At 70.9% G+C, this 115,343-nt stretch carries 86 protein-coding genes and 1 pseudogene (1 of these 87 running past the window's edge); 27 read left to right on the forward strand and 60 right to left on the reverse strand.

The features are described from left to right. Positions 1-94 precede the first annotated feature (94 nt). Entirely contained in the window at positions 95-655 is a 561-nt protein-coding gene (locus BM362_RS42550; RefSeq protein ID WP_093576994.1) for an isochorismatase family protein, read from the reverse strand. Positions 656-713: 58 nt separating this feature from the next. After that, positions 714-1,238: a MarR family winged helix-turn-helix transcriptional regulator gene (locus BM362_RS42555; RefSeq protein ID WP_093576995.1), complete on the reverse strand. Its 525-nt coding sequence runs from the start codon at positions 1,236-1,238 to the stop codon at positions 714-716. Between the two features lie 80 nt (positions 1,239-1,318). On the opposite strand from BM362_RS42555, the gene BM362_RS42560 reads away from it, so the two are divergent. Then, the gene (locus BM362_RS42560; RefSeq protein WP_067589097.1) at positions 1,319-2,140 is read left to right on the forward strand and encodes an oxidoreductase; all 822 of its coding nucleotides are present in this window, start codon (positions 1,319-1,321) and stop codon (positions 2,138-2,140) included. A gap of 31 nt (positions 2,141-2,171) precedes the next feature. Here BM362_RS42560 and BM362_RS42565 read toward each other — a convergent pair whose 3' ends face one another. The 12 genes and pseudogenes from BM362_RS42565 to BM362_RS42620 form a co-directional block, all read right to left on the reverse strand. Continuing rightward, a complete protein-coding gene (locus BM362_RS42565) occupies positions 2,172-3,614 on the reverse strand; it encodes a S1C family serine protease (RefSeq protein WP_067589155.1) in 1,443 nt (480 codons plus the stop codon). Between the two features lie 207 nt (positions 3,615-3,821). Further along, a pseudogene (locus BM362_RS42570) lies at positions 3,822-4,646 on the reverse strand (glycoside hydrolase family 16 protein); the annotation flags it as partial. Between the two features lie 260 nt (positions 4,647-4,906). Next, the gene (glgB, locus tag BM362_RS42575; RefSeq protein ID WP_093577041.1) at positions 4,907-7,114 is read right to left on the reverse strand and encodes a 1,4-alpha-glucan branching protein GlgB; all 2,208 of its coding nucleotides are present in this window, start codon (positions 7,112-7,114) and stop codon (positions 4,907-4,909) included. Between the two features lie 5 nt (positions 7,115-7,119). Further along, on the reverse strand, positions 7,120-8,514 hold the full coding sequence (locus BM362_RS42580; RefSeq protein ID WP_425285775.1) for a maltokinase N-terminal cap-like domain-containing protein: 1,395 nt from the start codon (positions 8,512-8,514) through the stop codon (positions 7,120-7,122). Position 8,515: 1 nt separating this feature from the next. After that, entirely contained in the window at positions 8,516-10,309 is a 1,794-nt protein-coding gene (treS, locus tag BM362_RS42585; RefSeq protein WP_067589094.1) for a maltose alpha-D-glucosyltransferase, read from the reverse strand. Between the two features lie 90 nt (positions 10,310-10,399). Next, positions 10,400-12,379, reverse strand: coding sequence for an alpha-1,4-glucan--maltose-1-phosphate maltosyltransferase (locus BM362_RS42590; protein WP_067589092.1), 1,980 nt, complete (start codon positions 12,377-12,379; stop codon positions 10,400-10,402). A gap of 302 nt (positions 12,380-12,681) precedes the next feature. Further along, positions 12,682-14,826, reverse strand: coding sequence for a glycogen debranching protein GlgX (gene glgX / locus BM362_RS42595; RefSeq protein ID WP_067589087.1), 2,145 nt, complete (start codon positions 14,824-14,826; stop codon positions 12,682-12,684). Positions 14,827-15,125: 299 nt separating this feature from the next. Then, positions 15,126-16,895, reverse strand: a complete 1,770-nt coding sequence (gene treZ, locus BM362_RS42600) for a malto-oligosyltrehalose trehalohydrolase (RefSeq protein WP_093576996.1) — start codon at positions 16,893-16,895, stop codon at positions 15,126-15,128. After that, positions 16,892-19,162 (reverse strand): malto-oligosyltrehalose synthase, encoded by a 2,271-nt coding sequence (treY, locus tag BM362_RS42605; protein ID WP_093576997.1) that lies wholly within the window; start codon positions 19,160-19,162, stop codon positions 16,892-16,894. The genes treZ and treY overlap by 4 nt, the downstream gene beginning before the upstream one ends. Then, positions 19,159-21,285 (reverse strand): glycogen debranching protein GlgX, encoded by a 2,127-nt coding sequence (gene glgX, locus BM362_RS42610; RefSeq protein WP_067589078.1) that lies wholly within the window; start codon positions 21,283-21,285, stop codon positions 19,159-19,161. Before glgX (BM362_RS42610) ends, treY begins: the two co-directional genes overlap by 4 nt. 53 nt (positions 21,286-21,338) lie before the next feature. Beyond that, a complete protein-coding gene (malQ, locus tag BM362_RS42615) occupies positions 21,339-23,279 on the reverse strand; it encodes a 4-alpha-glucanotransferase (protein ID WP_093576998.1) in 1,941 nt (646 codons plus the stop codon). Positions 23,280-23,543: 264 nt separating this feature from the next. Further along, positions 23,544-24,398, reverse strand: coding sequence for an LLM class F420-dependent oxidoreductase (locus BM362_RS42620; protein WP_093576999.1), 855 nt, complete (start codon positions 24,396-24,398; stop codon positions 23,544-23,546). Between the two features lie 151 nt (positions 24,399-24,549). Between BM362_RS42620 and BM362_RS48025 the strand changes: the two genes are divergently transcribed. Then, positions 24,550-24,843: a DUF3040 domain-containing protein gene (locus BM362_RS48025; protein WP_067589070.1), complete on the forward strand. Its 294-nt coding sequence runs from the start codon at positions 24,550-24,552 to the stop codon at positions 24,841-24,843. Positions 24,844-24,846: 3 nt separating this feature from the next. Here the strand turns inward: BM362_RS48025 and BM362_RS42630 are convergent, their stop codons facing one another. Beyond that, positions 24,847-25,326 carry an Lrp/AsnC family transcriptional regulator gene (locus BM362_RS42630; RefSeq protein ID WP_067589068.1) on the reverse strand — a complete coding sequence of 160 codons (480 nt, stop codon included), beginning with the start codon at positions 25,324-25,326 and terminating at the stop codon, positions 24,847-24,849. 133 nt (positions 25,327-25,459) lie between these two features. Here BM362_RS42630 and BM362_RS42635 point away from each other — a divergent pair, with 133 nt between their 5' ends. Next, positions 25,460-27,775 (forward strand): transketolase-like TK C-terminal-containing protein, encoded by a 2,316-nt coding sequence (locus BM362_RS42635; protein ID WP_067589066.1) that lies wholly within the window; start codon positions 25,460-25,462, stop codon positions 27,773-27,775. 24 nt (positions 27,776-27,799) lie between these two features. On the opposite strand, the gene BM362_RS42640 is transcribed toward BM362_RS42635, so the two are convergent. From BM362_RS42640 to BM362_RS42650, 3 genes are all read right to left on the reverse strand, one after another. Continuing rightward, positions 27,800-28,882, reverse strand: coding sequence for a Zn-dependent alcohol dehydrogenase (locus BM362_RS42640; RefSeq protein ID WP_093577001.1), 1,083 nt, complete (start codon positions 28,880-28,882; stop codon positions 27,800-27,802). Positions 28,883-28,905: 23 nt separating this feature from the next. Beyond that, complete coding sequence (locus tag BM362_RS42645; RefSeq protein WP_067589062.1) at positions 28,906-30,318, reverse strand: aldehyde dehydrogenase family protein; 1,413 nt, start codon at positions 30,316-30,318, stop codon at positions 28,906-28,908. A 62-nt stretch (positions 30,319-30,380) separates the two neighbouring features. Beyond that, positions 30,381-31,052, reverse strand: coding sequence for a GntR family transcriptional regulator (locus BM362_RS42650; RefSeq protein WP_093577002.1), 672 nt, complete (start codon positions 31,050-31,052; stop codon positions 30,381-30,383). Between the two features lie 180 nt (positions 31,053-31,232). On the opposite strand from BM362_RS42650, the gene BM362_RS42655 reads away from it, so the two are divergent. The 3 genes from BM362_RS42655 to BM362_RS42665 all read left to right on the forward strand — a co-directional run bounded on the left by BM362_RS42655 (position 31,233) and on the right by BM362_RS42665 (position 34,531). Continuing rightward, entirely contained in the window at positions 31,233-31,694 is a 462-nt protein-coding gene (locus tag BM362_RS42655; RefSeq protein ID WP_067589058.1) for a hypothetical protein, read from the forward strand. Between the two features lie 1,055 nt (positions 31,695-32,749). After that, a complete protein-coding gene (locus BM362_RS42660) occupies positions 32,750-33,574 on the forward strand; it encodes a trypsin-like serine peptidase (RefSeq protein ID WP_167545653.1) in 825 nt (274 codons plus the stop codon). A 192-nt stretch (positions 33,575-33,766) separates the two neighbouring features. Further along, positions 33,767-34,531 carry a class I SAM-dependent methyltransferase gene (locus BM362_RS42665; RefSeq protein WP_143132631.1) on the forward strand — a complete coding sequence of 255 codons (765 nt, stop codon included), beginning with the start codon at positions 33,767-33,769 and terminating at the stop codon, positions 34,529-34,531. 89 nt (positions 34,532-34,620) lie between these two features. On the opposite strand, the gene BM362_RS42670 is transcribed toward BM362_RS42665, so the two are convergent. The 4 genes from BM362_RS42670 to BM362_RS48030 form a co-directional block, all read right to left on the reverse strand. Then, a complete protein-coding gene (locus BM362_RS42670; RefSeq protein WP_093577005.1) occupies positions 34,621-35,436 on the reverse strand; it encodes a hypothetical protein in 816 nt (271 codons plus the stop codon). Between the two features lie 94 nt (positions 35,437-35,530). Then, positions 35,531-37,057, reverse strand: a complete 1,527-nt coding sequence (locus BM362_RS42675; protein WP_093577006.1) for a CehA/McbA family metallohydrolase — start codon at positions 37,055-37,057, stop codon at positions 35,531-35,533. 555 nt (positions 37,058-37,612) lie between these two features. Next, entirely contained in the window at positions 37,613-38,413 is an 801-nt protein-coding gene (locus tag BM362_RS42680; RefSeq protein ID WP_093577007.1) for an alpha/beta fold hydrolase, read from the reverse strand. Between the two features lie 123 nt (positions 38,414-38,536). Continuing rightward, entirely contained in the window at positions 38,537-38,698 is a 162-nt protein-coding gene (locus tag BM362_RS48030; RefSeq protein WP_157905059.1) for a hypothetical protein, read from the reverse strand. 171 nt (positions 38,699-38,869) lie between these two features. Between BM362_RS48030 and BM362_RS42685 the strand changes: the two genes are divergently transcribed. Then, on the forward strand, positions 38,870-39,391 hold the full coding sequence (locus tag BM362_RS42685) for a 2'-5' RNA ligase family protein (RefSeq protein ID WP_167545654.1): 522 nt from the start codon (positions 38,870-38,872) through the stop codon (positions 39,389-39,391). Here BM362_RS42685 and BM362_RS42690 read toward each other — a convergent pair. The 3 genes from BM362_RS42690 to BM362_RS42700 are packed head-to-tail and all read right to left on the reverse strand — an operon-like array spanning position 39,333 to position 41,471. Continuing rightward, positions 39,333-40,415, reverse strand: a complete 1,083-nt coding sequence (locus tag BM362_RS42690) for a hypothetical protein (protein WP_093577044.1) — start codon at positions 40,413-40,415, stop codon at positions 39,333-39,335. The two genes, BM362_RS42685 and BM362_RS42690, sit on opposite strands and share 59 nt — an antisense overlap. Positions 40,416-40,422: 7 nt before the next feature. Beyond that, the gene (locus BM362_RS42695; RefSeq protein ID WP_232791878.1) at positions 40,423-41,031 is read right to left on the reverse strand and encodes a hypothetical protein; all 609 of its coding nucleotides are present in this window, start codon (positions 41,029-41,031) and stop codon (positions 40,423-40,425) included. Next, positions 41,028-41,471 carry a hypothetical protein gene (locus tag BM362_RS42700; protein WP_067589048.1) on the reverse strand — a complete coding sequence of 148 codons (444 nt, stop codon included), beginning with the start codon at positions 41,469-41,471 and terminating at the stop codon, positions 41,028-41,030. Before BM362_RS42700 ends, BM362_RS42695 begins: the two co-directional genes overlap by 4 nt. 224 nt (positions 41,472-41,695) lie before the next feature. Between BM362_RS42700 and BM362_RS42705 the strand changes: the two genes are divergently transcribed. Beyond that, a complete protein-coding gene (locus BM362_RS42705) occupies positions 41,696-42,640 on the forward strand; it encodes an NAD-dependent epimerase/dehydratase family protein (RefSeq protein ID WP_093577009.1) in 945 nt (314 codons plus the stop codon). Then, positions 42,637-44,811 carry a glycosyltransferase family 2 protein gene (locus BM362_RS42710; protein ID WP_093577010.1) on the forward strand — a complete coding sequence of 725 codons (2,175 nt, stop codon included), beginning with the start codon at positions 42,637-42,639 and terminating at the stop codon, positions 44,809-44,811. Before BM362_RS42705 ends, BM362_RS42710 begins: the two co-directional genes overlap by 4 nt. Here the strand turns inward: BM362_RS42710 and BM362_RS42715 are convergent. Continuing rightward, positions 44,741-45,247 (reverse strand): GtrA family protein, encoded by a 507-nt coding sequence (locus tag BM362_RS42715; protein ID WP_067589042.1) that lies wholly within the window; start codon positions 45,245-45,247, stop codon positions 44,741-44,743. The two genes, BM362_RS42710 and BM362_RS42715, sit on opposite strands and share 71 nt — an antisense overlap. 188 nt (positions 45,248-45,435) lie before the next feature. On the opposite strand from BM362_RS42715, the gene BM362_RS42720 reads away from it, so the two are divergent. The 6 genes from BM362_RS42720 (at position 45,436) to BM362_RS42745 (ending at position 54,220) form a co-directional block, all read left to right on the forward strand. Continuing rightward, on the forward strand, positions 45,436-46,593 hold the full coding sequence (locus tag BM362_RS42720) for an NAD-dependent epimerase/dehydratase family protein (protein WP_093577011.1): 1,158 nt from the start codon (positions 45,436-45,438) through the stop codon (positions 46,591-46,593). A gap of 458 nt (positions 46,594-47,051) precedes the next feature. Further along, positions 47,052-48,365, forward strand: a complete 1,314-nt coding sequence (locus BM362_RS42725; RefSeq protein ID WP_167545655.1) for an SWIM zinc finger family protein — start codon at positions 47,052-47,054, stop codon at positions 48,363-48,365. Further along, entirely contained in the window at positions 48,362-49,804 is a 1,443-nt protein-coding gene (locus BM362_RS42730; protein ID WP_167545656.1) for a DUF5691 domain-containing protein, read from the forward strand. Before BM362_RS42725 ends, BM362_RS42730 begins: the two co-directional genes overlap by 4 nt. Further along, entirely contained in the window at positions 49,801-50,886 is a 1,086-nt protein-coding gene (locus BM362_RS42735) for an ATP-binding protein (protein ID WP_093577014.1), read from the forward strand. Before BM362_RS42730 ends, BM362_RS42735 begins: the two co-directional genes overlap by 4 nt. Further along, on the forward strand, positions 50,883-53,063 hold the full coding sequence (locus tag BM362_RS42740) for a DUF5682 family protein (RefSeq protein ID WP_093577015.1): 2,181 nt from the start codon (positions 50,883-50,885) through the stop codon (positions 53,061-53,063). The genes BM362_RS42735 and BM362_RS42740 overlap by 4 nt, the downstream gene beginning before the upstream one ends. Beyond that, a complete protein-coding gene (locus tag BM362_RS42745) occupies positions 53,060-54,220 on the forward strand; it encodes a VWA domain-containing protein (RefSeq protein WP_093577016.1) in 1,161 nt (386 codons plus the stop codon). Before BM362_RS42740 ends, BM362_RS42745 begins: the two co-directional genes overlap by 4 nt. A 377-nt stretch (positions 54,221-54,597) precedes the next feature. Here BM362_RS42745 and BM362_RS42750 read toward each other — a convergent pair whose 3' ends face one another. The 6 genes from BM362_RS42750 to BM362_RS42775 form a co-directional block, all read right to left on the reverse strand. Then, complete coding sequence (locus tag BM362_RS42750) at positions 54,598-56,064, reverse strand: flavin-containing monooxygenase (RefSeq protein ID WP_093577017.1); 1,467 nt, start codon at positions 56,062-56,064, stop codon at positions 54,598-54,600. A gap of 110 nt (positions 56,065-56,174) precedes the next feature. Then, positions 56,175-58,493 (reverse strand): polysaccharide lyase 8 family protein, encoded by a 2,319-nt coding sequence (locus tag BM362_RS42755; RefSeq protein ID WP_093577018.1) that lies wholly within the window; start codon positions 58,491-58,493, stop codon positions 56,175-56,177. Positions 58,494-58,570: 77 nt separating this feature from the next. Next, positions 58,571-60,025 (reverse strand): aldehyde dehydrogenase (NADP(+)), encoded by a 1,455-nt coding sequence (locus BM362_RS42760; protein ID WP_093577019.1) that lies wholly within the window; start codon positions 60,023-60,025, stop codon positions 58,571-58,573. Positions 60,026-60,435: 410 nt separating this feature from the next. Beyond that, positions 60,436-61,584 (reverse strand): cupin domain-containing protein, encoded by a 1,149-nt coding sequence (locus BM362_RS42765; RefSeq protein ID WP_093577020.1) that lies wholly within the window; start codon positions 61,582-61,584, stop codon positions 60,436-60,438. A 4-nt stretch (positions 61,585-61,588) separates the two neighbouring features. Further along, positions 61,589-62,845 (reverse strand): glucarate dehydratase family protein, encoded by a 1,257-nt coding sequence (locus BM362_RS42770; protein ID WP_093577021.1) that lies wholly within the window; start codon positions 62,843-62,845, stop codon positions 61,589-61,591. Further along, positions 62,845-63,777, reverse strand: coding sequence for a 5-dehydro-4-deoxyglucarate dehydratase (locus tag BM362_RS42775; RefSeq protein ID WP_093577046.1), 933 nt, complete (start codon positions 63,775-63,777; stop codon positions 62,845-62,847). The genes BM362_RS42770 and BM362_RS42775 overlap by 1 nt, the downstream gene beginning before the upstream one ends. A gap of 129 nt (positions 63,778-63,906) precedes the next feature. On the opposite strand from BM362_RS42775, the gene BM362_RS42780 reads away from it, so the two are divergent. From BM362_RS42780 to BM362_RS42800, 5 genes are all read left to right on the forward strand, one after another. Continuing rightward, positions 63,907-64,704: an IclR family transcriptional regulator gene (locus tag BM362_RS42780; protein ID WP_067589020.1), complete on the forward strand. Its 798-nt coding sequence runs from the start codon at positions 63,907-63,909 to the stop codon at positions 64,702-64,704. An 83-nt stretch (positions 64,705-64,787) separates the two neighbouring features. Then, positions 64,788-65,612, forward strand: coding sequence for an NAD-dependent epimerase/dehydratase family protein (locus BM362_RS42785; RefSeq protein WP_067589018.1), 825 nt, complete (start codon positions 64,788-64,790; stop codon positions 65,610-65,612). Positions 65,613-65,653: 41 nt separating this feature from the next. Then, positions 65,654-66,535 carry a helix-turn-helix domain-containing protein gene (locus tag BM362_RS42790; RefSeq protein WP_093577022.1) on the forward strand — a complete coding sequence of 294 codons (882 nt, stop codon included), beginning with the start codon at positions 65,654-65,656 and terminating at the stop codon, positions 66,533-66,535. Positions 66,536-66,627: 92 nt separating this feature from the next. Then, entirely contained in the window at positions 66,628-68,553 is a 1,926-nt protein-coding gene (locus BM362_RS42795) for a maleylacetate reductase and hydroxyquinol 1,2-dioxygenase domain-containing protein (protein ID WP_093577023.1), read from the forward strand. After that, a complete protein-coding gene (locus BM362_RS42800) occupies positions 68,540-70,327 on the forward strand; it encodes an FAD-dependent oxidoreductase (RefSeq protein ID WP_093577024.1) in 1,788 nt (595 codons plus the stop codon). Before BM362_RS42795 ends, BM362_RS42800 begins: the two co-directional genes overlap by 14 nt. On the opposite strand, the gene BM362_RS42805 is transcribed toward BM362_RS42800, so the two are convergent. The 7 genes from BM362_RS42805 to cmk all read right to left on the reverse strand — a co-directional run bounded on the left by BM362_RS42805 (position 70,272) and on the right by cmk (position 83,955). Beyond that, positions 70,272-72,560 carry a glycosyl hydrolase family 95 catalytic domain-containing protein gene (locus tag BM362_RS42805; RefSeq protein WP_093577025.1) on the reverse strand — a complete coding sequence of 763 codons (2,289 nt, stop codon included), beginning with the start codon at positions 72,558-72,560 and terminating at the stop codon, positions 70,272-70,274. The genes BM362_RS42800 and BM362_RS42805 overlap by 56 nt on opposite strands. A 20-nt stretch (positions 72,561-72,580) precedes the next feature. Next, positions 72,581-74,875 carry a glycosyl hydrolase family 95 catalytic domain-containing protein gene (locus tag BM362_RS42810; RefSeq protein WP_093577047.1) on the reverse strand — a complete coding sequence of 765 codons (2,295 nt, stop codon included), beginning with the start codon at positions 74,873-74,875 and terminating at the stop codon, positions 72,581-72,583. A 605-nt stretch (positions 74,876-75,480) separates the two neighbouring features. Then, positions 75,481-76,836: a M1 family metallopeptidase gene (locus BM362_RS42815; RefSeq protein ID WP_093577048.1), complete on the reverse strand. Its 1,356-nt coding sequence runs from the start codon at positions 76,834-76,836 to the stop codon at positions 75,481-75,483. Between the two features lie 82 nt (positions 76,837-76,918). Next, entirely contained in the window at positions 76,919-80,806 is a 3,888-nt protein-coding gene (locus BM362_RS42820; RefSeq protein WP_093577026.1) for a Pls/PosA family non-ribosomal peptide synthetase, read from the reverse strand. Between the two features lie 272 nt (positions 80,807-81,078). After that, positions 81,079-82,560, reverse strand: coding sequence for a ribosome biogenesis GTPase Der (der, locus tag BM362_RS42825; protein ID WP_093577027.1), 1,482 nt, complete (start codon positions 82,558-82,560; stop codon positions 81,079-81,081). Positions 82,561-82,576: 16 nt separating this feature from the next. Further along, positions 82,577-83,233 (reverse strand): lysophospholipid acyltransferase family protein, encoded by a 657-nt coding sequence (locus tag BM362_RS42830; RefSeq protein WP_208865511.1) that lies wholly within the window; start codon positions 83,231-83,233, stop codon positions 82,577-82,579. Then, positions 83,230-83,955: a (d)CMP kinase gene (gene cmk, locus BM362_RS42835; RefSeq protein ID WP_067589003.1), complete on the reverse strand. Its 726-nt coding sequence runs from the start codon at positions 83,953-83,955 to the stop codon at positions 83,230-83,232. Before cmk ends, BM362_RS42830 begins: the two co-directional genes overlap by 4 nt. Before the next feature lie 193 nt (positions 83,956-84,148). Here cmk and BM362_RS42840 point away from each other — a divergent pair, with 193 nt between their 5' ends. Genes BM362_RS42840 through BM362_RS42850 form a run of 3 tightly spaced genes read left to right on the forward strand, consistent with a single transcriptional unit; the run spans position 84,149 to position 86,226 of the window. Next, positions 84,149-84,517 carry a DUF4267 domain-containing protein gene (locus BM362_RS42840; RefSeq protein WP_093577028.1) on the forward strand — a complete coding sequence of 123 codons (369 nt, stop codon included), beginning with the start codon at positions 84,149-84,151 and terminating at the stop codon, positions 84,515-84,517. A 36-nt stretch (positions 84,518-84,553) separates the two neighbouring features. After that, positions 84,554-85,036 carry a cation:proton antiporter regulatory subunit gene (locus tag BM362_RS42845; protein ID WP_009079551.1) on the forward strand — a complete coding sequence of 161 codons (483 nt, stop codon included), beginning with the start codon at positions 84,554-84,556 and terminating at the stop codon, positions 85,034-85,036. After that, positions 85,036-86,226 (forward strand): cation:proton antiporter, encoded by a 1,191-nt coding sequence (locus tag BM362_RS42850; protein WP_067589000.1) that lies wholly within the window; start codon positions 85,036-85,038, stop codon positions 86,224-86,226. The genes BM362_RS42845 and BM362_RS42850 overlap by 1 nt, the downstream gene beginning before the upstream one ends. Positions 86,227-86,286: 60 nt before the next feature. On the opposite strand, the gene BM362_RS42855 is transcribed toward BM362_RS42850, so the two are convergent. The 9 genes from BM362_RS42855 to BM362_RS42895 all read right to left on the reverse strand — a co-directional run bounded on the left by BM362_RS42855 (position 86,287) and on the right by BM362_RS42895 (position 95,702). Then, positions 86,287-88,188: a Xaa-Pro dipeptidyl-peptidase gene (locus tag BM362_RS42855; protein WP_093577029.1), complete on the reverse strand. Its 1,902-nt coding sequence runs from the start codon at positions 88,186-88,188 to the stop codon at positions 86,287-86,289. Between the two features lie 88 nt (positions 88,189-88,276). Next, on the reverse strand, positions 88,277-89,029 hold the full coding sequence (locus BM362_RS42860) for a pseudouridine synthase (protein WP_037815466.1): 753 nt from the start codon (positions 89,027-89,029) through the stop codon (positions 88,277-88,279). Then, complete coding sequence (gene scpB, locus BM362_RS42865) at positions 89,019-89,834, reverse strand: SMC-Scp complex subunit ScpB (protein WP_093577030.1); 816 nt, start codon at positions 89,832-89,834, stop codon at positions 89,019-89,021. Before scpB ends, BM362_RS42860 begins: the two co-directional genes overlap by 11 nt. Next, positions 89,831-90,817: a segregation and condensation protein A gene (locus BM362_RS42870; RefSeq protein WP_202505646.1), complete on the reverse strand. Its 987-nt coding sequence runs from the start codon at positions 90,815-90,817 to the stop codon at positions 89,831-89,833. Before BM362_RS42870 ends, scpB begins: the two co-directional genes overlap by 4 nt. Beyond that, positions 90,817-91,230, reverse strand: a complete 414-nt coding sequence (locus BM362_RS42875) for a cobyrinic acid a,c-diamide synthase (RefSeq protein ID WP_067588996.1) — start codon at positions 91,228-91,230, stop codon at positions 90,817-90,819. Before BM362_RS42875 ends, BM362_RS42870 begins: the two co-directional genes overlap by 1 nt. Next, a complete protein-coding gene (locus BM362_RS42880; protein WP_244287470.1) occupies positions 91,227-92,267 on the reverse strand; it encodes a ParA family protein in 1,041 nt (346 codons plus the stop codon). The genes BM362_RS42875 and BM362_RS42880 overlap by 4 nt, the downstream gene beginning before the upstream one ends. Positions 92,268-92,399: 132 nt before the next feature. Further along, positions 92,400-93,332 carry a site-specific tyrosine recombinase XerD gene (gene xerD, locus BM362_RS42885; RefSeq protein WP_093577031.1) on the reverse strand — a complete coding sequence of 311 codons (933 nt, stop codon included), beginning with the start codon at positions 93,330-93,332 and terminating at the stop codon, positions 92,400-92,402. Between the two features lie 40 nt (positions 93,333-93,372). Further along, a complete protein-coding gene (locus tag BM362_RS42890; RefSeq protein ID WP_067588994.1) occupies positions 93,373-94,005 on the reverse strand; it encodes an NUDIX domain-containing protein in 633 nt (210 codons plus the stop codon). Beyond that, positions 94,002-95,702, reverse strand: a complete 1,701-nt coding sequence (locus BM362_RS42895; RefSeq protein WP_067588992.1) for a CTP synthase — start codon at positions 95,700-95,702, stop codon at positions 94,002-94,004. Before BM362_RS42895 ends, BM362_RS42890 begins: the two co-directional genes overlap by 4 nt. Positions 95,703-95,799: 97 nt before the next feature. Here BM362_RS42895 and aroA point away from each other — a divergent pair, with 97 nt between their 5' ends. Continuing rightward, entirely contained in the window at positions 95,800-97,086 is a 1,287-nt protein-coding gene (gene aroA, locus BM362_RS42900; protein WP_093577032.1) for a 3-phosphoshikimate 1-carboxyvinyltransferase, read from the forward strand. On the opposite strand, the gene BM362_RS42905 is transcribed toward aroA, so the two are convergent. Both BM362_RS42905 and BM362_RS42910 read right to left on the reverse strand, forming a co-directional pair. After that, positions 97,079-97,924 carry an alpha/beta fold hydrolase gene (locus tag BM362_RS42905; RefSeq protein ID WP_093577033.1) on the reverse strand — a complete coding sequence of 282 codons (846 nt, stop codon included), beginning with the start codon at positions 97,922-97,924 and terminating at the stop codon, positions 97,079-97,081. The genes aroA and BM362_RS42905 overlap by 8 nt on opposite strands. Positions 97,925-98,023: 99 nt before the next feature. Further along, positions 98,024-98,704 carry a GntR family transcriptional regulator gene (locus tag BM362_RS42910; protein ID WP_093577034.1) on the reverse strand — a complete coding sequence of 227 codons (681 nt, stop codon included), beginning with the start codon at positions 98,702-98,704 and terminating at the stop codon, positions 98,024-98,026. Between the two features lie 134 nt (positions 98,705-98,838). Between BM362_RS42910 and BM362_RS42915 the strand changes: the two genes are divergently transcribed. Together BM362_RS42915 and BM362_RS42920 are read left to right on the forward strand one after the other, a co-directional pair. Then, positions 98,839-100,266 carry an NCS1 family nucleobase:cation symporter-1 gene (locus BM362_RS42915; RefSeq protein WP_093577035.1) on the forward strand — a complete coding sequence of 476 codons (1,428 nt, stop codon included), beginning with the start codon at positions 98,839-98,841 and terminating at the stop codon, positions 100,264-100,266. Next, positions 100,266-100,976, forward strand: coding sequence for an aspartate/glutamate racemase family protein (locus BM362_RS42920; RefSeq protein ID WP_093577036.1), 711 nt, complete (start codon positions 100,266-100,268; stop codon positions 100,974-100,976). Before BM362_RS42915 ends, BM362_RS42920 begins: the two co-directional genes overlap by 1 nt. Positions 100,977-101,056: 80 nt before the next feature. Here the strand turns inward: BM362_RS42920 and BM362_RS42925 are convergent, their stop codons facing one another. Next, positions 101,057-102,199 (reverse strand): acyltransferase, encoded by a 1,143-nt coding sequence (locus tag BM362_RS42925; protein WP_067588982.1) that lies wholly within the window; start codon positions 102,197-102,199, stop codon positions 101,057-101,059. Positions 102,200-102,590: 391 nt separating this feature from the next. Here BM362_RS42925 and BM362_RS42930 point away from each other — a divergent pair, with 391 nt between their 5' ends. Then, positions 102,591-104,456, forward strand: a complete 1,866-nt coding sequence (locus BM362_RS42930; RefSeq protein ID WP_093577038.1) for a glycosyl hydrolase family 18 protein — start codon at positions 102,591-102,593, stop codon at positions 104,454-104,456. Positions 104,457-104,756: 300 nt separating this feature from the next. On the opposite strand, the gene BM362_RS42935 is transcribed toward BM362_RS42930, so the two are convergent. The 9 genes from BM362_RS42935 to BM362_RS49735 form a co-directional block, all read right to left on the reverse strand. Next, the gene (locus BM362_RS42935) at positions 104,757-105,704 is read right to left on the reverse strand and encodes a copper transporter (protein ID WP_067588978.1); all 948 of its coding nucleotides are present in this window, start codon (positions 105,702-105,704) and stop codon (positions 104,757-104,759) included. Next, a complete protein-coding gene (steA, locus tag BM362_RS42940; RefSeq protein WP_093577039.1) occupies positions 105,701-106,885 on the reverse strand; it encodes a putative cytokinetic ring protein SteA in 1,185 nt (394 codons plus the stop codon). Before steA ends, BM362_RS42935 begins: the two co-directional genes overlap by 4 nt. A gap of 103 nt (positions 106,886-106,988) precedes the next feature. Continuing rightward, complete coding sequence (locus tag BM362_RS42945; RefSeq protein WP_167545657.1) at positions 106,989-108,137, reverse strand: DUF1266 domain-containing protein; 1,149 nt, start codon at positions 108,135-108,137, stop codon at positions 106,989-106,991. A gap of 10 nt (positions 108,138-108,147) precedes the next feature. Then, complete coding sequence (gene recN, locus BM362_RS42950; protein WP_167545658.1) at positions 108,148-109,932, reverse strand: DNA repair protein RecN; 1,785 nt, start codon at positions 109,930-109,932, stop codon at positions 108,148-108,150. A gap of 97 nt (positions 109,933-110,029) precedes the next feature. Then, positions 110,030-110,959, reverse strand: a complete 930-nt coding sequence (locus BM362_RS42955; RefSeq protein WP_067588972.1) for an NAD kinase — start codon at positions 110,957-110,959, stop codon at positions 110,030-110,032. Next, complete coding sequence (locus BM362_RS42960; protein ID WP_067588970.1) at positions 110,956-111,774, reverse strand: TlyA family RNA methyltransferase; 819 nt, start codon at positions 111,772-111,774, stop codon at positions 110,956-110,958. The genes BM362_RS42955 and BM362_RS42960 overlap by 4 nt, the downstream gene beginning before the upstream one ends. 5 nt (positions 111,775-111,779) lie before the next feature. Then, positions 111,780-111,986, reverse strand: coding sequence for a hypothetical protein (locus tag BM362_RS42965; RefSeq protein ID WP_009079580.1), 207 nt, complete (start codon positions 111,984-111,986; stop codon positions 111,780-111,782). A 16-nt stretch (positions 111,987-112,002) separates the two neighbouring features. After that, positions 112,003-112,989 carry an HAD-IIA family hydrolase gene (locus tag BM362_RS42970; protein ID WP_067588968.1) on the reverse strand — a complete coding sequence of 329 codons (987 nt, stop codon included), beginning with the start codon at positions 112,987-112,989 and terminating at the stop codon, positions 112,003-112,005. Then, positions 112,982-115,343, reverse strand: partial view of a hypothetical protein gene (locus tag BM362_RS49735; RefSeq protein WP_244287471.1) — the 3' portion only. Its footprint extends 20 nt past the window's final position; the window shows 2,362 of its 2,382 coding nt (coding positions 21-2,382); its start codon lies beyond the right edge, outside the window; the stop codon is at positions 112,982-112,984. The genes BM362_RS42970 and BM362_RS49735 overlap by 8 nt, the downstream gene beginning before the upstream one ends.

A 115,343-nucleotide genomic window follows, 5' to 3' on the forward strand; every position in this document is an offset into this window, starting at 1 on the left:
ATCTTCCTTCTGTCGCAAGAAGAATGATCAACCAAGGGCTTCATCCATGATCAACCGGGCACCCCCTCTGACACCCGGACCTTAAAACTCAAGCTCAGGCGCCAGGTTTGAAAGCGACCTCCTTCGTGGCGACAGTGCCCGCGGTCCGGCCGGGGGCGGTCTGGTGGGTCCAGTACAGGTTCGTGTGCGCGATGACCTGCGCGGGCGGCGGAGCGCCCCACTTGGTGAGGTCTTCGGTCGTGTGGGCGTCGCTCACCAAGGTCGCGTCGTAGCCTCGGGCGAGGGCGCCGTGCAGGGTGGAGCGGATGCAGGCATCCGTTTGGGCTCCGCTCACCACCAGGTGCCCGACTCCCAGGTCGGCGAGGACGGACTCCAGGGCGGTGTCTTCGAAGGAGTCGCCGTAGGACTTCTCCACCAAAGGTTCGGACGGCGAGGGCGTGAGTTCCGGGACCAGGTTCCATTCCGGGCTGCCCTTCGCCAGGCCTTCGTCGTTGTGCCGGACCCAGACGACGGGAACCTCGGCTTCGCGGGCTTTGCCCACCAGCACGGCCACGTTCGCCACCACGTTGTCCCGCTCGTGCGAGCCCGCGACGACGCCGTTCTGCACGTCGACTACCAGCAATGCGGTGTTCGGGCGGTCGTTGAGAGTGGTCATCGGTTCTTCCCTCCAGTCAGGTACCGCTCACGCTAGCCCCGCCCACCGACAAAAACCGTCACTCCGGGCGGAGAGCATCGTGCGGGGAGGACTCGCCGAACTCGGTTTCGAAGCGGGTCAGCAGACGGGAGAGGAGAGCGTTCAGGCCAGAGAGGTCGTCCTCGCCCAGGGCGGCGCTGAACAGAGCCTGTTCCCGTTCGGTGCGTTTCCGGGTGGCGGCGGCCCAGCGGGCGCGGCCTTTGCGGGTCAGGCGGATCGGGCGGCTCCGGCCGTCCGAGGACGCGGCGACGCGTTCTGCCAGGCCGGCTCGTTCCAGGCGGTCGATCCGGACGGTGACGGTCCCGGAGGTGACGCCGAGGCGGTCGCCCAGTTCCTTCGGGGTGAGCACCGCGGCACGGCCGGAGCGGTGCAAAGCCGACAATGCCTGCCAATCCCCCGTGCTGAAGCCGTATTCCTCCGCGACGCCGCGCAGCACCTGCTCGAACTGCCGCGACAGCCGTCCGATCCGCTGCCGGGCCGCTTCGACCTGCTCGTCCACGCCGTCGGGCATCACGGCCAGCCATTCGGGCAGGCCCGCCCCCACTGAGTCCAACTGGACACTCCCTCGAAACTCAAGGTAGTTTGATTTGAGTATCAAGGTAAATGGTCCTGGGGAGGTCCGCAATGTCCGGACGCGTCTGGTTCATCACGGGAGCGAGCAGCGGGTTCGGCCGCGTGCTCGCGGAAACTGTGCTGGCGCGCGGGGAAAAGGTCGTGGCCACGGCTCGCGACACGAGTGTGCTCGAAGACCTGAAGACGTTCACCGCCCGGCTGGACGTCACGGATCCGGCGTCGGTCGAGGCGGCGGTGAACGCGGCGATCAGCGAGTTCGGGCGGATCGACGTGCTGGTCAACAACGCCGGGCACGGACTGGTCGGGGCGCTCGAAGAACTGACCGACGAGCAGGCGCGGCAGGTGCTGGAAACCAACGTGTTCGGCGTCCTGAACGTCACGCGCGCGGTGCTGCCGCACCTGCGGGCGCAGCGCAGCGGGCACATCGTGCAGTTGTCGTCGGTCGGCGGGGTGGTCGGGAACCCGGGGCACGCGCTGTACGCGACGTCGAAATTCGCGCTGGAAGGGATGTCCGAGGCGCTTGCCGGGGAGGTCGCGCCGCTGGGGATCCGGGTGAGCCTGGTGGAGCCGGGGCCGTTCCGGACGGACTTCGCCGGGCGGTCGATGACGTTCTCCGAGCCCGTCGACGACTACCGCGAAACCCCGGCAGGCGTGCTGCGCCAACGGTTTTCCGCACAGGACGGCGTGCAGCCGAATGATCCGGCGAAGGCGGCCGGGGCGATTCTCAAGCTGGTCGACTCTCCGGACGCGCCGCTGCGGCTTCCGCTCGGACCCGAGGCGGTGACCCGGATCCGGGCGAAGCTTGAGCAGCAGCTCGCCGATCTCGCGGCATGGGAGGAGGTTTCGCTGGACACGCGTTATCCGGACGACTGAACACAGCGGGGCCGTCCGGATAACCGACGAGTCAGCCCACGGGGCCTTCGGCGGGCACGACGGTGACGTTCTGCTGCTGACCGGTCTGGTCGACGACGGTCACCGTCAGCTTGTCGCCGGGGTGGTGCTGGTCCATCAGGGTGGTCAGCGTGGTGGGCGAGTCGACTGTTTTGCCGTCCACCGCGGTGATCACGTCGCCGGCGGCCAAGCCGGCCTTCGCGGCCGCGCCGTCGGGCACGACCTGCTGGATCGCCGCGCCCGAGCCGGTTCCGCCCTGCTGTTGCTGCTGTCCGGCATCGCTGACGGTCACGCCGAGGAAGGCGCTCTTTCCGATGTGGACGGTGTCGGAGCCGGTGCCGCCGACGATCTGGTGGGCGATGGAGACGGCCTGGTTGACCGGGATCGCGTAGCCCTCGTTCCCGCTGGAACCCTGGGAACCGTCGCCCTGCGAGTCGCCCTGCGAACCGTCGCCCTGCGAGTTGTCGCCGGGGAAGCCGTTGCCGAGCCCGCCGTGGCCGCGCCGTCCGCCGCCGTTGAACTGGTATCCGGCCGAGGCCGCGGTGTCCATGCCGACGACCTGGCCCTGCGCGTTCACGAGCGGGCCGCCGGAATCTCCGGACTGGATGTTCGCGTCGACCTGGATCAGGTCCTTCAGCTGCTCGGACGAGCTGTTCGATTCGTCGGACGCGGTGATCGACTGGTTCAGCGCGGTCACCCGCCCGCCGGCCGGGATGGGCGCTCCCCCGGCGCCGCCGGCGTTGCCGAGCCCGACGACCGCGTCGCCGACCTTCACCGACGACGAATCGCCGAGCGTCTCCGTCGCCAATCCGGACGCGCCGGCCAGCTTGAGCACCGCGACGTCGTGGCTGCGGTCGTAGCCGAGCACGGAGGCGGGGTATGTCTGGCCGTTGCCGATGTCGGTGACCTTGATGCTCGTCGCGCCCTCGACGACGTGGTTGTTCGTGAGCACCTCGCCGTCGGCGGTGAGCACGATGCCGGTGCCCGCCGCGGCCGCGCCCTGGTAGCCCAGCTCGGTGTTGATGTTGACGATGCCCGCGCTGACCTTCTTCGCGATCGCCTGCGGGTCGATCGCTGTGTTCGACGGGTTGGTCTGGTTGCCGATCGAGCCGAAGTTCTGGTTCCCGGAGACGCCGGTCGGCGCGGACGGCGTCCACACGAAGTGCCCGACCCCGAGCCCGACGGCGACCGACAGCGCGATCGCGCCGACCGTGATCGCCGCTGTCCGCAACGGGTGATGCGAACGCGGCTGGGGAACCTGCTGTGCCGGGTAGGGCTGACCGGCGTACTGGCCGCCCGGCTGCGGGCCGTACCCGCCGGGCGGCGGGGCGCCCCAAGCCTGCTGCTGTCCCCAGCCCTGCTGGTACGGCTGCCCCGCTCCCGGCGAGTAGGGATGCGCCTGCCCGCCGTAGCCGGGCTGTCCCTGGTCGTGCCCGCCGCGCTCCTGCTCGTTCATGGTCCGCTCCCGCGTCTCGTCACCCTCCGCCAGCTCAGCAAACACCCGCTACCTGAGATTTTCCTTGCCGTGATCCGTGCGGAAGCTGTGTACCCGAGCGGCGGCACGGAAAAGCCCCGTCCGGCCCAGAATGGGCTGGGCCGGACGGGGCCCCGCGGAGACCGCGCCTTCTCCGCGCCGCCGGGGTTCCGGCGGCGAGGGTGGTCAGCTCACGTGCACGTAGTCGACCACCAGCTGTTGCGGGAACTGCGTGCTGCCGTCCGGGTCGCCCGGCCAGTCGCCGCCCACCGCGAGGTTGAGGATCAGGTAGAACGGGTGGTCGTACACCCATTTCTTGCCGTTCAGGTCCGCCGGGGTGCGGGTCTGGTAGGCCTGCCCGTCGACCAGCCAGACGATCTTGTCCGGCGACCAGTCGACCGCGTAGGTGTGGAAGTCGTCGGAGAAGTTCGGGCCGTTGAACGCCGCGCCGATGCCGCCCGCTCCCGAGTAGCCGGGGCCGTGGATCGTGCCGTGCACGGTGTTCGGCTCCTTGCCGATGTTCTCCATGATGTCGATCTCGCCGTCGTCCGGCCATTGCCCGCCGCCGAGCATCCAGAACGCGGGCCACATCCCTTGCCCGCGCGGCAGTTTCATCCGCACTTCCAGGTGCCCGTACGCCTGGCTGAACTTGCCGGCGGTGTTGAGCCGCGCCGAGGTGTACTGGCACGCGCCGTACCAGCAGTTGTTGCCGGAGTTCTCTTTCTTCGCGGTGATCACCAGGTGGCCCTGGCCGTCGAGCGCGCCGTTCGCCGCGCCCGCGGTGTACCACTGCCGTTCGTGGTTGTTGCCGTTGTTGTCGCCGGTTTCGTAGTTCCACTTGCTCCCGTCAGCGGGAGAGCCCGCCGGGCCGTCGAAATCATCGGAGAACCCGGCGGCCGGAGCGGCGGCGGGGGCCGCGTGCCCCGCGGGTGTCAGCGCGACCGCACCGGCGAGGGCGAGCGCCGCGGGGATCGCGAGCCGCCGCCAGCGGGCGGAGGTGTGCGTGGACGTCATCGTCATCCCTCAATCACTCGAGGGGCGGCCTGGCGGCGCCACCCCGGGTTTGTTGTGGATGGCAACAAAGTATGCCCACCAGTGCCTTCACCGGCAAGACGCCGCGTGGGTCATTTTCCGACCGGAGCCAGGCAACGGCGCTCACGGAGGGGATTACGGGCAGCTCAGGCTGGCCGGACGGGCAACCGCCCCGCCGACTGCTGTGCCGAGGTGCGTGAGGGCCACCCCTCACGACCCGCTGCCGCGGCGGAGCGCGGGGATCACGACTCGAGGTCGGCGGAGGGGCGTTCCTCCAGCAGCCACAACACCCCGCTCGGCGGCAGCTGCAGCACCGCCGACGCGGGCTGCCCGTGCCAAGGCTCCTCGGTCGCCTCCACCGCGCCCAGGTTCCCGACCCCGGAACCGCCGAAGGACTCCGCGTCGGTGTTCAGCGCCTCGGTCCACCGGCCCGCGGACGGAAGGCCGACCCGGTAGTCGTGGTGCGGCACTCCGGCGAAGTTCGCGATGCAGGCCAGCCGCGAGCCGTCCGCGCCAAGGCGCAGGAAGCTCAGCACGTTCCCGGCCGAGTCGTTCGCGTCGATCCAGCGGAAGCCCTCGGGCCGGACGTCGCCGCTGAACAGCGCGGCGGTGTCCCGGTAGATCGCGTTCAGCTGCCGGATCAGGTCGCGCACGCCGCGGTGCAGCGGGGTTTCCAGCAGATGCCAGTCCAGCGACCGCGACTCCGACCATTCGCGCGGCTGGCCGAATTCGCCGCCCATGAACAGCAGCTGCTTGCCCGGATGCGCCCACATGAAGGCCAGCAGCGCGCGCAGCCCGGCGGCCTTGTTCCAGTCGTCGCCCGGCATCCGTTCCCACAGCGAGCCCTTGCCGTGCACTACTTCGTCGTGCGACAGCGGCAGCACGAAATTCTCGCTCCACGCGTACACGAGCGAGAAGGTCATCTCGTTGTGGTGGTACGCCCGGTGGATCGGCTCGTGCGACAGGTAGCGGAGCGTGTCGTGCATCCACCCCATGTTCCACTTGAAACCGAAGCCCAGGCCGCCCAGATGCGCCGGGCGGGTGACGCCGGGCCAGGCGGTGGATTCCTCGGCGACCATCACCACGCCCGGGTGTCGCTTGTAGACAGTCGCGTTGAGCTCCTGCAAAAACCGTACGGCGTCGAGGTTTTCCCGGCCGCCGTACTGGTTCGGCAGCCACTCGCCGTCCTTGCGCGAGTAGTCGAGGTACAGCATCGAGGCGACCGCGTCGACGCGCAGGCCGTCGAGGTGGTACTCCTCCAGCCAGAACAGCGCGTTCGCGACGAGGAAGTTGCGCACCTCGTTGCGGCCGAAGTTGAACACGAGCGTGCCCCAGTCCGGCTGCTCGCCGCGGCGCGGGTCCTCGTGCTCGTACAGCGGGCTGCCGTCGAACCGCGCCAGTGCCCAGATGTCGCGCGGGAAATGCGCGGGCACCCAGTCCACGAGCACGCCGATGCCGCGCTGGTGCAGGTGGTCGACCAGGTACCGGAAGTCGTCCGGCGAACCGAAGCGCGACGTCGGCGCGTAGTACGACGTGACCTGGTAGCCCCACGAGCCGCCGAACGGATGCTCGGCCACCGGGAGGAACTCCACGTGGGTGAAGCCGGTTTCCTCGACGTAGCCGGCCAGCTGGTCGGCCAGTTCGCGGTAGCCGAGCCCGGGCCGCCACGAGCCGAGGTGCACCTCGTACACGCTCATCGGCGCGTCCGCCCAGTCGGTCGCCTCGCGCCGGGCGACCCAGTCCTCGTCGCCCCAGGCATACGACGATTCGGTCACCTTCGACGCGGTCGCGGGCGGCACCTCGGTGGCGAACGCCATCGGGTCGGCCTTCTCGTGCCAATGGCCGTCCGCGCCGAGGATGCGGAATTTGTAGCAGCTGCCCGCCGAAACGCCGGGGACGAACAGCTCCCACACGCCCGAGGACCCGAGCGAGCGCATCGGGTGGCCGCGGCCTTCCCAGGCGTTGAAGTCGCCGATCACCCGCACGCCGCGCGCGGTCGGCGCCCACACCGCGAAGGACACGCCTTCGACGACGCCGTTCGGGGTGTCGTAGCGGCGCACGTGCGCGCCGAGCACGTCCCACAGCCGCTCGTGCCGTCCCTCGCCGATCAGATGCTGGTCCAGCTCCCCCACTGTCGGCAGCCAGCGGTACGGATCGTCGGTGACGACAGTGTGGTTGTCGTAGCCGACTTCGATCCGGTAGTCGCCCGGGTGTTCCGGCAGCGTCGCGGCGAACAGCGCGTCCGCCACGCGGTCCAGCGGGACGCGGCGCTCGCCGGCGACGACCGACACCGACGTCGCGCCCGGGCGCAGCGCGCGCACGACGATGTCGCCGCCGACGGTGTGCACGCCGAGCACCGAATGCGGGTCGTGGTGCTCGCCCGCCAGCAGCCGGTCGATGTCGAGCGGAGACGGCGCCGCCGAGGGCAGATCCGCGGGGACAGCGTTCACGGGGGTCACTCGCTTCCGTCGGTGCTGCGGGCGATCGCCGCCAGGGGCACGCTCAGCCAGTCCGGCCGGTTCGCGTGCTCGTAGGCGACCTCGTACACCGCTTTGTCCAGTTCAAAGGCACGGAGCAGGTCCGCGTGCTCCTGCGGGTCGCCGACCGGGCCGTCGGCGCGGGCGTACCCGGCGCAGAACGCGGCGCGGTTGCGCCGGGCCCATTCCATCGCGTGCCGGGTCACGTCCGCGTTCTCGGGCTGCCCGACGAGCCGCTGGTGCGCCGCGTAGTCGAACGACCGGAGCATGCCCGCGACGTCGCGCAGCGGCGAGCGCAGCGCGTGCCGTTCCGCGACCGGGGCGGCCGGTTCGCCTTCGAAGTCCAGCAACAGCCATCCGTTGACGGTACGCAGCACCTGGCCCAAGTGCAGATCGCCATGGATGTACTGCATCGAGATCGGCGGCTCGTGCGCGCGCACCGCCTCGAAGGCTCCGCGCAGCGCCGGCGCGTGCACGGCCAGCTCCGGGACCATCGCGGACACCTGGTCGAGGCGGTCGGTCATCGCGCGCACCGTGCGGTCCAGCTCGCCGCGGTCCGCGGACTCCGTGCCGAGCGCGGTCGCCAGGTCCGCGTGCACCTCGGCCACCGCGACGCCGAGCCGCTCGGCCTCGCCGGCGAAATCGCCGCCCGCCTCGTCCGCGGCCCGGTCCGGGTCGGCCAGCAGGTCCCGCACGCTCGTGGTCGCCATCGCCCAGCCGTCGACCGCGTCCGGCAGGAACTCCTGCAGCATGCCCATCGTCGCCGGTTCGCCGTGCAGTTCGCCGGAGATCGACCCGACCACGCGCGCCACGTGCTCGCAGCCCGCCTCCTGCAGCGCGCGGTGCAGCAGCAGGTCCTTGTTCAGGCCCGGGCTGAGCTTGCGGAACAGCTTGAGGATGTACTGACCGCCGTACACCAGCGACGTGTTGCTCTGCTCGGAGGTGATCGGCCGCGAGCGCAGCCCTGGTTCGAGCGTCGCGTCCGGCTCCGCCGCGAACCGCAGCGGCCCGGCCGAGCCGCCCGCCGCCATCCGGTCCAGCAGCCCGCCGGTGAGGTCCGCGTCGCCGCTCGCCTCGTAGAACCGCTCGCCGAGCACCGCGGCCGACGCGACCTCGGGAATCCCGGACCGGCGGCCCACCAGCAGCTGGTACGGCTCGACGCGGTCGCCCTGCACCACGTCGACGACCGCGTGCACCAGCAGCGGATCCGGACCGGCCAAAACGGTGAGGCCGGCCGGGCGCACCGCGTCGATCGGGCGGTCCTTGCCCGCGAACCAGCGCTGCGCGGGCAGCCAGTCCGGCAGCAGGGCGCTCAGCGCGCCGGACAGCTCGGACAGGACGGGCGGGGAACCGTGGTGCGGCAGCGGACTCACCTCATTCTTCCGGCTCGAGCAGCTGGAACCAGTAGAACCCGTGCCCGGGCAGGGTGAGAAGGTACGGCAGCTCGCCGATGTCCGGGAAGCGCACCCCGCCGGTCAGCTCGACCGGCGTCGCGCCCCGGTGCGCGGACAGGTCCAGCTCCACCGGCTGCGGGAACCGGGACAGGTTGTTGACGCACAGCACGACGTCCTCGCGGCCGTCCGGGCGCAGCCACCGGCGCTGGTAGGCCAGCACGCTCGGGTTCGAGCCGCCAAGGTCGGTGAAATCGCCCTGGCCGAACGCGTGGTGCTGCTTGCGGACCTCGATCATCCGGCGCGTCCAGTTCAGCAGCGACGCCGCGTTGTCGCCCTGCGCCTCGACGTTCAGCGCCTGGTGCCCGTACACCGGGTCCATGATCACCGGCAGGTAGATGCGGCCGGGATCGCAGGTGGAGAACCCGGCGTTGCGGTCGGGCGTCCACTGCATCGGGGTGCGGACGGCGTCGCGGTCGCCGAGCCAGATGTTGTCGCCCATGCCGATCTCGTCGCCGTAGTACAGCACCGGCGACCCGGGCAGCGACAGCAGCAGCGCGGTGAACAGCTCCTGCTGGTTGCGGTCGTTGTCCAGCAGCGGGGCCAGCCTGCGGCGGATGCCGATGTTGGCCTTCATCCGCGGGTCCTTGGCGTACTCGGAGTACATGTAGTCGCGCTCTTCGTCGCTGACCATCTCCAGCGTCAGCTCGTCGTGGTTGCGCAGGAAGATGCCCCACTGCGTGCCGGACGGGATCTGCGGCGTCTGCAGCAGGATCTCCGAGATCGGGAACCGCGATTCCCGGCGCACCGCCATGAAGATCCGCGGCATCAGCGGGAAGTGGAACGCCATGTGGCATTCGTCGCCGCCGGACTCCGCGTCGCCGAAGTACTCCACCACGTCGCTGGGCCACTGGTTCGCCTCGGCCAGCAGGATCCGGCCGGGGTACTCGTCGTCGACGACTTTGCGGCAGCGCTTGAGGAAATCGTGCGTGCGCGGCAGGTTCTCGCAGTTCGTGCCTTCCTGTTCGAACAGGTACGGCACGGCGTCGAGGCGGAAGCCGTCGATGCCGATGTCGAGCCAGAACCGCAGCACGTCGATCATCGCGTCCTGCACGGCCGGGTTCTCGTAGTTGAGGTCCGGCTGGTGGGCGAAGAACCGGTGCCAGTAGAACTGGCCGCGCACCGGATCGTAGGTCCAGTTCGACGTTTCGGTGTCGACGAAGATGATCCGCGCGTCGGCATAGCGGGAATCGTCGTCGCTCCACACGTAGTAGTCGCCGTACGGGCCGTCCGGGTCCGAGCGCGACTGATGGAACCACGGATGCGCGTCGGAGGTGTGGTTGAGCACCAGGTCGGTGATCACCCGGATGCCGCGCCGGTGGGCCTCGTCGAGCAGGTAGACGAAGTCCTCGACGCTGCCGAATTCCGGCAGCACGGCCCGGAAATCGCTGATGTCGTAGCCGCCGTCGCGCAGCGGCGAGGCGTAGAACGGCGGCAGCCACAGGCAGTCCACCCCGAGCCATTCGAGGTAGTCCAGCCTGCCCGCCAGCCCGCGCAGGTCGCCGGTGCCGTCGCCGTTCGAATCGGCGAACGCGCGCACCAGCACCTCGTAGAACACCGCGCTCTTGAACCATTCCGGGTCCTTCGGCGCCGCGTGCGCGTGCGCGAAGTCGTCCGCCTGCGGCTCGACCAGCATGCCGTCGGCGGTCACCGCCTCCCCGGTGTGCGGCACGCCCGCCAGTCCCGCCGCGGCGCCGGGCCGGCTCTCCTCGTCCATCCGTTCCACCTTGTCCTGAGTCGCGTGTGCTGAACAGTGGTTATCCCGATCGGTGCCGGGATAACCGCCCGGGCCGGAGAAACCGCGGCGTCAGGCCGCGAGCCTGCGGCGCAGCGCCACGATGTGCGCCACCGCCCGCCACGGTTCGAGCCGGACGAAGTTCGCCTGGCCCCAGTCCCACGTCTCGCCGGTGACCTCGTCGTGCGCGATGAGCCGCTCGGACCAGTCGAAGCCGAGCGCGGGCAGGTCGAGCCAGAGCGTGCCCTCCCGCGCGTTGTGCGGGTCGAGGTTCACCACGGCGACGACCGTGTCGCCGGTCGCCGGGTCCTGTTTGGAGTAAGCGAGCAGGGAGTCGTTGTCGATGTGGTGAAAGCGCAGCGATCGCATGCCCTGCAGCGCCGGATGCGCGCGGCGGACGGCGTTGAGCCGGGCCAGCCACGGTTCCAGCGAACGGCCCTCGGCCAGCGCGCGAGCGTAGTCTCGCGGGCGGAGCTGGTACTTCTCGGAATCGAGGTACTCCTCGCTGCCCGGCCGCACCGCCTCGGATTCGAACAGCTCGTAGCCGGAGTACACGCCCCAGGTGGGCGACATCGTCGCGGCGAGCGCGGCGCGCAGCGCGAACATGCCCGGACCGCCGTGCTGCAGCGATTCGTGCAGGATGTCCGGAGTGTTCACGAACAGGTTCGGCCGGCCGTGGTCCCAGTGCTCGACGAGGTCCGTGCCGAACTCGGTCAGCTCCTGTTTCGTGGTGCGCCAGGTGAAATACGTGTAGCTCTGGGTGAAACCGAGCTTCGCCAGTCCCCACAGCCGGGCCGGGCGGGTGAACGCCTCGGCGAGGAACAGCACGTCCGGATGCGCGTCCTTCACCGACTGGATCAGCCACGCCCAGAAGTCCGGCGGCTTGGTGTGCGGGTTGTCGACCCGGAAGATCCGCACCCCGTGCGACACCCAGTGCAGCACGACGCGCAGCACCTCGTCGTAGATGCCGCGCGGGTCGTTGTCGAAGTTGACCGGATAGATGTCCTGGTACTTCTTCGGCGGGTTCTCCGCGTACGCGATGGTGCCGTCGGGACGGGTGGTGAAGAACTCCGGGTACTTGACCACCCACGGGTGGTCCGGCGCGGCCTGCAGCGCGAGGTCGAGCGCGACCTCCAGGCCGAGATCCTCCGCGCGCGCCACGAACGAGTCGAAGTCCTCGATCGTGCCCAGCTCCGGGTGGATCGCGTCGTGCCCGCCCTCGTCCGCGCCGATCGCCCACGGCGAGCCGACGTCGCCGGGCGTCGCGGCGAGAGTGTTGTTGGGGCCCTTGCGGTTCACCCGGCCGATGGGGTGCACCGGCGGCAGGTAGACGACGTCGAAACCCATGCCCGCGACGCGGTCCAGCTCGCGCTCGGCGGTGGCGAAGGTGCCGTGCACCGCGCGGCCCTGCGCGTCGACCCCGCCGGTGGACCGGGGGAAGAATTCGTACCAGGAACCGAAAGCGGCGCGTTTGCGGTCGACCCACAGCTTCAGCACGCGGCCCTTGGTGATCAGCTCGCGCACCGGGAAATCGTGCATGAGCTGGCGGACCTCGGGCGAGAGCGCCGGTCCGACGCGCTCGGCGAGATCGCGTCCGCCCTCGCGCAGCGCGGCCGCGGCCGCGGCGAGCAGCGGGCGCTGCGCCCGGCGCTCCGGGCGGCGGGAGACGCGGTCGAGCAGCAGCGCCCCGCTTTCCAGGTCGTTCGCCAGCTCCCCCGGCCCCTGCCCGGCGGCGATCTTCACCTCGACCGCGTGTTCCCAGGTGGCCCACGGATCGCTCCACGCGTCCACCCGGTAGGTCCACATGCCCTCGGCGTCGGGCACGATCACCGCGCCGAACCGGTCGAGCCCGCGGCCCTGCCCGGCCATCCGCGTCTGGCGCGCGGCGCGGTCGCCCGGACCGCGCCAGGCGACCGTCGCGGCGACCGCGTCGTGGCCCTCCCGCCAGACCGTGGCGGTGACGGGGAAATGTTCGCCCGCAACGGCTTTGGCCGGATACCGGCCGCAGCTGACCATGGGTGCGACGTCGTCGATCCCGAGCCTGCCGGTCATGGCGATGCCCCTTTTTCACGGTGGGTGGGAGAGTGGCCGGAAGGTGCTTCCGCGAGTACGGTCAGTGTGCCTGATTCCTCCAAAGCCGTTGACAGCGGGGCCTTTTTCTGATTTTCCCGCCACCCGGCCGGGCGAAACGCGCCCATTCGGCGGAACTCCCGGACGCATTCCCGTCTCCCGCCCGCAACACGCACGCCGAATCGCGTTAACAATCGACGGCGCGTTCCGGTGATTACCCGCGAGTATCGGCGCGGATGTCCGAAGCGTGCGTCGCCGTCGGTGAAGGATCTCCGCGAGGCGGGTTACAGCTGCGGGATCTCCACCGTGTCCCGCGGCGCGCGCAGCAAAAGCAGCGACCGCGCCTCGACCGTGATCCGAGCCTTCGGCTCCAGCACGCCGGGGCCGGCCGGGGTGCCGTCGGCGGTGCTGGTGTCCAAAGTGGGCTTGAAGGTCTCTCCGTACTCCGGGCCGGGCAGCACGATCTCCGCCGGTTCGGCCCCCGCGTGCAGCACGAGCAGCCACGAGTGGTCGGTGACGAGCGCGCCCTCGCGATTGCGCGCCTGGCTGTTCGAGCCGTCGATCCACATGCAGAGCGTGCGGCGGTCCTCGTCGAACCAGTCGATCTCGTCGAATTCCTCGCCGTCCGGGCGGAACCAGACGAGGTCGGGCTTGCCGGTGACCGTGGTGCGGCCCTCGAAGAACTCCGGCTGCCGCAGCGCCGGGCTGTGCGCGCGCAGCCGGACCACGCGGCGGGCGAAGTCGAGCATCGGCTCGGACGCCTCGGTCGGGGTCCAGTCGATCCACGACGTTTCGTCGTCGAGACAGTAGGCGTTGTTGTTGCCGTGCTGGGTCCGCCACATCTCGTCGCCCGCGGTGAACATCGGGGTGCCGGTGGACAGCAGCAGCGTCGCGAACAGGTTGCGCGCCTGGCGGGTGCGCAGCGCGACGATCGCCGCGTCGTCGGTCTCGCCCTCCGCGCCGTGGTTCCACGAGCGGTTGTCGTTCGTGCCGTCGCGGTTGTCCTCGCCATTGGCCTCGTTGTGCTTTTCGTTGTAGGACACCAGGTCCCGCAGCGTGAAGCCGTCGTGGGCGGTGACGAAGTTGATCGACTGCCACGGCCGGCGCAGGTTGTGGTCGTACAGATCCGACGAGCCCGACAGCCGGTACGCGAGGTCGCGCACGCCGGTCGCGCCGCGCCAGAAGTCGCGGACGGTGTCGCGGTAGCGGCCGTTCCACTCGGCCCACTGCGCGCCGAAGTCGCCGACGCGGTAGCCCTCGCCGGTCGCGTCCCACGGTTCGGCGATCAGCTTGCAGCGCGACAGCACCGGGTCGGCGGTGATCGCGGTGAGCATCGTGGACTCGCGGTCGAACATCTCGCCGCGCGGGCGGCCGAGCGTGCTCGCCAGGTCGAAACGGAACCCGTCGACGCCCATCTCCTGCGTCCAGTACCGCAGCGAGTCGGTGACCAGCCGGACGACCGTCGGCGAACCAGCGTCGAGGGTGTTGCCGCAGCCGGTGAGGTCGGCCAGATGGCCGCGGCGGGTGTGCAGGTAGTACGCCGGGGCGTCGAGGCCGCGCAGCGAGAGCGTCGGGCCGTCCGGGCCGCCTTCGCAGGTGTGGTTGAACACGACGTCGAGCAGCACCTCGATCCCGGCCGCGTGCAGGGCCGCCACCATCGTGCGGAACTCCTCGACCTCGCGACCCGGCTCGCTCGCGTACCCGGCGTGCGGCGCGAAGTAGCCCAGCGGCGAGTAGCCCCAGTAGTTGTGCCGCCCCGAGCGGATCAGCGCGGGCTCGTCGGCGAACGCGTGCACCGGCAGCAGTTCGACGGTCGTCACGCCGAGCCGGGTCAGGTGCTCGATCACGACCGGGTGCGCGAGGCCGAGGTACGTGCCGCGCAGCGCTTCCGGGATGAACGGATGCTGCTGGGTGAACCCCTTCACGTGCAGTTCGCAGATCACCGATTCCTCGAACGGCACCTCGGGCTTGCTGCCGGTGTCCTGCCCGCCCGGCGAGGTGACCACCGACAGCGGCACCGCGCCCAGGGAGTCCACAGTGGACATCGGGCCGCGCTCGGGGTCGCCGGTGAAGCCCTGCGCGGCGTGCAGGCTGGCGAGCTTGCCGTCGATCCGGCGTGCGTACGGGTCGACGAGGAGCTTGGCCGGGTTGCAGCGGTAGCCGTGCGCCGGGTCGTACGGACCGTGCACGCGGTAGCCGTAGCGCTGACCGACCGTGACACCCGGGACGAGCCCGTGCCAGACGCCGAACGTGCGTTCCGTCAGCTCGATCCGTCGTTCGGAACCGTCGTCGCCGATGAGACACACCTCGACCGCCTCGGCGACGGCGGACGTCACCGCGAACCGGACGCCGCCCGCCTCCGGGTGGGCGCCGAGCGGAAACGGACGTCCGGCGAGGACCTGGTTGTCGGATGCGGGTCGCTGTGCCATGCGCCGATCTTTTCAAACCCGGGGCCGCGGCGGGCTCCGGCGCTTGGCTGAACTTGCCCGGAGCAGGGGTGGTGACCTGGGCCGATGGCAGCGCCAGCAGGGGTCGCGGGCCGGGCGTGCCCCTCGACCTCGGGATTCCGGACAGGTTTTGTCAGTGGAACCACGGCATGCTGGTCGGCGGGTACCGCACCCGGCTTACCGGCCTCACCAGGCAAGAAGCCGGGCCGCGCGAAGCCGCCCGGACCGTCGAGCCGCACGGTGTGGTGCTCCAGGCCCGTCACCGGTACCCGCCGAGGCGCTCACGACGCCGCCGCCGCGCCGCACCGGGTCGCGACCAGAACGAACGACTCCGCGGGCAGCGCCGTCGCACCCTCGCCGACCGCGGGATTGCCCCACGACGCCAGCACCTCCCCCGCCACCGGAACCTCGACCGGCTTCGCCCCGAAGTTGCACGCCAGCCGCAGTCCGCCCCGGTGCAGGACCAGCCACGCGTCGTCCGCCGCGGTCTCCACGACGACGCGGTCCAGCCGGGGGTCGGTCAGGTCCGGGTGTTCCCGGCGAAGGCGGATCAGCGTCCGGTACAGGCCGAGGATCTCGCGGTGGCCCGGTTTGCCCGGTTCGGTCCAGTCGAGCCGGGAGCGGGCGACGGTGGCCGGGTCCATCGGGTCCGGTACGTCCGTCTCGCCCCAGCCGTGCCGGGCGAACTCGCGGCGCCTGCCGGTCCGGACGGCCTCGGCCAGTTCGGGGTCCGGGAACGACGCGAAGAACTGCCACGGCGTCTCCGCGGCCCACTCCTCCCCCATGAACAGCATCGGCGTGAACGGCGAGCAGAACACCACCGCCGCGCCGCAGGCGAGCAGGCCGGGCGAAACGGTCGCGGACAGCCGGTCGCCGGTCGCGCGGTTGCCGATCTGGTCGTGGTCCTGCACGTAGGCCAGGAACCGGTGGCCGGGGGCGACGCGCCGGTCCAGCGGGCGGCCGTGGCCGCGGGAGCGGAACGACGACCAGGTCCCGGCGTGGAAGAACGCCTCCCGCAGGGTCTTGGCCAGCGCGCCGGGCTCGGCGAAATCGGTGTAGTAGCCGGTGGTTTCGCCGGTGAGCCGGACGTGCAGCGCGTGGTGCAGGTCGTCGGACCACTGCGCGTGCAGGCCGTAGCCGCCGGCGTCACGCGTGGTGACGAGCTTGGGGTCGTTCTGGTCGGACTCGGCGATCAGCGTCAGCGGACGGTTCAGAGCCGCCGACAGCGCGTCGACCTCGGCGGAGAGGTCCTCCAGCAGGTGCACGGCGCGGTTGTCGACCAGCGCGTGCACGGCGTCCAGGCGGAGGCCGTCGAAGTGGAAGTCGCGCAGCCAGCCCAGCGCGTTGTCGATGACGTAGCGGCGGACCTCGTCCGAACCCGGGCCGTCGAGGTTCAGCCCGGCGCCCCAGTCGGTGCGGCCGGCGAAGTACGGGCCGAACCGGTCGAGGTAGGCGCCGGACGGGCCGAGGTGGTTGTAGACGACGTCGAGCAGGACCGCGAGCCCGCGGGCATGACACGCGTCGACCAGGCGCTTCAGCCCGTCGGGACCGCCGTACGGTTCGTGCGCCGCGCCCCACAGGACGCCGTCGTAGCCCCAGCCCGCGGTGCCGTCGAAGGAGTTCACCGGCAGCAGTTCGACGTGCGTGACGCCGAGGTCGACCAGGTGCCCGAGCCGGTCGGCGACCGCGTCGAACGTGCCTGCCTCGGTGAAGGTGCCGACGTGCAGTTCGTAGACCACGCCGCCGGGCAGCTGCCGTCCGGTCCACGCCTGGTCGGTCCACGCGAAGGCGGAATGGTCGTAGACGCGTGATGCTTCGTGGACGCCGTTCGGCTGGCGCAGCGAGCGCGGGTCCGGCAGCGGGCGCGCGTCGTCGTCGAGCAGGAAGGCGTAGTCGGTGCCGGTCGCGTCTGACCGCCACCAGCCGCCGGCGGTGGGGGTCATGTCGTGGACGACGCCGTCGACCTGGATGCGGACGCGGTCGGCGGCGGGGGCCCAGACAGTAAAAGCTCGTGCGTGGTTGTCCCGGTGAGAACCGGCATCGCCACTCACGAGCGCACCAGCAAAGCCACCGGGTACCTCCGGAAAAGTTCGGCCGCCCGCGGGGTGTCGCCGACTCCGCGGCCGGTCAGCACGTCGGTCCATTCACCAGTGCGGAGCGGCAGGACGGTGTCGCGCCAGCCGCCCGCCCGTTCCAGTCCCAGCGGCAGCCGCGTGACCGCCGCGGTCAGGCCCTCGCCGCGTTCGAAGGCCAGAAGGTGTTCCGCGGCAACGCCTTCAGCCTGCAACGGCCGGTATCCGGTGAAGAGCTCCGGCCGGTCTCGGCGCAGGGTCAGCGCGCGGTGCACCACCAGCAGTTTCGCCGCGCCGGTCTCGTCGACCTCCGGCTGTTCACCAGCCCGGATCCGGTCGAGCAACGAGCGACGGACGGTGTAGTCGACCGCGCGGCGGTTGTCCGGATCGACGAGCGAGTAGTCCCACAGCTCGGTGCCCTGGTAGACGTCCGGCACACCGGGCCCGGCCAGCTGCAGCAGCTTCTGCCCCAGCGAATTCGCCCAGCCCGCGCCGCGCACCCGCTTGACGAAACGCTCGACATCCGCCGCCAAGTCGGCGTCGCCGAGCACTGCGGACGGCCACTCGGCGACCGCGCGTTCGAAGTCCTCGTCGTGCTCGGTCCAGGAGGTGCGGAGTTTCGCTTCCTTCGCGGCCTTGTCGAGGTAGTCGCGCAGCCGCTCCGGCGAGATCGGCCACGCGCCCACAAGCGTCTGCCAGGCCAGGAGATTCAGCGCTGGCTCGTCGATCCCGCGCGCGGCCGTCCAGCGGCGGACCGCGACGGCGAACTCGTCCGCGACCTCCGACAGCGCGGCCATCCGGGCGCGAGTGTCCTCCGACCGCTTCGTGTCGTGAGTGGTCAGCGTGGTCATCGTCGCCGGGGCCGCGGCCGCCCGGCCCGCGGCCAGCGGGTGGAATTCCCCGGTGCTCAGCCCGAATCGGTCCGGGTTGCCGCCGACCTCGTTCAGCGCGGCGAACCGGGTGAACCGGTAGAAGGTCGTGTCCTCGGTGCCCTTCGCGACGACCATGCCCGACGTCTGCTGGATCCGCGTCGCCAGCTCGCCCTCCGGCGCGCCGCGCACCTGGCTGTCGAGCGCTTCGAGCGCCGGGGCCAGCTCCGGCCGCCGCTTGCGTGCCCGCGCGACGGCGGTCGCCCAGTGGCCGGCTCCCTCGGGAAGGTAGGAGCGGTAGACCGGGAACGCGATCATCACCTCGGCGACGGCGGCGCGGGCCGCCTCGGCGTCCACGCCTGGGAGCAGCGCCGCGATCCGGTGCACCTCGGCGACCAGGATGCCGTCGGTCACCAGCCTCCGCGCGTTTTCCTCGACCGCGTGATAGTCGGTGCGCACGCCTTGTCCGGCGGCGAGCCGGGTGAACACCGACCCCGCCGCCGGATCCACGAACACACCGGTGATCTCGCGCAGCGCGTCGTATCCGGTGGTCCCGTCCACCGGCCAGCTCTGCGGCAGCGCCTCGCCCGGGTGCAGGATCTTCTCCGCCACCAGCCACGCCCCGGGCGCGCCCTCGCGGAGCCGCCGGAAGTAGCCGCCGGGGTCGGCGAGGCCGTCCGGATGGTCCACGCGCAGGCCGGTGACGTCGCCGTCGGACACCCAGCGCAGCACCTCGCCGTGCGTGTCGGCGAACACCTCCGGCCGCTCGACGGTGACCGCGGCCAGGGTGGTGATGTCGAAGAACCGCCGGTAGTTCAGCTCCCGGTTGCCGCGCCGCCAGCCGACCAGCTCGTAATGCTGGCGCGCGTGCACGTCGGCCGGTGCGCCGCCGCCGGTGCCGGGTGCGATCGGGAACCGGTGGTCGTAGTAGACGAGCTCGTCACCTTCGATGGCCAGCTCGTCGTTGTCGTTCCCGAGCACCGGAAGCAGCAGCCGGCCGCGGCTCCAGTCGATGTCGAAAAACGGCGCGTACGGCGAATCCCGGCCGTTCCGGAGAACGTCCCACCACCACTGGTTCGCTTTTGCGACCTCGACCGACATGTGGTTCGGCACGATGTCCACCACGAACCCGAGCCCGGCGTCCCTCAGCCGCGCCGCCAACGCCTTTCGCGCTTCTTCGCCGCCCAGTTCGCCCCGGGCGCGCGTCGGATCGGTGACGTCGTAACCGTGCGTGGACCCAGGCGTCGCGTCGAGCATCGGCGAGCCGTACAACGCGCCGACGCCCAGCTCGCGCAAGTACTCCACGATCGCGGCGGCGTCGGCGAAGCCGAACTCCGGCCGCAACTGCACCCGGTAGGTCGAGGACGGCGTGCTCATTCGCTTTCCTTCGCCGTGCGCTGCAGAACCACCAGCGAACGCGCGGCGAGCGTGAACTTGCCGCCGCCTTCGACCGGTTCGACGTCGCTGTGCCCGACCGCCCCGGTCTCGGTGTCCACCACGACTGTCCATTCGCGACCGTAGCCGTTGCCCGGCAGGGTCATCGCGATGTCCTCCCAGTGCGCGTTGAACGCGAGCAGGAACGAATCGTCGGACACCGGCATCCCGCGCGGGTCGAGGTCCGGGATCCCTTCCCCGTTCAGGAAAATCACCACGGACTTGCCGAACGCGTCGTCCCAGTTCTGCTCGGTCATCTCCTCGCCCGCCGGGGTGAACCAGGCGATGTCGCCCAGTTCCTCGCCCTTGCGCACCGGCTTGCCCTGGAAGAACCGGCGGCGGCGGAACACCGGATGCGCCTTGCGGAACTCGGCGAGCGCGGCGGTGAACCCGACCAGATCGGCGTTCTCCGCGGCGAGTTCCCAGTCCATCCAGGACAGTTCGGTGTCCTGGCAGTAGGCGTTGTTGTTGCCCTGCTGGGTGCGGCCGAGTTCGTCGCCGTGCAGCAGCATCGGCACGCCCTGCGACAGCAGCAGCGTGGCGAGCAGGTTCCGCCGCTGCCGGGCGCGCAGCGCGAGGACGTCTTCGTCGTCCGTCGGGCCCTCGACGCCGCAGTTCCACGACCGGTTGTCGTCCGCGCCGTCGCGGTTGTCCTCGCCGTTGGCCTCGTTGTGCTTTTCGTTGTAGGACACCAGGTCGGCGAGCGTGAAGCCGTCGTGCGCGGTGACGAAGTTGATCGACGCGAACGGGCGGCGGCCGTCGTCCTGGTAGAGATCCGACGAACCGGTGATCCGCGAAGCGAACTCGCCGAGGGTGGACGGTTCGCCGCGCCAGAAATCGCGCACGGTGTCGCGGTACTGCCCGTTCCATTCCGTCCACAGCGGCGGGAAGTTGCCGACCTGGTAGCCGCCCGGCCCGACGTCCCACGGTTCGGCGATCAGCTTCACCTGGCTCACGATCGGGTCCTGCTGCACGAGGTCGAAGAACGTCGACAGCCGGTCGACGTCGTAGAACTCGCGGGCCAGCGCGGAGGCGAGGTCGAACCGGAAGCCGTCCACGTGCATCTCGGTCACCCAGTACCGCAGCGAATCCATGATCAGCTGCAGCGTGTGCGGGCTGCGCACGTTGAGCGAGTTCCCGGTGCCGGTGTAGTCCATGTAGTACTGCGGATCGTCCTCGACCAGGCGGTAGTACGCCTCGTTGTCGATGCCGCGCATGGACAGCGTCGGGCCGAGGTGGTTGCCTTCGGCGGTGTGGTTGTAGACGACGTCGAGGATCACCTCGATGCCGGCCTCGTGCAGGGCGCGGACCATGCCCTTGAACTCCTGCACCTGCTCGCCGCGGCCCGGCATCGCGGCGTACCCGTCATGCGGCGCGAAGTACCCGATCGTGTTGTAACCCCAGTAGTTGCGCAGGCCTTTCTCGTCGAGGCCGTGGTCGGTGACGAACTGGTGCACCGGCATCAGCTCCACCGTGGTCACGCCGAGCTTCTGCAGGTGCTCGACCACCGCCGGGTGCGCCAGCCCGGCGTACGTGCCGCGCAGCCGCTCGGGCACGAACGGGTGCGTCATCGTCATGCCGCGCACGTGCGTCTCGTAAATGACGGTTTCGTGGTAGGGCACGCGCGGCGCGCGGTCGTTGGCCCAGTCGAAGAACGGGCTCACCACGAGCGAATACGGCACGTGCCCCGCCGAATCGTCCTCGTTGAGCTGTTCCGGGTCGTCGAAGCGGTAGCTGAACAGCGCCTCGGACCAGTCCACGCCGCGGGACAGCGCCTTGGCGTACGGGTCGATCAGCAGCTTGCTCGGGTTGCAGCGCTGCCCGCGGCTCGGGTCGTACGGCCCGTGCACGCGGAATCCGTACCGCTGCCCGGGGCCGACGCCGAGCAGGTAGCCGTGGTGGACGAAGCCGTCGACCTCTTCCAGCCGCGAGCGGGTTTCGTTGCCCTCGTCATCGAACAGGCAGAGATCGACGTGCTCGGCGACTTCGGAGAACAGCGCGAAGTTCGTCCCCACGCCGTCGTAGGTCGCGCCGAGCGGGTAGGGCTTTCCGGGCCAGGGCCGCACAGGGCTTCTCCTTGGGCATCGGTATTCGTTGTCCGGACGGGCTTTTCGGGTGTTCAGCGCAGCGGGCGGGCCGCGGCCAGCGGGGCGACCGCCGCCCGCACCCGCGGGTCGGCGAAGAACCCGTCGACGGTGACGGGAAGGGGGATGCGCCAGTTAGGGTACTCGTCCACAGTGCCCGGCAGATTCGGCTGGCGCCGTTCGCCGACGACGTCCGCCGGCGCGGTGAGCACCAGCCGCGACGCCGCCGAAGCGAGCAGAGTGTGCACGGCGACCACCAAGTCGTCGTCCGGAATTCCTTCGCTCGCAACCACTTCGAGCAACGCGCGGCGTTCGGCCGCCGCCTCGGCGTACTCCTGCTCCACCGGACGGTCGAGCTGGCCGAGCTCGGCGCGGACCCGGACGTGCTCGGCGGCGAACCAGCCGGACACGGTCGGCAGGTCGTGCGTCGAAATACTGGCCATCGCGTCCGGATCCCAGCGGTCCGGGCGGACGAACGGCTTGCCGGGCGCGTCCCAGTCGCGCTGGAACCACAGCACCGCGGAGCTGAGCAGGCCGCGCTCGTGCATGGTTTCGGTGACGGTGTCCTCGACGGTGCCGAGATCCTCCCCCACCACGACCGCGCCCGCGCGGTGCGCTTCCAGTGCGAGCACGCCGAGCATCGCATCGGCGTCGTAGTGCACGTACGTGCCGCGACCGGCCGGTTCGCCCGGCGGAATCCACCACAGCCGCCACATCCCGGCGACGTGGTCCACGCGGATGCCGTCGGCGTGCCGCAACACGCCGCGCACAACGTCGCGGAACGGCGCGTACCCGGCTTCGGCGAGCCGGTCCGGCCGCCACGGCGGCAGATTCCAGTCCTGGCCCTGCTGGTTGAACGCGTCCGGCGGCGCGCCGACCCGCACCTGCGCGGCGAAGACGTCCCGCAGCGCCCAGGTGTCCGCGCCGCCGGGATGCACGCCGACCGGCAGATCGTGCACGACGCCGACCGGCATGCCCGCCGCGCGCGCGGCGCGGCGGACGGCGTCGAGCTGCTCGTGGCAAAGCTGCTGAAGCCAGCCGTGGAACTCGATCCGCTCGGCCAGTTCCTCGCGCGCGGCGGCCGTCTCGGCACTGCCGGGATCGCGCAACGGCTCGGGCCACTCGCGCCAATCGCCGCCGTGCACCTCGGCGAGCGCGCCGAACGCGGCGAAATCGCGAAGGTCGTCGTCCAGTTCGACCGGGTGCGGATGGTACGGGCGCACTAGTTCCAGCGCGGCCCGTTTCGCGGTCCACACGGCGTCGTAGTCGATCAGTTCGCCGATCGGATCCGGCGCGAGCGCTCGCACCCGCCGCCGGGTGTCCTCGTCGGCGCGGGCGAACGCTTCGGTGTCGGTCACCCGCAGGTACAGCGGGTTCGCGAACCGGCGGCTGGAGGGCGAATACGGCGACCGTTCGACCGGATGCGCCGGGGCGGGCGCCTGTACCGGGTTGACGAGCAGCACGCCCGCGCCCAGTTCGGCGGCCGACCGGGACGCCATCTCGGCGAGGTCGCCGAAATCGCCCATCCCCCACGACCGCTCGGAATGCAGTGCGTACAGCTGGAGCATCCAGCCCCACGCGGGCGGCACGGCGGGCAGCCGGTCCGGGACGACGGCCAGCGAAACCCGTTGCTCCGCGGTCACGATCCGGTGCCAGCCGAGCGGAAGGTCAGCCGGAAGTGTGGCGCCGACGTCACGCGTTGTGCCGTCTTCGAGTTCGACGGTCGCGGTTTGGCCGAGTTCGCGTTCTTGCCCGGCGCGCACCACGACGGTCGGCGGCAGCACGTGCGCCGCGCCGGCTTCTCGCACCGCGGCCAATTCTCGCTGAATTGCCTGTGGAGTACCGGCGTCGACGTCCAACTGCGCCAATACCGCGATCACGACGTCGGGGTCTACCTGTACTTCGACTTGGTCGGCGTTTTCGTAGCGGGTGGCGACTCCGTGGGCGGCGGCCAGCTCGGCCAGTTCAGGGGTCACGTTTCGGTCCGGGGAAGGGGAATGCGCACCGGACCAGTGTCCCGGGCGGCGCCCCGCGGCGCCATTCGCCTCGCCGCCGCAGACGGGCGAAGCGGTGACCGGCCGGTCGGGGGGCGTGCCGGCCGGTCACCGCCACACGAAACGAGAGGGAAAGCCGCTCCGGGAATGACGCGCGGCGGCCGAGTTCACCCGTTCAGGCGCTTTTCGCGATTTCGCCGCGCAGGTCCATACCAATGGAGGTACTGGCGTCCGAAAGGGAGGCGGTCAGGTTCCGGTCAGCCGCCCGAGCTTCCCGGCGAGCCGGTCCAGCCAGGCTTCGACCTCGCCCGGCGAACGGTCCGGCAGCCCGAACACGACCTCGGTCACGCCCGCCGCCTCGAGCCTGGCCAGCCCTTCCGGATCCGGGCGCGGGCCGAGTGCGATCACCTCGGGCTCGCCCTCGCGGCCCTCCTCCCGCCAGATTTCGCGCAACTGCGCGACTTTCTCGGTGATGTCGCCTTCGCCCGGCGTAGTCAGCCAGCCGTCGCTGTGGCGCGCGATCCAGCGGAACGTGCGCTCCGTGCCGCCCGCGCCGACGACCACCGGCACCTTGGCCTGCACCGGCTTCGGCCACGCCCAGCTCGGCCCGAACTCCACGAACTCGCCCGCGTAGCTCGCCTCCTCCTCGGTCCACAGCGCGCGCATCGCCTCAAGGTACTCGCGCAACGCGGTGCGCCGCCGCTTCCCGGGCACGCCGTGGTCGGCGAGCTCGTCGGTGTTCCAGCCGAACCCGACGCCGAGCGTGACCCGGCCGCCGGAGAGGTGGTCCAGCGTCGCGACGGTCTTGGCCAGCGTGATCGGGTCGCTCTCCACCGGCAGCGCCACCGCGGTCGCCAGCCGGATCGTCGAGGTCACCGGCACCGCGCCGGCGAGGGCGACCCACGGGTCGAGCGTGCGCAGATAGCGGTCGTCGGGCAGCGAGGAGTCTCCGGTCCGGGGATGCGGGGCGTCCCGCCGGATCGGGATGTGGGTGTGCTCGGGCACGTAGAACGTCGCGAACCCGGCCTCTTCCGCGGCCTGCGCGGCCGCCGCCGGGGCGATGCCCCGGTCGCTGGTGAACAGCACGATCCCGTATCTCACCCCCGGCACGTTATTAGAACGTGTTTCAGTTTGCAACGGCCCGCCCGGTCGCGGATCGTTCCTGCGAAAACCCGGGCTTGACGGCGCCCCCGGCCGGGTACTCCACTGGTACTTGAGCGATCACCGGCCCGTCCTGCCCGAGGAGGGGATCATGCTGCCCCATCGCGACCGCAGCGCCCTGCGGAAGATCGAAGAGGAACTCGCCGCGAGCGACCCCGTGTTCGCCGCGACGCTGAGCCAAGGCGTGCCGCCGGTGCAGACCCGGCGATGGCAGAAGATCCTCGTGCTCGCCGAGGTCACCGCCGCGATGATGCTGGTCTTCGGCCTGATGGCCGGCGAAACCGGCTGGTTCCTGTGGGGCCTGCTCGCCGCGCCGCCGCTGGTCTGGGCGCATCGGACCGTGCTGCAGCGCCGCCGCGAGCGCGTGGCCGACGACCGGACGTGACGCTCAGCGTCGCGCAGCGCGCTCGAGCAGCGGAGTCAGCCGGTAGGGCACCATCTCGCGCATGACGAGCGCGTTGTTGGTGCGCTCGACGCCGGGGATTTCCAGGATTTCCCCGGCGATCCGGTACAGATCGTCCGCGTCCGTCGCCACCACCTGCACCAGAAGGTCCTGCGAGCCGGTCAACCCGCGCACCTGCAGCACTTCCGGGACAGCGGCGAGCGCGCGGCCGACCTCGTCCAGCAACCGCTGCCGCACCTGCACGGTCACGAACGCGGTGAGCGGGTAGCCGAGCGCGGCCGGGTCGATCCGGTGTTCGGCCGAGCGCAGCGCGTCGCCCTGTTCGAGCCGGGCGAGCCTGCTTTGCACGGTGTTGCGGGACAGGCCCAGTTCGTCGGCGAGCGCGACCGCGGTGGCGCGCGGGGTGCGGCCGAGCGCGAGCAGGATCCGGGCGTCGGTGGCGTCGAGCCGCTGAGAGCTGGGCATGCTGCGCAATCCTCTCCGCACCGTGCGGTGCTGACTTGGGCGTTCTGCGCAATGTCGAGTGCGCTTGTTGTGCACCCTACCCAGCTCTGCTGGACTGGCCTGAACTTTCCGCCCAAGAAAGGTCCGATCCGTCGTGAGCAGCGCCGCCCCCGAACGCCTTCCGGACAACGACACGGTGACCGTCCTGCGCGAGGTGCAGGACCGGGTGCTGTGGCTGTCGACCGCGATCATCGACCACGCCAACCGGGTGCGGCCCAACCCGACCGGGCTCAAGGTCGGCGGCCACCAGGCGTCCAGCGCCTCGATGGTGTCGATCATGACCGCGCTGTGGTTCGCCCGGCTGCGCGCGCGGGACCGGGTTTCGGTCAAGCCGCACGCCTCCCCCGTGCTGCACGCCATCAACTACCTGCTCGGGGATCTCGACGAGAAGTACCTGACGACGCTGCGCGAGTTCGGCGGCCTGCAGAGCTACCCGTCGCGCTCGAAGGACCCGGACCAGGTCGACTACTCCACCGGTTCGGTCGGCATCGGCGCGACCGCCCCGATCTGGGGTGCGCTGGCGCGCCGCTACGTCGAATCGCACGGCGGCGGCGCGGGCACCGGACGGCAGTACTCGCTGGTCGGCGACGCGGAACTGGACGAGGGCGCGTGCTGGGAAGCCGTCCTCGACCCGAATGTGGCCGAGCTGGGCGAGGTCGTGTGGATCGTCGACCTGAACCGGCAGTCGCTCGACCGCGTGGTCCCGAACATCGGCGCGACCCGGCTGCAGGGCATGTTCGAGGCGGCCGGCTGGCAGGTGCTGACCGTGAAGTACGGGCGGCTGCTGCAGGAACTGTTCGAACGGCCGGGCGGCGCGGCGCTGCGCCGGCGCATCGACGAGATGTCGAACCCGGAGTACCAGCGGCTGCTCCGCTGCACCCCGGCCCAGCTGCGCGAACGCCTGACGACGCCGGAACTGGCTCCGCTGCTCGACACCCTCGACGACGAAACGCTGCACGCCGCCATCCGCAACCTCGGCGGCCACGACCTGTCCGCGCTGCTGGACACCTTCGACGCCATCGACGACCACCGGCCGACTGTCGTTTTCGCCTACACTGTCAAGGGATTCGGCCTCGCCAGCGAAGGACATCCGCAGAACCACTCGTCGCTGCTGACCGCCGAGCAGCTGGGTTCGCTGGCCGAGCGCGTCGGAATCTCGCCGGAGAACCCGTGGCAGAAGTTCGCCGAGGGCTCCGCGGCCGCCCGGCTGTGCGCTTCGACCGCCGCCCGCCTGGAGCGGGAACCCGTTGAGCCGCACCCGGTTCCGGCCCTGCCTTCCGACATCGGCCGCACGCCGTCGGGCCGCACCACCACACAGGCCGCGCTCGGCCGCGCGCTGCTCGATCTGACCCGCGAGGCGCCCGAGGCCGCGGAACTCGTCGTGACGCTGTGCCCGGACGTCTCCTCCAGCACCAACCTCGGCGGCTGGGTCAACAAGGTCGGCGTCTGGTCGCCGCAGGAACGCGTCGACTGGTTCGCCGACGACCCGGAAACGATCCTGCACTGGCGCGAGCGGCCCAGCGGACAGCATCTGGAACTGGGCATCGCCGAGGTGAACCTGGTGAGCGCGCTCGGCGAACTGGGTACGACGTGGTCGCGCTGGGGCCGTCCGCTGCTCCCGATCGGGGTGCTCTACGACCCCTTCGTGGAGCGCGCGCTGGAACCGTGGTCGTTCGGCATCTACGGCGGCGGGCAGTCCATTTTGGTCGGTACGCCCTCCGGTGTGACGCTCGCGCCCGAGGGCGGTGCGCACCAGTCGGTGACCACGCCGTCGGTCGGGCTGGAACAGCCGGGTTGCGTGACGTACGAGCCCGCGTTCGCTTTGGACGTCGAGTGGACCCTGCTGGCTTCGCTTTCGCGGCTCGGCCGCCCTGACGGAACTTCCGCTTACCTGCGCCTGTCGACCCGCCCCGTGGACCAGAGCCTCGCCGCGGTGCCGTCCGATCCGGCCGCGCGGGAACGCCGCCGCCGCCAGGTCGTCGCGGGCGCGTACCCGATCCGCACCGCCGCGGTGGCGCGCCCGGACGTCACGCTGGTGACGATGGGCGCGATGGTCACCGAGGCGCTGGAAGCCGCCGACCGGCTGGACGCGCTGGGCAAGCACGCCGACGTCGTGTGCGTGACGAGCCCTGGCCTCCTGTTCCGCGCCGGGCAAGCGCGGGCCGGGCAGGAAACGGCCGACACGTGGATCCTGGAGTCGGCACTGCCGTCCGAACGGTCCGCGCCGATGGTGACTGTTCTCGACGGGCACCCGCACACGCTGGCGTTCCTGGCGAACGTCCACCGCGTGCGGGCGGCACACCTCGGCGTGACGCGGTTCGGGCAGTCGGGCGACCTGGAGAGCGTGTACCGGCACCACGGCATCGACACGGACAGCATCATCCAGGCCGCGCTGGACGTGGCCGACTGAGCACGGCTGGTCCGGATCGGCCGGTCAGCCGCCGATCCGGACCAGCGAGCGGGCGCCTTCCCCGCGCCGCATCCGGTCGAACGCTTCGCCGACCTCGTCGAGCGAAATCCGGTGCGTCACCAGGGTTTCCAGGTCCAGCGCGCCCGACCGGACCTCATCGGCGAGCACCGGGATGTCGCGATCCGGGTCGGAAGCGCCGTAGACCGTACTGGTGAGCGTGCGGGCGAAGTGGAAGATCTCCAGCGGGTTCAGCACGACCTGCTGGTCCTTCCGCCCGACCCCGACCACCGTGCAATGCCCGCCGCGGCGCACCGAACTCCACGCGGCGCGGATCGTGGCCGCCGCGCCGACGCATTCGAAGGCGTGGTCCGCGCCGCGCCCCTCGGTCAGCCCGCGCACCTGCTTGGCGAGTTTGTCGTCGCTCACCAGGAAATCCGTCGCACCGGCCGCGCGGGCGAGCGCTTCCTTCTCCGGCGACAGATCGGCCGCGACGATCTGCCCGGCGCCCGCGAGCTTCGCCCCGAGCACCACGCACAACCCGATCCCGCCCAGGCCGAGCACGAACACGCTCTGTCCTTTTCGGACCTTCGCGGTGTTGCGCACCGCGCCGACCCCGGTGAGCACCGCGCAGCCCATCAGCGCGGCCAGATCGAGCGGCACGCCGTCCGGCAGCGGCACGACGGAGTGCCCCGGCAGCACGGTTTCCTCCGCGAACCCGCCGACACCGAGCAGAACGTTGAGCGGCTGCCCGTCCAGCTCCCCGCGCGGCACCGTGGTGACGCCCTCGATCGCCGAACACAACCACGGTTCCCCGGCCCGGCAGAACCAGCATTCCCGGCACGCGGCGGCCCAGTTCAGCACCACCCGGTCGCCCGGCCGCACATGCGTGACCTCGCTGCCGGCCTCCGCCACGACGCCGGACGCCTCGTGTCCCGGCACGAACGGGTACTGCGGACGCAGCGTTCCGTCCACCATGGACAGATCGGAATGGCACACCCCGGCGGCCGCGACCCGCACCCGCACGTCCGCGGGCCCGACCGGCGGCAGCACGATGTCGCGGACTTCCGGACACCCGCCGTGCTCGCGCACGACCACGGCTTTGACCACGGTGTCTTCTCCTTCGGATCGTGCTAGAGCTGGATGGACTTGAGTTCGGTGAACTCGTCGAGCGCGGCCCGGCCCATCTCGCGGCCGAGCCCGGACTGCTTGTAGCCGCCGAACGGGGCCAGCGGGTTGAAGGCCCCGCCGTTCACGTCGATCTGCCCGGTCCGGACCTTGCGCGCGAAGGCCAGCGCCCGGTCCTGGTCGGCCGACCACACCGCGCCGTGCAGGCCGTAGCGGGAGTTGTTGGCGATCCGGAGCGCGTCGTCCTCGTCGTCGAACGGGATGATCGACAGCACCGGGCCGAAGATCTCCTCCTGCGCGATCGTCGAATCCGGGTCGACGCCCGCGAAAACTGTCGGTGCGACGAAGTAGCCTGTGTCCGCAGGAGCTTCGCTGCCGCCGGTCACCAGAGTCGCGCCCTCGGCAATGCCCTTTTCGATGTAACCGCGCACGCGGTCGCGCTGCGCTGCGCTCACCAGCGGGCCGAGCTTTGTCTTGGGATCCAGCGGATCGCCCGTCGCGAACCCTTCGGCGAACGTCTTCGCGAGCGCCGCCGCTTCGTCGTGCTTCTCGCGCGGGACGAGCATGCGCGTCCACGCCGTGCAGGTCTGGCCGCCGTTGAGGAAAGCGTTGGAGACGCCGACCTTGACCGCCGTCGCCAGGTCCGCGTCGTCGAGGATCACGTTGGCGGACTTGCCGCCCAGCTCCAGCGTGACGCGCTTGACCGTGCGCGCCGCCAGCTCCGCGACCCGGGTGCCGGCGCGCACCGAACCGGTGAACGACACGACGTCGACCTCCGGATGCGTCGCCAGCGCCTCGCCGGCCTCCGGCCCGTAACCGGTCACCAGATTGACCACACCAGGCGGAAAACCGGCCTCGTGGATCACGTCGAACAGCTGGTAGGCGCTCAACGGCGCGACCTCGCTGGGCTTCACCACGACCGTGCAGCCCGCCGCCAGCGCGGGCGCGATCTTGCAGGTGATCTGGTGCAGCGGGTAGTTCCACGGCGTGATCGCCGCGACCACGCCCGCCGGTTCGCGCACGACCAGCGAGTTGCCGACCTTCTCCTCCGGCTCGTCCTGACCGAGCAGATCGACGTACGTCCGCACGTCGGTCTGCGGCAGCGCGGCCTGGATCCGGGTCGCGATCCGCAACGGCGTCCCGACGTCCTTCGCGATCGTCTCGCCGATCTCTTCCGCCCGTCCGGCAAGACCGTCGTGCAGCTTCCGCAGCAGTTCGCGGCGATCGGCGCGGCTGGTGGCCGCCCACGCCGGAAACGCCGCGCGCGCCGCCCGGACCGCCCGGTCCACGTCAGCGGCCGTGCCCTCCGGAATGTGCGCCTGGATCTGCTCGGTGGCCGGATTCTCCACCGGGATCGAGGCTTCGCCCTCCGAACGGACCCATTCGCCGCCGATGTACAGCACGTCGCGCTCAGCCACCGAGTCTCCTTCGACCTAGGTTCTCTCCCTCGGCCGGATTCTATAGAAAACGCTCCGGCTGTCTAGTGCGCGGCGAGCACGCCCTGCGCCGCGAGGAAGTCGACCAGCAGGTCCCCCGCCTCGCGGATGTGCGCCGCCATCGCTTCCCGCGCCGCCTCCGGCTTGCGCTCGTTCAACGCGGCAAGCACCCGATCGTGGTCGTCTCGCGCCAGCAGCGGCCAGCCGCGAATGTCCGCGTACGCCGAGAACGGCACATACCGGAGGGTCAGCGACAGCATCCACGTGAGCTTCGGCGCGGCGGCCGCGTGATTGACCATGCGGTGCAACGCGAAATCGGCCCGCTCGGTCGCGTCGAGGTCGCCCTCGCGCACGGTTTTCCCGATCTCGCGCTGAAGGTCGTCCAGCCGCGCCAGCCCCGCCGGATCGAACGCTTCCGCCGCCCGCGCGGCCAGCTCGCCGGAGACGTAGGCCTGCATCGCGTAGACGTCGACGACGTCCCGGCGCGTCACCGGGATCACCCGGAATCCGCGTCCTGGACGGAAATCCACCATGCCCTCGCCCGCGAGCGCCATCAACGCCTCGCGGACCGGGGTCGCGCTGACGCCGAGCCGCTCCGCCAGATGCTCGGTGCGCAGCCGCTCGCCGCCGCGGACCGCGCCGGTCAGGATCAGGTCGCGCACCTGTTTGGCGACCCGCGGACTCAGCCGTTCGCGCGCTTCTCCGGCCACTGTCACGAAAACTCCCCGCCAGCGTTGGGTTTCCCGCTATCGTAGCCTTTCTCAGCCAGTGTGACTCCCGTCACTTTTCGCGCCGGGGAGAACCCGCGGCGGGGGTCACGGCGACTACCTGGACGAACCCGGTGCCCGGGTGAACCGCAAGTGTCCTCAATGGACACATCGAGGGAGGGAAACCGAATGTCAGTGAAGTCTTCGATCCTGCGCCACGGCCGCCTTGCCGCAGGCACGGCACTAGCCGCGGCCGTCATCGCAGGCGGCACGATCGGCGTCGCGGCCGCGTCGACCGGCGATCATCCGGCGGCACCCGCCGTCGCCGCCCAGCCGCCCGCCGCCGAACAGCCCCCCGAGGGCGCCCGCGCGACGGTGAAGGTCGACCCGAACCCCGCCGCCCCCGGCGGAGAAGTCACGATCACCGGCGACTGCGGCGGAGGAACGGGCCTGAAGAAGGTGATCGGCGGCTACCCCGGTCACGAGATCCTCAAGGACCTCAAGATCGTCGACGCGAACCCGGAGGCCTTCAAGGCCACCGCGAAACTGACCACGAAGATCGGCGACGGAGTAGGCCCGGTGCTGGTCGACTGCGGCGGAGAAGCAGGCGTGACCCTGCTGGTGACCCACACCCCGCCAGCGGGTGAGTGACCATGACGATCCGCGGCACTCGGGTGACCGGCTTCGGTCCGGAGGTGGGGGTGACCGGCTTCGGTTCGGAGGTGGCGTCGCCTAGGCAGGCGCTCGACTTCGCCGGAGCGGAGCGGTGCGCGCGCTGTTGCCGGTTCGGTCGGTGGCCAACGCCCGGACCGGCGACAGCCGCCGACTCGACGCAGATCACCGCTGCCCGGAGACGGCACCACCGAGTCGGCCACGGCTCAGCACTGCCCATGGGCGACTCGCCCCGGCGACGTCACCGGCCGAGCCGATCAGGTGCCCGCCTCCGTCCGAAAGCGACCTCGTCGGCCCGGCAATCCGCCCACCAACGCGGACGACCGGGACTTGGCCCGGAAAGCTGGCTCGGGCTGGCGGCGCACCAGCCCGAGCAAGCTTTCCGGAGCTGACCGCGGTCGCACCACAGACGCGGACGGTCGCGGGCTCGGCTAGGCGGCCGTCGCGCAGGCTGCCTGCGCGGCAGGCAGGTGACCGGCCAGTCCCCCAGGCTGGCCGGTCACGCCTCCGCCGCCGATGCGGCAGCCGTGAGCCGGGAGCGGACACCCGATGCCACTGCCGGATGGCAGGACGCGCACATCCCCTCCCGCGACCCGGACGCCGCTGCCGTAAGTCGCGAAGCGCGCATCACCCCGGCCACCCGACACCGCCGCCACCAGACCCAAAGCACACACCACCCCCACCACCCGACACCGCCGCCACCAGACCCAAAGCACACACCACCCCCACCACCCGACACCGCCGCCACAAATCGCAAAGCACACGTCACCCCGGCCACCCCAGACACCGCCGCCACAAATCGCGAAGCACACGTCACCCCGGCCACCCCAGACACCGCCGCCATGACTCATGACCCGGACGCCACTCCCCGCCGCGCCCGCCGACCACCCGCGGACCCTCCCCGCGAGAGCGGAAAATCTCGGCCGCCCCGACCCGAATCCCCCTGCTGTGAGCGGATGTGCGAGCGCTGTGAGGTTGCTGTGCATCCGCCCGCACGGGATGCCTGCCGGGCGTCGGCGTGGTCATCTTGAAGTGTGCGAGTCAACGTTTCCCGGACAGCGCTGATCGTCTGCGCGGCGGCCGCGATCGTCGCGACCGGCGGTGCCAACGCCGTCGTCGGCACCGCTGACGTCACCGCTCCGGCCGTCCAGCCGAGCGGCACCGGCACTCCGGCCGTCTCGACCGGCGGCGATTCCCGCAGCGCCGGAACGAACACCTCGTCCAGCAGCACCCCGGCGGCCGCGACAGCCAGCCCGGCGGTCGGCGCGTTGTTCTCCGGCGGCAACCACTTCTGCTCGGCCAGCGTGGTGCACAGCCCGGCCGGCGACCTGCTCCTGACCGCCGCGCACTGCATCGGCGGCGACGTCTCCGGCGTCACTTTCAAGCCCGGCTACCACGACGGCATCGCCCCGTACGGCACCTGGCAGGTCACCGCCGCGATCACCGCCGACGGGTGGAAGTCCTCGTCCGACCAGGACCTCGACTTCGCGTTCCTGAAGGTCGCCCAGCCCGGTTCCGCGAGCCTCGAAAGCCGCACCGGAGCCAACCAGCTCGGCACGAACCAAGGCTTCTCGCACACGATCACCCTCACCGGCTACCCCGACGGCACCGAACAACCCGTCGTCTGCACGGGCACCACCACCCAGTCCGGCACCTACCAGCAACGCGTCGCCTGCCCCGGCTTCCCCGACGGCACCAGCGGCGGCCCCTGGGTCGTCAACCAGGACCCGAACACCGGAACCGGCACCGTCATCGGCGCCATCGGCGGATACCAGACCGGCGGCGCCACCCCGGACGTCTCCTACAGCGCCTATTTCGACGACGACATCGCCCGCCTCTACAGCTCTGCCATCAGCTGAACCCCAGCCGTGCACGGATGCGGCGACGGTCCTTTCTCCCCATGCCCGGTCAAACTCGGCCCGGACGGGCTGCTGCCGCGCAGAGATCCGCCGAACGGTCCGGCTCCGCAGCGCACGCTCGCCTCGACGGCCCGCAGTTCCTGCGTAGGCTCCCGACGACGGGAACTGTCGGCTGGTGCGGGGAGGACAGTGGTGAGTTCCGGATCGGGGATGTCGGCGGAGGACTTCGACAACTGGTACTCGGACATGCAGGACAGCGTCGCCCAAGACGCCATCCACCAGCGGCATCTGGGGCTGCCGCCGCGGCTGCTGTCGAGCAGCCTGCTCACCTGGGACGGCATCGCGGAAGTCGTCGAGGCGTTGCGGATCGAGCCGGGAAACCGGCTGCTGGATCTGGCCTGCGGGCGCGGCGGGTACGGCCTTGAGATCGCTTCCCGGACCGGTGCACAGCTGATCGGAGTCGACTTCGCCCGCGCGGCGCTCGGCCAGGCCCGGGCCCTGGCTCGGCACTTCGATTCGGTGGACGCCGAGTTCATCCTGGGCGACCTGGCCGGCACGACCCTGGCGTCCGGGTCGGTTGACGCGGTCGCCTGCGTCGACGCGATCCAGTTCCAGCCGACCGCCGCGTCGTTCGGGGAGATCCGCCGGGTGCTCCGTCCGGGCGGACGCGTCGCACTCACGACGTGGGAGGCCGCTGATCCCGCGGACGAGCGCGTCCCGGCACGGATCCGGGCGGTCGACACCGAAGGCGGGCTCGCCGGCGCGGGCTTCACGAACGTGGTCGTCCGGGAACGTCCGCAGTGGCGGGCTGCCGAGCGTGCGATGTGGGAGGAGGCTGCGGCGCTCGACCCGGGCGAGGATCCCGCTCTCCAGTCCCTGCACGACGAGGCTCTCCGGGTGCTGCCTGCCTTCGATGCGATGCGCAGAGTCCTCGCCACGGCAGCCGCGGCCGGCTGACGCGCACAGGCTGCGGTCCCGCCGAACGGAGCCCGTGCTGGCCAAGCAACAATTTCCCCGCCGCCGCGCCGGGATGCCCAGCCCGCCGGTCAGCTGGAGCCAGGCGGCGCGGCCGGAGCCTGATGCAGCGAGAGATTCTGCCCCGCTTTCTCGTCCGCAGCCCACGCACCGGCCTGCGCGGTCCACGTCTGCCCGGCGAAACTCACCCGGTCCACCCCCAGCTTCGCCGCTCGTGCCACCAGCCAGCTAGCGATCCGCCAGCCCTCCGCGGCCGGGTGGGCTCCGCTCAGCCGCGCCGTGCCGAGTTCGGCGTTCGCGACTGTCACCAGGTTCGCGGGCGGGTTCAGGGTCAGGTTCCGGCAGGTCAACGCCGCGGGGTGCTGGCCCGTCAGCGCTCCGGTCAGAGCGGTGGCTTCTTCTTCCCACTGCGCGTACGCGTCGGGGGCGCCGGAACGCTGCACCGCCTGTGCCGCTTCGGTGATCGGAATCGTCTGCCAGTTGTCGAGTTTCGCGAGTTTCTTGTAGAACTCCGTCGCCGAGTAGACCGGGTCCTGGAGCTGGTCGGGAGTGCCCCAGCCTTGGCTCGGACGCTGCTGGAACAGGCCGATCGAATCCCGGTCGCCGCCGCTGAGGTTGCGGAGTTTCGATTCCTGCAAGGCGGTCGCGAGGGCGACCGTGACCGCGTGCGAGGGCAGCCCCTGCTTGATCCCGACGGCCGCGATGATCGCGGCGTTGTTCATGGGTTCCGGTTGCAGCGTGTACTGCGGCGCGGAGGCGTCGTTCGGCCCCTTCGGCAGCGCGACAGTGCAGCCGGGGGTCTTCACCTCGTCACTGCTCGAAAACATGACCACCACGACGACCACCGCCGCGAGCGCCACGACGACCGCCAGGATCGCCGCTCGCACGCCACACCCGCGCACCCGTGCCCGCCCTTCCCCACTGCCCGCTTCGAGTGAACAGTCTGCCCGGACGTCGCGGCCGCGGGACGCTCGGGTCGGGTCAGCCGGCGTCGGCGGCGCCCAGGAAGATCGGGTTCGACATGGCGACCATCGCGTTCGGCGTCGTCGTCTTCGGGCCGCCCGACGGACGCCGCACCTCGACGCGGACCCAGCGGCTGTAGCGCGGGTACGTCGTCCACGTGACGGTCGCGGCGCCGGATTCCGGGACGGTTTCGCTGTGCTCCGGGCCGAGCTGGTCGAGAAACGTCACGGTCGTGCCTGGAACTCCGTGAACGACCGCGCGCACCTCGATCGGCGTGCCGATGCCCGCGACGAGCCGTCCGCCGATGCCTGCCGTGCGGCCCGCGCCGGAGACGGAGAAGTCGAGCTGCACGTCGTTCGACTCGGCGAGCCACGAGCGGCCTGCCTTGAGCCCGGCGAGCAGTTCGGCTCGGCCGAGCCGGTCCGCCTGGACGACGGTGTGCGGGAGCGCCACGGTGTGGTCCGGGTTGTGCGCGTCGGAATCGCCGATCGCCGGGATCCACCGGCCGCCGCGCAGCAAGCCGTCCCAGTGCGTGACGCTCGCTTCGTCGTCCGCGGTCCACGGGCCGTTCCAGACCTCGACGAGGTCGGCGATCTCGTACGCGAATTCGTAGGTGCAGCCGAAGCAGTTCGCGAACGGGTGCGCGGCGGTGACCAGGCCGCCCGCCCGGTGCACCTGGTCGGTGAACCGCCGGAAGTCGCGCGGGTCGGACGCGCGGTAGCGCCAGTCGATCCAGGTGCCGGCCGGGACGCCGATCGCGGGCCAGTGCCCGGACCGCGTGGTGACCTCCTCGCCGTTCAGGATCAGCAGGTCGGCGGTGGCGTGCTCGCCCCACACCAGCTGCGAACTGGACGTGTTGTGCTCGGTCGGCACGATGAAGTCCAGACCGGCCGCCCGCGCGTCCGCCACCAGCTGCTCGGGCGTGCGCTTGCCGTCGGAGTGGACGGTGTGCAGGTGGGAGTCGCCGCGATACCAGGACCGGCCGCGATCGCGCGCGGGCGCGGTCTCCGGGGCAGGGTTCGGCCGGAACGGCTTCGAGGTGTCCCGGCCGAACGTCAGCGTGATGTCGACGCGGTAGTTCAGCCCTTGCGGCGCGACTGTGTACGGACCGAGGATCACGTGCCAGCGACCGGGTGTGATCGGCCCGGCGAGGTACCCGGGCGTCGCTTCCGCGGCGCTGATCGAGAACCGGTCGCGGAAGCCGCCGGACCAGCCGCGGAAGCCGCGCCGGGTGCCCAGTTCGTGCCCCTCCGGTCCGAACATCCCGATGTCGCAGGCATTTCCGCGAGTTCCCGCGGGCACCAACGGCTTGTCGTAGGAGTAGACGACGTCGAGCCGCTTCACGCCGCGCGGCACGTCGACCGGGAGGTAGTACCAGTCGGGCACGTCCGGGCGGAAGGTACCGGTGACGGTCTTCGTCTGCTGCCCGGCGCCGGGCGCGGGCACCGCGAACGAGACACCCGGCACCATGCTCATCGCCGCACCCGCCGCGACGACGCCTCCGGCCCGGAACAGGTTGCGCCGGTTGAGTTCCCCAGTGGACATGGCTTACCTCCGCAGCGATGAAGTCGCGCCGACGCTAGCTCTCGGGGCCACCCCCTTCAACGACGTTGCGGTGAACACTCGGCGACCCGCCTCGGCTGCCATCGACCCCTGCGCCGAGCCGCGCGTCCAACCCCCGAGGGCGGGACCGCTTGCCGCACCCGGAATCGTCGAGCGGTGCCTGAACGCCTGCACAGCAAACCGCGCTCGGCGACTCGCCCCGCCCGACACCGGCCCAGCGCCCCCGTACATCGGCGCAGGCCACACGCCGCACCGGGAACAGCCGACTGCCGTCACACAGCGAATCACACTCGGCAGCTCGCCTCACCCGACACCGACCCAGCACTTCACCAAGCCGCGCATCACACGCGACGCAGAAACCGCCTGCCGCGCACCGGACAGCCGAGCCACACCTGAAGACTCGCCACCGCGCAGCGAACCACGCACGGCAGCTCGCCTCGTCCAGCATCGACCCAGCACCTCACCAAGCCGCACCAAGCCGCACCAAAGCAACAGCCGGGCACCCGCCATCCCACAGCAAACCGCACCGCTCGCGCCTCACATCACCGCATCACTCCCCTCCGCGACCCGGTCCAGCCATTCCTCCAGCAGCGCCTCGAACAGCACCGGCTGCTCGAACTGCAGGTTGTGCCCCGCCCGGTCGAGCACCGCGTAACTCGCCCGCGGATAGTGCCCCAGCAATCCGTACGACTCCGCGAATCCCGTGGAAGCGTCCTGCCGGCCGCACACGATCAGTGCCGGTTTCCGGTACGCCGGGCCGCTTTCCGGGTCGACCGACAACCTCCAGCCCGCCAGCATCCGCTGCAGTGCGGCCCGGTCGGCGGCCGCCAGGCCCGGCGCGACGTCCGCGCGGAAACGCGCCAGCGTCTGCGCGGACTGGACCACCGCCACCTCGCCGTACTCCGCCGCCTCGGCCGGATCGAGACCCGCCAGCAGTTCCGGATCGGCGCGCAGCACCTCGTGGTCCGGCACGTCCCGCTCCAGCACCGGCACCGGGCGGCTGAGCGGGCACACCAGCGCCAGCCCGGCGACCTGTGCGGGCCGCGCCCGCGTCAGCCCGCGCGCCAGATAACCGCCGTACGACTCGCCGGCCAGCAGGAACGGCTCGTCCCCGAGGAGGTCGTCCACCAGGCCTTCCAGCCCCGCGAGGAGGTCGTCGGACCCGCGCGCGGACCCGGCGGGCGACTCGCCCATCCCGGGCAGGTCCGGGTAGATCCGCCGGAATCCGGGCCGCCGCGCGAAGACCGGTTCGAGACAGCCGGTCATCAGGCGGTGGTCCGGCGTCCAGCCGTGGACGGCCAGCACCGGCGTGCCGGAACCGTGTTCGACGTAATGCATCGTTCCCTCCCTGTTCGCCGGCCACCGTTGTACCGCACGGCACCGACAATTCCGGGGCTCCGGCGGCCCGCGGGAGGCAGCGCCGGGCTCCGGGCGGCAATTCCGGGAGAATTCCCCGGAAAGTCAGCCGCGGGAGCTGATCAATTCTCTTTCGGGTGCCGGCCGCCCCGCGGCGGGACGGCGCGGAACACAAGCCAGCAGAAGGAAACCTGCCACGACGCCCAGGAGCACGTGGCCGGTGACGGCGCACAATCCGCACAATGCGGTCCATAGGACGATCTTCATCCACCGAGTGTAGGACCGCCGGGAATCGCCGTCGGCGGACTTGGGGAAGACTTAGGGTTCGGTCAAGCGGAATTCCCCGGAAGAAGCAGAAAAGAAAGGGTTGCCTTTCCTCTCCGGCGAGAGAAGGCCCTTGCGGTGCGCCGGCGCGGGCGGTCCGGCAGGATCGGGACCGTGCCCACGCCCGGAACCAGCGCGCTCGTAGTCACGCTCCCCTCCGCCGCCGTCCTGCTCGAAACCGCCGCGGCGGTCGACCCCGGACTCGTCCGCCCCGGCCTTCCGCCGCACGTCACGGCGCTGTACCCGTTCCTGCCCGCCGACCGGCTCAGCGAGCGAACCGACACCGGCATCACGCAGCTCGCCGCGAGCTTCCCCGCGACTGACGTGCAGCTCGCCGATCTGGTCACCGCGCCCGGATTCGTCGCAGCGGCCACCCCGGCGCTACAGCCCCTCGCCGACGCCGTGTGCGACCACTGGCCCGACGTGCCCCCGTACGGCGGGCGCTTCGGAGCGCACCCGCCAGCGCACCTGACGATCGCCCTCGGCGGCAGCGACGACCAGCGCGCCGAGGTCGCCGAACGCGCGCGAGCAGCGCTGCCGATCACCGCCAGGGCGGACACGCTGCACCTAGTCGTGCTCACGGAGCAGGGTTGGCAGCTCCGGCTGTCGGCCCCGCTCGGAATGCCTGCGCGATAGCCCGCAGCCGAGCCACATCAGCCGCGAAAGCGGTCTCCTGCGGCAGCACCGGCGATTCCGCGGGCTCGTCCGGCACCAGTGCCGAACTGCGCAACACCTGCACCGCCGCGCTCGGCGACAACTCAGGCCCGACCCCGGACAGCAGCAACCCGTCGTTGATCTCGCTCATCATCGTCAACAACCGCTCCCGGCCGGTCCCCGACGCGTCGTCAAGCCGGACGACATCCGGATACCGGGAAGCCAGGTGCTCCCGCAGCGGCCGAAGCACCGTCCGCGTCCGCGCGTCGCGCACCGCCCGGCCCAAAGCGGGCAACGCGGGCACCGTCAGGCCCACCACGATGAGCAGCACCGAAACCGCCGGAAAACCGACCGCGAGCGTGCACTGGACGGTCGAGAACGCGCCGCGGCACAGCTTCGTGACCGGATGCTCCGCGGTCAGATCGCTGATCAGATCGACGATTTTGCCGATCAGATAAGCGAAAGCGAACACACAGGCCGCGAGCATGATGCCTAGTCCAGCCCGCAACGCACCGGTACCCGCGCGCACCGCCCCGGCCGACACCACAGCGATGTCCGCCACCGCCAAACCCAGGTACAGCGTGTAGACGACGATGTACACGACCAGTGTCGGATTCGACCGGTACAGCTCGTCGAAGAGCCCGACACCCGTCGGCAGCCCGCGCGTCGCGAAGAACGACGCAGTGAGCACGACGAGTGCGACAATCAACGCCCCGAGCCGCGCGCGCCGTCGACGCTCTGCCACGCCACCGATCTCCGCGACAGTCACTTCGATGCCGTACGCGGCCACCATCGTCGCGAGGTTCGACAGCAGCCGCCCAAGGCTCGGGTATAGCTGGCTCTCGATCGCCTGCGCACTGTCGGCGAGCAAGCACAACGCGACGCCGAGGGCGATCAGGCTGGTCGCGAGCCCCGCGCCGGCGCCAGTCCGCCGCGCTCGCACCGCGCGCCAGATCCCGGCTGCGAGGGCGAGCAGGCCGACCCCGAAGAAGAGAACGTCGATCATCCGCGCGCTACCCGAGCAGCGACGCGAAGCGCCGCGCGCGATCCGCTGCCGGGCCGGAAGCACCTGGCCGCAACTGGGCGCCGTCCTCAGTGGCGGCGCTCATCAGGAACACGGCAATAAGCTCCGCTTCGTACTCGTCGGAATTCGCGGTGACGCGGGCGAGCAGATGCGACAGCAGGTGCGCGCTGAGATCCGGCGCGAGCGTCGCCGCTTCGGAGTCGGTGAGCACGCATTCGCCGCGGTGCTCGCACAGCAGGTGGGCGATTTCGTGGGCGATGATGTGGTCCTGGTGCAGCGACGACGTGCCCGCCGCGTACGCGATGAGGTCGAAGCCGTCGTGCCGCTGCCACGCGCCGGAGGGCCGGCCGGGCGCGTAGTCGACCGCGACCAGGTCGATGTCGCGGCCGCGGTGCCGTTCCAGCCGGTCGATCCACGCGTTCATCGACCACGGCCGCGGGGCGGGCACGTGCCGCAGCAGGTCGCGCACCCGGTCGCGGGCGCGCACTCGCACGGTCGGGTCGATGTCCCCTCCCGAGGCGATCGGCGGCTGGACCAGCCTGGTGCACCAGGGAGTCCCCGGCGTTCCGGCCGCCGCCAGCATAGCCGCCCGGATCACTCGGGCTTGCGTCCGCGCCGGGTGCGTTCGCGTCCCTCGGCGTAGCTGGCGAGCTGGTCCATCAGGGCGGAAACGGTCCGCCGGTCGCGCTCGGACAGCCGCATCGCGCGCTGCGCCAGGCCACGGGCCTGGGTGTCGCGCCAGGCGACCACGTCGGCCACCTGCTCGTCGACCCGGCCGGCGACCTCGTCGTCGAAGAAGTAGGTGACCGGCACGCCGAAGAACCGCGCGAGCGCCTGGATGTGCGACCGCTTCGGGTCGCGCCGGGCGCCGACGGCCAGCTGCTGGACATGCGTGGCCGACATGCTGACGCCGGTCACGTCGGCGACGCCCTGGGCGATCTCGCGGTAGGAGTAGGGCTTGCGGTCCGGCGGATGCACGGTCGCGATCAGGTGTGCCAGCCGTTCCGCGAAGCTGCGCTCCTGGTCCTGCTCGGCCATGCCGCCCCCACCACCGTTCCGTCTCCGTAACAGCGACCAGCATAACCGTCCCGAAAACTTGACACCAGCTGTCCCGTTCCAGCTACACTCGCCCCGCGCATCGTTTAGAAAACTAAACACCGGGATCCGCGTGCGGTCGCTGGGGGTGCCCGCACGCGGTCCCGCGCTCGCGCGTGCGAGGGACGCACAAGTGACGCACAGACTGCGGAGGTAGGTTGTGCGCCATGACACTCCCCCACAGTCCCGAAAGGACACCCGTCGTCGTCACCGGCGGCAGTGGCTTCATCGGCCGCGCTGTCGTGCGCGAGTTCCGTGAGCGCGGTTATCCGGTCACGGTCGTGGACCGCGTGCGCTACGAGACGGCGGACGAGGGAGTGCGCGTCGTCGTCGGAGATCTGCGTGCCGCCGAAACTCGCGAAGCAGCTGTCGAAGCAGGCGTCGGCGGAATCGTGCACCTCGCCGCGCTGACATCCGTGCTGAAGTCCGTCGAACTGCCGCGCGACACGTACGCGGAGAACGTTGCGGTGACACAAGAACTTCTTGAACTGTGCCGCGTACGCGAGGTGCCGCGCTTCATTCTCGCGTCCACGAACGCGGTGATCGGCGACGTCGGCACTAACACCATCACGGTCGACCTGCCCACGAAGCCGCTTACGCCATACGGTGCCACGAAAGCTGCCTGCGAAATGCTGCTGTCGGGCTACGCGGGCGCGTACGGCATCACGACGTGCGCGCTGCGCTTCACCAACGTGTACGGGCCTGGTATGTCGCATAAAGACAGCTTCGTGCCGCGCATGATGCGCGCAGCGTTGAACAATGAAGGCGTGCGGGTGTACGGCAGCGGCGAGCAGCGTCGCGACCTCGTGCACGTAGACGACGTCGTGCGCGCGATCGCGCTCGCGTATGAGAGCGGTTACACCGGCCGCGCGATCGTCGGTGCCGGACGTTCGGTGTCAGTGCTGGAAATGGTCGAGACCGTGCGCGCGGTGACCGGTGCCGAGTTGCCGATCGAGCACGTGCCCGCGCCGGCCGGGGAGATGCCCGCAGTGGTCGTCGACGTCTCGGCGAGCGCGGAAACCATCGGCTACCGCCCGGAAATCACCCTCGCCGACGGCCTCGCCACGGCCTGGAAATACTTCTCCGGACTGGACCGGGCCGAGGCGCCGTGACCGGATTCCTCCGGCGCCACGCGTTCCTGCTGGTGCTCCTCGCCGCGGGAACCACGCTGCGGGTGCTGTCCTGGATCGCCTACCAGCCCGCGCTGCTGTACATCGATTCCTTCCGCTACCTGGACAATCTGCAACCTCTGCGCGCCGACGGGATCAACCCGGTCGGCTACGACCTGCTGTTGAGGCCGCTGCTCGCGGTCGGCGGACTGTCCTTCGTCGCCGCCGTGCAGCACGTGGCCGGACTCGCGATCGCGGTCGGGATCTACGCGCTGGCCCGGCGGCTCGGCGCGCGCGACTGGGTGAGCGCGCTGGCCGCCGCTCCGCTGCTGCTCGACGCCTACCAGGTGCAGATCGAGCAGAACATCATGGCCGAGGTGCTGTTCGAGGCGCTGCTGTTCGGGCTGCTGTGGCTGGTGCTGGCCAAGGGAAAACCGAACTGGCGCCGGATCGCGCTGGCCGGCCTCGTGGTCGGGTTCGGCGTGCTGGTGCGGCTGATCGGCATCACGATCGCCGCGCCGTTCCTGCTGTACGTGCTCGCCGCGGGCAGCGCGTGGCGTTCGTGGCGCGGCTGGCGCGACGCCGGCGCCGGGCTGCTCGCGATCCTCGTCGTGGTGGTCCCGTACGCGGGGAAAGTCAGGGCGGAGACCGGAAAATGGGGCCTGAGCGGGCCGTCCGGCAGCATGCTCTACGGCCGCACCGCCGCGGTCGCGGATTGCGCGAAACTTCAGCTCGATCCGGTCGTGCGGCAGTTCTGCCCCACCGAACCGGCCGAGAACCGGCTGGTCGACAACTACACGCACGCCGACCTCGACCCGGCGTGGCCCGGCCCGCTGCCGCCCGGAGCGGACAAGAGCGAGCTGGCGCACGAATTCGCGGTGACGACGTTGAAGGCGCAGTGGTGGGACGTCGCGACGTCGATCCTCGGCGACTTCGGCAAGAGCTTCCAGTTCACCCGCTACACCGCGGCCGACGACGTGCCGATCGACCGGTGGCAGTTCCAGCTGACCTACCCGGAGTTCGCCGACGACGCCGTGGTCAAGACGGTCACCCAGCAGTACGACGGCACGGATCCCAAGGTCAACGAGCCGATCGCGGTGTTCCTGCGCGACTACCAGATCAACGGCGGGTTCGTGCCTGGCGCAGTGCTCGGGTTCTTCGCGCTGCTCGGCCTGCTGACCGTGCTGCGGCGCAAGAAGCCCCGTCACCCGGCGCGCAGCGGTGCCTTGTTCGCTGCTGGCACTGGCTTGTTCCTGCTGTTCGCGTCCGCGGTGTTCGAGTTTTCCTGGCGTTATCAGCTGCCCGCGCTCGTGCTGTTGCCGGTCGCCGGAGCGCTCGGGTTTACCACGCTCACTGTGGCCAGCCGTCGTCGTCTCGGCAGTTATCCGGACGCTGTCGACGAAGGCGCGATCAAGGACTTCCGTGACCGGCATCCCGGCGCGAAGCTGTCCGAGCTGACCGTGGTGATCGCCGCGTACAACGAAGCCGGCGGCATCGGCCAGGTGCTGGAGAAGATGCCGGACGAATGTCTCGGGCTGCCGGTGGACGTCCTGGTGGTCGTAGACGGCGGTACGGACAACACCGCGGCCATCGCGGAAGACCACGGCGCGTACGTGTGCGTCGCGCCGACTAACCGCGGCCAGGGCGCCGCGCTGCGCCTCGGATATCACCTTGCTGCCGAGAACGGCGCGAAGTACATCGTCACGACAGACGGCGACGGTCAGTACGACAACAGCGAAATGGCCGAACTGCTCGCGCCGTTGCTGGACGGCACCGCCGATTTCGTAACCGGCTCCCGGCGTTTGGGGCATGAAGAGGCTGACAGCCGGATGCGCTGGATCGGCGTGCGCGTGTTCGCATGTCTCGCGTCAGTCCTGACCTGGCGGCGGATCTCCGACACGTCCTTCGGATTCCGTTCGCTGCGCGCGGAACTCGCGTGCGCGATCCCGCTGAACGAACCGCAGTACCAGTCATCGGAACTGCTGCTGGGCGCGACCGCGCAAGGCGCGCGCGTGCTCGAACGGCCGATGAGCATGCGGCTGCGCAAGGCGGGCAAGAGCAAGAAGGGCGGCAGCGTCGTGTACGGCGCGAACTACGCGCGGGTCATGACAGGGACGTGGTGGCGCGGGTACGTGCTGCGCCGCGGCCGAAAACGAACCGGTCGAGCATCGTGAACTTCGCGACGAACACCAGCGCGTAGCTGAGCACGTACGCCGCGTCGAGCAGCACGACCCACCAGAAGTGCGGCAGGTGCAGCGGCGCGAGCAGGTGCCCGGCGAGCGTGGTCAGGCCGACCGACGCGAGGCCGCCGAGGGAGATGACGAGGACGTAGGGCAGCAGCTCGCGGACCGGTTCGGGACGGCCGCGGCGGCCCCACACCCAGCGCCGGGTGAGGAAGAAGTTCAGCACCGCCCCGGCCGCGAACGCGCACGCGCTGGCCAGCCACGGGGCCCCGCCCGCGGCGAGCACCGCGATCAGCGCGGCCTGGCTGAGCAGGGTCGCGGCCACCGAACTGGCGGCCGCGCGGACGAACCTGCCCAGGCCGCGACGAGGCGGCTTGGGCGATTCCTCCGCCGTGCGGGGGTTCGCCGGGTTGGTTACCGTCGTCATGTCCCCAGTCTCCCCTCGGGCCGCCGGCTCCGCCGCGCGACCCCCCCGGCCCACAGCGGATTCACAGCTGACTGCCAGCCGAACATCAGCGGCGGGCGATTAAGTTCGGATCTGCCACCGCGACACCGGGCGTCGTGTACAACGAAAGGCCGTGCCTGTCGCGAAAACGAAAGGAAAGGGTGCTCCGGATGCGCGTGCTGGTTCTCGGCGGTGACGGTTACCTAGGCTGGCCCACTGCGCTTCACTTGTCGGACAAAGGCCACGAAGTGGCTGTTCTGGACAACTTCGCGCGGCGGCAGTACGACGTCGAACTCGGCGCCGAGAGCCTCGTCCCCATCGAAGACCTGCGCACCCGCACCGACGCGTGGCACGCGGTGTCCGGAAAGCGGATCGCGCGCTACGAAGGCGACCTGCTCGACGCCGAATTCCTGTTCGGCGCGGTGCGCGATTTCCGTCCGGCGGCGATCGTGCATTTCGCCGAGCAGCGGTCCGCGCCGTACTCGATGATCGACCGCGAGCACGCCGTCTACACGCAGCACAACAACGTGGTCGGCAACCTCAACCTGCTGTACGCGATCGCCGAGATCGACCCGGACATCCACCTGGTCAAACTGGGCACGATGGGCGAGTACGGCACCCCGAACATCGACATCGAGGAAGGCTGGCTCGAGGTCGAGCACAACGGCCGCCGCGACCGGATGCTGTACCCGAAGAAGCCGGGCTCGTTCTACCACCTGTCGAAGGTGCACGACTCGCACAACATCGAGTTCGCCTGCCGGATCTGGGAACTGCGCGCGACCGACCTCAACCAGGGCGTCGTGTACGGCCAGCAGACGCCGCAGACCGTGCTCGACCCGCGCCTGGCCACGCGGTTCGACTACGACGCGGTGTTCGGCACGGTGCTCAACCGGTTCGTCATCCAGGCCGTTCTGGGGCAGCCGCTCACGGTGTACGGCAAGGGCGGGCAGACCCGCGGCCTGATCGACATCCGCGACACCGTCGAGTGCATCCGGCTGGCGGTGGAGAACCCGGCCGAGCGCGGCGAGTTCCGGGTGTTCAACCAGATGACCGAGAGCATGCCGGTGCGCCGGATCGCCGAGGTCGTGGCGGACCGCTTCCCCGGGCCGGTGCAGATCGAGAACCTGGACAACCCGCGGGTGGAGCAGCCCGAGCACTACTACAACGTGAAGCACACCGGGCTGGTCGGACTGGGGCTGGAGCCGCACCTGCTGTCGGACACGCTGATCGAGTCGATGTTCGACATCGTCGGCGCGAACAAGCACCGGGTGAACGACGACCGGCTGCGGCCGACGGTGCGCTGGCGCGGAGCGGTCGAAGCTTCCTGATTTCGCTTCCCGAAGTCCGTGCGGGGGCCTTCACCAGGCGGCTCTCCCGCCGGGAAACAGGGGTGAAGTGCGCCTGGCCGAGCCGAAGGGCCTGCCGGGGCCGAACCGGCCGTGGGTGGCACCGGACGGGTGCCGGTTCGCGTCCGTGAAGGGCTCCTTGGGGGAATCGGATTCCCTCAAGGAGCCCTTCACGGAGGTGAATTCCGATGCCAGCGGCTTGAGCCGGGCGGCCTGCCCCTGCTGGCCGTCCACAAAGGACGCCATCGCCGACCGATGCCCGGTTGCTGCCCGTATGGCCGTTCTTGCAGGTCAAGTCCCCGGCTTGGGGCTCAGAGTCCGGCGTCGGCCAAACCCGGTACGTCCCGCGCGGGCAGAAGTGCCGAAATTGTCGGTGGCGGGTGGGATGCTCTTCGAGTCAGCCCCGAGGGGGACGGAACCGGAAGAGCGGCAAGGGAAACGTGGGGGACGAAGCAGCGGCGCGGTGGAGCTCCGAGAGGGTGCTCGAACTCGCGCCGGACGCCGCGTCGGCGAAAGCCGGGCGCGGGCAGGCGGCGCCGGCGAAGTGGTCGGACGCGGGCGCGTCGGGCCGTGCTGTCTGGGGCGCGTGCCAAGGCAGCGGGAAGCGGCCGTACCAGACGACGGTGGAAACGGCCGGGCCCGCGTTCCGGTGCAGTTGCCCGAGCCGGAAGTTCCCGTGCAAGCACGCGCTGGGATTGCTGCTGCTCTGGGCCGACGGCCAGGTCCCCCGCGCGGAGGAGCCCGGATGGGTGCACCCGTGGCTGGACGAACGGGCCGCGCGGGCGGAACGGGCCGAGAAGAAACCGGACGCGCCCAAGGACCTCGAAGCGGCGGCCAAACGGGCGCAGGAACGGCTCGCACGGGTCACCGCCGGAGCCGCTGAGCTGTGCGGATGGCTCGCCGACCGGGTGTCCGCCGGGTTCGCGACCTTCGAACGCGGCGGCGCCGACGAGCTGTACACGGTCGCCTCGCGCATGGTCGACGCGCAAGCTCCCGGGCTGGCGAACGGCCTGCGCCGGGCAGCGGCGCTGGTCGGGCGCGGCCGGGACTGGCCGGATCGCCTGCTGGCCGAGTTGTCGCTGGTGTACGTGCTCGCGGACGCGGCGAGCAGGCTGGAGTCGCTGCCTGCCGGGCTCGCCGGCACCGTCCGGACCCGGCTGGGGTTCTCGGTGAGCACTGCGCAGGTGCTGGAGTCCGGCGAGCGGGTGCCGGACCAATGGCTGGTCACCGGCGCGATCGACGAGGAGCAGGACTCGCTGCGCAGCAGGCGCACCTGGCTGCGGGGCAAGCGCAGCGGCCGGGACGCGCTGGTGCTGTCGTTCGCTCCGCCCGGGCGTCCGCTGGACAGCTCGCTGCCGCCGGGGTACGTCGTCGCGGGAGAGCTGGTGTTCCACCCGGGTGCGGTGCCGTTGCGGGCAGTGTTCGACCATCGGGAGGAACCCGTCGCTCCGGAAGGCGGGCCGGTTGGCGGGACCTGCGCCGCCGCGCTCGCCGAACGTGCTGCCGCGCTCGCGGCCGATCCTTGGCTGGACCGGTGGCCGGTGCTGTTGAGCGAACTCCGCCCGGCGCGGCACGGGGACGAGTGGGCGTTGTCCGATGTGGACGGTGCGGCGCTGCCGCTGGCGCCTTCGGTGGATCCGTGGCCGCTGCTGGCGCTCGCGGCCGAGCGGCCGGTGACGGTGGCCGCCGAGTGGACGGCAGCGGGGTTGCGGCCGTTGAGCTGCTGGCATCGCGGCGGGATGGTGCGACTGTGACTGCCTGGAACGACCTCGTCAGCACCGTCCTGCTCGGCACCCGCCGCCGGACCCTCGACCCCGCCGGATTACCGCCCGGGGTAAGGGACGTCGCCGAACGCCGCACCGACCCCGCCGACCAAGCGCTCGTCGCCGCGGCGGCGTACACCGGCTACCGGCGGGCTGGGCAGCAACCACTGACCGGCATCGAACCCGAACCTGCCGCGACGGAGGACACCCGTCCGTTCATCCCGGCCGCGGCGCGGGCGCGGCTCGGGCACCTGCTCTCCGCGAACCGGCCGGAACTGGTCGAGGAATGGCTCGCCACGGTGGCGGACAAGGGATTCCGCGTCCCGGCCGAGCGGCTGCCCGCCCTCGCCGACGCGGCACGGACCCGGGTGTCGCTGCGGGCGCCGCTCGCCGCGGTCGCCGGGCCGGTCGGCGCGTGGCTCGGCGAACGGAATCCGGAGTGGGCGTTCCTGGTCGCCGCCGCGGACGACACCAGCGACGACGCCTGGCAGTTCGGCACCGCCGCGCGTCGGCAAGCCTGGCTGGAACGCGTGCTCGCCGCCGATCCCGCCCGCGCGCGAGAGAGGCTCGCCGCGGCCTGGGGCAACGAACCGGCCGACGTCCGGGCGACGTTCCTGGCCCTGCTCGGCGAGCACCTCGCCGAGCAGGACGAGCCGTTCGTCGAAGCCGCGCTCGGCGACCGGGCGGCCGGGGTGCGCGAGATCGCGCTGCGGCTGATCGGCCGGTACCCCGATTCGGCCTTCGGCGAGCGGATGATCGACCGGCTGCGGGCCTGCGTCGCCGTGCGCAGCCGCGCGCTGCGGGCCGACGTCCTCGAATTCACTCCGCCCGAACCGGACGACAGCCTGATCCGCGACGGCATCCGCGTCCCGGCCGGGCCGGGGCAGGGCACCGCCCGGCTGCGCGCGATCGTCGCCGCCGCTCCCCTGCGGTTCTGGGCCGGGTACGGCACCCCGGGCGAACTGGCCGGGATGCTCGTCGAAGGCCCGCCGCTGAACGTGGTGCGCGAAAGCTGGGCCACCGCCGCGCTCCGGCAGCGCGACGAGCAATGGGCGCAAGCCCTCGTGGAAGCCGAACCGGGCGGGCGCAGCACCGCCGCGCTCATCGGCGTGCTGTCGCCCGAACAACAGGCCGCCACGGTCGCGAAGCTGACCCGCGGGCTGCCGGTCGAAGCCCTCACCCGGCTCATCCTCGACCTGCCGCAGCCCTGGCCCGCCGCGCTCGGCACGGTGCTGCTCGACTGGGTCGCCGGGCAACGCGACCACCGGCTGGTCGCGCATGCGGCCGCGCTGATCGCGAAGGCCGTGCCCGTCGCCTGCCTCGGCCACCCGCTGGCCGAGGTCCCGCTTCCCGGCGAAGCCGCCCCGTGGCGGCGCGCGGTCGCCGAAACCCTGTCCTTCCGCCGTGAAATGCACAAGGAGCTCGCATGATCTCCCCCGTCCTCCGGCCGCACGCCGAACAGGAATACGCCGGCGAACTGGCCGCCCTCGCCGCGGCCGACGACCGGGCGAAACCGCCGTCGTGGCGGCTTTCCCCGTGGGCGGTGGTCACCTACCTGCTCGGCGGCACACTCGACGACGGCACCGTGATCAGCCCGAAGTACGTCGGCCCGCGGCGGCTGGTCGAGGTCGCGGTCGCCACCCTCGCCACCGACCGCGCGCTGCTGCTGCTCGGCGTGCCGGGCACGGCGAAGACCTGGGTGTCCGAGCACCTCGCGGCGGCGATCAGCGGGGACTCCACGCTGCTCGTCCAAGGCACCGCGGGCACCGCCGAGGAGCAGATCCGCTACGGCTGGAACTACGCGCGGCTCATCGCCGAAGGACCGAGCGACCGGGCGCTGGTCGAAAGCCCGGTCCTGCGCGCGATGCGCGACGGCAAGGTCGCGCGGCTCGAGGAACTCACCCGGATCCCGGCGGACGTGCAGGACTCGCTGATCACGATCCTGTCCGAGAAGACGCTGCCGATCCCCGAGCTGGGCTCCGAGGTGCAGGCCCGGCCCGGGTTCACGCTGGTGGCCACGGCGAACAACCGGGACAAGGGCGTCAACGAGCTGTCGAGCGCGCTGCGGCGGCGGTTCAACACCGTCGTGCTCCCGCTGCCGGACACCGCGGAAGCCGAGGTGGACATCGTCCGGCGGCGAGTCGGTCAGCTGGGCGCGGCGCTGTCGCTGCCCGCCGAAGCCGCCGATCTCGCCGAAATCCGCCGGGTGGTCACGGTTTTCCGCGAACTGCGGGCGGGCCGCACCGAGGACGGCCGCACCGCGGTGAAAACCCCGTCGGGCACGCTCTCGACAGCCGAAGCGATCAGCGTGCTCACCGGCGGTCTCGCGCTGGCCGCGCACTTCGGCGACGGCGTGCTGCGCGCGCAGGACGTCGCGGCCGGGATTCACGGTGCGGTGGTGAAGGATCCGGTCGCCGACAGGGCGATCTGGAGCGAGTACCTGGAGACCGTGGTGCGCGAGCGGGAAGGCTGGGCCGACTTCTACCGGGCAGGCCAGGAGATCGCCGGATGACCACTCATCTCCTCGGGATCCGGCATCACGGTCCCGGTTCGGCGCGGGCGGTCGCCGCCCGGCTCGCCGAGCTGGAACCGGACGTGGTGCTGATCGAGGGGCCGCCGGAGGCGGACCAGCTCGTCGATCTCGCCGCGGACGAGGGCATGCGGCCGCCGGTGGCGCTGCTGGCGTACGCGTCCGACGATGTGTCGCGCGCGGCGTTCTGGCCGTTCGCGGTGTTCAGCCCCGAATGGCAGGCCCTGCGGTACGCCGCCGCGGCCGGTGTTCCGGTGAAGTTCTGCGATCTTCCCGCGGCACACCAGTTCGCGCTCGGCGAGGAACGGACCGCACCGCGCACCGACCCGCTCGCGGAACTCGCCGCGGCGGGCGGATACGACGATCCGGAACGCTGGTGGGACGACTTCGTCGAGTCCCGCCGAGGCGAGGAATCGGCGTTCGAGGTGATCGCCGACGCGATGACCGCGCTGCGCGAGGGCGACCGGCCGGACGATCCGCACGAGCAGCGGCGCGAGGCCTACATGCGGAACGTGCTGCGCAAGACGCGGAAGGAAGGCTGCCAGCGGATCGCCGTGGTGTGCGGGGCCTGGCACGTGCCCGCGCTGGCCGATCCGCTGCCGCCCGCGGCCAAGGACCAGGCTGTCCTCAAAGGACTCCCGAAGCGGAAGGTCGTGTGCACGTGGGTGCCGTGGACACACGGCAGGCTCGCGTCGGTCACCGGCTACGGCGCGGGCGTCCGCTCGCCCGGCTGGTACCACCACCTGTTCAGCACCTCCGGCGACGTCACCACCCGGTGGCTCACCGCCGTCGCCGGAGTCCTGCGCGAGGAAGACCTGCCCGTCTCCACCGCGCACGTGATCGAAGCAGTGCGGCTGGCCGACACGCTGGCCGCGCTGCGCGGCCGGTCGTCCGCCGGGCTGGCCGAGGTCGACGCCGCCGCCCGAGCGGTCCTGTGCGGCGGCGACGACGTCCAGGCCGACCTGGTCACGCGGCGGCTCGTAGTCGGCGAACTGCTCGGCGAGGTCCCGGACCGCGTGCCGCAAGCGCCGCTGGCCGCCGACCTGGTCGCCACCGCCCGGCGGCTCCGGCTCAAACGCGAGCCTCAAGCGCGAGAACTGGATCTGGACCTGCGCACCCCCGGCGGCCTGGACCGCTCGCGCCTGCTGCACCGCCTGCACATCCTCGGCATCCCCTGGGGCGAACCGGAACTGTCCTCGGTGCGGAACAAAGGCACCTTCCGCGAGACCTGGACCGTGTGCTGGGAACCAGGTTTCGAGGTCGACCTGGTCGCAGCGGCGGTACACGGGACCACCGTGCCCGCCGCCGCCACCGCGGTCGTGCGCGAGACCGTCGGCGGATCGCCCTCACTCGCCGACATCACCGCCGCGGTGGAACGCTGCCTCCTGGCCGACCTGGGCGACGCCCTGCCGGAAACCCTCGCCGCCCTGGACACCCGCGCCGCCGCCGACGCAGACGTCGCGCACCTCATGACGGCCCTGCCTCCGCTGGCGCGGGCGACCCGCTACGGCGATGTTCGCGGCACCGACACCGCACAGCTGCAAGAAGTCGCCGACCGGATCCTCACCCGGGTCTGCGCCGGCCTTCCGCCCGCCGTGCACGGCATCGACGAGGAGGCCGCCGCACAGTTCTGCGAACTGGTCGACGACGTCCACGAAGCCACCGATCTCCTCGGCGACGCCGCCCGCGACCGCTGGTTCGCCGCCCTGGCCCGCCTGTCCACCCGCGATGCCCTGCCGCCGCTCTTGGCAGGCCGCATCGTGCGCCTCCTGCACGACGCCGACCTGCTGGACGGCGCCGAGGTCGAACTCCGGCTGAGCCGCATGCTCACCCCCGGCATCTCCCCGACCGACGGCGCGGCCTACGTAGAAGGCTTCTTCTCCGGCGGCGCCCTCCTGCTGGTCCACGACGAACGCATGCTGCACGTCGTCGACACCTGGCTGACCTCGATCCCGCCCGAGGTCTTCAGCGAGGTGCTTCCCTTGCTGCGCCGTACTTTCGGCACCTTCGCCGGTCCGGAAAAACGCGCCATCGGCGAACGCGCCGCCACGCTGTCCGGCGCTCGCCGGATCGAACCGGCGCTCGCCGAAGACCTCGACGAGACCCGCGCCGCAGCCGCCCTGCCGGTCTTCGCCACCCTTCTAGGAGCCACCCCGTGACCACCGATCCCGAACGCCTCCGCCGCTGGCGCCTAGTGCTGGGCGGAGATTCCGACGGCACCGGCCAAGCACTGTCGGAAGGGGACACCGGCGTCGACAACGTGCTGGCCGCCCTCTACGACGAGCGCCCCAAAAACCCGCGCAGCAGCGGCGACCGCAGCGGCGGCCTGCAAGCCTCCGCGCCGCGAGTGGCGCGCTGGCTCGGCGACATCCGGAAGTACTTCCCCGGCTCCGTCGTCCAGGTCATGCAACGCGACGCCGTAGACCGCTTGGGCATCACCCGGATGCTGCTGGAACCGGAACTGCTCAGCGCCGTGGAACCGGACGTCCACCTGGTCGGAACCCTCTTGTCCCTCACCAACGTCCTGCCCGAAGAGACGAAGGAAACCGCACGCGCTGTTGTCCGCAAAGTCGTCACCGAGCTGGAGGAACGCCTGGCCGAACGCACCCGCGCGGCAGTCCGCGGCGCACTGGACCGCGCAGCCCGCGCCCAACGCCCCCGAGGCGCGGACATCGACTGGAACCGCACCGTCCGCCGAAATCTGAAGCACTACTCCCCCGAGTTGAAAACCATTGTGCCCGAACAGCTTTTCGGCTTCGGCCGCCGAGAGCAAAGCGTCCGGCGCGACGTGATCCTGGCTGTCGACCAGTCCGGCTCCATGGCAGAATCCGTGGTGTACTCAGGCGTTTTCGGTGCCGCCCTCGCCTCGATGCGTGCACTGAGCACGAAATTCGTCGCGTTCGACACCGCGGTCGCCGATCTGTCCGATCACCTCGACGACCCCGTCGACCTCCTGTTCGGCACCCAGCTGGGCGGCGGCACCGACATCAACCGCGCATTGGCCTACTGCCAAGGACTCGTGGAACGCCCCGAACAGACCCTCCTGGTGCTGATCAGCGACCTGTACGAAGGCGGAGTACGAGACGACCTGCTGCGCCGGGTCGCGGACCTGGCGGGATCCGGAGTGCAGGTGGTCGCGCTGCTGGCCCTGGCGGACTCCGGAGCGCCGTTCTACGACCACGAGAACGCGGCCGCGCTCAGTGAGCTGGGGGTGCCCGCTTTCGCCTGCACGCCGGACCTTTTCCCGGATCTGCTGGCCGCCGCGCTCCGAAGGGAGGACTTGACCCGCTGGGCCGCCTCGGCAACAGCCCAGTGACCTGCCGCTGAAGGACCTGCCGCACCGGAGCGCGGTCGCGGAGCGTTCGAGGCTGGCGGCGGGTCCGCGGAACTGCCTCCGCCGGATCCGATGGCGGCAGTCCGCGTCGGAACCGAGGGTGCCGCCCGGAGCGCGGGTTCCCGCCGGGAGGGGAACTGACCTCCAGTTCGGCGACTGCGGTTCAGTGTGCGCAGCTGCGCTCGGGCCTGGGCCGAACCCCGTGATCCGGACGCCATCGCGGCGCACGCCGGGTACTCCCGTTACCGCTTCGTCCGGCTTTCCCGAAACCGATCAGGTCGAACGGAATCGTCCCGGCAGGATCGGGACAGCCCCTCGCCGGAGCACGGCGAAACCCGGCCAGCGCCGAGATCCGGAGGTCAAGCGCTGTTCCGGGACTTCGCTCTCCCGAACCGCAGCACCCCGTCGTCCACGCGGCTCAAGCGCAGGTCCGCGGCGTCCAGCAGGTAGTTCTGCCGCATCAGCCACGGCCGCCGGTCGCCTTGGCGCGGCAGCACCGAGGCGGCGCGGGTGAGGTAACCCGACGTCAGGTCCATGATCGGCCGCCGCCGAGTGGACGGGATCGCGGGCGGGCGGGGCACACAGGTGTCGAAACCGTTGCGCGACAGGTGGTTCAGCAATCGGCACACGTACCGCGAGACGAGGTCTGAGCGCAGCGTCCAGGAGGCGTTCACGTAGCCGATGCACCACGCGAGGTTCGGTACCCCGCCGAGCATCATTCCCTTGTACACCAGCTGTTCCGACGGTTCGATCACCTCGCCGTCCACGCTCAGCTCGATGCCGCCGAACGCGATCACCCGCAAGCCGGTCGCGGTGACGACCACGTCCGCGGGCAACTGCGCGCCGGATTCCAGCATGATGCCGTCGGGCGTGAAGCGGTCGATCCGGTCGGTGACGATGTCCGCTTGACCGCTGCGGAGCGCGCGGAAGAAATCCGCTCCGGGCGTCAGGCAGAGGCGCTGATCCCAGGGCCGGTACCGCGGCGAGAAATGGGGGTCGACTGGGATCGAAGCGGGTAATTGCTTCGCGGCAGCATCGCGCAAGAAAGCCGCCGCGCGCTGGGGCTGTCGGCGTGAGAACTGGTACAACAACGTTGTCACCAGGACGTTCTTCGCCCGCACCAGGTGGTAAACCAGCCGCGAAGGCAGGATTCGGCGGAGGCGGCGAGCGAGCGAGTCCGTCCACGGGCGGGCCAGGACGTAGCTCGGCGATCGTTGCAGCATCGTCACTGACTCCGCCGCGGAAGCCAGTTCCGGCACCAAGGTCACCGCGGTGGCGCCGCTGCCGATGACCACGACTCGTTTGCCGGTGAAGTCCGACTCTTCCGGCCAGAACTGGGGGTGCACGATCTCGCCGCGGAACGAGTCGCGGCCGGGGAAGTCGACGACGTGGCCGTTTTCGTAGCTGTAGTAACCGCTGCACAAATACAGGAAAGAGCAGGTGTGACTGACCGCCTCGCCCTCGTGCGAGGCCTCCACTGTCCAGCAGGCCGAGCCGGACGACCAGGACGCGCGGACAACCCGATGCCCGAACCGGATGTGCCGGGAGATCCCGTGCTCAGCGGCGGTCTCGCGGAGGTAATCGAGGATCTCGGCCCCGGACGCGATCGCTTGTTCCTGGGGCCACGGCCGGAACGGGTAGCCGAGCGTGAACATGTCCGAGTCGGAGCGCACGCCCGGGTACCGGAACAGGTCCCAGGTTCCGCCGATCGTGTCGCGCGCTTCGAGGATGGCGTACGTCCGGTCCGGGGCCTGCTGCTGCAGCCGGCAAGCCGCGCCGATGCCGGAAAGCCCGGCTCCGACGACCAGGACATCGAAATGCGCCACGGTTCCTCCCCGCGAGAAGCGACTCCGCCCCACCTTACGGCCGGGGCCGCGGCACGTGGGGCCCCGCCGGGCCAGGCCGGGAACCACCGGCCCGGCGGGGAAAACCGGGTTCACCGCAGGGAAACCACCTTGGTGGCGCCGAAGGCGTCCTTGAACGGAACTTCCACCGTGCGCCGCCGCACCGTCACACGGACGCTTTCCTGCAGCTGCGTCGGGTCGGAAACAGCGAGACTGTTCCGGCCGAGCGCCACCGAAGCCGGTCCTGAAACGGATACTTCGTCCACCGTACCCGCACTGTAGAAGTTTGCCAGCAGTGTGTTATCCCACAGCCGCAAGGCCTGGACAACGGGCGTATTGGCCCGCACGCGCCACGCGAACGCCGACGCGACCGTCCCCACTACCGACGCGCCCGGCAGGACCGCGTACGCGTACTTCGCGTCCACCGGCTTCGCACCGTGCTCAATCACCAATTTCTGGTAGCGCCGCGTGTTCGGTGTCGTGGTGCCCTTCGTGTTGGCACCGGTGTCGACGTCGCGCCACGCGCCGGTCCGGTCTTCGCGCAGTGCGGTGACCTCGGCGTTGTCGAGCAGGACGTACCCGCCGACGTGGTCCAGGTGCAGCCAGCGCGGCCGGTGCAGCGTGCTCGAATCGCCGACCGCGCGCGCGTCGGCCAGCAGCGTGCCGCGTCCGTTTTCGCCGAGGTTGCGGTTTTCGATCGTCGTCCGGACCGCCTGTCCGGACGTGTCAGTGATCCCCGCGCCGAGGCAGACAATGCCCGCCGGCGTGAAGAACCACGACTTCTTCGCGGACAGCGAACCGTCTTCGGAGACGAAATCCATCGCGTACGCACCGTGCCGGGCGTCCCAGCGCACGCCGCCGACGTGCGCTTTCGTCGTCAACGGCGTGGCCGCCAGCGGTCCCGGCGGACCGGCCTTCGCGGTGGTGCCGGGCAACAGGGCCGGATCGACGGTCGGCCAATAGGCGTCCGAGTAGTGGCCTTTCGCGTGGGGGAGGAACAAATACAGCACCCCGTCGCCGACGTGCCAGCCGTGCAGGTTCATCCCGTTGATCGACTCGTAGCGCGAGATTCGCGTGGAGCCGGCGCCGAGCGACGCGGACCAGCCCTCGGTCACGTGCACCATCCGGTCCTGCTGCCCGAAGATCCGGTGCGTCGCGGCGATCGGCGCTGGCCGCACGCGTCCGGCCAGCATCTCCTGGGCGAACTCGATGCCCGGCGTCGCGACGAGGTCCGGACCGGGCGCGAACCGTTCCGGATCGGGGATTTCCAGGAACGGCGCGTACGTGCCTTCCCTGATCCACTTGGCGGCGAGCCCGGACAGTTCGGCCTTCACAGTCCCGGTCGCCGACCGCGCGAGGACCAAAGTCGCGACGGTCAGCTGGTGTCCGATGTCGTGCGCGGTCTCGCCCTCCCGCGACAGCATCCGCCCGCGCACCGGCTCCATCAGCGCGCCCGCGTACACGAACGGCGCGAACGTGTCGCCGACCAGCGCGTAGACCTTCTGCTTCAGCTCGTCCGGCAGCGCGTACTCGGTGCCTTCGGTGACGTGGATCGTCCCGGCGAGCGCGGTCAGCAGGACGATGCCGTAGTGGCCGGGGTACGGGATGGTGTCGTGCTGGATGAACGAGCCGTCGGCGTGGAAACCGTCGCCCGCCGCGCGGTCCAGCTTCGCCAGGACGCTGGCCGCTCCCCCGCCGGCGACGTCGGTGATCGCGTCGATGCCGGTGCGGATCCACGCGGTGTCGCCGGTCAGCGCGCCGGAGACGATCGAGATCAGCGCCTTGTCCGCCCGGTTCGCGCCGGTTTCGACGATCTTCGGGTTGTTCGCGCGCAGGTTCGGGTTGCCGACGAACCGCTTGACCGGGCTGACATACCGCGCGAGTTCGTCGGCGGTCAGCTGGTCGGCGACCGTGACGAGGGTGTGCAGCAGGTAGTACGGCACGCCGATCTCGTAGGTGTACCAGTTGCCGATCTCGCCGACCTGGGGGTTGTACTGGCTGGCGTAGATCAGTTCCAGCGCCTTCCTGATCCCGTCGAGCACTTTCGGATCGCCGGAAAGCGTGCTGCCCGGGGTCCCCCAGTCGACCGCGATCGCGCGCAGCCGGGCGTACATCGACGTCGTGTAGTCGCTGCCGGGACCGAGCGGCAGGTCGGTCCACAATGGACCTTCTCCGGACACCGACATGCTGCCGTAGTACGACTTCGCGACCCGGCCGAGGTTCTTCAGCGCGGCCGTGCGTTCCGGCGACGGGCGGTTGACGCCGGTTTGCAGCTCGCGGTAGCCGGCCACGATCTTCTTCAGCGGATCAGCGGCAGGCGCGGCGAGGGCCGGACGCGCAGTGGCGACGAGCGCGGCCGACGCGGCGGCGATGGCACCGCCACGCAGTGCGGTTCTGCGGTTCACGGGCATGACGGTGCCTCCCAGCGGGTTGGTTGTGCGTGGCGATCCCGGTGAGAACCGGGATCGCCACGCGCAAGGGGGTCTGCTCAGCGCGCTCCGTCGACCCGGCGCGGCAGCTGCCACGGGTTCGCTTCCTGAAGGGCTTCCGGCAGCAGCGCGTCCGGGAAGCTCTGCCAGGCCACCGGACGCAGGAAGCGCTCGATCGCGGCGGTGCCGACCGACGTCGTGGTCGGCGCGGTCGTCGCCGGGTACGGGCCGCCGTGCTGCTGTGCCCAGCTGACCGTGACGCCGGTCGGCCAGTCGTTCCACAGCAGCCGTCCGGCCAGCCGGCTGAGCGAAGGCAGCAGCGGACGCACGAAGTCGGCGTCGCCGTCCTCGCCCTGGACCGTTGCGGTAAGGCCGGGTTCGAGGCTGTCCAGCAGCTCGATCAGTTCGGCCTGGCCGGAGTAGGTGACGATCAGCGACGCCGGTCCGAAGTGCTCCTCGCAGACCGCCTCGCCGCCTGCCAGGAACTCCTTCGCCGTGGTGGCCAGCAGCGACGGGGTGAACGCATCGCCGTCCTGCGCGCCTTCCACGACCGACTCGACACCCGACACCGCACGCAGGTCCGCCAGCTTCTGCGCGAAACCGACGGCGATGCGGTCGTTCAGCATCTCCTGCTGAGCCACCGCGCCGACCGCCTCGCGGAGCGAATCGTCCAGCCCGTGGCCCTCGGGCAGGAACAGCAGGCCCGGCTTGGTGCAGAACTGGCCCGCGCCGAGGCTGAACGACCCGGCGTAGCCCTTCGCCACCGCCTCGCCGCGCGCGGCGACCGCACCCGGCGTGACGACGACCGGGTTGACGCTGCCCAGCTCGCCGTAGAACGGAATCGGCGCCGGCCGCGAGACCGCGATGTCGAACAACGCCCGCCCACCCGGCACGGAACCGGTGAAGGCGGCGGCGGAAACCCGCGGGTCCCTGAGCGCCGTGACGCCCTGCTCCACCCCGTGGATCACCGCGAACGCGCCCTCCGGCGCACCGGCAGCGGTCAACGCCTGTGCGACGATCTCGCCGGTCCGCGTCGAGAGTTCTTCGTGGCCCGGATGCGCTTTGAGCACCACCGGGCACCCGGCGGCCAGCGCCGAAGCGGTGTCGCCGCCCGCGACGCTGAACGCGAACGGGAAGTTGCTCGCGGCGAACACCAGCACCGGCCCGATCGGCACGAGCACCCGGCGCAGGTCCGGCCGGGCGCCCATCGGCCAGGCCGGGTCGGCGTGGTCGACGGTCGCGCCCAGGAATTCGCCGTCCCGCAGCACCTCGCCGAACAGCCGCAGCTGGAACGTGGTGCGCGCGAGCTCGCCCTTCAACCGCGGCGCGGCCGGCAGGCGGGTTTCCTGGTGCGCCAACGGGATCAGCTCTTCAGCGGCGGCGTCGAGCGCGTCCGCGGCGGCGGCCAGCCACTGCGCCCGGTCGGCCGGGGTGCTCGCGGCGAACGGCCGGGCGGCTGCGGCTGCGGCGGCCAGCACGCTTTCCAGTTCCGGGGCGGAAGTTTCGCGGCTCAATGCATCTCCTCGTCAAACAGGTTCAAGACACCGAATGCGCGGCAGCGGTGGCGTGCCACTCGCCTCGGTCGGCCGGAGTGCTTTCGGCGAATCACCGGGCAGCCGCCAGCACGCTGGACGCGCGTCAACGGCCAGCCAATCAGCCCGGCAGCCAGCACGCCTTCCAACTCCGAGGCGGAAGTTTCGCGGCTCAATGCATCTCCTCGTCAAACAGGTTCAAGACACCGAACGCGCCGCAGCGGTGACGTGCCACTCGCCTCGGTCGGCCGGAGTGCTTTCGGCGAATCACCGGGCAGCCGCCAGCACGCTGGACGCGCGTCAACGGCCAGCCAATCAGCCCGGCAGCCAGCACGCCTTCCAACTCCGAGGCGGAAACTCCGCAGCTCAATGGATCTCCTCGTCAAACAGGTTCAAGACACCGAACGCGCCGCAGCGGTGGCAGCGTGCAGATCCGGCCAGCGGGCCGGACCGGCGAGGCCCAAGTGGTACAGGTGCAGTTCCGTCGCTCCAGCCTTCGCCAGTTCGCCCACGTACGCCTCGATATCCGGCACCGCGCTCGCCCCGACCGCCGTGATGTAGCTGCCGATCGCGACCCGTTCCGGCAACGCCTGTCGCGCGGCCGCGACCGCGTCGACGCTGGCCTGGCCCGGTGCCCAGTTCTGCAGCACCACCGTCTCGGCGTCGTCGGCGGCTGTCGGGGTCAGGCCGGGCAGCGCGCCGGTTACCCACGGGTCGAGCGCGCCGTGCAGCACGATCCGCGTACCCGGCTCCAGCACGGCCAAGACCGCAGCGCGCAACGCATCGGTCGCCTGCTGCCGACCGGACAGTAGTTTTTCCTTCAACTCAGCCGGAAGCCTATCCTCGACCACCGACAAATCCGCCGTAGCGATCAGCCGCTGCACCTCGGCACGCAAGGTGTCGCGGACGTCCGACGGGTCGAGACCGGTCCAGCCTTCCGCACAGGCGTCGCAGCAGCAGATCGACAACAGCCGCGCGGTAGCCGGCGCCCACACGCCGTCGGTCTTCTCGTGCTGATGCTGGTGCACGCCGCCGAGTGGGCCGCACGCCTCCAGCAGCACCGACGAAAGCTTCAGCCCCGCAACGGATTCCGCGGTCAGCGTCGCCGCGTACTCGCGTACTGCGGGCTGCGCGGGGCACAGCGCCCACGGATAGGTCTCGCCGAAGCAGTTGCGCACGGCGTACTGCGGAAACTCCGTGCCCAGCTGCGAGTTGTGCGTGAGCACGATCCACGCGGCAGCAGGGATTCCGGCGTTGTTGAGCCGTCGGACCGCGTCGCCGCCGCTGTCTTCCGAAGAGACCCAGTCCGGCGTGGCTGGGACGAGATCCCGGCCCGGCCAGGCTTCCGCGCGCACCGGCCGGTAGAGAGCGGCGGTCCGCGCGACCACCGACGTCCGCTCGGTCGACCACGGCGTCGCGGCGCGGGCGCTGTGGTAGGCCAAGGCCACCGCGACCTCGTCCACCCCGAGGTCCTGCACCCGTTCGGCGAACGCGGTGTCGCCGAGCACGTCCCACGGATACGCGTATCCGGTCACCTTCACCGGCTCACCACCTCGCCGTGTTCGGCTCGAAGCCGGGCGTGTACCTGCGCATGTAAGTCACATCGTCCCGTTTGGTCAGTCCACATCGGACATAGTCCTCGTGCGCCCTGGCGAGCGCGTCCTGGTCCAGCGTGATCCCGAGCCCGGGCCGGTCCGGCACCGCCACCGCTCCGCCGGCGAAATTCAGCACGCCCGGTTCGATCACGTCGGCAGTCTTCCACGGCCAGTGCGTGTCGCAGGCATACGTCAGGTGCGGGGTCGCGGCCGCGACGTGCACCATCGCGGCGAGGCTGACCCCGAGGTGGCTGTTGGAGTGCATGGACAGCCCGACGCCGAAGCTTTCGCAGGCCACCGACAGTGCCTGGGTGTCGCGCATGCCGCCCCAGAAGTGATGGTCGGACAGCAGGACGCCGATCGCGCGCGCCCGGAACGCCGGTTCCAGGTCGCCGAAGTTCACCACGCACATGTTGGTGGCCAACGGCATGCTCGCCTCGCGCGCGACGCGCGCCATGCCCTCGATGCCCGGCGTCGGGTCTTCGAGGTACTCCAGCACGCCGTCGAGTTCGGCCGCGACGCGGATGCTCGTCTCGGGCGTCCACGCCGCGTTCGGGTCGATGCGCAGCGGGTGCCCGGGGAACGCTTCGGCCAGCGCGCGAATGCCCTCGATCTCCTGCTCCGGCGCGAAAACCCCGCCCTTGAGCTTGATCGAGCGGAACCCGTACTCGTCAACCATTCGCTGCGCCGAACCGACCAGCGCTTCCGGCGTCAGGATCTCGCCCCAGCTGTCCGCTTCCGCGTCGAGGTGTGCGCCGTACTTGTAGAACAGGTACGCGGAGAAGTCGACGGCTTCGCGAGCCTTGCCGCCGAGCAGATCGGCCACCGGACGGCCGAGGAACTGGCCTTGCGCGTCCAGGCAGGCGACCTCGAACAGCGAGTACACGCTGGCGATCGTCTTGCGGATGGAGAACCCGCCGATCAGGCCGTGCTCGTCGGTCAGCACCGTTCCGGCGAGCGTGCGCGCGATGATCCGCTTCAGGCCCGGCAGGTCGAAAATGTCGTGTCCGGCCAGTTCCGGCAGCACCTTGCGCACCTCGCCGAGGAACGCCGCGTCGCCATACGACTCACCGAGGCCGACCACGCCGTCGTCGCACGCCACCTGGACCACGCTGCGCAACGCGAACGGCTCGTGCACGCCCATCACGTTGAGCAGCGGTGCGTCCGCGAAGGCGACCGGGGTCAGCACCACGTCCCGGATCTTCATCAGAGGCCTTTCAGCACGGCGAAACCGTTCTCGACGATCTTGCCCAGCCGGTCGATCTGCTCGGGCGTCGGCTCGATCAGCGGCGGCCGGACAGTGCCGACCTTGTCGCCGCGCAGCCGGGCGGCGGCCTTGACCAGCGACACCGCGAAGCCGGGCGTCTCGTCGCGCAACGCCACCAGCGGCAGGTAGAACCCGGCGAGCAGCGCGTCCATCGTCGTGTCGTCGTTCTCCGCGAGCGCACGGTGGAAGCGGTGTGCGATCTCCGGCGCGAAGCAGTGCACCGCCGAGGAGTAGCGCGCGACGCCAGCCGCCGCGTACGCCTTCGCGGACACCTCGGCGGTCGGCAAACCGTTGAAGAACAAGAAGTCCGCCGAACGCTGCGTGCCGAGCGCGCGGATCGTGGTGACGATCCGGGTCATCGCTTCGACGTCGCCGTAGCCGTCCTTGATCCCGACCACCGACGGGATGTCCAGCAGCTTCGCCGCAGCCGGCGCGGTGAACACGCCGGTGCCGCGGTGGTAGACGATCACCGGGACCGACGTGTCGCCGACCGCGTAGCGCACGTAGTCGACCAGCCCGTCCTGCGGCCCGGTGACCAGGTACGGCGGAAGCAGCAGCACCCCGTCGGCGTTCCCCGCCTGCGCCGCCGCGACGCCCGCGCGCGCTCCGGCCGCACCGCCGCCCGCGCCGACCCACACCGGCACGCGACCGTTCGCGACCTCGTGTGCCTTGGCCAGCAGCGCAGCGACCTCGTCGACCGACAGCGAGCTGAACTCCCCGGTGCCGCACGCGACGAACAGCGCGCCCGCACCGGCGGCGATGTGGCTCTCCACGTTCTCCGCGAACCCGTCGAGATTGACCGAGAGGTCTTCGGTGAAGGGGGTCAGCGGGAACGCCAGCAAGCCGTCCAGCTCGATTTCGGTCTGTGCCATCAGTTTCTGCTCCAATGTTCACATTCTTGAATGGAGTCTGTTATCGTGACTATGTTCACCCACAAGAACGCTGTTCGGGACGCTAATATGGCCGGACTCACAAGTCAACGGCCCGGTTGGAGGACGCGCATGGCGCAGAAGACGGACCCCGCCACCGCTCCCGCGGAGTCCGCAGGAGTGAAGTCGGCGCGGCGCGCCATCGACCTGATCGAGACGTTCGCCGCGAACGACGTGTGGCTGTCGCTGTCTGATCTCCATGCGCGCACCGGGTTCCCTCGCTCCAGTCTGCACGGTTTGCTGCGCACCCTGCTGGACGCGGGCTGGCTGGAGGCCGACGCGAACTCCGCGCGCTACCGGCTCGGCGTGCGCGCGCTGATCTGCGGCACCGCGTACCTCGACCGCGACGCGATCGTCCCCTACGCCACCGAAGCTTTAGAGCGCATCCGCGAGAAGACCGGCTTCACCGCGCATTTCGCGCGCCGCAACGGCACCGAGGTCGTCTACCTGGAGACGCGCGAGTCGCAGCACTCCACGCACCTGATCTCGCGCGTCGGCCGCACCCTGCCCACGCACGCGACCGCGCTGGGCAAGGCCCTGCTCGCCGAGCTGACCCACGAAGAGGTCGAGGCGCTCATGCCCGAAGAGCTGGTCGCGCTCACCCCGAACACCATCACCACGCTCGACGCGCTGCACGCCGACCTCGCGCGGACCCGGGAACGCGGGTACGCCGCCGAGATCGAAGAGGGCACTCTCGGCGTGCGCTGCGTGGCCGCGGTGATCCCGTACCGCATCCCCGGCACCGACGCGATGAGCTGCTCGATGCCGCTGGGCAAGGTCACCGACGCCGACGTCGAACGGGTCGGCGAGCTGCTGGCCGAAACCACCGCCGAGCTCGGCCAGCAGCTGCGCCGCGCCGGAATCCGCTGACCGCCGCCACCGTGCCCCTCGTGCGTGCCGATCGCGGTGAGAACCGTGAATAGGCACGCACGACGCTCCCTGAGAGGAAATCCATGCCAGACCAGCGTGTGCTGATCACCGGATCGGCCGGCGTCGTCGGCACCCTGATGCGGCCGCGGCTGCGCCGTGAAGGCCGGGTGCTGCGCCTGCTCGACCTCGCCGAGCAGCCCGCCGCCGAGGACGGCGAAGCGGTCGAGATCGTGACCGGCTCGGTCACCGACCCCGAGGCGATGGCCGCCGCCTGCGCGGGCGCGGACGCGGTGATCCACCTGGGCGGGCTCAGCCGCGAGGCGTCGTGGGACGCGACGCTCGACGTCAACATCAACGGCACGCACACCGTCCTCGAAGCCGCCCGCGAGGCCGGGGTCCGCCGGGTCGTGCTCGCGTCGAGCAACCACGCCGTCGGCTTCCGCCGGAACGCCGACGCGGGCGAGAACGGGCTGCCCGCCGACTCCAGCACCCGGCCGGACACTTATTACGGCGTCAGCAAAGCCGCCATCGAAGCACTGGGCAGCCTGTACGCGTCGCGGTTCGACATGGACGTGATCGTCATCCGCATCGGCTCGTGTTTCGAAACCCCGCTGCCGCTCGGCATTCGCGGGCTGACCAGCTGGTTGTCCCCGGACGACGGGGCACGGCTGTTCGAGGCGTGCCTGAGCGCGCCGTCGCCGGGCTACCGGATGATCTGGGGCGTCTCGGACAACACGCGCCGCGTCTACTCGCTCGCCGAGGCCGAGGCGCTGGGCTACCAATCGCACGACAACGCCGAGGGCTACGCCGGGCAGCTGGCGGACAAGCCCGCGCCGACCGGTGCCGCCGCCGAGTACGTCGGCGGGCCGTTCTGCACCGCGCCGCTGGGCGTGTTCAACCCGCTCTGAGAGGTACGCTCGCCGACGGAACCCTCGAAGAGGAGAACGCCGTGGGCGAGCTGGGGCCTGCCGACACGAACGGCATCCTTTCGCTGCCGTGGATCCGCCCGGAACGCACCAGCGCGGGTCTCGGCTGGGACCGGCTCTACCTGTCCAGACAACACGAACAGCCGTATCGCGCGGAGTTCGGGCCCGCGCGCACGCACCAGCTGATCCTGCACCTCGCCGGCCCGGTCACGGTCCGGCGCGGTGTCGGGTCACCCGGCGAGCGCAGCCGGCGGATCCCGGCGGGCGGGCTCTTCCTCCAGCCGTCGCACCAGGAACTGTCGGTGGAACTCGGCGGCGAACTCGACACACTGCACGTGTACCTGCCGGATTCGGCGGTGCAGGAGGCCGCCGGATCGGACGCTCCGGTCCGGCTGGCCGACCGGCTCGGCAGCGTCGATCCCCTGCTCGAACAGCTCTTACTCACGCTCGACCGGGTCGTGCGGGAGTGGGAGCCGGGCGCTCGCGCGTACGCGGATCAGCTCGGCGCGCTTGTTGCCGCGCAGCTCGCGCGTCAGCACCGGGCCGGGCCGGACGCTCCCGCGGCAGCGAGGCCGGCCGAGGCACTGACTGACCGGCAATTCGCCCAGGTGCGCGAGCTGATGGACGAACGGCTCGCCGAATCGCTCGGGCTGGCTGAGCTGGCCGCGGCGGCCGGGTTGAGCGTCAGCCGGTTCGCCCGGCGGTTCAAGGCGCGCACCGGGCTGCCGCCGCACCGCTATCTGGTGCGGCTGCGCGTGGAGCAGGCCGGGTTGCTGCTGCGGACCGGCACCGAGCCGATCGCGGACATCGCCGTGCGCTGCGGTTTCTCCCACCAGGAACATCTGACCCGGGTGCTGCGCGCCCAGCTGGGCACCACGCCCGCCGCGCTTCGCCGGGACGGCTGACGCGCGTTTCGTGCAGCCCGCTCAGCACGTCTGTGCAGGCGCGGGGGCTTCGCCGCCCGGATACTCGACGTACCCGCGTGGAAGGACCGTCGATGTTCACCTACAGCGCCAACCCGGCCCGGGTCGTGTTCGGCAGCGGCACTCTCTCCGTCATCCCCGGCGAGGTGCGGCGGCTCGAAGCCGGCCGGGTGCTCTTGGTGGCCGGAAAGTCCGCCGCGGCGGCAGCCGACCGGACGGCTGAGGCGCTCGGCCCGCTGCTCGCCGCGCGTTTCGGCGAGCCCGCCATGCACACTCCGGTCGAGGTCACCGAACGCGCGCTCGCGCTGGTCACTGAGCATTCCGTGGACTGCGTCGTCGCGATCGGCGGCGGGTCGGCGACCGGGCTGGCCAAGGCGCTCGCGCTGCGCACCGACATCCCGCAGATCATCGTGCCGACCACATATGCCGGGTCCGAGATGACACCGGTGGTCGGCCAGACCGAGAACGGGCGCAAAACCACCCAGTCGTCGCCGAAGGTGCTGCCCGAGGTGGTCGTCTACGACGTCGGCCTCACTCTCGGCCTGCCTGTGCCGACGTCGCTGACCAGCGGCGTCAACGCGATGGCGCACGCGGTCGAGGCGCTCTATTCGGCGCAGGCGAACCCGATCGCCGACCAGTTCGCCCTGGAGGCGATCCGGCTGCTCGCCGCCGCGCTGCCGCGGATCGCCGCCGATCCGTCCGATGTGGACGCTCGGACGGACTCGCTGCGTGCCGCGTGGCTGGCCGGCTCGTGCCTGGGTTCGGTCGGGATGGGCCTGCACCACAAGCTGTGCCACACCCTCGGCGGCAGTTTCGGGCTGCCGCACGCGGAAACGCACACGATCGTCCTCCCGCACGCCATGGCGTACAACGCGCCGAACGCTCCAGAGGCGATGCGGCAGATCGCCGAAGTGCTCGGTGCGCCGGACGCGCCTGCCGCGGTCTTCGATCTGATCGCCAGCCTGCCGGTGCCGCATTCGCTGGCCGAAATCGGTCTTGCCGAAGGCGACCTCGCCAAGGCCGCCGAACTGGCCACCGCCGCTCCGTATCCCAATCCGCGCGAACTCACCCGCGACGGCATCGAAGACCTGCTGCGGCACGCGTGGTCCGGCGTCCGCCCGGCCCCCGCGCCGGGCACGCCGCCGGATCTGCGCGGGCTTACCCAGGAGGTCGTGGACAGTTTCGCCAGCACACCGGACCCGCGGTTGCGCGAACTGCTGTCCGAGCTGGTCCGCATGCTGCATTCGTACGTCGTGCGCACCGATCTCACGCAGGAGGAGTGGGAGTACGCGATCGGCTTCCTCACTCGCACCGGGCAGATCAGCTCGGACACGCGGCAGGAGTTCATCCTGCTGTCGGACACCCTCGGCGTGTCGAGCGTGGTCGACGTGCTCGCGAACTCGCGCACACCGGACACCACGCCCTCGGCCGTGCTGGGCCCGTTCTACGTCGAAGGACCGCCGGAGACCGAGCAGGGCGCGGATCTCGCCGAAGGACTGCCGGGAACTCCGCTGTGGACAGACGTCCAGGTGACCGAACCGGACGGAACCCCGGTGCCGGACGCGGTCGTGGACGTCTGGCAGTCCGATGAGGACGGTTTCTACGACGTCCAGCTCCCCGGCCTGGACGGTCCGGTGCTGCGCGCCCGCTTCCGCACCGGCGCCGAGGGCAGGCTGCGGTTCTGGACGATCGTGCCGTCGGCGTACCCGATCCCGGACGACGGCCCGGTCGGCGGTATCCTCACGGCGACCGAACGGCATCCGTTCCGCGCGCCGCACGTGCACTTCCTGATCGCCAAACCGGGCTACCGCACGCTGGTGACCCAGTTGTTCGTCCGCGGCGGAGACTACCTCGGCTCGGACACCGTGTTCGGCGTGAAGGACGGCCTGATCGTCGACTTCGCCGAGCAGGCCGGCCCCGCGCCGGACGGGCGCGAACCCTGGCGCCGCCTCGATTTCACCTTCCGCATCTCCCCGGAAACCCACCATGACCAGTTATGACACCGACGTCCTCGTGGTCGGCAGCGGCCCGGCGGGCGGTTCCGCCGCGCTGCTGCTCGCGACCTACGGCGTGCGCACCGTGCTCGCGACCAAGTACGGCTGGATGGCGCACACGCCTCGCGCGCACATCACCAACCAGCGGACCATGGAGGTCCTGCGCGACCTCGGCATCGAAGACCAGGCGCTCGCCCAAGGCACGCCCCCGGAGCTGATGGGCGACACCGTGCTGTGCACGTCGCTCGTGGGCGACGAGATCGGCCGGATCGCGAGCTGGGGCACCGCCGATCGCTCGGCCGCCGAGTACGCCTCGGCGAGCCCGTGCCACATGATCGACCTGCCCCAGACCTACCTCGAACCGATCCTGGCCACGAACGCCGCCGCTCGCGGAGCGAAACTGCGCCTGGACACGGAATTCCTCGACTTCGCCCACGACGCCGACGGGGTGACCGCACGATTGCGAGACCGGGTGCGCGGCGACGAGTTCACCCTCCGCGCGCGCTACCTGATCGGCGCGGACGGCGCCCGCGGCCGCGTCGCCGAGCAGGCCGGGCTGCCGATCGACGGCCAGTCCGGCAAGGCCGGCAGCATGAACATCACCTTCACCGCCAACCTCGCCGAGCACGTCGCGCATCGGCCGAGCGTGCTGTACTGGGTGATGCGGCCGGGCGCGCACCTCGGCGGCATCGGGATGGGCCTGGTGCGGATGGTCCGCCCGTGGAACGAATGGTTGCTGACCTGGGGTTACGACATCGCTCAGGCACCGCCCGAGGTGAGCGCCGAGGAAGCCGCCCGGATCGTCCGCGACCTCGTCGGCGATCCGGACCTGCCGGTCGAGATCACCTCGACTTCGCTGTGGACGGTCAACCACAGCTACGCCACGCAGTACTCGTCGGGGCGCGTTTTCTGCGCGGGCGACGCGGTGCACCGGCATCCGCCGTCCAACGGGCTCGGGTCCAACACCTCGGTGCAGGACGCGTACAACCTGGCGTGGAAACTCGCGATGGTCGTGCGCGGAGAGGCGGGCGAAGGACTTCTCGACAGCTACAGTGCCGAGCGTGCCCCGGTCGGCAAGCAGATCGTGGGCCGGGCGAACCTCAGCCGCGACCAGTTCGGGCCGATCTTCGCCGCGCTCGGCATCGACGGCGACACCGATTCGGACGCCATCACCGCCGGTCTCGCCGCCTGCGCCGCCGCCACCGAGGACGGAGCGTCGCGGCGGAAGCAGTTGCGGGCGGCGATCGAGCTGAAGAACTACGAGTTCAACGCGCACGGTGTCGAGATGGACCAGCGGTACGCCTCGAACGCGGTGCTTCCGGATGGCGCCGAGCCTGCCGCGGACCGGGATCCCGAGCTGTACCACCGCCCGACGACCACGCCGGGCGCGAAACTGCCGCACGTCTGGCTTGTCGGCCCTCACGGTCGCCGAGTGTCCACACTGGACCTCGTCGGGCGCGGGCGGTGGACTGTCCTCACCGGACTCACCGGCAACGCCTGGCGGGACGCCGCCGCGCGAGCCGGTGCGGACCTCGGGCTGGACCTGCGGGTCGTGACCATCGGTTCGCCCGAGGCGCGCGACTCCTACGGCGACTGGGCTCGGATCAGCGGCATCGAGGAAGACGGCTGTCTCCTGATCCGGCCGGACGGTTACCTCGCCTGGCGACACGCGGCCGCCGGAACCGGCCTGCTGGAAGCACTTCGCAAGCTCCTGGACCGTCAGCTCACGGCATCCCCCACGGATCGCTCGACCCGCCCGGCGCCACCGGCCGGACCGTGAAGTCCGGCCGGTCGCCGCGGCGGCAGACATACGCGTCCTGACCGCGTCCGAGATCGACCTGCACGTCGCCGTTCGCCAGCCGCCGCCAGCGACGCGGACGGCCGTGCGCGTCCGTCACCGTCAGCTCGCCGTCGATCCCCGGGCGCAGGACACACGGTGCCCCGGCCTCGCTGTGCACCTTCAGCCAGCGCGTTTTCCCGCCTTGACGCGATGCACTGAGCAGGAACGCGCCTTCGGTCCGGAAGTCGCGCAGTGCGATGTCGCCCCACGCCGCCGGTACTGCCGGGAACAGCCGGACGACGCCGCCCCAGCTCTGCACGAGCATGTCCTGCATGGATTTCGCCGCGGACAACGGCGTTTCGATGACCGGACCGGATTCCTGGTACATCGTATTCGGCTGGATATAACGTTTTTGCAGTTCGCCGAGGTAATACGCGGCCTTCTCGCCGCGCAGCATCTGCGCGGAGATCGACGCGGCCCCGGTGAACGTGTAGCCCTGCAACGCCCCCTCGAAGCCGACCCAGTGATCGAGCGAGGTTTCGATGATCTTTCGGTGCTCCGGCTGTTCCCAGGTGATCTCGTAAAGCGGGTAGATCTGCAGCAGATGCGAGTAATGCCGGTGCGATTTCGCGAACGGGACGCCCGCGCCGATCATGTAGCCGTTCTCGTCGGCCGGGTAGTCGGTGAGCGTGGCGAGCACCTGCCGCCACTTCCCCGCCAGCGGATCGGGGATGCGCAGCTCTCGTGCGGTGTCCAGCAACGTCGTGCAGCCCCAGCGGATCAGGGCGAGGTCGTAATTGGTGTCCGGCGCGTTCACGCCGTACTCCGGGGAGAAGGTCGCCGGGAGATGCAGGCGGCCGTCCGGGCCGGGGGCGAGGAAGTGCAGGTAGTAGTTGATCGCCTTGCGCAGCAAGGGGAACAGCGTGTCGCGCAGCAGCCGGCGGTCCATCGTGTGCCGGTAGGTCAGCCAGACGTTGTGCAGCGCCCAGGTGAGGTTGCCGACCTCGGGCGTCGGGGTGTCCTCGCCGGGGATGCCGACCGGGTAGCCGCTGGTCGAGTCGGCGAGGCCGTTGAGCAGCGTCATGTCGGTGGTGCGCGGGATGCCCGCCGAATCGGCCTGGTACGGCTTCGCGACCTGGCTGGTGAGCCGGTCCCGGTACTTGCCGAGCGCGTAGCTGACCGCGTCGAGTTCGAGGTGGTTGGAACCCTGGATGAGCCAGTACTCCAGTTGCACGTTGAGGTTCCACCAGGTCGCGGGCCACGGCGTGTTCTCCAGCCACGGCCCGGACGTCGCCATCACCGGCGCTTCCCGGCGAGCCGCCGACGCGACTTTGTACAGCTGGATCCAGTAGAAGCTCTGCAGCCGGGTGTCCGGAATGGACAGGAAGCTGCGCCGGTAGTAGTCGTGCCACCAGCGTCGGTGATCCCAGGTCAGGACGTCCAGCGTGCTCGCGCGCCGCACCGTGTGCAACGCACGGACCGCCGAGGTCTTCTCCGGATGCGACCACGCGACCGACGTGTACAGCGTCCGCGCGCTGCCCCGGGTGACCTCGCGCCAGGCCGTCACGTGCTCGCCGCCCGCCAGCAGCGGCTGGACCGCGAGGTGCGCGTCGCCCGCCTGCCGCAATTGGACCGGCGGATTCTCCGCATATCCTTCTGGCGGCGGCTTTTTCCACACCGGGTCAGCGCGCGGGCTGATCGCCTTCGCCGGATGGAACACCCACCGGAACCCGCGTTCGCCCTCGGACGGCCGCATCTCCACCGCGAGCAGCGACTGTCCGGTGTGGACGATCGCGCGCAGCTTCAGGCTGCCCGCCGCGGTGGTGATCGTGCCGGTGAGCTCAGCGTTCCAGATGTCGAGCCGCCAGTCGAGTCCGGTGATCGCGCCGACCGGTTCGAGCGTGAAGTACCCGATCGGCAGCCGCGCCAGGCCGAACAGCGAGCCGAACTGCGGCCGGTGGTCCTGCACCTGGCTGTGCTGGACGGTGAAGCGGACCGCGTTGCGCCCGGGTTCGGCGTAGCTGCCCGAGCCGAGGAAACCGTTGCCCAGGAAGGGTCCCTCATACCAGGTTTTCGGCATCCGCCGCCAGCGCAGGTCCGCAGTCGCCAGGAAATCCGCCCAGTCGACGCCGTCGCGGTTCAGTTCCGCCGCGCTCGCCTGCGGCAGCCCGACCGCTCCGGCGGCGATCCCGGCGAGCGCTCCGCCGAGCACTGTGCGGCGCGAGATGTCCATGTCCGCCAACCTCCTCGTTTCTAGTCAGGCAAACCCCAGGCCGGAACAGCACCCAGCGAAGGAACGTCACGCGGCCCGAAGTCCGGACGGGTGCCGCGCGGGGTGACGGTGACCGTGCTGCCCCGCCGCAACTCCAGCGTGATCCGCCGAGGCCCGACCGGCCGCCACGGCAACCGCCGGCCCCCTTGATCGCGCACGTCGATCTCGCCGTCGATCCCGTGGTCGAGCACCAACGGCGCACCGGCTTCGCTCTGCACCCGCACGAACTCCGTCGCACCGTGCCGTCGCGAGGCGTCGACCAAGAACGCGCCCTCGGTACGCAGCCCGGCGATCGACGCGTCCGGCCACTGCGCCGACACCGACGGGAACGCCTTCACCACTCCCCCGGAACCCTGCAACAGCATGTCCACAACGGACTGTGCCGCGGTGATCGGGCTTTCGATGGCGAAGTTCGAGCCCTCGCGGTACATCGTGTTCGCGGTCAGCTCGGTGTCCGCGACGACGTTCCGGTCGAGGAAGAACTTCAAGTACCGCAAGGCTTCCTCGGGCTGGTCCATCACCGAGTTCATCGACGCCGCGGCCGCGTAGCTGTAGCCGTGCCAGGCAGACTGGTCCGCCGCCCAATGCCGGAAGGTGCGGGTCATGACGTCCCGATCGGCGGGCCGCTCCCAGTTCCGCTCCCGCAGCGGGTACAGCCAGAGCAAGTGCGAGAAGTGCCGATGCGAATCGGCAAGCCGGACGCCGTCGCCGATCAGCACGCCGTCGACCGGATCCTCCTGGTACGGAGCGAGTTTCGCCGCGATCTCCCGCCACATCGGCACCCGCGGCTCGTTCCGCCGCAGGATCCGCGCGGAGCGGGCCAGCGTCGTCGCGGCCCAGCGGATCAGCGAGAGGTCATACGTGCAGTCGGCCGCGTCGGCGTACTCCGGCGACCGGGTGAGCGGCAGGTGCAGGAGCCCGTCCTGGCCGGTGAAGAGGAAATGCCGGTAGAAGTTGAGCGCCTTGGCGAGCGTCGGGTAGAGCACGTCCCGCAGCACCGGCTGGTCGAGGTGATGGCGGTACGCGAGCCAGACGTTGTGCAAGCCCCACAACAGGTTCCCCGTCTGGTCCGTTTTGGACGTCGTCCCCGGAACGCCGACCGTCCTTACGCCGCCGGGCCGCAGCCGCCAGTCCCCCGGATGCGAAAGAGCGTAGGTATCGCCGTCCCGGCAGGCGGGCGGAACCGACATCTCCAGGTTCGCATGATCGCGGCGGAAGGTCTCGGTGACCGCGTCCAGCTCCGGATGGTTGGTGCTGTGCACGATCGGATACGTGACCTGGACGTTCAGATTCCACCACACCGCCGTCCAGCTGTTGCCGGCCTCCGGGAACCACGGCCCCCATTCGGCGGTCACCGGGCCGTCCTCGCGGGTCGCCGAGGCGATCTTGTAGAGCTGGATCCAGTAGAACCGCTGGACCTGTTTGTCCGGCACGGACACGAAACTGCGCTGATGGAAGCTGTTCCACCAGCGCCGATGCCAGGCGAGCAGCAGATCCGGGTTCATCGCGAGCGCCCGGCCGACCAGCGACACGGCGTCGCGGGTATGCGTGGAACGCGGGAACGAATACGCGACGACCGCCGCGAACAACCGCTTGGTGCCGATCCGCTTCTCCCGCCACGCCGTCGTGTACCCGCCACCGGCGGTCAACGGCTGCGCGCAGTACCCATTGGCCTGCTCGGGCTCGGGATTCGCGGTGTACTCCGGCGGCTTGCGGACCGTCCGCGTCGTCGCCGAGAGCAACGGCGCGAAGCCCCACGTCGCCCCGGATTCGCCCGCACTCGGGTCGAGCGAGACGAGCAGCACGCCGAGATCGTTGTGCACCACAGCGGAGAACGCGACCTGCCCGCGCGTGGTGGTGATGGTGCCGCCGAGTTCGGCGTTGTAGAGGTCGAGCGTCCAGTCGACCCCGGTGATCGCTCCGGCGAAGGCGAGCGTGATCGCACCGATCGGCAACCGCGACAGCCCGATCCCCGCTTCCCACTGGATGCGCTGGTCCTGGACCTGAGTGTGGCCGAGCATGAACTTCAGCACCTGCGGCGTCCGCCCGGCGTAGGCCTGGACGCCGAGATAGCCGTTGGCCAGGAACGGCGCTTCCTGCCAGTTCTCCGGCAACCGCTGCCAGCGCATCCGCGCATCCATGGCGACGTCTCGGTGCGGACTGCGCTGCGCGGCCAGTCCAGGCGGCGCCCCCTGCGCCCAAAGCCCGCCGAACGCCGCCGCCCCCGCGGCGGCTGACACGGATCGAAGCACCGTCCGCCGCGACACCCCGACCATGACGCCCTCCGGATTCATACTATGTTTCGCTCCCCACTGGCGCGGGATCAGCGGAATATATCCAGACAGAGCAGGCTAAAGCCAGAGTAGTTCACCCGGAAAGCCGCACAAACATCCGATGACTGGGACCGCCCGGAGCGCGTCCAGATACCTGAAGTCCGTGAGGGCCGCCCTCACGGACTCAGATTCCCTCAGGGTTCCCCTCACGACCCGCCACCGTGCGTGAAGGCCCCTTCACGGACGTGGATTCCCTCAAGGAGCCCTTCACCGACCACCCGCCCAGCCGCAGCCGCCCGCTGCGCCCAATGCCACACAGGGGCGCGCCCCGCTACCCGCGAGACCGTAAGCCGCTGCACCCCACCATCGACGCACCCAACCGCACCAGCGCACCCCACCATCGAGGCACCCAGCCCCTCCCCCGCACCCCGATCCGAAGCCTCCCTGCGGTTCGGGGGTGCTTGTCAAGGCATCTTTCCCGCCTTGACAAGCACCCCCGAACCGTCAGCACACTCAAGCTTCGGGGTGCCCCACGCAACCCCACGAGCGCTTCGGGGTGCCCCACGCAACCCCCACAAGCAATGTCGCCCCAGGGCGACGAGCCACCCTCACAACTCCGGCAACTCCACCCGCCCCAACCACCCCGCGAAAAACCCCCGCAACGACCGCCCCGCGTAAGACTCGGCCAGCGACACGAACTCCCCCGTAGTCACCGCCCCATGCCGGTTCTCCACCGCCCAAGCCTTCACCAGCGCGAAAAACGCCGGGTCCCCCATCTCCCCGCGCAACGCATGCAGCGTCAACCCCCCACGCTTGTACACCCGCTCGTCAAACATCCGCGCCACACCAGGATCACCGATAGCCACATCCGCGGGCTTGGCCCGCACCCGCGCATGCCACGCCCGAGCCAGCTCCTCCGTCGACGCACCGCCGGAGCGCTCCGACCACAACCACTCAGTGTAAGTGGCGAAGCCCTCATTGAGCCAAATGTGCTGCCAATCCGCGACAGTCAGGCTGTTCCCGAACCACTGATGCGCCAGCTCGTGCACCACGAGCCGCTCATGAGTCCGCTTGCCGTCCACGTGGTTGGCCCCGAAGATCGCCATCCCCTGCGCCTCGATCGGATCGTCGAGGTCGTCGTCGGTCACGACCACCACGTACTCGCCGAACGGATACGGCCCGAACCACTCCTCCAGCGCGTCCATCATCCGCCCCTGCCGCCCGAAGTCCCGCGCGAACGCCCGCCGCAGCCGAGGCGGCACCGCGGCCCGCTGCACGACGCCGCCCGGACGGTCGACCGAGATCTCCGGAACCCAAGCCCCGGAAGACAATTCGAGGTCCTCGTACCGGCCGATCTGGACGCTCATCAGATACGTCGAGGTCGGCTCCGGCCGTGCGAACACCCACTTCGTGGTGCTCGCCGACTGGTAGCGCGACACGAGATTCCCCGTCGCCGCAACGAGATACGGCGACGACGTGGCCACCGCGACCCGGTAGCTCGCCTTGTCCGCCGGATGGTCGTTGCACGGGAACCACGACGGCGCGCCCACCGGCTGGCTCGCCACCAGCGCGCCGTCGGTCAGTTCGTCCCAGCCGATGTCTCCCCATCGGCTGCCGACCGGCCGCGGATTGCCCGCGTAGCGGACCTCCACCTGGAACTCGGCACCGGCCGGCACCGAGCGGGCCGGTTTGACCTGCAGCTTCAGCCCGCGCCGCACGTACTTCGCCGGTTTGCCCTCGACCAGCACGCGCGACACCCGGAACTCGCCGAAGTCGAGTGTCAGCCGGGAAAGCGCCTGGGTGGCCTCGCAGGTGAGCACCGCGGTGGCGGCCAGCCGGTTCGGCCCGATCCGGTAGTCGAGATCGAGGTCGTAGTGCCGGACCCGGTAGCCGCCGTTCCCGTGCGCGGGGAGGTACCCGTCGCCCGAGGTCTCCGCTCCGGGCGCGGCCGCTTTCCCGTTCACCCGCACCGAAACCCGCTTTCGCCCGCCGCCGTGATCTTTTCCAGGATGAGGCGCCGGGGCGGGGTCCGCAACGGTCGTGGCCTCACCGCCGCCAGGCCGAGATCGGATTGCCGAGCCAGCGGCTGTCGGCGGGCACCGCGTCGCCGCGCGTCACGAGCGAGCCGGGGCCCACCGTGGTGCGCGCGCCGATGCTCGCGCCCGGCAGCACGATCCCGTGCGGGCCGAGCGTCGCGCCCTCTTCCAGCCGCACCCGCGACATGGTCATGATCCGGTCGTGGAACAGGTGCGTCTGCACCACGCAGCCGCGGTTGATCGTCGCGCCGTCGCCCAGTTCGACCAGGTCCGACTCGGGCAGCCAGTAGGTGTCGAGCCACACGCCGCGGCCGATCTTGACGCCCATCGTGCGCAGCCACGCGGGCAGCAGCGGCGTGCCGCCGAGCGACCCGATCAGCCACGGCACCGCGAGCGCCTCGACGAACGTGTCGGCCAGCTCGTTGCGCCACACGAACGAACTCCACAGCGGATGGTCGATCTCGCGGAACTTCCCGACCAGCAGCCACTTCGCCGCGGTCGCGGTGAGCGCGGCGACGATTCCGGCCGCCAGCAGCACCGGCCCGGCCAGCAGCGCGGCGACCCAGAAACCGCCCCACGCCGCCAGCGCCAGCAGGGAACCCGCGACGCCGACGGTCAGCGCGACCGCGCACATCACCGGCAGGATCCGGCACAGCTCGACCAGCGCCCGCGCCGCCTTGAGGTGCGGCGGCGGTGTGTACGTGCGGCTGGTGTCGCTCTCCTCCACCGCGCGGCGCACCGGCAGCGGCGGCATGCCCAGGTACGACGAGCCCTTCTTCGCCTTCGCCGGCGTCGAGGACAGCACCCCGACCAGCCCGCGCTTGGGCACCGAACGGCCCGGCGCGGTCATCCCCGAGTTGCCGAGGAAGGCCTGCTTGCCGATCCGCGCCGGGGCGGCGTGCAGCCAGCCGTGGCCCAGTTCGTAGGTGGCGACCATGGTGTCGTCGGCGAGGAACGCGCCACTGTCGACTTTGGTCATCTTCGGCAGCGCGAGCACCGTAGACGCCTCCACGTTGCGGCCGACCTTCGCGCCGAGCAGCCGCAGCCACACCGGCGTGAACAGGCTGGCGTACAACGGGAACAGGCCTTCGCGGGCCATCCCCATCAGCCGCTCGGTCGCCCAGACCTGCCACGCGACGCGGCCGTGCACCGGGTGGTAGCCCTCGACCATGCCGACGCCCAGCGCGCGGACCCCGGCCAGCACAAGCAGCGCGTAGGTCAGGAAGTAGGCGACGGTGGCGACCGGCACGAACAGCAGCGCCTGGCCCAGCGCAGCACCCAAATCAGAGGTGCCAGCGACCGCATAACCGATCACCACGACTCCGGGCAGCGCGGCGATCCCGGGCAGCAGCCCGAGCAACACCGAGGTCGCGCCGTACACCGAAGCCCAGAACCGCGACCGCGGCGGACGGCTCGACGGCCACTTCAGCGCGTCTTTCAGGTCCGAGCGCACCGCGGGCGAACCGGCCCAGCGCTGGCCCGCCGGGACCGCGCCGCGCACGGTCGAACCGGCGGCGATCTCCGCGCCCTTGCCGATCCGGGCACCGGGGAACAGTGTGCTGCGCGCGCCGACCCGGGCCTCGGCCCCGATCCGCATCTTGCCGATGCGCACGAGGTCGCCGTCGACCCAGTGGCCGGACAGATCGACCTCGGGCTCCACCGCCGCGCCGCGGCCCAGTTTGAGGAAACCGGTGACCGGCGGCGGCGAGTGCAGGTCGACGTCCTTGCCGATGCGCGCGCCGAGCGCCTTCGCGTACGTCGTCATCCACGACGCGCCCGCGACGCTGTCCGCGCCGCTGAACTCGGCCAGCTTCTCGGCGGTCCACAGTCGCAAGTGGACACTCCCGCCGCGCGGGTAGGCACCAGGGCGGACCCCGGACAGCAGCACGCGCGCGCCGCCCGCGGCGATGGCGATCCGCCCCGCCGGGGTGAACAGCACGAGCCAGGCGAGCACCAGCCACGCCCAGTTCAGCGTCGGTGCCCAGGAAACGCCCAGCAGCGCCAGCACGTTCGAGCAGGCGGCGGCGAGCGTGGTCCAGCGCAGGCCGACGAGGCCCATCAGCGGGACCATCAGCAGGGACTGCACGAGCCCGGCGCGGCGCGGCGTCGGCGCGATCTCGCGGCGCTCGGTCTCCTCGCCGCTCAGCGCGTCCAGCTTCGCGGCCAGCGCGCCCAGCTTCGGATTCTGGTAGATGTCGCTGACCGACACCTCGGCGTAGCGGGTGCGGATGCGCGCGATCAGCTGCGCCGCGGTGAGGCTGCCGCCGCCGTTGGTGAAGAAGTCGGCACCGGCATTGCTCACCGACACGCCGAGGATCTCGCTCCAGCCTTCGGCCAGCCACGCCTCGGTCGGCGACAGCCCGGCCGCGCTCGCGTCCACAGTGGACAGCGGCCACGGCAGCGCGGCGCGGTCGACCTTGCCGGACGTGCGGGTCGGCAGGTCCTCGATCGTCGCGAGCAGTGGCACCAGCGCGGCGGGCAGCTGCGCGCGCAGCCGGGTCGCGGCGTCGTCGGTGTCGAGGGTTTCGCCGTCGTCGGGGACGATGTAGCCGACCAGGACCTGGTTGCCCGCCTTGGTGCGGCGGACCGCGGCGGCCGCGCCGCGCACGCCGGGCAGCGCCTGCAGCGCCGCGTCCACCTCGCCCAGCTCGATCCGGCGGCCGCCGAGCTTGATCTGCTCGTCGAGCCTGCCGAGGAACAGCAGGCCTTCCGGCTCCGCGCGGACCATGTCGCCGCTGCGATAGGCGCGCTCCCAGCCCATCGACGGCAGCGGCGCGAACTTCTGCGCGTCCTTCTCCGCGTCGAGATACCGGGCGAGCCCGGCCCCGCCGATGACCAGCTCGCCGGTCTCGCCCATGGCGACCGGCTCGCCCGCTTCGTTCACCACGACCAGCTGCCAGCCGACCAGCGGCAGGCCGATCCGCACCGGACCCTCACCGGTCATCTGCGCGGCGCAGGCGACGACGGTCGCTTCGGTCGGGCCGTAGGTGTTCCACACCTCGCGGCCTTCGACGGCCACGCGCTCGGCCAGCTCCGGCGGGCAGGCTTCGCCGCCGAAGATGAGCAGGCGCACGTCCTCCAGCGCGTCCGCCGGCCACAGCGCGGCCAGCGTCGGCACCGTCGAGACGACAGTGATGCCCTGCGCGACCAGCCACGGGCCGAGGTCGACACCGGTGCGCACCAGCGCGCGCGGCGCGGGCACCAGGCAGGCACCGTGCCGCCAGGCGAGCCACATTTCTTCGCAGGAGGCGTCGAACGCGACGCTCAGCCCGGCCAGCACCCGGTCGCCGGGGCCGATCGGCTCGTCGGTCAGGAAAAGCTGTGCCTCGGCGTCCACGAAAGCCGCCGCCGAGGCGTGCGTGACCGCGACGCCCTTCGGCTTGCCGGTGGAGCCGGAGGTGAAGATGATCCACGCGTCGTCGGCCGGGCCGGGCCGTCCGGTGACGCCGCTCGGGGTCCCGGCGACGGTGATCTCGCCGTCGGTGGCGATCGCCGCGACGCCTGCCTCGCCGAACACCAGCTCAGCGCGCTCGTCGGGATCGTCCGCGTCGACCGGCACGTAGGCCGCGCCGACCGACAGCGTCGCCAGGATCGCGACGTACAGCTCGGCGGAGCCGGAGGAGATCCGGATGCCGACGCAGTCGCCGAGGCCGACGCCGTGCTCGCGCAGCTTGCGAGCGTAGGCGTCGATCTCTTCCGTCAGCCTGCGGTAGCTCAGCGGGCCGGTGCCGTCGTCGAGCGCGGCGGCGTTCGGGTGCCGCTCCGCGGTCGCGGTGAAGACGTCCAGAAGGGTGCGCTCGGCGGCGGGGGCGGCGGTCTCGAACAGAGCGGGCGAGAGCGCGGCCTCGACGGCGAGGGTCAGGGCTTCGGTGCTGCCGGAATCGGCGGTCAGCGTCACCGGGCCACCTCGGCGGCCGGGCGCGCTCCGGTATTCCGGAACGAGGTGGGCACGGTCGAACTCTGGGCGCGCAAGCCCATCACTCACCTTTCGCGAGCGTCATTCGGGCTTGCCGTCCGAATGAGGCGCCCGTAGCGACCGTCCACCTTACGCGGCAATCAAGCCCAGGTCGCGTCCGGGTAACGGCCGCGTGTCGGACGTCACGACACGCAGGCCGGGCAAGGGAATCCCGGGAAATCGAGTTCTCCGGGATTCCCTTGCCGGGAAAGGAATCAGCGGTTGCGGGCCGCTTTTCCGCCCGCCTTGGGCTTCTGCTTCTTTTCGCGGACGCGCACATTCACCCGGACGGGACTGCCCGCGAAGCCGAACTGCTCGCGGAATTTCCGCTCGATGAACCGGCGGTAGCCTGCCTCCAGGAACCCGGTGGTGAACAGCACCAGCGTCGGCGGGCGGATGCCCGCCTGCGTCGCGAACAGCACCTTCGGCTGCTTGCCGCCGCGCACCGGCGGCGGCGTGGCCGCGACGAGGTCGGACAGCCAGCCGTTGAGCTGGCCGGTCGACACGCGCTGGTCCCACGACGACAGCGCCGTGCGCAGGGCGGGCGCGAGCTTGCGCACCGCGCGCCCGGTGAGCGCGGAGACGTTGACCTTCTCCGCCCACGGCACCCGCACGAGGCCGCGGTCCAGCTCGCGCACCATCGCGTACCGGCGGTCCTCGTCGACGAGGTCCCACTTGTTGAACACGAGCACGCACGCCCGGCCCGCCTCGACCACCATCGTCAGCACCCGCAGGTCCTGTTCGGTCAGCGGTTCCGAGGCGTCCAGCAGCACGAGCGCGACCTCGGCCGCGTCGATCGCGGTCTTGGTGCGCAGCGAGGCGTAGTACTCCGCGCCGTCGGCGAAGTTCACGCGCTTGCGCAAGCCCGCGGTGTCCACGAACCGCCAGATCTCGCCGTCCAGCTCGACCAGCGAGTCGACCGGGTCGACCGTGGTGCCCGCGACCGAGTCGACCACCGAGCGCTGCTCGCCGGAAAGCCGGTTGAGCAGGCTGGACTTGCCGACGTTCGGCTTGCCGACCAGCGCGACGCGGCGCGGCCCGGCGGTCACCGTGCCCGCTTCGCGCGGGGCCTCGGGCAGCGCGGCCATGATCGAGTCGAGCAGGTCGCCCGAGCTGCGCCCGTGCAGCGCGCTGACCGGATGCGGTTCGCCGAGACCCAGCGACCACAGCGACGCGGTGTCGGCCAGCAGCCGGTCGTCGTCCACCTTGTTCGCGGCCAGCAGGACCGGCTTCTTCGAACGGCGCAGCACGCGCGCGACGGCCTCGTCGGTGGTGGTGGCCCCCACCGTCGCGTCGACGACCAGCAGCACCGCGTCCGCGGTCCGCATGGCCATCTCCGCCTGCGCCGCGACCGAGGCCTGCAAGCCGGTGGCGTCGGGCTCCCAGCCGCCGGTGTCGACGAGCGTGAACCGGCGCCCGGCCCAGAAGGCGTCGTAGGCGACGCGGTCGCGCGTCACGCCCGGCACGTCCTGCACGACCGCTTCCCGGCGGCCGAGGATGCGGTTGACCAGCGTGGACTTGCCCACGTTCGGCCGCCCGACCACGGCGAGCACCGGCTGCGCGGCGGCCGCCCGGCCGTCCGCTTCCTCGGCCTCGATCTGCGCGTCGAGCGCGGCGAACTCGGACTCGTCGGACCAGCTTCCGTCGACCTCGCCCAGCCCGTCCACCGCACTGTCGGCGGCGTCAAACCCTGTCATCGTTTCCCAACTTCACCTACGGCGTGGCGAACCCGTGTTCGCCACGCCAGTCGTCCAAAGCCTGCACGAGCGCCGCGAGCTGCGTGCGCAGCTCTTCGGTGCCCTGGTCCAAGCCCTTGCGGCCCGGACCGACCTTCAGCGCGAACGGCTCCCCGAAGAGGAGGTCCACGCGCGGGCGCCAGCGGCGCTTGCCGTCGGCGGGTTTGCGCGTCCCGCGGATCGCGATCGGCAGCACGGTGGCTCCCGAAGCGCGCACCAGCCACGCCGCACCGCGCTCCGCGGCCCCGACGTCGCCCCCGCCGCGCGTGCCTTCCGGGAAGACCCCGACCGCCCCGCCCGCCTTGAGCACTCCGACCGCCGTGGTCAGCGGCGTCCGGTCGATCTCGCCCCGGCGGACCGGGATCTGGCCGATCGCCCGCAGGAACCGGCCGCCGATCCCGGTGAACAGCTCGGCCTTGGCCAAGAACGCGCTGCGGCGCGGAAGCAAACCGATCACCAGCTGCGGATCGACGTTCGAACTGTGGTTCGCGATCACCACGAGCGGCCCGCCGGCGGGCACCCGGTCGCGGCCGTGCACCCGGATCCGGAACGCCGGACGCAGATAATACCGGCCGGAGATCCGGCCGACGTCGTGCAGGAGGCCGTTCGCCCCTTCGGGCAGGGCGCCGCTCACCGGCTGACCCCGGCCTCGGCGGCGGCGGGTTCGGCCGGGCAGTCGCCGAGCAGCCCCCGCCCGCGGGCGAGTTCGGCCAGCGCGACGATCACCTGGTCGATCGTCAGCTCGGAGGTGTCCACCTGGACCGCGTCCCCGGCCGCGCGCAGCGGCGAGGCGGCGCGCGTGGAGTCGATCCGGTCGCGGCGCTCCACCGATTCGCGGGCGGACTCGACGCTCGAAGCGCGGCCCGCCGCGGAGTCCTGGGTGTTCCGCCGCGCGGCGCGGACCTCGGCCGAGGCGGTGAGGTAGATCTTGAGCGGCGATTCCGGCGCGACGGTGGTGCCGATGTCGCGGCCCTCCACGACGATCCCGCCCTCGCCCTCGACCGCGTCGGCGATGATCCGGCGCTGACGGGCGACGAGCACCTCGCGCACCTGCGGCACGGCTGACACCGGCGACACCGCGCGGGTCACCTCGGGGCCGCGGATCTCGGCCGCGACGTCCTCGCCGGCCAGCCGGACGTCCGGCCGTTCCGGGTCAGTGCCGAGCGAGAAGCCGACGTCGTGGGCGAGCGCGCCGACGGCGTGTTCGTCGTCGAGATCGATCCCGGCCCGCAGCACGGCGAGCGTGACGACGCGGTACATCGCTCCGGTGTCGAGGTAGCGGGCGCTCAGCCGTCCGGCGAGCTTGCGCGCCACCGTGGTCTTGCCGGTTCCCGACGGGCCGTCCAGCGCGACCACCCCACGTAGGGCTCCCGTCACCGATGCTCTCCTCACGTTCGTCCCGCACACCCCGTCCGGTTCATTCTGCCCGTAGCCGATCCCGGCACCTCAGGCGGTGCCCGCGGCGGAGTTTCAGGCGTCGCTAGACAATCTAGCGGCGCTAATCTAGCGTTGCGTTTGTTCCTAGCACTGCTAACTCACCGGGGTTCCCATGCTGATCACCGCTTACGTCCTCGCCGCCATCCCCGTCCTCGGCATCATCTACGTCGGGTTCGCCTATCTGTTCGCCCCGGCGAAGACCGCCGCGACGTTCGGCCTGCGGGAAATCCCGGCCGGATCGACGGCGTTCTTCGAGATCAAGGGGAACCGCGACCTCGGCACCGGGCTGATCCTCGGCGTCGCGATGCTCGCGGGCAGCGCGCACCTGGCCGGCTGGCTGCTGCTGGCCGCGACCGTCATGCCGGTCTGCGACATGCTGATCATCCTGCGGCACAAGGGCAAGAAGAGCGCGGCCTACGGAGTGCACGGCGCGACCGCCGCGTTCATGGCCGCCACCTCGGTGCTGTTCCTGCTGGGCTGAACTCGGCGAATCGGACAATGAGTTACCGTGGCTGATGTGAACGTCGAAGTCACCCCTCTTCCCGGAATCGGTGTCCGCAAGGACTTCGCCACCCGCGCGGGCCGCCGCATCGGCGTCGTGACCCAGCGGGACGGCAAGATCGAGCTGATCGTCTCCAAGTCCGACGATCCGGACGCCTGCCTCGCGTCGCTGCCGCTGACCGCGGACGAGGCGGGCGCCCTCTCGAACCTGCTCGGCGCGCCGCAGCTGGTGGCGCAGCTGAACGAGGAGCACCGCGAGCTGCCGGGCATCAACACGAAGCAGCTGCCGATCACGGCGGACAGCCCGTTCGACGGCCGTTCGCTCGGCGACACCGCGATGCGCACGCGCACCAGCGTCTCGATCGTCGCGGTGATGCGAGCCGGGCAGGTGCACCCCTCGCCGACGCCGGACTTCCTCTTCACCGCGGGCGACCTGCTCGTCGTGGTCGGGACTTCCGAGGGCCTGGAAGCCGCCGCCAAGATCCTCAAGCACGGCTGATGGATCACACCGCACTTTCGCTGGTCGAGCTCGGCGCGGTCTTCTTCGTGCTCGGCGCGCTGGGCAGGCTCGCCGGCCGGATCGGCCTCTCCCCCATCCCCCTGTACCTGCTCGGCGGCCTGTGCTTCGGCTCGGGCGGGCTGATCCCGCTCGCCGACATCGGCGATTTCTCCCACCTCGCCAGCGAGATCGGCGTGGTGCTGCTGCTCCTGCTGCTCGGCCTGGAGTACTCCGCGGCCGAACTGTTCAACGGGATGCGGCGGTCCTGGACCGCAGGCCTGGTGGACATCGTGCTCAACGCCGCCCCCGGCGCGGCGGTCGCGCTGCTCCTGGGCTGGGGCCCGATCGGCGCGATCGTCATGGCGGGCGTCACGTACATCTCGTCGTCCGGAATCATCGCGAAGGTCCTCGGCGATTTGGGGCGGCTTGGTAACCGCGAGACGCCGGTGGTGCTGTCGATCCTCGTGTTCGAGGACCTCGTGATGGCGCTGTACCTGCCGATCCTGACCGCGATTCTCGGCGGGGTGAGCCTGCTCGGCGGGCTGGAAGCGGTCGGGATTTCACTGCTGGTGATCACCGTGGTGCTGGTGATCGCGCTCAAGTTCGGGCGGTATGTGTCGGCGCTGGTGGACAGCGACGACCGGGAAGTCTTCCTGCTCAAGATCCTCGGTGCGGCGCTGCTGGTGGCCGGGATCGCTTCGGCGTTGCAGGTTTCGGCGGCGGTCGGGGCGTTCCTGCTGGGCATCGCGGTGTCCGGATCGACCGCGCACAACGCGACCCGGCTGCTGGAGCCGTTGCGGGATTTGTTCGCCGCGATGTTCTTCGTGGTGTTCGGGCTGAACACCAATCCGTCGTCGATCCCGCCGGTGCTCGGCTGGGCCGCCGTGCTCGCTGTCGTGACCACTGTGACGAAGGTGGCTACTGGATGGTGGGCTGCTCGACGGCAGAAGATCGGCCGGTTGGGCCGGGCCCGTGCCGGGGCGGCTTTGGTCGCACGAGGCGAGTTTTCGATCGTCATCGCCGGGCTGGCGGTCACCGCCGGCGCGGTGGACGGCGAACTGGCCGCGCTGGCGACGGCTTACGTACTGCTGATGGCGATCCTCGGGCCGACCGCCGCGCGAGTGGTCGAGCCGATCGCGAAAGCCATGCAGCGCAAGGCCGCCGCGAAGGAAACCGTCACCGCCAGCTGACGTTCGTGAGGGGGACCCTGAGGGAATCTGATTCCCTCAGGGTCCCCCTCACGGCTTTCGTCAACGCAGGTCGAAGCGCGCGGCCGCGGGGACGTGCGCCAGGGGGCCCGCGGGGGCGGATTCCGTCCGCGGACGCGCCGGAACCGCACCGGCCAGCGGGACCTGGGCCGAGGTCTTGGCCAGGTCGATGGTCAGCTTCGGCGGATTCGCCGGCGCGGTGATGAAATTGGCGTCCGTCCCGCCGATCACCAGCGCCAGTCGGTGCCCGGCCGGGACGACGTGGTCCGTGCTCGCGAGACGGAACGTCATCGTGTACGCCTTGCCCGGCGTGAGCCGCGCTTCCCGGCTCAGCGACTGGTAGTTCGCCAGATCCGCCCAGCCGCGGCTGATGATCGTGTAGTCCACGTTCTTCGTGTCCGCGCTGGTCACCTTGTAGCAGGCGCTGTCGCCGTCAGTGCTCGAACCCCAGCACGTGCGGTCCGTGCCGGTCACGATTCCCTCGCCGGGGCCGGAGAAATTGCGGATCGTCGCCGGGCCGTAGTCCACCAGCATCGCCGACAGATGCGCGGTCGAGGTGCTCGGCGTGGCCGTCACGGTGATCGACGAGGTGCCCGAGACCTGCACCGGCGAGGTGAGCGCGGCGGTGCTGTAGAGCACACGGTTCGCCGACGTGGCCGACGGATTCGCCGCCCACTCGTTCTCCCCCGCGCTCGGGTTGTCGGTGAACGACGCGGTGCCCCGGCTGCCCGCAGTGCCGAGCGTGCCGACGCCTGCCGTACGGCCTGGCTGCGGACGCAGGATCGTGGCCTTCGTGCCCGGTGCCGGGTAGGTCGCTTCGTTCGCCCACTGGTCCGGCTGGCGCTCGACGGTCGCCTGCGGTTCCTTCTCGATGCCGTTGTCGACGCCCATCAGGTAGTGGTCGAACCACCGGTGCAGGGTGTCGACCCACTCGGTGCGGCGGTAGTCGAACGGGTCGACGTGGCCGGTCTGCGCAAGCCAGATCTTGCGCTGCACGCCCTTCGCGGCGAGCGCGTCCCACCATTGGCCGTAGTTGATCGGCATGACATTCAGATCGTTCACGCCGTGCGAGATGAACACGCTGGCGCGCACGTTCTTCGCGTTCGCCACGTAGTCGCGCTCCGCCCACAGCGGCCCGTAATCGCCGTTCCCGGTCGCGCCCTCGGCGAGTTTCCGGTTCTGCGCCGAACAATCCTGGCCGCCGTTGCGCTGCTCGACGGTCTGCGCGAGCCCGTCCGGGTTGAAGCCGAACGAGACGCCGTCCGAGCGGTAGTAGTCGTACCAGGAGCTGATCGCGGAGATCGGCACGATGGTCTTGAGCCCCTCGACGCCGGTCGAGGCGACGCCGTTGGCGATGGTGCCGTCGTAGGACTTGCCGATCATCCCGACGCCGCCGTCGCTCCAGCCCGCCGACATCTTCGTGCCGCCGGTTTTCGCGGTATAGCCGGTCGCGCGGCCGTTCAGCCAGTCCACGACCTTCTTGGCCGACTGGACGTCCGAGTTGCCGCCGACGTCGACGCAGCCGGTCGACCGGTTGGTGCCCGCCAGGTCCACGAGCACCGTCGCGTAGCCGCGCGGGACGAAGTAGTTGTCGTAGAACAGCGGGAAGCCGACCGGGCGGCCCTGCGCGTCGTACGTCTTGAACTGGGTTTCGTTGCCGCGCCCCACCGAGGAGTAGTACGGGCTGGCGTCCATGATCACCGGGATCTTCTTGCCCGCCTCGGCCGGTTCCTTCGGCCGCACGATGTCGGCGGCGACCCGGTCCGGCACGCCGTCCCCGTCGCCGTCCCGGCCGAGGTCGACCCACACCGTCTCGCGGATCGCCCCGGCGTAGTCGTACACCGGTTCGGTGCCGGTTCTCGCCGGGGCGGCCGTCGCGGCCGCCGGCGCCACCACTCCCGCGGCCAGCACCGCGGCGGCGCACAGCCCTGTCAGCACACGCATTCCCGTCGCCCTCCAGAGTCGTCGTCGGGTACCGACAACTCAACCCGGGCGGCGGGGTCCGGCAGCAGGGCCGAAAGTGGGGAACCGGTCAGAGTCCCACGGTGCGGTACAGCGTGCCGACCTCGCCGCGGTTCAGCCTGCGGATCGTGCCCTGGCGCTGATTGCCCAGCTGCACGTCGCCGACCGCGGTGCGCACCAGCTTGCGGACCGGATGCCCGGTGGCCGCCATCAGCCTGCGCACGATGTGCTTGCGGCCCTCGTGGATCACCAGCTCGATCATGCTCCGGCCGGAATGCATGTCCTTGACCCGGAACTGGTCGACCTTCACGATCCCGTCCGGCAGCTCCCAGCCCGCGCGCAGCTCCTTGCCCAGCCCGCGCGGCACCAGGCCCTCGACTTCGGCGAAGTAGGTCTTGAGCACCCGGTACGACGGGTGCATCAGCCGGTGCCCGAGGTCGCCGTCGTTGGTCAGCAGCAGCAGGCCCTCGGTGTTCTCGTCGAGCCGCCCGACGTGCACGACGCCCGGGGTCTCCTCCCACCGGCCGCGCAGGTAGTCGCCGACGCACGGGCGGCCCCGGTCGTCCGACATCGTGGAGTGCACGCCCTTGGGCTTGTTGAACGCGAGGTACACGAGGTCGTCGCGGAGGTTGACCCGCGTGCCGTCGACGTGGATCACCGCCTCGTCCGGGTGCACGCGGCGACCGAGTTCGGTGACGACCTCGCCGTCCACCTCGACCCGGCCGGCCGCGATCAGGTCTTCGGCCGCCCGGCGCGACGCCACGCCCGCCTGCGACAGGACCTTCTGCAGGCGGATGCCGTCGGGGTGTTGCTCAGATGTCATCGATGGTGTCCACTTCGGGTAGCAGCGGAGCGATCGGGGGCAGGTCGTTCAGCGACGACAGCCCCAGTCGCTCCAGGAACAGCTCGGTCGTCACGTACAGCGTGCCCGTGGTCTCCGGGTCGGTGCCCATCTCCTCGATGAGCCCCCGCGCCAGCAGGGTCCGGATCACGCCGTCCACGTTCACCCCGCGCACCGCCGCGACCCGGGCCCGGGTGACCGGCTGCCGGTACGCGATCACGGCGAGGCTCTCCAGCGCGGCCCTGGTCAGCTTCGACCGCTGGCCGTCCAGCAGGAGCTTCTCCACGAACGGGGCGTAGGTGTCCCTAGTGTAGAACCGCCACCCTTCGCCGACGCGCCGCAGGTCGATCCCGCTGGCCCGCTCGGCGAACTTCTGCGCCATGGTGCGCAGCGCGACGGTCACCCTGGCGACCGGCTGGTCCAGCGTTTCGGCGAGAGAATCCTCCGCGATCGGCGAATCCACGACGAGCAGCAAGGCTTCGAGGGCGGCTTCGAGCGCCTCGTCGTCCTCGACGCTGGGCAGGCCGCTGTCCACGGCGACCAGGCCTTCGTCATCGGAAGGCTCGGCGGCTTCCGGATCGGCTTCGGGGGTTCCGTCAGCTTCGGGCTCGGCTTCTGTTTCGGGCTCGGCTTCTGCTTGCGGCTCGGTTTCGGCTGGCTCCGGGGCCTCGGCTTCCGCCGCAGGAGCTGACGCGACAGGCTCCGCCTCGTTTTCCGGCTGCGGCGCGGTTTCCGGCTCAGTCTCCTCGGCCTGCTCGACCGGTGCGCCGTCGTCTTCGGTGCTCACCCGTATTCCTCCTCCTCGGCCGCCGCGCGGTCGTGCTCGGCGGCGGCGGACGCCTCGGCCACGCTGCCGCCGGTCCAGCGGACGTGCAGTTCCGCCAGTGCCTCCAGCTGGTCGAACTGCACCGACGATTCGCGGTACAGCTCCAGCAGCGCCAGGAACCGGGCCACGACCTCCACCGTGTGCTCGCAGTCCGAGGTCAGTTCCTTGAACGTCGCCTGCCCGGCCTCGGCGAGCTTCAGCCGCAGCAGCGCGGCGTGCTCGCGCACGGACACGCGGCCCATGTGGATGTGCGCGATCGACACCTGCGGCGGCGGTTTCGGCCGGAACACCGCGACCGCGATCTCCGCGAACCGTTCCGGCGTGACGCCCAGCATCACCTCCGGCAGCAGCCCGAGATACCGCTCCTCCAGCGCCACCGACCGCGGGTACCGCCGCAGCGCGCCTTCCTCCAGCTCGCCGAACAGCGCGGCCACCTGCTTGTACGCGCGGTACTGCAGCATCCGCGCGAACAGCACGTCGCGGGCTTCCAGCAACGCGAGGTCGTCCTCGTTCTCGACCTCGGCCGCGGGCAGCAGCCGGGCGGCCTTGAGGTCGAGCAGGGTCGCGGCGATCACCAGGAACTCGGTGGTCTCGTCGAGGTTCCAGTCCGGGCCGAGCGCGCGGGTGTAGGCGATGAAGTCGTCGGTGACCGTGTGCAGGGCGACCTCGGTGACGTCCAGCTGGTGCTGCGAGATCAGCTGCAGCAGCAGGTCGAACGGGCCCTCGAAGTTCTGCAGCCGCACCTTGAACTTCGAGGAGCCCTCGTCGGCGGCGTATCCCTCGGGGATGGTGCCGCCGTGCACCGTCTCGTGCTCGGCCGGAGCGTCGCCGGGAGTCTCCGGGACGTCCGCGGCCGCGGCACCGTCGGTGTTCTCAGCGCTAGCAGTGTTCTCCGAGACTGCCGCTTCCGGCTCCGGCAGCTCGGCCGATGCCGGTTCGTCCATCAGCCCTCGGTTCCGCCGTCCTCGCTGTTCGCCCGCAATCGCTGCACCAGCACGGAGTCCTCGCCGCGCTGGTCGAAGTCGGCGAGCAGCACGGCGACCGCCTCGCGGACCAGCCTGCCGCGGTCGACCACCAGGTCGTGCTTGGCGCGCAGGTTCAGCCGGGCCTGCTCCATCGCGAGCAGTTCCTCGCCGGAGACGTACACGGTGATCTTCGCGTCGTGTTTGGTGCGCCCGGACCCGCTGCGCGCCGCGTTGCGGGACAGCTGGTCGGCCTCGGCGGGCGCGCTCGGCTTGCGCGGAGCCACCGGTTCCGCGGGAGCGGGCACGGCGGGTCGTTCGAGCGCGGGGGCGGCCGGACTGGAGGTGAGGCGGAAAAGCTCCGACGCTCCGGGCAGGGAAGCGCGCCTGCTCACCGCGCGATCACCTCACGGGCCAGCGCGCGGTAAGCCGCGGCGCCGGCGGACTTGGGGGCCCAGGTCGTGATGGGCTCGCCCGCGACCGTCGTCTCGGGGAACCGCACGGTGCGGTTGATCACCGTGTCGAACACGGTGTCGCCGAATGCCTCGACCACGCGAGCCATGACCTCCTTCGAGTGCAGGGTTCTCGGGTCGTACATCGTGGCGAGAATCCCCGTGATGTCCAGTTTGGGGTTGAGGCGTTCCTGCACCTTCTCGATCGTGTCGATCAGGAGCGCGACGCCTCGCAGACTGAAGAACTCGCACTCCAGGGGGATGATCACACCGTCCGCGGCGGTCAATGCGTTCACCGTCAACAGGCCGAGCGAGGGCTGGCAGTCGACAAGAACATAGTCGTAGTCGTTCAGCACCGGACGAAGGACCCGTAACAACGTGTGCTCGCGCCCTACCTCCGCGACGAGCTGGACCTCCGCCGCGGACAGGTCGATGTTGCTCGGCAGCAGGTCAACGCCGTCGACGCGGGTTTTGCGGAGCACGTCCTCGATCTGCACCGAGCGCTCCATGATGACGTTGTAGACCGTCTGGTCCAGTTCGTGCGGCTGGATGCCGAGCCCGACCGACAGCGCGCCCTGCGGGTCGAAGTCGACCAGCAGCACCCGGCGGCCGCATTCGGCGAGCGCGGCGCCGAGGTTGATCGTGGACGTGGTCTTGCCGACCCCGCCCTTCTGGTTGCACATGGCGAGCACCTTCGCCGGGCCGTGCCGCTCCAGCGGCGGCGGCTCGGGGATCTCGCGCAGCGGGCGCCCGGTCGGCCCGATCCCGCTCTCCGCGCGCTCCTTCGCCCGCATCCGGGCGCGTTCGGCGCGGGTCAGCGGCCGTTCCGGCTCGTCGCCCTCGTGGTACGCCGGCGTGGCGATCCGCGCGTGCTCCAGGTTCGCCGCGGCCGAACCGGAGGACCCGGCGGACCCGGACAGCCCGGCTGGCCCGGCGGACGCTGCCGGGTCCTCCGGCTGGTTCGGGGTCGGTGTCGACATGGCGCGAAAGCTCCTTGTTCGGCGGGGTCTCCGGGGAGCCTATGCGGATTTCCGGAGCACCGGCAAAGCGCCGCGCCGGGCCGCACGGGCCGAGTCACCGCAGCGTGGGAAGGCTCTAGGGCGGTCGAGCGTTCAGCCGAGCGCGCGCGGATGCGCGGTGGCGTAGACCTCTCGCAGCGTCGTGACCGTGACGAGCGTGTACACCTGGGTCGTGGTCACCGAGGCGTGGCCGAGCAGTTCCTGCACCACGCGGACGTCCGCGCCGCCCTCCAGCAGGTGGGTCGCGAACGAGTGGCGCAGGGTGTGCGGCGACACCGCGGCGGTGATCCCGGCTCGCTCGGCGGTGTCCTTGAGCACCTGCCACGCGCTCTGCCGGGAGAGCCGGCTGCCGCGGGCGTTGAGGAAGATCGCCGAGGCGCCCCGGCCGTTCGCGGCGAGCGCGGGGCGGGCCCGGACCAGGTACGCGTCGAGTGCTTCCAGCGCGGGACGGCCGATCGGCACCAGCCGCTGCTTGCCGCCCTTGCCGTCGAGCAGGACGGTGCGCTCGGTGTCGTCCACATCGTCCACATCGAGCCCGACGGCCTCGGAAATCCGGGCTCCGGTCGAATAGAGCAGTTCCAGCAGCGCACGGTCGCGCAGGGCGCGTTCGCCGTCCGGCGGCGGAGTGTCGAGCAGCTTGAGGACGTCCCCGACCGGCAACGCCTTGGGCAGCCGCTTCGCCGCGGCGGGCGGGCGGACGTCGCGGGCCGGGTCGTGTTCGGTGAGCCCGTCCGCGTGCGCGAACTTGTGCAGCCCGCGCACCGCGACCAGCGCCCGCGCGGCCGACGACGCTGCCAGCGGCTGGTGTTCTTCGTCGCCCTCGCGCAGCGCGGCTCCGAACGACGTGACGTGCGCGGGCGTGACCTCGGTCAGCCGCACGATCCCCGCCGCTTCCAGATGGGCGGCGTAGCGGCGGAGGTCGCGCGAGTAGCTGTCGAGGGTGTTGCGGGCAGTGCCGCGTTCGACGACGAGGTGGTCGAGGTACGTGGCGATCGCGCCCCGCACCTCGACCCTCGCGTCATTCACGCCGCCACTCTAGGACGGCGCACCGGCAGAATCCGGAAATTCAGCCCTCGGCCAGTCGGCGAGCGAACCGCGAAGGCCGGTCCCGCCACGGCGCGTCGGCCGGGCGCGTCGCCGCCGCGCCGGTCAGCACCGCGTGCGCCGAGAGCACTCCCGACACGGTCGCCCCGTTGACCAGCTCGCCGGAAAGGGCCATCCGGACCGCCTCGGCGAGCGGGAACTTCCGCACCACCAGGTCGGCCTCCTCCTCGCCGAGCACCTCGCGGTCCACTTCGGACAGATCGCGCGCGAGGAAGACCCGCACCACCTCGTCGGTGAACCCGGGCGAGGCCGCGACGTCGACCAGGGTTTCCCAGCGGGCCGCGGCCAGCCCGGATTCCTCGGCCAGCTCGCGCTTCGCCGCCTCGACCGGCTCCTCCCCCGGGTGGTCGATCAGCCCGGCGGGCAGCTCCCACAGCCTGCGCCCGAGCGGATGCCGGTACTGGTGCACGAGGGTGACGTTGTCCTCGCTGTCCAGCGCCGCGATCACCACCGCGCCGAGATGTTCGACCACCTCGCGTTGGGCGGTTTTCCCGCCGGGCATCACGACGTCGTCGACCCGGAGGCCGACGACGCGTCCCACGTGGACGACCGTGCTGCCGGCGACGGAGAACTCGTGCGTGCCGGGCGCGCTCACCGAGCCGCCACGGGCGTTTCGGGCAGTTCGACCGGGAGCCGCTCGGCGACCTTGCGGTCCACGACGGCCTTCACGAACGCGCTGAACAGCGGGTGCGGCCGGGTCGGGCGGCTCTTCAGCTCGGGGTGCGCCTGGGTGCCCACGAAGAACGGGTGCACGTCCGCGGGCAGTTCGACGAACTCGACCAGCCGGTCGTCCGGCGAGGTGCCGGAAAAGACCAGGCCCGCGTCGCCGATCTGCTTGCGGTAGGCGTTGTTCACCTCGTAGCGGTGCCGGTGCCGCTCGGACACTTCGGTGCCGCCGTACGCCTTGGCCACCTGCGAACCGGCCTTGAGCTTCGCCGGGTACGCGCCGAGCCGCATCGTGCCGCCCATGTCCCGCTCCCCCGCGACGACGTCGCGCTGGTCGGCCATGGTCGAGATCACCGGGTGCTGGGTGTTCTCGTCGAACTCGGCCGAGTTCGCGTCCTCGATGCCCGCCAGGTTCCGGGCGCTCTCGATGACCATGCACTGCAGGCCGAGGCACAGCCCCAGCAACGGCACGCCGTGCGTGCGCGCGTAGTGGATCGCGCCGACCTTGCCCTCGATGCCGCGGATGCCGAACCCGCCCGGGATCAGCACACCGTCCACATCGGACAGCACGGACGCCGCGCCGGATCCGGTCTGCGCGTCGTCCGAGGCGACCCAGACGATCTCGACCTTGGCGCGGTGCGCGAACCCGCCCGCGCGCAGCGCCTCGGTGACCGAGAGGTACGCGTCCGGCAGGTCGATGTACTTGCCCACCACGGCGACCCGGACGATCTCGCTCGGGTTGTGCACGCGGTCGAGCAGGTCGCCCCACACCGTCCAGTCGACGTCCCGGAACGGCAGGCCCAGCCGGCGCACCACGTACGCGTCGAGCGCCTCGCCGTGCAGCACCTTCGGGATGTCGTAGATCGAGCGCGCGTCCGGGCAGGCGATGACCGCCTCGGTGTCGACGTCGCACATCAGGCCGATCTTGCGCTTGAGGTCGTCCGGGATCTCCCGGTCCGCGCGGCACACCAGCGCGTCCGGCTGGATGCCGATGTTGCGCAGCGCGGCGACCGAGTGCTGGGTCGGCTTGGTCTTGAGCTCGCCGGAGGGGGCGAGGTAGGGCACCAGCGACACGTGCAGGAAGAAGCAGTTCTCCCGGCCGACGTCGTGGCGCACCTGGCGGCACGCCTCGAGGAACGGCAGCGACTCGATGTCGCCGACCGTGCCGCCGACCTCGGTGATCACCACGTCCGGCGCGACGCCGTTCTCGTCCGGCCCGGCCGCGGCGGTGATCCGCGCCTTGATCTCGTCGGTGATGTGCGGAATCACCTGGACGGTGTCGCCGAGGTACTCGCCGCGGCGTTCCTTGGCGATCACCTCCGAGTACACCTGTCCGGTGGTGACGTTCGCCTTGCCGTCGAGAGAGCGGTCGAGGAAGCGCTCGTAGTGCCCGATGTCGAGATCGGTCTCGGCGCCGTCGTCGGTGACGAACACCTCGCCGTGCTGGAACGGGTTCATCGTCCCGGGGTCGACATTGAGGTACGGGTCGAGCTTCTGCATCGTGACGCGAAGTCCGCGCGCGGTGAGCAGCTGTCCGAGGCTGGACGCCGTCAGACCCTTACCCAGAGAGGAGGCCACGCCTCCGGTGACAAAGACATACTTGGTAGCCCGCGACTGAAGTCCCACGGGCCGCCAGCATATCCCACTCCCGGCAGATCGCTCGCCGACGCCTCTTCCCGGCGCGGCGGAATCGGTTCACCCGCCCCGCGCTAGGCTGCGCGGCGTGCCGAACATCCGCGATGACCACTGGACCGCCCCGGCCGCGGGCGCCTCGCTGGACGCCGCGGTGCGCGTCCCCGGATCGAAGTCGATCACCAACCGGGCCTACGTGCTCGCCGCGCTCGCGGGCGCCCCCACGCGGGTGCGCCATCCGCTCGATTCGCGCGACACCCGGCTGATGCTGGCCGCGCTCGCCTCGCTGGGCGCGCTTTCGGAAGAGACCATCGACGGCTTCCTCGTCCACCCGCTCGGCACCATCAGCGGGCGCGGCGACGAAACGGCCGTCACCCTCGGCAACGCCGGAACTGTCGCCCGTTTCACGCCCGCGCTCGCCACGCTCGGCGACGCGTCGGTGCGGTTCGACGGCGACGAGGCGATCCGCCGCCGCCCGATCGACCCGCTGCTGGCCGCGCTGCGCAAGCTCGGCGCGCGGATCGACGACGGCGGGCGCGGTGCGCCGCCGTTCACCGTGCACGGCACCGGCGGGTTGCGCGGCGGCCGGGTGGATCTCGATTCGTCGGCCTCCAGCCAGTTCCTGTCCGCGCTGCTGCTCGCCGGTCCGGCGTTCGAGCAGGGCGTCACGGTGCGGCTGGTCGGCGGTGCCCCGCCGAGCGAACCGCACATCGCCATGACGCTGGACATGCTGCGCCGGTTCGGGGCCGCTGTGGACCGTTCCGGCACGGAATTCCGTGTGGAGCCGGCGAAACTGTCGTGCCCGGAGTACGTCGTGGAGCCGGACCTGTCCACCGCGGCCCCGTTCGTGGCCGCCGCGGTCGTCGGCGGCGGGACGGTCCGGGTGCACGGCTGGCCGAAGCAGACCACCCAGCCGGGCGACTGGCTGCGCGGCCTGGTGGCCGAACTGGGCGCGAAGGCGACGCTGGACGACGACGGCCTGGTCGTCACCGGCGGCGGCGCGTTCCCCGGCATCGACCTCGATCTGCACGAGGTCGGCGAACTGACCCCGGTCGTCGCGGCGATGCTGTGCTTCGCCGAGAGCCCGTCGAGCATCACCGGCGTCGCGCACCTGCGCGGCCACGAGACCGACCGGCTCACCGCGCTGGCGACCGAGCTGTCCGGTCTGGGCGCGGGCGTCACCGAACTTGAAGACGGCCTGGAAATCACTCCGGCCCCGATGCACGGCGGCGTTTTCCGCACTTACGAGGACCACCGGCTGGTGATGGCCGCGGCGGTACTGGGCCTGCGCGTGCCCGGTGTGCTGGTCGAGAACCCGGAGACGGTCGGCAAGACGTTCCCGAAGTTCGTCGAGACGTGGAGCGACGCCGTCAGCTGAGCAACCGGCGGACCTCGTCGGCCACCACCTCGGGTTCGGTGACCGGCACCAGATGCCCGGACTTCTCCGCGATCCGGTGCCGTCCTCCGGAGGAAACTCGTTGCGCGTGCGCGGCATTCGCCTCCGCGCGCAGGGCGGCGTTCATCCCGTCCCCGGCCCGGCCGCCGGACACGACCGTCACCGGGCAGTCGCCCGGTGCGGGCGGATCCGCCCGCCAGGTCTCCAGTTCGTCGAGGAAGGTCCGCGCCTGCTCGGTCTGGGTGCGCAACACCTGCGGTGTAAAGCCTTCTCGCACCAGGTCGCGCCGGACGTCTTCGGGAACCGCCCGCACCATGGGCCGGTACAAGAACTTCAGCAAACCGGTCGCCGCGAGGATCCGGCCGGTGCGCAGCAGCTTCCGTTCGAGGCCGCGGAATCGAGGCGAGAACACCACTTCCGCCGCCTCGTCGGTCGGGTCGACCAGGACCAGTCCCGCGATTTTCGCCGAGGTCCGCGACGCGGCGAGCCGCACGATCGGCCCCCCGGCGCTGTGCCCGGCGAGCACGTACGGCCCCGGCCCGAAGTGGCGCAGCACGTCGACGAGATCGTCGGCCATCCGGTCCAGCGTGCGCCCGGACGGATCCGGCGCGCTGCGGCCGAGCCCGGACCGGTCGTACACCACCGCCCGCGCGAACTCGCCGACCAGCGGCTGCACGAGCCCCCACGACGATCGGCTCGCCGCCGCACCCGCCTCGAACACGACCGTCGGCCCGGAGCCGGGACCGGGCAGCACCATCGCGTACAGCCGCCGTCCGTCCCTTGTGAACACCCACTCCGGCTCGCCCTGCACGTGTGACACCGGCGACCCCCTCCGCTCGAAGTTAGGGTCACCTTACCCGCGGGATGTCGTGCGTGCTGGCACCGGTTAGAACCGGCATCCCCCCTCACGAGGCCCAGCTCAGCCCGCCGGTCGCTCGTCCCGCTCGTCGTCCCCGAACAGGTCGCGCAGCGTCACCGCGCGGTTGACCCGGACGTGCTCGGCGGCGTACTCGCGCGCCCGCTCCACGTCGCCGGATCCGATCGCGTCCACCAGGCGGCGGTGCTCGTCGAGCAATGCGTCCCAATGCTCGTTCTGGCTGGTCAGCCAGCGCAGCTGACCTTCGAGCGGATGCAGCATCGTGGTGAGCAGCCGGTTGCCCGCGATGGCGATGATCTCGTCGTGCAGCCTGCTGTTGACCTCCGAAATCCGCGCACCGTCGCCACCCTGGGTGACCCGCGCGGACTCGGCGAGCAGCCGCTCCAGCCGCCGCATCTCCGGCTTCCCGGCCCGTTCCGCGGCACGCGCGGCGGCCAGGCTCTCCAGCGCCTCCCGGACGTCGAACAGCTCCTCGACATCCGCTCGCGCCAGCTGCCGCACCACCACCCGCCGGGGCGAGGGCACGACCACGAAGCCCTCGGACTCCAGGCTGCGGATCGCCTCGCGCACCGGCACCCGCGACACCCCGAGATCCTCGGCCAATTCGCGCTCGACCAGCCGGTCCCCCGGCTTCAGCCGTCCGGTCAGGATCCGTTCCCGCAGCTCGTCGAGCACCCGGGCGCGCGTCGCCGCGAGCGGCGGCCGGCCCTCCGTGGCGCCCACCTGTCCCCCTCTCGCCGACCTCGGACATCGCCGAGTTTATCGGGAAGAGGGTTGACGCAGCAGCCGTCCGGCGCGATATTGGGATCCCAAGTTTGGGATCCCAAAGCTGCCGGCACGTCGACCGGAGGTCAGCGATGACGCACGCCCCGTCCACCGAAACCAGCGCGGACGTCCAGCCGGAACCCGATCCTCGGCTGTGGAACGAGGACCTCGCGCCCGCCAAGGAACGGCGCTGGAAGGTGTACGACATCTTCGCGCTCTGGATGTCGGACGTGCACAACCTCGGCAACTACACCTTCGCCGCCGGGCTGTTCGTGCTCGGGCTGTCGGCGTGGCAGGTGTTCACCGCGCTGCTGTTCGGGTTCGTGGTCATCTTCTTCGGGATGAACCTGATGGGCCGGATCGGCCAGCGCACCGGCGTCCCGTTCCCGGTGGTGGCGCGGATCAGCTTCGGCACGTTCGGGGCGAATCTTCCCGCGCTGATCCGCGCGGTGATCGCGATCTTCTGGTACGGCATCCAGACCTACCTCGCGAGCGTCGCGATCACCCTGCTCGTGCTGGCGATCGACCCCGGCCTGAAACCGTTGACCGAGCACGGTTTCCTCGGCCTGCACGCGCTCGGCTGGATGTGCTTCGTGGCGCTGTGGCTGGTGCAGGCGCTCGTGCTGACCCGCGGCATGGAGGCGGTGCGGAAATTCCAGGACTGGTGCGGCCCGCTGATCTGGATCGTGATGATCGCGCTCGCGGTCTGGATCCTCGCCGCGAGCCACTGGCACATCTCGTTCACCAGCAGCCCGCGGCACCTCTCCGGCGGCGAGCAGGTGCGGCAGTGGTTCGGCGCGGCCGGGCTGATCCTGTCCACCTACGGCACGCTGATGCTCAACTTCTGCGACTTCTCCCGCAACGCCCCGGACCAGAAAACAGTGCGGCGCGGCAACTTCTGGGGCCTGCCGGTGAACTCGACGGCCTTCGCGCTGCTGTCGGTGATCGTCACCGCGGGCAGTCTGCAAGTGTTCGGCGAGGCGATCACCGACCCGGCCGAACTGCTCGCCCGCGTGCACAACACCCCGGTGCTGATCATCGGCGCGCTCACCTTCGCCATCGCCACCATGGGCGTCAACATCGTCGCGAACTTCGTCTCCCCCGCCTACGACCTGGCCAACATCTGGCCCAAGCGGATCTCGTTCACCGTCGGCGGGATGATCAGCGCCGTCGCCGCGCTGTGCGTGCTGCCGTGGAAGCTGTACTCGTCGCCGGTGGTGGTCAACTACTTCCTCGGCGGGCTCGGCGCGTTCCTCGGGCCGCTGTTCGGGATCATGGTCGTCGACTACTACCTGATCCGCCGCGGCAAGGTCGAGGTCGCGCAGCTGTTCGTGCGCGACGGCAAGTACCCCAAGGTGAATCCGCGCGCGATGGCGGCCTTCTTCCCGTGCGCCGTGCTGTCCGCGGTGGTCGCGCTGGTGCCGTTCTTCGCACCGGCCGCACCGTATTCCTGGTTCCTCGGCACCGCTAGCGCCGGATTGCTCTACTACGCCGTTTCACACCGCCAGCGGAGGGCTTGATGCGGATCCTCGTCACCAACTGCAACACCACCGAGGCCATGACGAAGGAGATCGAGGCCGGGGCGCGGGCGGCGGCCAGCCCCGGCACCGAGATCGTCGCCTTGACGCCGAAGTGGGGCCCGGAATCGGCGGAGGGCTGGCTCGACAGCTTCCTGTCCGCGGCGGCGGTGCTGGACCTGTTGCGCACCACCGGGGAAACGTTCGACGCGGTCGTCCTCGCCGGTTTCGGCGAGCACGGCCGCGAGGGCGCGCGCGAACTGCTGGACGTGCCGGTGGTCGACATCACCGAGGCCGCGGCACATCTCGCCGGGCTGCTCGGCCGCCGGTACGGCGTGGTGACGACCTTGGACCGCGCCTGCGGGCTGATCGAGGACAGCCTGCACTCGGCCGGAGTGGACCGGAACTGCGTCGCGGTCGTCGGCACCGGGCTCAGCGTGCTGGAGCTGCGCGACGCGGAACGCGCGGAATCAGCCCTGCTCACCGCCGGATTGCGGGCTCGCGACGCCGGCGCCGAGGTGCTCGTGCTCGGCTGCGCCGGGATGACCGGGCTGGACCGCACGATGTCGGCGATGCTCGACGTCCCGGTGGTCGACGGGGTCGCCGCCGCGGTCCGGCTCGCGGAATCCCTGGTGGCGCTGGGATTGCGCACCAGCCGGGCCGGGTCCTACGCCCGCCCCCTGGACAAACACCGCACCTGGCCCGGTGCCTGAAGCAGCTCCGCGGTCCGTGAAGGGAACCCTCATTGACTCTGATTCCCTCACGGCTCTCGCTGCGAAGTCGCGGTGGCACCTCAGGCCGAGGCGCGCACCGGCACCCGGGCGCGCCCGGTCAGCGCCTTGCTCCACGGCAGCCGCCGCAGCACCTCGACGATCGCGAAGGTCAGCGCCACCGTCGCCGGGTACGCCACCAGCGTCGTCCACGGCGCGCCGTAGCGGTCGCCGACGAAGACGAACAGCGGGTCCAGCAGCGCGATCGCGATCGGGTGGGTCAGGAACACCGCGAACGACCGGTTCACCGCCCAGGACACGAACCGCCCGCCGCGCTGGCTGCTCTCCGCCCAGCGCGCGCCCGCCAGGTAGATGCCGGCGATCACCGCGACGAACCACGGGATCAGGTACGGGCGGAAGGCGTCCGACGCCATCTCCGGCCACTCGCCGAAGCGGACACTCACGAAGTAGCCGGCCTCCGCGAGCGCGAGCCCGCCCGCCATCGCCAGCAGGACCCAGCGCGCATGCGTGCGCAGCCAGGCGTGCACCGCCTCGAAGTGCAGCGCCGCCGCGGCCCCGAGCAGCATGTAGAACTGGTACACGAGGAAAGTCGCGAAGAAGTTGCTGACAAAGCCGTAGCCCAGCGCCGCGGGCGGGTAGCTCATGAAGATCGCGACCGCCACCTGGACCGCGCCGGACACCGCCAGCACGGTCCACGGACGGCGGCGGATCAGGTCGAACATCGTGGCCAGCAGCGGGAACAGCAGGTACACCTGCAGCGTCACCAGCATGAAATACATGTGGTACCAGGCGTTCCCGGTGAGCAGGTCCAGCCCGAGCGTGCGCAGCTGCGCGCCGGCGGACCCGAACGGCTGCTCCGAGGTGATCAGCGAGTAGACCCGGTAGATGACCGTCCAGGTCACATACGGCACCGCGACCAGAGGGAACCGCCTGCGCCAGAACTTCCCGGTCCGCACCGGCCGGTCCCGGTAGCCGAACACGAGCACGAACGCGGTCAGCGCGAAGAACGCCTCGCGGGTCAGGTGCAGCGGCGTCTGGATCGCGTCGGCGACGATGTCCTGCTGATAGGTCGTGGAGCCGATCACGTGGATGAGGATGACCAGGGCGAACGTGACGACCCGGTACGCATCGAGCTGACGCAGGTGCGGCGATCGGGCGGGCGCCGGCTCGCCGGAACGGACGAGCGGGATCTCGGTAGTGGTCATCGTTCGGCCGTGCTCCCGGGGTCGTTGGCGCTCATGGTGCCAGGCTCTCGTGCGCAGCTGTGAACCACCCATGATCTTCCTGAGACCCGGCTGATGCCGCGCGGGACGGGTGTCGGATCAGCCACACCCGTACGGGTGAACCGGTGCCCCGCAGTGGTCCGGACCACTCGCCCCGCTTGGAACAGGCCGTTCGTCGGGCCTTTCCGGACACTTCATCACAAAACACCCAGGCTCGGAAATTGGTCTAGTCCACAGTATTGACTCCGGCTGTGCCCTGGTTCACATTCGACTACGGGCCGGCCCCCGCTCCTGCAGTGATCACCCGATGTCCGACGCTTGCCGCGCATTCCGGTGCGGCAGGCGGACTTCGCTTGTGCGAGGGAGAACCCTTATGCCCCACCGGACCTTGAGACCGCTGGCCGTGGCCTGCGCCGCCCTGGCCGCCGTGGTCGTGGCCGGTCTCACCATCCTGGCCCGGCCCGCCCCGGCCACCGCGACGCCCGCGCCCTCCTCGGGAGGCCTGCGCATCGCCTACTTCGACCAATGGAGCATCTACCAGAACGCCTACTACCTCAAGAACGTCGACAAGATCGCCGACAACATCGACTACCTGCTCTACGACTTCGAGAACATCGACCCGAACAACCTCACCTGCTTCGAGACGACCAAGGCGACCACTCCCGACCCGGGCGGCGAGGACGACCCGAACGCGGGCGACGGCGCGGGCGACCAGTTCGCCGACTACCAGAAGTCGTTCGGCTCGGACATCAGCGTCGACGGCTCCGCCGACACCTACAACATGCCGATCGTCGGCAACTTCCACCAGCTGCAGGAGCTCAAGGCCCGGCACCCGAACCTGAAGGTGCTGCTGTCGCTCGGCGGCTGGACCTACTCGAAGTACTTCTCCGACGCCGCGGCCACGGACGCCTCGCGCAAGAAGTTCGCGAGCTCCTGCATCGACATGTTCATCAAGGGCAACATCCCCAACGCGGGCGGCTTCGGCGGCCCCGGCACCGCCGCGAACATCTTCGACGGGTTCGACATCGACTGGGAGTACCCGGCGCACCCCGGCGGCCACACGGGCAACCACTACAGCCCCAGCGACACCCAGAACTTCACCTCGCTGCTCGCCGAGTTCCGCGGCCAGCTCGACGCGCTGGGCAAGCACTACGCGCTCTCGGCCGCCCTGCCCGGCGGCCAGGACAAGATCGCGAAGATCCAGACCGACAAGATCCACCAGTACATGGACTTCGCGGACCCGATGACCTACGACATGCACGGCGCGTGGGACAAGACCGGTCCGACGAACTTCCAGGACCCGCTCTACCCCTCGCCGAACGACCCGTCCCCGACGATCCCGCCGGGCACCGAGAAATACACCATCGACCAGGTGATGAAGGCGTACACGCAAGGCGATCCGGCGTATGGCATCCCCGGCGGGTTCCCGGCGGCGAAGCTGACCCTGGGCATCCCGTTCTACTACCGGGGCTGGACCGGCGTTCCGGCGGGCCCGAACCACGGGCTGTACCAGACCGCCACCGGTCCGTCCGCTCCGCATCCGTTGAGCGGCAACGTTCCCGGCGTCGCGATGTACAAGGAACTCTCCGGCGTGGTCGACAACCCGGCGGACACGTTCTGGGACCCGGCAACGCAATCGGCGTGGTTCTACGACGGGACGAGCTTCTACGGCGGTTCGTCGAAACAGTCGATCAAGGCGCGCACCGATTACATCCATTGCAACGGCCTCGGCGGCGCGATGATGTTCTCGCTCTACGACCTTGATCCGAACTCGACACTGTTCCACGCGGTCGTGGACGGGCTCGCCGCGCCGACGGAGGGCTGCTCCGGCCCGCCGCCGACCACCCCGACGACGCCCACCACCCCCACGACCCCGACCACGCCGACGACCCCGACCACGCCCACGACCCCGCCGGGCGGCCAGTGCACGGCAGCGGCTTGGGACACCGGCAAGGTCTACAACGGCGGCGCGGTCGTGTCGTACGACAACCACACCTGGACGGCGAAGTGGTGGACGCAGGGCGAGCAGCCCGGCACCTCGGACGTCTGGACGGACAACGGAGCCTGCTCCGGCGGCGGCGGTCCCACGACCGCGTGCCCGGCGGCGTGGAACACCTCCCAGTCCTACAACGCCGGCGCGGTGGTGTCCTACAACGGCCACCGCTGGTCCGCGAAGTGGTGGACGCGGGGCGAAACGCCCGGCAGCGCGTCGGCCTGGGCCGACAACGGCACCTGCTGACCTCGCGGCAGGCGCAGGAATAACGGCGGCGGCACCGGATTCTCCACCCCCAGGGGAACCCGGTGCCGCCGCATTGCCTGCGACGAATCAGCGGCGGCAATGGATTCCCCACCCCCGAAGGGAACCAGCCGCCGCGGCGCCCGCGAACAAGTCAGCGGCGGTACCCGGATTCCCCCACCCCAAAGAGAACCAGCCGCCGCGATGCCCGCGGACAAGTCGGCGGCGGTACCGGGTTTCCTCACCCACGAAGGGAATCCGGTACCGCCGCCGGCTGTTGTGCGGGAGGCGAAAGTCTCTCGTTCAGTTCCCCGAAGCAGTCACGCCCGGCGCGATCGCCTGCGCGTTGCCCGCGATGCCGTACCGTCCCGAACCGCCGTTGAGCTGTTCCTGCAACGCCAGGATCGTCGCGACCCGGCCTGCCGCCGAGTCCGCGTTGTCCACAGTGGACAGAATCGACGTGGCCGAGGTGTCCGCGCGCACCACGCCGATCGGGCCGGTGCCCTCCGCGGAACCCGGGTCCCCGGCGAGCACCGCGCCCGCGCCGGAACGGTCCATCTGCGCGGCGAACCGTGCGATCGTCGCGGCCCGGTCCCCCGCGCCGTCGCCGGTCTGCTGGGCTCCGGTCAGCACGATCGCCAGCTGCGCGGGCTGCACGCCCTGGCTCGGCTTCACGAAACCGCCGTCGGTCAGCCCGCCGAGCGCGGCGGCGAGTTCGTCGCCGCTCGACTGCGGTTTCGCGCTCGCCTTGTCCAGCAGCAGCGTGGAACCCAGCAGCGCGCCGGCGAGCGTGCCGGAGTCGCCCGCGGTCGGGAACTTCGCCCCGGCCGGCTGCAGCCGCGTGACGACGTCGCGCAGCTGGTCGGCCTTGGCCGGGTCGGTGAACGCGTCGGTCAGCTGCAGTTCGCCGGTCACCGACGCGCCGGACTGGCCGACGAGCTTCTTGAGCGCGTCGCGGTCGGCCGGGCGCGCGTCCTGCGTGGTGACGATGACGACGCTGCGCTTGTCGAGCGCGCCCGCGACGACCTTCGGGCCCATCGTCCCGGCGAACGCGTCCGCGTCGGACAGCCGCGCGTTGAGCGAGTTGCGCTGCGCTTCGAGATCGGCGACCTGCGTGCCGAGGTCTTTCTTCTGGTCCGCGAGCCCGGACAGCAGCGAACCGTTGAGCGCGGTCGAGCCCAGCACCACGCCGACGGCCAGCGCCAGGAAGCACGCGGTGATGGAAACGATGTGGTATCGCAGGGAAATCACGTGAAGAGACCCTTCACCCAGGCGACGAACGTGGACCAGGTGTGCTGGATCCACTCGAGATAGACGGAGCCGACGTCGGAGACCAGCAGCGCGGCGATGACGACGACGATCGCGGCGAGGACCAGCAGCGCGACCGCGCCGAGCGACACCCTGGCCCGGTGCAGCGTCGCGACGGCCTTGCCGTCGACCAGCTTCGTGCCGAGCTTGAGCCGCGTGAGGAACGTGGACGGGTTCGACCCGGACCGGCCGTGGTCGAGGAATTCCCGCAGCGTGGCCTGGAATCCGACGGTGACCACCAGGCTCGCGCCGCGCGCGTCGGCCAGCAGCAGGGCAAGGTCCTCGGCGTTGCCGGACGCGGGGAAAGTGACCGCGCCGATGCCCAGGTCCTGGATGCGCTCGACGCCCGGCGCGTGCCCGTCCGGCTGCGCGGGGACGACGACCTCGCCGCCGCTGCGCAGCGTCGCGGTGCCGATCCCGGTCGGATCGCCGACCATGACGTCGGGCTGGTAGCCCTGCGCACGCAGGGTGTCCGCGCCGGCGTCCACGCCGATCAGCACCGGCCGGTGCTCGCCGATGTACTTCTTGAGCTTCTTGAGGTCCTCGGCGTGCCCGTTCCCCGCGGCGACGACCAGCACGTGCCGGTCGCGCACCGGGACCTTCAGCTCCGGCACGCCGACGCCGTCGAGGATCAGCGTCCGCTCGCGGCGCAGGAACTCGATCGTGTTGGCGGAGAAGGCTTCCAGCTGGGTCGACATCCCGGCCTTGGCCTCGATCATCTGGTCGGCGACGCTTTCGGAGGTCTGCTCGACCCCGGTCGCCAGCTGCCGCTCCCCCAGGTACACCGCGCCCTCGTGCACGCGCAGTTTCGTGCCGTCCTTGACGCTGCGCAGCAGGTCCCCGCCGACCGAGTCGACCAGCGGGATGCCCGCCGCCACCAGGATTTCCGGGCCGAGGTTGGGGAACCGGCCGGAAATCGAGGGGGAGGCGTTGACCACCGCGGCGACCTCGGCGGCGACCAGCGCGTCGGCCGTGGCCCGGTCGAGGTCGAGCTGGTCCAGCACGACGATGTCGCCGACGCTGACCCGGCGCAGCAGCTCCCGCGTGCGCCGGTCGACCCGCGCGACACCGATGACGCCGGGGAGGGCTTCTTGGTTCCGCGCGAGAAGACCAGTGAGCTTCATGTGGCTGATGGTGACAAATTTGTGCCTGGCTGCGGAGCCGACGCGCCGAAGCGGACATGACTCGTTGTGGTGAGCCAGGTCGCGCGAGGTGGGCGAGCCGGGGTTAACTGTCCGGTCCGCCCGCCTCGAAATCGAGGGTGGACCAGGGGCTCGCGGGATCGTTCAGCAGCCGGTGGCGGACGCGGGCGGCCGAAACGTATTCCGGCCCGAATTCCTCGCCGTCGAGCGCGAGCAGCCTGCCCAGCACGTATCCGGTGGACAGTTCCGCCCAGGAACCGTGGTAGCGCCGGGCGATCGCGCCCGCCTCCAGCACCATCAGTTCCGCGGTGAGCGCGTCGCAGTACCCGACCGCCAGCCCCCAGCGCGCCAGTTCGACCGCGCGCCCGACGTCCCAGCCGATGATGCTGTCCACCACGCCGTCCGGCGCGAGCAGGCCGTCGGCGCGGAACCGCTGTTCGTACCGGACGATCCGGCGCACCGCGTCGACGAGCGGCCCGGCCTGGTCCTCGGCGTCGTTGTCGGCGCACCACTGCCGGACCAGCTCGACCCAGCCGTAGACGTCCAGCGCCAGCCCGCTGCGGGCGCGCAGCACGAGCACGAGGTTTCCGGTGGTGAGCTGGTAGGAATCGCCGAGCAGCCGGTCCATCGCGGCCCGCCAGCCCGCCGCGTCCGCGACGCCCCACCAGTCGCGCAGGCCGCGGACCTCGGCGACGTAATCGTGGTAGCGCGCGTCGAGGACGTTCCACGGTTCGGCCGACAGCACCGCCTGGTGCGCGCCGCAGGCGAGCGCGTGCGCGACCGGACCGTCGAGAAGTCCGTACCGGGCCGTGTAAAGCCGCTCGACCTGCTGCTCCACCGCGGTGACCCGGTGCGGGTTCGCGGCGACCCAGGGCAGCACGGCCGTCGCGCTCACCCGCCATTCGCCGAGCGTGCCGCGGTTGAAGACGACCTGTTCCTCTTGGCCGAGACCGTGCGTGGCCCAGTCGAGGTCGCCGCTGAGGAACACCACGTCCGCGCCGAAATCCGGCAGCGCGCCGCGCGTGAACACCTGCAGCGACGGTTCGCCGCCGTGCGCGCAGCAGACTTTCGCGGGCGACCAGGTCCGGTCCTGCGCGAGCCGCCGCGCCTCGTCCCGGTGGATCGGCACGAACAGCTCCTCGTCGCCGAGGAGTTCGAGGAAGCGGTCGAGATCGTCCTCCCGCCGCGCGCGGGCGAGTTCGGCTTCGACGTCGGCCAGCGTGGCCCAGGTCATGGAATCCGCCTCAGCCCCTCTTCGCGCGCTTGCGCTTCGCGCCGGTGTTCTTCGCTTTGTCTTTCTCGGCCGTGGCAAGCAGTTCCTCCGCGTGCGCGCGGCCGGTCTCGGTGCTGTCCATGCCGGCGAGCATCCGGGCCAGCTCGCGCACCCGGTCGTCCTGGTCGAGCGTTTTCACGCCGCTGCGCGTGACGCCGCCGCTGGTTCCCTTGTCCACCACCAGATGCTGGTCGGCGAACGCGGCGACCTGCGGCAGGTGCGTGACCACCAGGACCTGGTGCGTGCGCGCGAGCCGCGCCAGCCGCCGTCCGATCTCGACCGCGGCCCGGCCGCCGACCCCGGCGTCGACCTCGTCGAACACCAGCGTCTGCACCGTGTCCGCGTGCGCCAGCACGACCTCGATCGCCAGCATCACCCGCGACAGCTCACCGCCCGAAGCCGCCTTGTGCACCGGCAGCGGCGGCGCGCCGTTGTGCGCCCGCAGCAGCAGTTCCACTTCGTCGACGCCGTCCGGACCCGCGTGCACGGCGTGTCCGTCGATCGCGAGCGCCTGCCGGTCGCCGTGCTCGGCCGGACGCTGTTCGACGGTGATCTCCAGCTCCGCCTGGCCCATCGCGAGGCCCGACAGCTCCTTGGTGATCGCCGTCGCCAGTTCCGCGGCCGCCTTGCCGCGCGCGGCCGAAACCTCGGTGGCGTGCGCGACCAGCTGCACTGCCAGCTCGTCCCGGCGCAACGCCAGCCCGGCCAACGCCTCCTCGGACGTGTCCATCGATTCGAGCCGCCGCCGCGCGTCTTCAGCCCACGCCAGCACCCCGTCGACATCCGCGGCGTACTTGCGGGTGAGCCGCTTGAGATCGGCCTGCCGCGCGAGCACCTTCTCCAGCAGCGCCGGGTCGGCGTCCAGGTTCTCGACGTAGCTGCCCAGCTCCGCGCCGACGTCGCTCAGCAGCGTGGAGGCTTCCTCCAGCCGCGGCACGAGGTCGCGCAGCGCGGAGTCCTCCGCCGGAGCGAGCCGCCGCACCGCCTCGCCGACCAGGCCGAGCGCGCCCGGAGCGTCCGGATCGCCGTCCTGCGCGCCGGACACCGCCGCGTGCGCCTCGGTGGCCATGGCGCGGAGTTCGTCGACCGCGGCGAGCCGTTTGATCTGCTCGGTGAGCTCGACGTCCTCGCCCGGTTCAGCAGCGACCGCGTCGATCTCGTTCAGCCCGTGTTTCAGCAGGTCCGCCTGCTGCGCCATCTCGCGGGAGCGGGTGGAGCGCTCGCTCAGCTCGGTGATCACGGCCAGCCATTCCTCGCGGACCTGGCGGTACGCGGCGAGCGGCCGCCCGACGTCCTCGCCGGCGAACCGGTCGATCACCGCGCGCTGCTCGGCCGGGCGCAGCAGCCGCAGCTGGTCGTTCTGCCCGTGCACGGCGATCACCTGCTCGGACAGGTCGGACAGCACCCCGACCGGCACCGACCGGCCGCCGAGGTGCGCCCGCGAGCGTCCGTCGGCCGAGACCGTGCGCAGCGCGATGACGCTGCCGTCCTCGTCGACGTCGGCCCCCGCGTCGGTGACGATGCGGGCGGCCGCGTCGTCCTTGCCCACGGTGAACCGGCCCTCGACGAATGCCTTCAGCATCCCGTTCCGGACCTTCGACGCCTCGGCCCGTCCGCCCGAGAGCAGATGCAGCCCGGTGACGACCATGGTTTTGCCCGCACCCGTCTCACCGGTGACCACGGTGAAGCCCGCGTGCAGTTCCAGCAGGGCTTCCTCGATGACTCCGAGGCCCTGGATGCGCATCTCGGCCAGCACGACGCATACGGTAGCGGCCCGCACCGACGTTCTGTGCGTCCGAGGTGCGCTAACTCTTCTTTTCGCTGGTCGAACACTTGTGCGGGCGCGTCGCGGATCAGCTGCCCTGGCGCTCCCCGCCGCGCCGGTCCCGCCAGCTGCGCACCGGCAGGCCGAACTTGTACACCAGCCGATCGGTGAACACGCCGTCCCACAGCCGGACCAGCCGCACCGGCCGCTTGCCGCACACGACGCGCACCAGCGCGCCCGGCGGCAGATCGAACGACCGCAGCCCGTCGCAGGTCAGCGCCGCTTTCGGGCCCTTCGGGTCGATGCCGACGGTGATCACCGACTGGGGCGAGACGACCAGCGGACGGGAGAACATCGCGTGTGCGTTGCTCGGCACCACGAGCAGCGCCTCGACGTCCGGCCACAGCACCGGGCCGCCCGCGGAGAAGGCGTACGCGGTGGAACCGGTCGGCGTCGCGCACAGCACGCCGTCGCAGCCGAAGGACGACACCGGGCGGCCGTCGACCTCGATCAGCGCGTCGAGCACCCGCTCGCGGCTGAACTTCTCGACGCTGGCCTCGTTGAGCGCCCAGGTCCGGTAGATCTCCGTGCCGTCGGCGGCGACCGTGACGTCGACCGTCATCCGGTCCTCGACGTGGTAATCGCGGTCGACGACGCGCTGCACGGCGTCGGCGAGCGCGTCCGAATCGGCTTCGGCGAGGAAGCCGACGCGGCCGAGGTTCACGCCGAGCACCGGCACCTCGGCCGGACGGGCGAGTTCCGCCGCGCGCAGCAGCGTCCCGTCGCCGCCGAGCACGAACACGAGTTCGGCCCCCTCGGCCGGATTGTGCTCGGGCGCGACCACGGTGCACGGCTTCGCCATGCAGCCGTCCGGGTCGATCAGCTGGAGGACGTCCTCGTCGAGCACGCGCAGCCGGATCCCGGCCTTGGCGAACCGCTGGGACACCTCGCGGGCGGCCTCCCGGGTGGTGTCCCGGTCCGGGTGCACCACGAGGAGCACTTCACGTTCGGCGGTCACTGGGGTCCTTCCTGGACTGCGGTGCGCACGAGCCGTTCGGCGTCGTCGCCGCCCGCGTCTTCCGGCTCCGTTTTGCGGAGCCACACGAAGTATTCGACGTTCCCGGAGGGCCCGGGCAACGGGCTCGCGACGACCCCGCGCAGCGACAGGCCGAGCTTCGCGGCTTCGGCGAGCACGCCCAGCACGGACGCGACGCGCAGTTCCGGATCGCGCACGACGCCGCCGCTGCCGAGCCGGTCCTTGCCGACCTCGAACTGCGGTTTGACCATCGGCAGCAGATCCGCGCCGTCGCGCGCGCATTCGGCGAGCGCGGGCAGCACAAGCTTGAGCGAGATGAAAGACAGGTCGCCCACGACGAGATCCACCTGGCCGCCGAGGACCTCCGGCGTCAGATTGCGGACGTTCGTGCGGTCGAGGACGACAACGCGGTCGTCGGTCCGCAGCTTCCAGTCGAGCAGCCCGCGCCCGACGTCGGCGGCGATGACCTTGTCGGCGCCGCCCCGCAGCAGCACATCGGTGAACCCGCCGGTGGACGCGCCCGCGTCGAGACAGCGGCGGCCTTCGACGGTCAGCCCGTCGGGACCGAAACGCTCAAGCGCGCCGAGGAGTTTGTGCGCGCCGCGCGACGCCCAGCCCGGGTCGTCCTCGTCCTTCACGACGATCGGCGCGTCGTTTTCCACGCCGGTGGCGGGTTTCGTGGCGACCATGCCGCGCACGGCGACCTTGCCGCCGGTGATGAGCGCGGAGGCTTGTTCGCGGGAGCGCGCGAGTCCGCGCCGCACGAGTTCCGCGTCGAGCCTGGCCCGTTTGGCCACGCCGGTCAGACCTTGTCGATGCTGGACAGGGCCACGGTCAGCTCGGTGTGCACGGCCTCGAACCGGTCCACGTGCTCGGCGGGCGGCAGCGTGTCGAGGTCGTCGAGCCCGGCGACGGCCTCGTCGATGCCCGCCCGCGGGTCAGTCTGCTGCGGGCCGGGTCCGGGGATCGGCGGGGGTCCGGGAACCGGCCGCGGAACGTTCGGGTGCACAGCCCCAAACTACCAGTCAGGCCAGCCCGAGCCCGGTCACTGCCGCCGCGGCCGCGTCGCCGTCCGCGCGCACCTGCGAGACCCCGGTGCGCCACGCCGCATCGCACAGCGCGCGCAGCAGGTCGAGCTTGTCGCCTTCGCCGCGGACGGTCAGCGCATCTTTTCCGCTGTCTTCGCTGATCTCCCACCCGGTTTGCTTGCCGACGCGCAGTTCGTCCATCGGTTGTGTGAGCGCGGTGAGGTCGGCGCCGAGATGAGTCGGCCGTTCCGCCGGAATCGCGGTGAGCAGCGTCGCCGGAGTCGCGATGCCGGTGAGGACGCACAGCGAGTCGAGCCCCGCCGCGACCGCACCCGCGATGTCGGTGTCGAGCCGATCCCCGACCACCAGCGGACGCTTCGCCTTCGCCGACCGCGCGGCCGTCTCGAACAACAACGGCTTCGGCTTTCCCGCGACGACCGGCTCCGCCCCGGTAGCGATCCGGAGCGCCCCGACCATCGACCCGTTGCCCGGCATCAGCCCGCGCTCGGTCGGCAGCGTGCTGTCGGTGTTCGTGGCGACCCACAGGCCGCCCGCCCGGATCACGATGCTCGCCTCGGCGAGGTCCGCCCATCCGGTTTCCGGCGAATGTCCTTGCACCACTGCGGAAACGCCGTCGCCCGCGGTCCGCACCGGCTCCAGTCCCGCCGCGGAGATCTGGTCGCCGAGCGAGGCGGTGCCGACGATGAGCACCTTCGCCCCGGCCGGCAGCCGGTCCCGGAGGAGCCCGGCTGCCGCCTGAGCGCTCGTGTGCACCTCTTCGGTGTCCGCGGAGATCCCGAGGTCCCGGAGATGCTCCGCGACCGCAGACGGGGCCTTGGAGGCGTTGTTGGTCACGAACCGGACCGCCGTGCCCAGCTCGCGCACGGCGGTCACGGTTTCCGCGGCCCCCTCGATCACCTGCGGCCCGTGGTAGACGGTGCCGTCGAGATCGAACAGCAGCGCGTCGTAGGCCACGTCAGTCATCCGACTCGCTGGATCCGTCCGCCTCGATCGTTTCCGCCTCGCTCGTTTCCGCCTCGTTCGCCAGGTCCGCGGCCCGCTCGGCGGCGTCGGTCTCGTCCTCGGCGTCGGCCTCCGCGGCGTTGAGGAACCACTGCACCGCCTCTTCCTTGCGCCCGGCAGCATCGAGGTTGTCGGCGTACGCGTAGAACAGGCGCGCGCTCCACGGATCGCGCTTGCCCGCCTGGAGGTCCGGCCCCTGCAACGACACGACCGCCGCGTCCAGCTGTCCGAGATCGCGCCGCGCACCCGCCGCGACGATCGCCAGCTCGACCTGGGTCGACTTCGTGAGCCGTTCCTTGTCGGTCTCCTTGGCGAGGTCGAGGGCGCGCTCCGGACGGCCGAGCGCGCGCTCGGCGTCCGCGATGATCGCGATGTGCTCGTCGCTGCGCGTCATCCGCCGGACGGCGCGCAGTTCGGACAGCGCTTCCTGCCAGTTGCCCGCGTGGTAGGCGACCAGCCCGAGCCCTTCGCGGACGATCGGCACCCGCGACGCCTTGGTCTTCGCGTACCGGGCGTGCTCGAGCGCGGCCTCCGGGTCCTCGTCGACCAGCCCGCCCGCGGCGACCAGATGCTTCCCGACGGTCTCCGCGAGCCCCTTCGGCAGGGTCCGCAGCTCCCGGCGGACTTCTTCGTCGAGGTCGGAGAACTCGATGTCCTCAGGCAGTTCCGGCGCTTCGAGCAGCTCACGGGCGAGTGCCGCGTCCTGCTCCTCGGCCGTCGCCGGCCGCTTGGCGCGAGGACGGTCGTCCCTGCGGTCACCACGGCTGTCCCTGCTGCCACGGTCGTCACGCTCCCGGCGATCTTGCCGCTCGTCCCGGCTGCCCTGCGGCTGTTCCTGGCTCTCAGCGGCCTGGACGCTCTCGCCCCGGTCCCCCGCAGCCGACTCGACGTCCGCGGCACCCGAGCCCGCAGTCACCTCGCCGGCCGCCGCGGTCTCCTCGACCTCGTCCCGCCGCCCGCGGACACCCTCGTCCTGACGGTCGTTCCGGAATCCGCCGCCGCGCTGGTCCTTGCGGAACCCGCCCGAGCGCTCGTCCCGGCGATCCCCGCCAGGTCGCTTGTCACCGGCCCGGTCATCGCGACGGAATCCGCCGGACCGCTCGCCCCGGTAGCCCCCCTCGTCCCGGCGCTCGTTCCGGTATCCGCCGGACCGGTTCCCGCGGTAGCCGCCCTCGTCCCGCCGCTCGTTCCGGTAACCGCCGGACCGGTCGTCGCGCCGATCCCCGCGGTAGCCGCCCTCGTCGCGGCGGTCATTGCGGAACCCGCCGGACCGGTCGTCCCTGCGGTCGTCGCGCCGTTCACCGCGGAACCCGCCCGAACGGTCGTCCCGCCGGTTGTCGCGGAACCCGCCGGAGCGGTCGTCCCGGCGATCCCCGCGGTAGCCGCCCTCGTCCCGGCGGTCATTGCGGAACCCGCCCGGACGGTTGTCACGGCGCTCGTCGCGCTCGTTGCGGAACCCGCCGTCGCGCCGGTTCCCGCCGGACCGGTCGTCCCGGAATCCGCCGGAACCCCGGTTCCCGCCACGGAATCCGCCCTCACGCGAGCCGCGGTCGTCCCGGTCCCGGAAGCCGCCCGGCTTGCCGCCGCGATCATCCCGGTACCCGCCGGGCTTGCCGCCACGATCATCCCGAAAGCCGCCGGGCTTGCCGCCACGATCGTCGCGGTACCCGCCGCGCGCCTCGCGATCGCCGGGCTTGCCGCCCCGGTTGTCGCGCTCGCCGTACCCGCCGCGGCGGTCGTTGTCGCGGAATCCGCCGGATCCGCGCCGATCGTCGCGGTATCCGCCGCCCTGAGAGTCCTTGCCGCGATATCCGCCTGGCCCGCGCCGGTCGTCGTTCCAGCGCCCGCCGGACCGCTCCCCGTACGAGGACTTGCCCTGCGGCCGCCCGCCGCGATCGCCGTAGGACTTCCCTTCCGGACGCCCCGAACGATCGCCGTAGGACGACTTGCCGGGCCCGCCGGAGCGCTCGCCGTAGGAGGAGCGTCCCTCGGGACGTCCGGAGCGGTCGCCGTAAGACTTGCCTTGCGGACGGTCGAACTCGCGCTTGCCGCGGGGGCGGAAGTCGCGGTCGTCGTCGCGTTTCCCGGCGTATCCGCGGTTCTCGCGGGGACCGTCGCCATGGCCGGGGCGGCCGGCGAACCCGCCCGACCCGCGTGCGCCGCGGTCGTCCCGCCGGGGCCGGCCCTGGTGGCTGTCCCGCCCGCCACGGTCCTGCCGCGCGCCGCGCCGGTCTCCCCGGGGCGCGTCGGACCGGCCGCCGCGGGAGTCCTGGTCGCGGCGAGCCGACCGACCGGACCCCTCATCCGCTGAGTCA

The organism is Amycolatopsis rubida (assembly GCF_900115345.1).
Taxonomy (GTDB): Bacteria; Actinomycetota; Actinomycetes; order Mycobacteriales; family Pseudonocardiaceae; genus Amycolatopsis; species Amycolatopsis rubida.

Bases quoted from the DNA above. Each gene is read 5' to 3' on its own strand.
- BM362_RS42550 (WP_093576994.1), bottom strand. From the start codon at position 655: ATGACCACTCTCAACGACCGCCCGAACACCGCATTGCTGGTAGTCGAC.
- BM362_RS42560 (WP_067589097.1), top strand. From the start codon at position 1,319: ATGTCCGGACGCGTCTGGTTCATCACGGGAGCGAGCAGCGGGTTCGGC.
- BM362_RS42565 (WP_067589155.1), bottom strand. From the start codon at position 3,614: ATGAACGAGCAGGAGCGCGGCGGGCACGACCAGGGACAGCCCGGCTAC.
- treS (WP_067589094.1), bottom strand. From the start codon at position 10,309: ATGGACGAGGAGAGCCGGCCCGGCGCCGCGGCGGGACTGGCGGGCGTG.
- BM362_RS42590 (WP_067589092.1), bottom strand. From the start codon at position 12,379: ATGACCGGCAGGCTCGGGATCGACGACGTCGCACCCATGGTCAGCTGC.
- glgX (WP_067589087.1), bottom strand. From the start codon at position 14,826: ATGGCACAGCGACCCGCATCCGACAACCAGGTCCTCGCCGGACGTCCG.
- treY (WP_093576997.1), bottom strand. From the start codon at position 19,162: ATGAGCACGCCGTCCTCGACCTACCGGGTGCAGTTGCGGCCGGAGTTC.
- BM362_RS48025 (WP_067589070.1), top strand. From the start codon at position 24,550: ATGCTGCCCCATCGCGACCGCAGCGCCCTGCGGAAGATCGAAGAGGAA.
- BM362_RS42630 (WP_067589068.1), bottom strand. From the start codon at position 25,326: ATGCCCAGCTCTCAGCGGCTCGACGCCACCGACGCCCGGATCCTGCTC.
- BM362_RS42655 (WP_067589058.1), top strand. From the start codon at position 31,233: ATGTCAGTGAAGTCTTCGATCCTGCGCCACGGCCGCCTTGCCGCAGGC.
- BM362_RS42675 (WP_093577006.1), bottom strand. From the start codon at position 37,057: ATGTCCACTGGGGAACTCAACCGGCGCAACCTGTTCCGGGCCGGAGGC.
- BM362_RS42680 (WP_093577007.1), bottom strand. From the start codon at position 38,413: ATGCATTACGTCGAACACGGTTCCGGCACGCCGGTGCTGGCCGTCCAC.
- BM362_RS48030 (WP_157905059.1), bottom strand. From the start codon at position 38,698: ATGAAGATCGTCCTATGGACCGCATTGTGCGGATTGTGCGCCGTCACC.
- BM362_RS42690 (WP_093577044.1), bottom strand. From the start codon at position 40,415: ATGATCGACGTTCTCTTCTTCGGGGTCGGCCTGCTCGCCCTCGCAGCC.
- BM362_RS42700 (WP_067589048.1), bottom strand. From the start codon at position 41,471: ATGGCCGAGCAGGACCAGGAGCGCAGCTTCGCGGAACGGCTGGCACAC.
- BM362_RS42705 (WP_093577009.1), top strand. From the start codon at position 41,696: ATGACACTCCCCCACAGTCCCGAAAGGACACCCGTCGTCGTCACCGGC.
- BM362_RS42715 (WP_067589042.1), bottom strand. From the start codon at position 45,247: ATGACGACGGTAACCAACCCGGCGAACCCCCGCACGGCGGAGGAATCG.
- BM362_RS42720 (WP_093577011.1), top strand. From the start codon at position 45,436: ATGCGCGTGCTGGTTCTCGGCGGTGACGGTTACCTAGGCTGGCCCACT.
- BM362_RS42735 (WP_093577014.1), top strand. From the start codon at position 49,801: ATGATCTCCCCCGTCCTCCGGCCGCACGCCGAACAGGAATACGCCGGC.
- BM362_RS42740 (WP_093577015.1), top strand. From the start codon at position 50,883: ATGACCACTCATCTCCTCGGGATCCGGCATCACGGTCCCGGTTCGGCG.
- BM362_RS42755 (WP_093577018.1), bottom strand. From the start codon at position 58,493: ATGCCCGTGAACCGCAGAACCGCACTGCGTGGCGGTGCCATCGCCGCC.
- BM362_RS42770 (WP_093577021.1), bottom strand. From the start codon at position 62,845: ATGAAGATCCGGGACGTGGTGCTGACCCCGGTCGCCTTCGCGGACGCA.
- BM362_RS42775 (WP_093577046.1), bottom strand. From the start codon at position 63,777: ATGGCACAGACCGAAATCGAGCTGGACGGCTTGCTGGCGTTCCCGCTG.
- BM362_RS42780 (WP_067589020.1), top strand. From the start codon at position 63,907: ATGGCGCAGAAGACGGACCCCGCCACCGCTCCCGCGGAGTCCGCAGGA.
- BM362_RS42785 (WP_067589018.1), top strand. From the start codon at position 64,788: ATGCCAGACCAGCGTGTGCTGATCACCGGATCGGCCGGCGTCGTCGGC.
- BM362_RS42795 (WP_093577023.1), top strand. From the start codon at position 66,628: ATGTTCACCTACAGCGCCAACCCGGCCCGGGTCGTGTTCGGCAGCGGC.
- BM362_RS42800 (WP_093577024.1), top strand. From the start codon at position 68,540: ATGACCAGTTATGACACCGACGTCCTCGTGGTCGGCAGCGGCCCGGCG.
- BM362_RS42805 (WP_093577025.1), bottom strand. From the start codon at position 72,560: ATGGACATCTCGCGCCGCACAGTGCTCGGCGGAGCGCTCGCCGGGATC.
- BM362_RS42810 (WP_093577047.1), bottom strand. From the start codon at position 74,875: ATGGTCGGGGTGTCGCGGCGGACGGTGCTTCGATCCGTGTCAGCCGCC.
- der (WP_093577027.1), bottom strand. From the start codon at position 82,560: ATGACAGGGTTTGACGCCGCCGACAGTGCGGTGGACGGGCTGGGCGAG.
- BM362_RS42840 (WP_093577028.1), top strand. From the start codon at position 84,149: ATGCTGATCACCGCTTACGTCCTCGCCGCCATCCCCGTCCTCGGCATC.
- BM362_RS42850 (WP_067589000.1), top strand. From the start codon at position 85,036: ATGGATCACACCGCACTTTCGCTGGTCGAGCTCGGCGCGGTCTTCTTC.
- BM362_RS42855 (WP_093577029.1), bottom strand. From the start codon at position 88,188: ATGCGTGTGCTGACAGGGCTGTGCGCCGCCGCGGTGCTGGCCGCGGGA.
- BM362_RS42860 (WP_037815466.1), bottom strand. From the start codon at position 89,029: ATGACATCTGAGCAACACCCCGACGGCATCCGCCTGCAGAAGGTCCTG.
- BM362_RS42870 (WP_202505646.1), bottom strand. From the start codon at position 90,817: ATGGACGAACCGGCATCGGCCGAGCTGCCGGAGCCGGAAGCGGCAGTC.
- BM362_RS42880 (WP_244287470.1), bottom strand. From the start codon at position 92,267: ATGTCGACACCGACCCCGAACCAGCCGGAGGACCCGGCAGCGTCCGCC.
- BM362_RS42915 (WP_093577035.1), top strand. From the start codon at position 98,839: ATGACGCACGCCCCGTCCACCGAAACCAGCGCGGACGTCCAGCCGGAA.
- BM362_RS42920 (WP_093577036.1), top strand. From the start codon at position 100,266: ATGCGGATCCTCGTCACCAACTGCAACACCACCGAGGCCATGACGAAG.
- BM362_RS42925 (WP_067588982.1), bottom strand. From the start codon at position 102,199: ATGACCACTACCGAGATCCCGCTCGTCCGTTCCGGCGAGCCGGCGCCC.
- BM362_RS42930 (WP_093577038.1), top strand. From the start codon at position 102,591: ATGCCCCACCGGACCTTGAGACCGCTGGCCGTGGCCTGCGCCGCCCTG.
- steA (WP_093577039.1), bottom strand. From the start codon at position 106,885: ATGAAGCTCACTGGTCTTCTCGCGCGGAACCAAGAAGCCCTCCCCGGC.
- BM362_RS42945 (WP_167545657.1), bottom strand. From the start codon at position 108,137: ATGACCTGGGCCACGCTGGCCGACGTCGAAGCCGAACTCGCCCGCGCG.
- BM362_RS42970 (WP_067588968.1), bottom strand. From the start codon at position 112,989: ATGACTGACGTGGCCTACGACGCGCTGCTGTTCGATCTCGACGGCACC.